Source organism: Candidatus Aquiluna sp. IMCC13023 (assembly GCF_000257665.1).
Classification (GTDB): domain Bacteria; phylum Actinomycetota; class Actinomycetes; order Actinomycetales; family Microbacteriaceae; genus Aquiluna.
Genome location: NZ_AJKR01000002.1, coordinates 170,143 through 282,438 on the forward strand (window position 1 = coordinate 170,143; position 112,296 = coordinate 282,438).

Sequence of the window (112,296 nt, forward strand, 5' to 3'; positions counted from 1 at the left end):
CGAGGCACCAGGATCAAAGATTGCTGGAGGAGAGGGGAGGAGAATCACAGATTTCAACAAGAGACTCGAATTCCCGTTGCAGAATCTCTCTAGGTTGGACTGAGTTTCGAAGATGACCTTATCCGCCGCGTTCAATGAAAAGCGATCGATCCTGTGCAGGAGCTTTGCTAGCCATGAGCTTGGATTAATCAATTTGCGATCTCCCACTAGCGTGTCGTGCAAAGAGACGTAGAAATCAATAACCAGTTCTCTTCGAAGCAATTTGGTCAAAGGTAACGCGATTAGCAAGTTGAGCTGGCTTGGATGGGCAAGAATGACTTTGCATTGTCTAGGAGTTGAAAAAATAGCCTTCGCAAAGTTGGTTGAACCTATAAAAAGGGCCTTAGTGAGAGTGCGAAGGTATCGCTTGTTTTCAAACAGTCGGTAGTCTAAACCGCTATCTGTTTCCCACGGCACTTCAATCACTGCGTCATACAAGGAATCGAGCAGTCGACTAATTTGTAGGGACCTGGAGTGGCTTTTATCCGTAACACCAAAAAACAGAGCACCAGCAGCAGATGTGCTTAGGGGCCCACGAGCTTTCAGCAATTCATCCTCCGTTCCTGCATACAAGGTTATAGCCGAGCAGTGAGGCAGATACGGGTCGGCTACCGTGCGCCGCGTGGTGTACCAATCGCCTGCGCTCCCCGCCCAATACTTTACCCCTATGTGCCTGGTTGATTGACAAGGCCCCTCTTACTTGTGGCCAGGCCTTAGTTCATCTCATGGTTAACCTGCCAAATTAAAGACGGCCTTTATTTCTAGGGGACTGGGCCAACTACGAACGCTTTCGCCAACCGAAAAACTTTCCAATAATTCGTCGCAAAATTATCAACCAGATGGGGCTGGCTTTGGCCGAGAGCCCGCGCCAGAAGGAAAATTGGAGACCTGAGGATTTTCAACCATACTGGAGTGATTGACCGGACCCTAATTGTAGGTAAGCCTGGCTTACTTAGGGTTTTGGGTTTAGGTCCTTCGCGGGGATCCCACTTTCTTGCCCACAAGTACAGGTCGAATGCCCATGGCTCATACTCTACCTGGAGCGGCCAGAGACTCAATGTCGTCACCGTAGTAAGCAGCTCGTCCTTGGTGATGTTTCGGTACCATGACAGCTCCCCGCTAGAAGTCCCAGGTGACTGAGACGGGGTGGTTCTTTCTGTGCCATGTTCGGGCCTTCCAGTGGAGGCGCAGGTGACTATGCATGTGCCGCCAGGCCTCAATAGAGTGATCATTTTTTCTAACGTGAGGCTCCAGTTCGCGTCATGTTCGAACACCTCGGTTGCTATTACTAAGTCAAATGGTCCGAGTTCTTCTGATACTTGGTGTCCGGGAGAAACTAGGTCGACTCCGGGTCCGCTTACAAGGTCCACCCCGACATACTCCTTTACTCCTTCAAAAAGTGCCCTAACCCCACCATTGACGTTGTAGGAGCCAATTTCTAAAATCCTCATTGAGCTTCTGTCCTGGGGGACGATGTCATTTTGCTCCAGGACCTGACAAACAAACCGCATCTGTTCAGCATGGCTCATTTCCGCACCTCACTCACTACTCCAATTTTATTCGGATAACTCATCCCACACCAAAACTGAGAGTGACGCTGTGCTCAGAAGTACTTTTTCAGGTCGCTGGGTCTCAACTTGAGGCTCAAGAGCCAAATCTTGCGCGCTTGTTTGAAGAAAGCCTTGGCCCCGGGAACTCGGTCCAGAAAAGCCAGTCTGTAGGCAATTCTGTCGATCCGGCCCGCAAGGGCAAGATCCGAGTACCTGTAGTCCAAAATGTACTGGGTTGAAAGGTTGTTTTCAATGGTTTTTGAATTCGATGCGAGTCTGAATTTAGACTTTCGAAAGGCCACTATCCCGTCAAAAAACTCCATTGACCATATTCTCTTTTCTGCGTCTCGATTAATTAGGTCGCTTCTTCCATTGATGGAGTCAATTCGAGATCTGCAATAGTTTATGAAAGAGTACTTCCTGGGGCCAAATCCCTCCTGATAGGAGGTAACAGTGTCTTCAATTACCAGCAGACCCTCATCCGCCAACACATCTAGACCATACTCGACCGTATGAATCTGTTGGTCATATCTATGGCCTCCATCATCGAGAATTACATCAATTGGCCCTACTCGTCTCCCCAGGTTTTCCCAGAAAGACTTCTGGTTTTGGTCTCCTATGAAGACTTCAAACCCGTCTTTTTCCCACTTCTTTGCCTCGGGATTTAAGTCGACTCCAATAATTCGGGCTTGCTTTCCAAAAAAGTCTCGCCACATGAAGAGCGATCCCCCCTCGAGTATGCCAATTTCGACAAATGTGATCTTTTTTCCAACGTATGGTTCGAGTAAATGGTCGTAAACATGGAAGTAAGAAGTTATTTTTATGCTTCTGTGGGGTGATTTGAAAAACGATGCTTCACTGGAAGCCATGGTTGTCTACCTTTCCTCCCGTCTAGGGGATCACCACAAGGGCGACTGTATCGAGACGTCCCCCGCCATTTTACTGCAATCGTCTGGAGGGGTCGAATTGGAGCCACTCGCAGAGGCCCGTCAGTGGCGTGTTGTTGATGAGGTCTAGTAGTCTCGGGATGAAATGAAAAAAATTATGGTCACCGGCGGCGCCGGATTTATAGGATCTAATTTGATACGAAAGCTTCTTGGTCAAGGACATGCTGTTTTGGCAGTCGACAATTACTTTTCGGGTATTGAAAAAAACATCAGTGAATTTCTCGGTCATCCCAACTTTGCCTTTGTGCAGCATGACGTTATAGAGCCGCTTTACAGGGAAGTCGATGAAATTTACCACTTGGCGGCCCCGGCTTCACCCAAGTACTATCAACGAGACCCCATTTTTACATCCAAAACCATCCTTTTTGGAAGCCTGAATCAACTTGAACTGGCCACTAGTACTGGAGCAAAGGCTCTGTTCGCATCCACTAGTGAGGTTTACGGAGACCCTGCCGAACACCCACAGCGAGAGTCTTACTGGGGCAATGTAAACCCAATTGGCCCGAGAGCCTGTTATGACGAGTCCAAACGGGCCATGGAGACATTAGCCTTCGACTACTTCAGGCAATATGGCACTCGTGTCAAGGTGGTGAGAATATTCAATACCTTTGGACCGGGCATGGCCATCGAAGATGGCCGGGTCGTCAGCAACTTGATAGTTCAGGCCCTGCGCGGTGAACCCCTCACCATCTTTGGTGACGGCAGCCAGACCCGAAGCTTGTGTTTCGTAGATGATTTAGTTAGAGGGCTAATGGCCATGATGGGTACGGATGATGATTTTGTGGGGCCAGTGAACCTGGGCAGTGGCCACGAGTTGTCTATTTCTCAATTGGCGGAGATCGTTCTAGAGCTGTGCGGTTCCTCCTCCGAATTGGAGTACCGACCGCTTCCCCAAGACGATCCAAAGCAGAGACGCGCAGACACGTCGCTTGCCACTTCCAAGCTTAACTGGACCCCTTCCACTGATTTGACCCTGGGTCTGGCGAAGACAATTCGGTATTTTGAGGCTGAGCTGGCGGTCCGCAGTCTCAAATAGGGATCCGAATGTGCCAACAATCCCTTTCTTGCCTCTGCACGTCCAGTTTTGAGCGCCTACGTACTTCAGGCACGGAGAATGGACATCACCGCAAGCCGCAAGCGTCCGAAAGAGCTGGCGACTTACTAGACTGGTTGAATAAGGGGTCAGCCTGGGAAAACGATTAATCCCGAAAGGACTAACGTGAGCCAAGGTCAATTGTCGTCAGATCAAATTGCAAACTTGAGCGGAAAGCTTCCCAGGGCAAGCAAGGCCGTCGTTTGGGCGGGAGATAAGAAGTTCTTGCCCTTGATTGAGGTCTCGATGAGCACCTTCGTGAAGACTCTTGAGCTGGATGCATTTGCGGAGAATGTGACTCTTTGTCTGATTCATGACGGAGTGAGCCGGGAGTCACTTGAAACACTTGAGCAAGGCTTGCAACTTCCCGGCAACCTGAAATTCTCCGGCTTGGAAATACCAAGGAACTTTCCAGAGGTGCATCCGGCAAGCACCTATCCATCAATCTCCTATGCTCGGCTACTTATCCCCTCTGTTTTTGCGAATTATGAGACAGTCCTATATCTGGACGCGGACACATGGATATTGCAGGATCTGAGCCCTTTACTTCTGAATGAGCTGCCAGATGGACACACAATAGGAGCGGCGCTAGATCTCAATATGGCTAATCACGTCTTGTGGAGGTCCCCCACCCCAAGCAAGACGGAAACTCGCACCGCAGACGAGTATCTATGGGAAAAACTTGGGATCGACAGTGCTGATGCATATTTTAATGCTGGGGTTCTTGTCTTCCACCCAAATCAAATGAACGTTGCCTCATTTGATGATTTTTGGGTGGAGCGGGTTCAAAATTATCCCTACTGGTTCTCTGATCAGGACGCTCTTAATTCCTATGTCAGGGGCCAATTCGCCCGACTCGACGGGTCCTGGAATTTTCAATCGCACAGCAGTTGGCCTAAATCCCCGGAGAAAGGAGCCGCTAAAGTCTCGCACGTTAGCGGTCATTTCCGCCCTTGGAACATCTATCTAGGAGAATTTTACGAGCAATATCATCAGCTGGTAATTAGTGCCTCGGAAAGGCATGGGTCAAGGGACTTCTACGCTGCTAATCCAGTGACAATGGCCATTAGAACAATATTAGTTTTTGGGCTTAGGTCAATGCCCGTGTCTCTTAGACGCCTAGTAAGGTGGGCCGCAAGGCGGACAAAGTAGCTGAACTGTGGTTCTGGCTAACTTAGTCGCATCTACCCGAACTTGAATGGACCAGGTTGTCAATCAGTTTGCGTGCCATTGCGGACCATTCGTCGTCCGGCTTAACATCGGCCCAGCAGTTCTCGAAGTAATCGCGATTGGTGCGAAACTCCTCCAGAGATGAGGCCAAATGAGCTGAATCGCCCGAGGTGAAAATTTGACCATCTCGACCTGGGGAAAATGCGCTGCCGGGGTCCACGGAGTCACTGATAATCACCGGGACTCTCATTCCTTTGGCCATCGCCAAAACACCGGAGCCTGTTGCCTTGGAGTAGGGCAAAACTAGCAGGTCACTCGCATCAAAAATTTTTGCCAGGGAAGATTGGCTTACGTAAGAAAGATCGTATGTGATGTTTTGTTGCCTTTGTGACGCAGTCCGAATTGACTCCGCAACATCGCGATCCCGGGCTTCTCCTACAAAATGAAAATGGAATTTCTCTGAGCTGACCTGCGCTGCCGCGGTAAGCAGTGTCTCTATGCCCTTGTACTCGCGAATGTAACCAAAGAAGAGGACCTTTAAAGGGTCACTACTTTCTGGTGGCTTGGAATTGCCAAGTACAGAGGGTCTAGGACTTGGATAGGCCGGGTGACTCAAGATTGTGCAAACAGACTTCGGGTGAAAACTTCTGATTAGGCCAAATTCGGCCTCAGTCTGCACGAATATATTTGTGAATTGCCGAATGGTAAACCTGGACAATGCCCTTTCCCATGAGCGACCATTTTTTGGGTAAACGTCATGGCAGAATAGTGCCACAGGGACCCCTTTGGCTTTCATTATTATGGCGATGCCGGCTGTGGGAATCGACCAGCGAACTCGCCACCACGGTATTAGGACCGCTCCATAGCCCCTAGGCTCGAGCGATATGATCCGGAAAAGGATTCTCATTTTGGAGAGACCTCCGTCAGCGAGGCCAGAAAAGCCAGTTTCACTTTTGGAGTCATTGTCAAATCGACTCTTACCTCGGTAAGGGAAGTCTGGAAACGACTTTAGAGGCGCCCAAACCTCGGTTGCATGAAGCCCTTTCAGGCTCCGTGCCAGGTATTGGGAATGCAGAGGGATCCCCCCTTCCAGCGGAGGTAGCGGGGCTATGAAAAGAATTTTCTTCAACATTGGAGTCACCTTGGTCCCTTAAATTGGCCTGCTTAGCCCTTCCGAATGAGCATCAAAATCTCATAAATAATCCCCACTACAGCCCCCGAGAATATCCCCATAATAAAAATCGAGCTCGAAAGGGCTGCCACATCAGCTGGAATCCCCATTAAAACAAGAAGGGCTATCGAGCCCAACTCCCCCGCTGCCACGGCGGGGATCGGAAGTGGAACAGTCGAAATCAGAAAAGCAATTGCACGCGCTAAGAGAAATATCGCCGGTTCCATTGGCCAGAGCGCGTAGCCAACTGCTAAAACACCGGCTGCTCCGAGCACAGAGATAATCAGGGTGTATGACGCAACGATTCGCGCACCGTTTTCTATTTTTACGTCTTTGAAATTTGGCATTTTGGCAAGGTAGCTGAAAGCTCGGCGGGGCAGGCGTCTGTAGATGGGTTTGAACGCGCGAGGGAAAAGGACACCAAATAAAAGGCTCAGGACCATGCCGCCCCCTAAGGACCAGACCAGCACCTGACTCAAAGTTTGGCCCAGAACCTCTTCGCCCAGCACAAGAGTCGCAGTCAGCCCAAATGTAGCCGACCATAGAAAAGTAAACACTCTTTCCTGAATTAGATACCAAAGTGCGTGGCCAGGGCTATGCCTACTGGCAAGCCGTTTTAGCTTCAATGCAGAACCAAGTACGGCTGGAGTGACAAAGGCAGCCATGTGTGATCTGTAGTTGAGGGACAACTGAGTAGAAAACAGGGCCGCGAAGCCTTGCCTGCGAAAGAACTGAGTCGACGCGACAGCTGATACCTGAACACACATATGGAAAATAAGTATCGACACAATCGACAATCCCAATAAATAGGTGTTGAGTAAAACATCCCTTTGACTGACTAGTATCCAGATTGCTGCGACTATCAGCCCAAAGGTAAAGACCCGAGAGCTCAAAACATACAACCTGTGCAATCCTGCGGACTTCATTCACTGAGCCTATCTATTGAGCCCCGCCTAGATGCGGCCTCTAATGTGTCTTAGGTTCTGAGCTTCAGGGGGGGTACCGCTTTTCACGATCACCGCTCCGTGAAACTCGAGAACCTCTTTTATGTCTCGACTTCCGGATAGTCGCAACATGGATGACTGCTCTTCGTAGAGCTGTCGGTGCACCCTAGATAATTCGGCAACCAGCCCCAGCACCATAAAAAGCACTGCTGTTGAGATCATTAGTGAACCAAGAAGCAGCGATTGTAGGTGGCTACCTGCGGCTCCTGTCCCAACCAGAACTAGATACCTGATCATTGGAATGCTACCGCCGACGAAAAGAACAAATGCCAGCCAAGAAAAGATTTTCAGGGGCTGATACATCAAGAAGCCTTTGAGGATGGCAGAGCCAGAGTTCTTGATGTGCTGAAAAGAAGACTTGAAGAGCCTCGAGGGCCGTTGCACGACCTTTGCGCCAGTAAAGATACTTACTATCGGTAGGCGTTTGTTGCCACCTTGAATTATTGACTCCATTGCATAGCTAAAGCGGGTGGTGATGAAAATGTTTGCGATTGCGACGCGCGTGTACGCCCTGAATCCCGATGCTGCATCAGGAATTCGAGTACCTACAACAGAGCTAACTACTCTGGAGCCGAGTTTCTGTAGCACCCTCTTAGCAAAATTGAAGTGGTTGAGTTTCCACGTGCCCCTGTCGCCAATGACTATCTCGGCCTCGCCGGAGAGAATCGGACCAATTAGTTCCCCGATTTTTTCTTGGTTGTATTGGTTGTCGCCGTCTGTGTTGACGAGAATGTCGAAGCCTGTAGACAGGGAGAACTCTTGTCCCAGTCGAAACGAATCTGCAAGCCCTCTGGTTCTCGATTTCTTGAGGATGAAGTCAGCACCATTTGCCTCCGCAATCTCAATAGTTCGATCGGTTGAAGCATCATCAATAACAACTATCTTGATCTCCGAGACGCCATCAATTTGCCTTGGGATGCTTTTCAGGACCGCCGCGATGTCTTTTTCTTCGTTCAAGCAGGGTATTTGAATGAGCAGTCTTACTTTCTTAGCTCCCATGCAAATTTCCTCCCAATTGGCTTCCCGGCCTGGTTCCAAGCTTAGCCCCAGCGCCCAGGTAGGCGCGCATGTCGCATTCGGGTATTGGTTGCTTTATGCAAAGAGCTATGAAGGCAAGAGAATGAGCGCAATCGTTGCTGGTAAGTGGATCCACGTTGACTCACTTGCATCTGACTTCGAGCGTGTAGTTCGCTACACCGTAGCTGGATACGACATTGTTACCACCATCGGCATTGATGGTGTGAAGGTGGAGACATTCGAGTTAAGCACCAAGTAGTCATTACTACTTAGTAGCTCAATAACCACTAACCCCGGGCCTTCGGGGCTGGGGTTAGTCATTTAAGGTCAGTCCTCTGGCTAGCTAACGCACGGTTCTATAAAGATTCCCGCTTCGCGGAGTAAAGAGAGAAACCGTCCGGGGTCTACTTACTTGAGGATGCCCCGTCCCTGACATTTTTAGCTAGAAAGAATTTTTTAAAGAATCCGGATTCCTAGTTGACTACGTTTGCGTATTTCGGTCTAAAGCAGGTCTGAAGAATAATAACTTCGTGGTTTGAAGAAATTACACTTAGGCCCTGGGTTTGACCCAGCGTGAATGAGGACACGTGCCCAACGTTCTGACTCAAACTTTGGCGCAGTCCTCTCTGACTAAGTTGGGATCTGGTGCAATTCTCCACGCCAGGCACTGAATGACCTCACCAAACCGGAGCATAGGTGTTTTAACCACGGGTAAGTAAGGACTTTACAGAACTGTTCAAGCTTCTCTCTGGCTGTAACCTCCGGCCTGGTCATTCTCGATCGCAGTCGGCCTGCTGTCATTTCTGCTTTTCTTGACAAGAGTGCTCCTTCATCGATTATTTTCGAAATATTCATCCAAACTCGCGACTTCCCTGGCGCCACCGCCCTCCATTAGCAGGAATCTGTTGCAGGAATCCTCAAGGAGCCTCTTGGAATGGGAGGCGAGTACCAGTATTTTTGCACCGTTTACGAAGGATGAAAGCCTTTGTTTTGCAAGAGTCTCGAAATCTTGGTCTCCGACACCAAGCCACTCGTCCATTACCAGAATTTCTGGAGGAACTGCAGTGGCGAGACAAAACAGGAGCTTCATTCTCATGCCGGAGTTGTAGGAGTCGATTGGCTCATCGATAAATGCGGATAGCCCGCCAAATTCAATTGCATCCTGAAGCGTGGCCATTGCCAGCGCTTTCGGGCGACCCATTAGCCTGCTTCGAAACAGGATATATTCGCGACCAGTCGACCTGCCGTTTAGGTGCGACCCAAGATCCAACAGCGAACTGATCTCTCCGGTCACGTCTCGACCGCCTCGAGTAGGCGGATAAACGCCTGAGATCAGCCTCAGCAAGGTGGTCTTACCTGATCCATTTAGGCCTAAAATTCCTAGACGATCCCCCTGGCTGAGAGTCAAATTTATATTTTGCAGCGCTATTACAGGCTCCACATTGCGCCTCAGTTTTCGAGGAAACTCCACCCATGCATTTGTTAGCTCTAAAGATGTCATACCCAATAAACCAATTTGTCGCGAACTTTAGCCATGACTAATGCCCCCACGCCGACGGCAACAATCGCCCCAAGAACTGCGAGCGAATAGTTAAGGACCGTGGGGACCTCAGACATAAGGGGCAGCCTAATTATCTGTAAGTAGTGATAGAGAGGGTTTAGCCCGATTATGAGGTTTGCTCCCTCAGTCTTTATGCTGTCAGGCTGCCAAACAATTGGTAGAACAAAGAACATTGCTGACATAAGAGAGGATATAAGTTGCCCGAAGTCTTTACGCTTGCTAACAAGGGGTCCCAAAATCATACCTAGCCCAGTTAGGAAAACTCCAGAAATCAGGAGGCCCGGAACAACCAAGAGCAATGCAAAAGTCACGGGCACTTTATAGACGAGCATAACTACCAACACAACCACGAGGTTCTGAAGGAAAATTAGTAATTGCTTGGTCACTACCCTGACTACGAAGCTCTCGAGAATGATGGGAATCGAGAGCATGAGGCGCTTTGAATTGTCAAACGCCATGGCGCCGTTGTTTATGCTGGAAGAGATCATGAGCCAGCTTGCCCATCCCGTTGCTAGCCAAGGGAGGTAATCATCTTGACGCGTATTTAGGACTATTGCGAACACATAGCCGATCAAGATGACCCTTATTGCTAGCGTAATTGTTGGCCATAATGGGCCGAGAATACTCCCAATACCTATGAGCTTGTAATCCCGCGAGCCCAATATCCAGCCCTGCCTAAGGACAGGAACGAATTTCATCCTACTAAAAGGCACGAGGGCTCCATTTCCCGCAGGCACTCGCCCAGCTTGAGAATCAAATCGAGTGAGATTCGACTGCAAAAAACTCATACCCTCCGGAGTTTCGCAATACCACCGGTGTTTAAATCCCTCTTAATCTTACCAAGGAGTGAAGTCAGCTCTCCAAATATTTTCGGCGCAGTGGTCCAGATTTGCCTTCGGACGCCCATGTCCTATTTAATTCCGCCGGCCTTGGTCGATAGTTGAATCGAATAACCTAACTTCGGTGCGGGCCATTCGATATCCCAGGAGTTAGTAAGTCTAGGTCGGCGAAATTTCATGATTTTGCCCATGAACTTTGAGTGCCGAGAAATGAGTTCTGTGTCAATAGTCATACGCTCCATCGGTTGCAAATCATAGCGCTGGGGCCGGGTTCACGCGACCAAAGAGCCCAAGTGTCCAGTGATGGTGTGGACCGTAGGCGCGGACCGCCGTTTGTCAGTAGGTCAATATCTCAAGTTGATTTGTGTGATTACTGCATACCCGTCGTAGTCTTAATCTAGTATTTCCAATACAGCAAATTCATTGATTGCAAACTTGTGCTTCCTGTAGCCAGAGTCGAAGTTTTTGGAATTCCGGTCCAAAGCAATGTTCTACCCCCTTCAGCCTTGCCCGAGACTAGATGCGGTGAGAAGTTTTTGCGGCTTCGCGTGACAGACAGAGACAAGCAAATACTCGAATACTCATTCGACGCAATAGCCCAGTTTCGTAAGTGCGAGTCTGGGCTATTTTGCATGAGAGAGAAGAGAAGAGCTTGTAGTGGTTCCGGTACCAGACCCATGCACCTGGGCAGACGCTGAAAAGTTTGTTACCTTTAGCTCAATCTTTCAATTGCCCTTATCACCAATCTGACAACTGGCTCTGGTACACGTGCGACCAATCTCCTCGCTAATCTCAACAGATTTTCTTCTGGTGTAGAAAAATCGCCAACTTCTTGCTTTTTTAAACCCCTATTCACCTGGAGAGCTTGGCCGAGAGCGACCCGTGAACCGTACCCTAATTGGCTAGTTGTGGAAGGGAGTTTATAGTAGTGGCCCGCACGAGCGGAGCCTCCGGTAGGCCTGTCATCTACGGCCCTAATTCTTCGATCAGCGAAGAAAAATACTTTCTCCAAGTCATCATTGCGAAGCGCATGGCCCTGATGTAGCACTCTGACTTCGGACTTGGAGCAGTTTTTCCATAGCGTGTAGGCGTCTGCAGGCAGCACTTCCACATCTCCGTCCTCTCCGTACGAAAGGTCGAATCCAGACACTGTCGTCATTACAAGTCCTGAGAAGACCAGAGCTTTGTAGTTTTCGGGGTCCGGACAGGCAAGTGCCCTTGCCGGCAGAGAGCCGTTGAAATAATGGCGTCCTGCTAGATGCGCTCGCCTGACAAGACTGAGCCCGCCCAAGAAATCAGCACTGGTAGCAGCGAAGGGTCCGGACTTCAGCCAAAGTGGGCGGGTGGTCTCAATCGGAGCCACCGCAACATTCTTGTCAGGGTCTCGATATAGCTCCTTAAACGCTCCGCTTTCCACTAAACCATCAAGGTCCACGCATAACCCACCAACCTCGGATAGCCCCTTATCTTCTTCTAGCATCGCCGCTGCCGCATAAAGTCCACTTATTGAAACTGTGTTTGCAGGCGGAATCACCAGCACGTAGTCAGTATCGAGTTCAACGAGATTGTCTAGTTTTTTATCTCTTGAACGAATACTGACTCCTTCCCATTCAGGTCCCAGAAGGTGAGATTCACGCACCATGAAATCGGGCGCGAGAACTACGATTTCTATGTTTGGAAGACCACACAATCGGATCGAGGAAACTAAATTTCGTGATGCCTCGACGGTGTTGGAAATTGCCAAGACAGAAATTGATGGCTTGGACATCATGATTGGTATCCAAAAAATTCAAAGTCAGCAGAAAATCTCGCTTCGATTCTGGCTTTCAAGTCGCCTGAAAGAGCCAAGGATTCTTCAGAAGCTTTCGCGGAGTTAACTCGATAACCATCAGGCACTTCAAGCTGCGGTTTGCCAACCAATTCGCTCAAATCCGACAGGAAAGAGTCCAGCTGTTCTAATTTTCCGACCAGGCTGTACTCTACGTCTTCCGTTGCTGCAAAATAAACTTGAGGAGAGTAGTGCTGGTCTAGCTCCCAGGAAGGGGTTGAGACCACGTACTCCGCGAGTTCCTGAAATGAAATCCCTTTTGAAACCGCTTCGACAGGGTCCGCAGCGCAGCTCCCAAGTTTCCATCCGAGAATTTGCTGCCGAATTGCGACCCAGCCTCCGGAGTAGTCAGAGTTATAACTTTCGAGGTTGTGCACTTTTACTCTCGATCTATAGGCGGATTCAAGTCGCAAAATCGGGTTTCTTCCGATGACAACCTTAGGGATTGATGGGTCAGAAAAAATCGCTGAAATTTCTCTCAAATTCGATGTGCGTGCGTTCAGAGAGTCTCTCTTCCTGGGCACATGCGGATTTGTGGTTGGGGGCTGGAATTCCTTTCCTTGATCTAGGCAGGACATGTAATGTTTCAAAAAGCTGCTGCCATTTTTTCGTATGAAGCAGACTGCAACTCCCAGATTCTTGAAGTAGGCGTAGTCTGAGGTCGGGGTCGGGTCCATAGCAATGCGATTTAAGATATTTTCAAACCTCATGATTCGCCGCCTGAAGGCTTTGAGTCAAAAATTATCTTTCTATCTCTGTAGCGCAGAACAGCGTGCCTGCCATCGACTGCCCTCGAACGGATTCGTTCACCATGGATCTCGAAAGAACTAAGCTCAAGATCGTCAAAGAAGTAGAACCAAAACTCGGAACGCATTCTAAGCTTCCGGAATCGACTGTCCTGCACTCGCACGTTCCTGACCTTCAACGCGTTGGTTCGGGCCACCCGTCCAATCTTCATTGAGCTCAGTCTGAGGTAAAAGTCCAGATGCTCGGACTCTATCTTGAGGCGTTCGGACCATGAAGCACCGCGGCCAAAAACCAACTCTCGCCTAAACAGGGCAAAATTATCCACTACGTCGCAATCCTCGAAATAGGTGCTTGGATTAGAATAAATTTTCCTCCTTGGCCCATCCTCAAGCCTGAGCAAGCGTACATTTGGACGACCGGAGAGCATTTTCAAAGCGTACCCTTGAGACCTCTCCCTGTTTCTGGGAGTATTCCAGCTAGGTACATCCAGTAAATTACCCCCGAGTACGGCAATGTCTTGGTTTTGGTCCAAAATTTGCAAAGCCGCGGATAGTCGGCAGCGTTCGTCAATTTGAAAGTCGTCATCCATTAGGAAAACCAATTCTCTTTGGCAGTTCGCTACGCCTAAGTTTCTTGAGGCAGAGAGGCCGGCATCCCAATCCGTGTGAATTACAGTCGCATTGAATCGATGACCCAGCAATGACCACCGCAGGGTTCTTGGCCCCTGGACGACAACGGTAACTCCAATTTCATTCCCCAACACTGACCTGATGGATTTGAGCAACTCTCGAACAGACCGATACCGGTGAGTTGTAACTGCTACAACCTCTACATCTGAAAGTGATAATGGTTTGGTCGCAGTTGGTCCATAGCCATTCTGCGGTGTCGTGATTGCTGAGAGCTCACGAAGCATTGCACCCGCAGGGGTCGTTGATTTCGATAGGTAATCGAACGGAGAAACCAAAGACCCTATTTCGACCAAATCCCAGTCAACGCTCAAAATGTCACCGGGAACTGGTTGATAAGTTGTCAAGTCGAAAGTGTCGCTGGCTCGGAAAACCCAGGAATGGTCACTTTTACTTGGCCCATTAGAGCCTGAGGTGCTAAGAACTATTCGGCGGAGCGGGCCTTGATGACTCGCTTCACGATTGGAATTGGTTGCTTTAGTCCTGACTGCCGAAGCGTTTATCACAAACCCAACCGACTCATCAAGGGTGTCAGACCATAGTTCAGCAAGGGACAAATCGCCCAATGCTCCCAAGTGTTTTATCAAGTGAGCCAGTGGGAGATGTTTAGTGTGCAGGCCGACAACTAGACGCTTATCGCTCGCATGGCTTGCATCTTCCATAGCTTTGTAAATGTCGTTCGGAATTGGCTCCTCTGGGTCGCGTTCACCGTCCGGAGAAACCCTAGTTGGCAGGAGGCTAAAGAATGAAACCGACTTCGACTGGGATCCTGTGGAGAGCCACCGAACCTGTAGGGTTTTAGCAGCAGCGCGTCTCAATGACTGATTGTAAATGCGCCCCCCCTGGGAAAAGAAAGTACTTTGTTATGTGGGCACTTAGGACCGTTGCCACGAGTATACCAATACACAGGTTGGCTTTAGAAATTTTCGTCAGCCCAAAAGTACTCTCGACCTCACTCAAACAACTAGCTTTTGAGATTGATTTCGATCAAGAGTTCGAACCCTCATTGTTTCCAAATTCGAAGATTGTCCACATTCACGACCTATATCCCACAAAATCTTTTCCTGGTGTGCCCCGCACTGCTACATATTCAACAAGTGGATTCGTGCCCGATCTGGTTGACCGAATGGCGCAGTTATACCGAAACCAGGTCATCAGAAAAAATGAAAAGAAGTTAGCACAATGGTCGGGGGCAAACCAGTGGAGAAAGGTTCCGAGAGCTCAATATTTGAAAATTGGCTTCGTGAGGGATCCGCTCGAGCGCCTGGCATCGGTATACCGAAACCGGGTCATCAGAAAACACGACAAAGAGTTAGCTCAATGGTCGATGGTGTCTCAGCTTGGAATCGATCCAAACCCTAGCTTCGAGCACTTTGTTGAGAACCTGACTGCTTACCAAAAGGCCCTGCCCACGATTATGCACCACAGTGCTCCTCAAATTACTTACTTGGGATTGGGGGCACAATTCTATGATCACCTGTACTTGGACAAGGAGAGTCAAGACTTCGAACTTTACCTGACTAAATTGCTCGGACGACCGACCACTCTTACCCGCTCACAGACAAGTGACCGGAACATTCCATTAGGTATTAACTCGAAAGTTATCGAGAGGGTTCGCGAGATTTACAGACTGGACTATGAAGTGTTCGGCGAGGTCCTGAGCCGCAAAACCCATCAAACTCCTCCCAATAGGTGAATAAGTCGGCCATGAGACTAATACTGCACATAGGCAAAGCTAAGACTGGCACCACGAGTCTCCAAAGCTTCCTCTACTCGAACAGGAGTCACTTAGAGGCTCAGGGGTTCAGGCTGCTGGATTCGGCAGGTTCGCCTAATAACGTGGGACTGGCAGTTGTCTTTTCAACGGCAGGGCCTTCGGCCGCTAGTTACTGGCACCGGGAAAGGGGCATTAGGAGCGAAGCAGAGAAACGCAAATTCCTCCAAGAGACACGCTTTATGGAAGAAATTATCAGGGAAATAAGAGCCAGCCCGGCGCATTGTCACACACTTATCTTGACATCGGAACAGCTTTGGGAGCGCCTGCGTGGTGAGGAAATAGAACAATTTGCCCAGTGGTGCCGCATCAATTTCACCGAGTGCCAAGTGGTGTTATACCTGAGGGATCAGGTTGAACTTGCAACATCACGATGGAGCATGCAGGTAAAAGCTGGCAACCATCTATCACTGCGCCGGTCGGTAAGTAAACTTTTGAGCATATCTCCGAGTGCTGACTCTGACCGGCTGAAACAATGGAGTCAATTTTTCGGGAAAATTCCCTCAGTAAATATTTATCGTGGATCCGGCGCCTGGGACGTTAGAAGCCACTTCGCCGAGAAATTTATGCCCAAGGTGGAGGGTCTAGCATTTCCACCGACTTCGGACAACAGGAGCTATGGGAAAGTCTCAATACATATCGTCCGACTCGTGAATGCCCTTTTTCTAGCCTGGACCTGGAAAGCCGAAGGCAAACAACCGTACATAAAAGCAAGAGCAAGGCTTAGATCACGCCTCCTAGCATTTCTGCGCCCCGTCATCGAACTAGACAAGTCGAGGCTAAGACTTTCCAGAAAGAGAGCCTCGATGGTTCGCGAACACTTCCGGGAGGCAAATTCTGAAATGTCTAGGATTTACCTGAATGGGGATCATCTCACGGCGCCACCAGAGCCCCGGAATCTTGAGCAGCGTTGAGACGCCAGTCATTCATTCTGGGCTTGGGCGCCCAAAAAGCAGGATCAACTTGGCTCTTCGAATATCTTTCCACCCACCCTCAGGCGAACATGGGCGGCTGGAAGGAGTTTGGCTTCTGGGACACTCTTTTTCTGGAAGACCAAACCCGGAGGCTTGGTTACCAGGAGCGACTACGTAAGCTCGAAAAAAGCGGCATTCGAAAATTCGAACCAAGCAATAAGGCGATGCGAAAAAACCTGACCACGGCGTTGCGGCTCATGGGGACTCCGGATGAATATTTTCCGCACTTTGCCTCTCTGGCAGAGCAATCGTCTGGCACGGTGCTTGTTGGAGACATCACACCGAGCTATGCACGGCTTAAAGCAAGTCATCTTCAGGTCATAAAGACACGGGTCGAGGACGCAGGCTTCGATTTGAAGCCGGTGTTCATCGTGCGTGAACCGCTATCTCGTCTTAGATCGGCATACGCGATGGAGCTCCGGCGTACTCCCGGATTTGAATCCCCGATGACCTTCGAGGATTTTGCAGTTTCTGAGTCGGCTGCCATAAGGACAAAGTACGAAGACACTGTGACCGCATTGGATTCAATTTTTGCGCCGGGAGGGGTTTACTACGCGGCCTACGAATCATTTTTTACGAAAGATAAACTCAGCGAGCTTTGTTCATTCTTGAAAATTGACTACAAAGAACCCAACTTCGAAAAAAAGATCAATCCCGCCATGCATTTATTTGACGTCAATTCAGCTTTCGAATCGACCATACGCAAGTCCTACGAATCGACTTATGAGTTTTTATACAATCGCTTCCCGGACTGGAACCTTAGGCAGCTCTGGGGTATCGAAAAGGGACCGTGATCACCATTGAGTTACTTGTTACATGGGTCAGGCGAGGAACTTGAAGACACTTCCTTGATTACAGATGAGTCCATATTGAGCCAGGAAAAAAAACTTAGTCATTTGGATTCCGACCCTCTCCCCATAATCGCATTATTTGTGAGTTTTCTCACCGCCAGGCCTGCAGCGATGTCGTTAAATGCCAGAAGGTGTGCCGCTTTGGTTTTGCTTGCCATCATTGTCGTTTCATCGAAGGCCCTGTCTCGCGTACTTAGGATTTCATCCACAGGCTTTACGGACGGGATCGAGGTCCTGCTGGTAGCTGAGTCTTTTCAGGTGGGAAACGAATCTGCAGCTTCTGGAGCCAGGGCCCTAAAAAGAGTAGTTACCCTTCCTGCCATGGAATCTCTTGCGTCTGGCGGAGGGGTGTTTGTGAGAGGCTCTCTCGAAAGTTTGAGTTACACAAAAGCGGACTGGGAAAACCCAGGCTTCATTGCCGCATCTAGCAAGGACTTAATTATCCAATGACCCCAAAGAGCTTGAGTGTCAACCCAGCGGCAGTTAGCACCAAAACCCCACCCAATGTCTTTCTGAGCAGAACAGCGTTTATCTTTTCAGATAGCAAAGAGCCGAAGATCGCACCTGGGACAGAGCCAAGCAGCAACAAAACAAGGAGTCGCCAGTCCAAAAAGCCGGCGATTGAATAGCTTGCCCCTGCCAATAGCGCAATCGGAATCGCATGAACGATATCTGTTGCCACAAGACGTTTTGGATTCTGGTCACCCAAGAGCCTTCTCAGAACGCTCATTCCCAGGGCACCAGCCCCCACCGATGTGGTCGCAACCGCGAATCCTATAAACCCTCCAGATAAAGAGGCCCACCTGGAGCTGATTCCTCCAACAGAGACAACCCCTCTGGATCGAAGCATCGAAATACCCGTGATGAATATCAGACATGCCAACAGGGCCAAAATCAACCAGATCTGCTCTCCAAGAAATGCGACCATGGCGAGGATGCCTAGTAACACCCCGGGAATGCTCCCGGCCCAGAGCTTACGAACGCTGACCCAATCGACGGATCCAGCTTTTCCGTGAACAAAAGCCGCTGAGGTTTTCGTTACGGCCGCAAAAACTAAGTCAGTCGCTACGGCCGTAACTGGGTTTATTCCAAACCCAATCACCAGGACTGGCGTCATGATTGCACCGGCTCCAACGCCTGTTAGTCCGACGAGAACGCCGACAGCAAAGGCCATCGATACGTAACTTATTTCGGCTAACATGTCATGAGTTTGACATAAAATGCGAACTCAAGACACAGATATCAGAAAAAGTTTTCAAAATCTGTTATTCTCGAAAGTTATGCAAACTCAGACATTCCAAGAGGCAGCCAAGGGGCTAATTAATGAGACCCGTTGGTTCTCTGCTTCCGATGTAGCGAGTGAAATGGGTGGGAGTAGCTCCAGGCGCCAGATATTGCGTTCCATGGCGAAGCTACACGGGCCGCTAGTATCTGACATGGCTCAAGTAACCGATGGCCAAGGCCGGGGCCTAAACCCTCTCACGAGAACCCACATGAAGGACTGGCTGGCATCCAAGAGGGTCAAAGCTAGGGTGCTGCAGTTCACTAGCGACAGATCACTTCTGGCACTGACCGACTTTAGCGGCCATGTTCAAATTCGCTCGATTAGTGGCCTCACCGCCGAAGAGGTGAGCCGGGCTCTGACTGAAATATCCGAGCCATTGATGCTCATACCTCATGGTGCTGTGCGCGAATTGTTGCAGGACGTGTCTAAAGTTGGCCATCATGAGATTCTGGATGCCACACACCCTCCGACTGAATTTTCACCTAAAAAACAGGCGCCGCAAAGCGTAGTTTCTGAAAAGCACATAATCGAGCTTGAGCGGGAGAGCATATACATTATCCGGGAGGCAGTCGCGGCCGCCGAAAAGCCAGCAATGCTCTTTTCCATGGGCAAAGACTCCATGGCCATGCTGCGCCTCGCCGAAAAGGCCTTTGCGCCTGAGCCAATTCCTTTCCCGCTGGTAGTGATTGACACCAGATGGAAATTCCAAGAAATGTATGCATTTAGGAGATGGATGGAATCCCGGGAAGATTTGAATTTGATTATTCACATCAACCCTGATGCGATTGCAGCCGATGTCAATCCTTTCGACTCAGGGTCAGCAGTCCACACCGACATAACAAAGACGCAGGCACTGAAGCAGGTTCTGGATGAGCATGGCTTCGACTTTGTTTTTGGCGGCGCTAGGCGAGATGAAGAGAAATCAAGAGCGAAGGAAAGAGTCTTTTCAGTTAGAGACTCAAACCACGGCTGGGATCCAAAAAATCAGAGGCCAGAGCTCTGGGACTTTTACAACACAACTTTGACAAACGGCCAAACGATGCGAGTCTTCCCTTTATCAAATTGGACCGAGATAGACATTTGGAAGTACCTAGAGAACGAGGCAGTTCCTCTCGTGCCGTTGTATTTTTCAAGGCGTCGCCCCTACGTAGTGCGAAACGGTTCGCTGATCATGGTCAATGACGAGCGTTTTCGACTTGAGCCTGGAGAGAAGGTTCGTTTTGACCCCATACGATTCCGCACGCTTGGGTGTTATCCGCTAACAGGAGGCGTTCTTTCTTCGGCACAAAACCTGCCAGAAATTCTTGAGGAGCTCAGCAGCACAAGGGTTAGCGAGCGAAGTTCTAGGGTTATTGATTCCGACCGAGGAGCAAGCATGGAGCAGAAGAAACGAGAAGGTTACTTCTGATGCCAAATGAGATTTTCAAAATCACCTCAGCCGGATCAGTCGATGACGGCAAATCCACGGTTCTTGCGAGGCTACTCCTAGACACTGGCAGTATTTACGATGATCAATACAACAAGAACTTTGATCCAAATAGGATCGCAGACCTCCTTGATGGCCTCGAAAGCGAACTTGAGCAAGGAATCACAATAGATGTTGCCCACAGGTTTTTTGATTCGAAAACAAGAAGATATCAAATAGCTGACTCACCTGGACACGAGCAGTACACCAGAAATATGGCAACGGCTTGCGCCGGAAGCGATGCGCTGCTGTTGGTTGTTGATGCGACGGCAGGCTTAAAGCCTCAAACCAAGCTTCACCTAGACATCGCGCTTCGGCTAGGAATTCGAGATGTCATATTCGCGATCAATAAGATCGATCTTGTTGGGTTTAGCAAGAAAACATTCGATCAAATTGCTAAAAGCATTTCGACCCTTCTTGAAGAGCGTGAGACCACTTTTGGTCCAATAAATCACCAATCAGTTCCCCTGAGCGGGCTCAAGGGGCAGAATGTGGTTCGACCATCAAGCAAGTTGTCTTGGTTCATCGGCCCTACGCTCATGGAGGCCCTAGACGGGATTGAGCGAAGACCAAGGGCCAGCGACAGTGCGAAACTAATCGTTCAATACGTTCAGCGAATTCCAGGCGGTGGACGCCGATACCTTGGCTCACTTCGAGACGGCGTCCTAGAGGTCGGACAAAACCTATTTGTCAATGGTCAGCAAATGCAAGTAGAGCAGCTTCTAAACAATGGCGTCCCATGTGAACGTGCGGAACCTGGTAGCTCAATTTCAGTAGTAATAAATAGAGAACTTGACGTAGCCGTCGGCGATCTACTATCCGCAGAGAATTTTAAAAGCCATGATCAATTTGAGGTTGATCTCATCTGGCTCCACACGGAAAAGGGGGTAAAAGGGCGCAAGTACATACTCAAGTCAGCATCTAGCATTTCAAGCGCTTCGATAACAAAGATCAGCCGAATAGATATAGAGACCAATAAAAAAGATGCACAGTCACCGAGTATTCTGACGAACGAGATTCAGCGCTGCAATCTCTCGCTGACGGGCTCATTGCCGCTGCAGGCTTTCGATACTTACTCAGAATTGGGGCGATTCGTGCTTGTTGAGCCTCAGTCCGGTCAGACCGTGGCCGTAGGGACTGTCAACTATCATCTCAATCGCAGCGAGAACCTTACGGAGCATCAGTTCGCAGTGACCCCTGCCCTGCACGAGCAATTAACCGGAGTCAGTGGGAAAGTGTTCTGGTTCACAGGGCTCTCGGGGTCTGGCAAATCCACCCTTGCTAACAAATTTAGCCAAGAGCTCCATGCCAAGGGTGTCCCACATTTCGTGCTTGACGGCGACAATCTGCGCCTTGGGATCAATAGAGATCTTGGCTTCACCGAGGAGGATAGGTCAGAGAACATTAGAAGAACGGCTGAAATCGCTTCGCTTATGGCGGATGCTGGGCTTGTCGTATCCGTAGCGCTAATCTCCCCCTACCAAAGAGATAGGCAAATGGCCCGTGAGATAATTGGAGCAGGTAGATTCCAGGAGATTTACGTTGCTACTCCTCTTGAGGAGTGCGAGAAAAGAGACCCCAAGGGTCTTTACAAAAAGGCGAGATCCGGGGAAATACCAAACTTCACTGGAGTTTCGAGCCCCTACGAGAGACCTGACGGCAGGGCCATCGAAGTTCTTGATTTCGAGGAATTAGTCAGAAAAATCGGGTAAATTCAGGTACTTAAGATTTCGAAACCACCGATGCATGCTAACTAGGAATCTTCGTCCCACAGCTCTGGTTCAAACCTCGTGGTAGTTCTTATTAGGGAGATGCCAATGCAGAAGTTGATCGTAGCTGTAGCTTTGTTGGGCCTGGTGTTTTTGGGGCTTTCCCCAGCGCAGGCTGATGCTAAATATGTTCCAACCCAAAAGACTCTTACCGACGCTGTCGGTAGAGCAATTCTGTTGAGTGGCATTCAAAAAGCTGAGATCGAGGCAGTTGTCAAAGACAACCCAAACGCCGAGAAGTTCATCTGCACGGGAATACGTCTTGTGGGGACCTCTGACAGGATGAACCTGGTTGTTAGAAAACGAGCCAAAGAAGCCTGCGATTACGCCAAGGAACTAAACCCGAAACTCTCAACCTGGTACCAATCAAAGACAACCAAAGCCAGAAGCTATAACGGCAGGGTGCTGCTGGTCCTGAAGACTCCGGCCAACTAACTAGTTAGCTCTATCTTCGGCTAACCTTTAGGGGTGAAGAAAAGTCTTATACCCCTTGCTCTAGTTGCAGGTTTCTCTTTGGCTGTTGGCCTTGCTGGCTGCGCTCCAGCGGAGGTTGCTTCAAGCACTGCACCTGAAGTAACAGCCTCCGCTACTACGCCAGAGACAGCTGTCGAGGCGAATGTCTTAGATGCTGTTGAAGCAAGCTATCAACTTTGGCTTTCTCAAGGCATGACCGAGGAGGTTACCTCCTCGGGTGACCGCTACATCCTGACCTATCAGCCAGGTGGCGATTTTGTGGCAGCACTTTATAACTTAGAGCTTGAAGACGTGATCCCTATCGAGCAGCCAGAGCTCTTTACTGTCTATAGCGCTTGGATGATGCTCAAGGATGATGCGACTGTGATTGTTGAGGGCGACAACCAGTTGACGCTCACAAACGAAGGCTACGGCGACTTCACGGTATTTATTGAAAACGGGATTATCATCTCCGGCGAGGCCGTAAATGGGTCCTGGACTGGAGTGTTTAGGTATGAGCCGGATCTTCCAACCTTAGGAATACTTGAACAGTCTCTGAACGCCGAATAAATGCGGTAAACCCCACTAAAACACTGCCGCCAAAAAAAGATTGGGCTATTGTTTTGATGACTCCGCATCTACCTTACGCACCTCTAGATTGCAGAAAGAGAACCCCTACTAGTGCCAGTCTCAAGCAAATCTTTCGAAACGCAGAAGCAACTAACCTTCAGCTACCCACAGATTTATAAATATTATTTTGACCTCGCGCAGATTTTCTCCAGACGAGGGCTGCGTATTCTGAAGACCGATTCACACAATGAATCGAGGATATTTCCCCATAGCATCCCACTAATGCCTGTTCTCAGCCAAGGAAACTTTGCCCGGTCCATTGAAATTGATGACAACATCTTGGATTTGGCGAAACGGAATTTTCCAATCCTCGATTTTGTTTCTGGAGATATTCGAACACTGAGCGATGACCAGGCATTCGATGCAGTTTTGGATTTTTCCACAATTGATCATGTTCAGAGAACTGAGCTCATGTCAGTTTTGGGGAACTATAAGCGCTCTGCTAACTTCGTCTCGATAATAGTTTGGATCTCGGACACACGTTCAGACCGCAAGGCGCAAAGCTACTTTCCTAAAAGTTATTTTGAGAATTCTCTCAGTCAGTTTTTTGGATCCGACTACATCAGCACTCTACTTTTTAGCGATAGGGACGCGCAACTGTTCCACTATCTTGCAGGCACTGGCCCAGCTGCTGAATTGATTGACGAGATTCTGGAACTCGGCGCAGTTTCGCTACTAGTCAATAAAGAGGCCAAGTTTCTCTGGTCGATACAGACAAGTCAACCAGTGAGGTGGGCTCTAAGGTTAGGGAGTTTGAGGCGATTGGCAGGACGTCTGTACTACAGGTGGCTAGCCCGTTAGGATTTTGTAATCTTGCAGCCCGATTTTTCTGCTTGGCGTTTGGGTGGTGCGTGTGAGGCCCTCCAGTGCATGAAAGTCCAAAAGGGGCCTGACAATCGACAAAACAGGGCTGGAGCTACAACTGGAGATCCTCTACGGGTATGGCTCTTGGGGATTGTCTCGGGTGAAAAGCATGTTAAATTCGCCTGTCAATGCGGTAAACCCCACTAAAACACTGCCGCCAAAAAAAGGGGTGAGCTACACTAACCAAACAGGAAGCTAATCAAACTTGCGGCATCCGAGCAGAGATGTTCGGACATCCGAACTAATCCAAAGGTAGATGCGAATGCTTAAGTGGCGAAGAGGCAAGACTGTCTCTAAGGGCTCTGCGGCATCACCCGAGCTTGATTTTAGGGATCCAGACGCTGAGAAATTTGCGGTCAGCCTAAATGTTTGGCGCAAGAGCCTAGAAGCAAGAAGATCTCAAGACACCAAGCTTGATCAGAATGACCTCACATTTATGGCTCCCGAGGCTTTGGCTGAACTAAAAGATGTAGAAACAGCGCGCCGCAAGGCCACTGCAGCCAAGAAGCGAGCTGCAACCCTGAAGGCCAAAGCCAAGCAAGTCACTATTGGCGAAAAGCCAGCGGCAAAAAAGCCCGCCGCCTCGAAGAAGCCTGCTGCCAAGCCGGCTGCAAAGAAAGCTGCCCCCAAGGTAGTGGCAAAGAAGCCAGCTGCCAAGCCGACAGTGACTACTGCCTCAAAGAAGCCTGCGGCTAAGAAAGCTGCCCCCAAGCCCGTTGCGAAGAAGCCTGTTGCAAAGAAACCAACTGCTGTGAAAGCCCCAGCCAAGAAGCCGGCAGCGACCAAGGCGGCAGTGAAGAAGACGGCAACTAAGACCGCCTCGAAGAAGGCTCCTGCAAAACCAGTTGCTAAAAAAGTAACCACTGCAGTCAAGAAACCGGCAGCAAAGCCGAAGGCTGGCACCAAGACAAACAAGGTCTAACTACAAACCAACCGTTGTTTGATGACTATTTCTGGGGTAACCTGAATAAATGAGTGAAGTTAGCAAATAAATGACCGAGCAAACAAAAAAAGTTTTCGGTACGGCCATCAGCGGGTATAACCGTGCTGAGGTCGATCGCCACGTTGCCTGGCTGCAGAAGAATCTAGCTGAGATTGAGCAATACAACTCAATGGCCATGCGGGAGCAGAACGCCCTTCGCGAGCGGATCGTTGAACTAGAAGAGTCCGCGAAGCTCAATCGCTCACCTGGTTATGCCCAGGTTGGAGCTCAGTTTGAGCAGACTCTAAGACTTGCCGAGTCAGAAGCTGCGAAGCTTGTGAATGATGCGGCTAAAGAATCAGTAAAGCTTCGCGAGACTGCCAAGGCCGAAGTTGAGCGCATGAAGTTCGAGGTCGAGGACGAAGTTGAAAAAGCGATCTCTGCTGCGAAACGTCAGGCGAAGTCGGTCGTTTCTAGTGCTAATAAGGAATCAAGAGAGACTCTTGATGCAGCCGAAGATGAGATGCAGCGTGTTGAATCAGAGCGCGCAAGGCTATCTAAAGAGGCAAATGTAATTCGCTCTGACGCCGACAACTATGTTTCGAAGGTCAAGGCTGAACTTCAAAGCGAAGTTGAGCGTATTCAGAACGAGAACTCGAGAGTCCTAAAGCGCAATGCTGAAATCGAATCTGAGATTTCAGAGAAGATCGATGTCGGCGAGAAGCAGTCACTGGAGATTTTCCGTAAGGTTCAGTCCGAGGCTGAGCAGATGCGCGATGAGGCTGAGCGCGAGCTTGCCGCAGCAACCCAAGAGGCGAGCTCTTTGGTTGAGAACGCTGAAGAGACTTTGGATAATGCAAGGCGTGAGGCTGACCGCATGGCTTCAGAGTCTCAAGGCATGGCACTTGCTCTGATTTCCGATGCCCGTGCTCGAGCAGAAGCTATTGCGATGAAGTCGTTGGACATTGCCCGTGAGGCAATCGCCGAGGCTGAATACAGGTTGTCTAAGTTGCCTCAGCAGGCAAATGCCATCGAAGCCTTCCTTGAGGAAACAGCCAGGCTGATTACCCCTGAGCAAGAGGTGATTATTGCAAGGCGCAAGTCTTTGAATGAATCACTTAGTAAGCCATTGGAGGCAGACCTAGTTCAGGACGCAGAGTCGGTTGACGCTGAAGAGGAAAAAAACTAGTCCTTTTTTAGTAGCGGAGCTATTGAATTCATAGCACCGCCCAAGACGGCCGGTATTCCTCCGCCTGGGTGCACAGAAGCTCCAACTCGGTATAGCCAAGGCCTAAGAGGGTTCATATATTGCGGGTTATGAAATGGACCTGATTGCCAAACCGGTTTCGTCGCTCCGTAGAGAGCTCCGCCTGGTGCCCCCCAGCTACCGAAGTATGCAGGGTCTAGAACAATGTGATCCTCAAATAAATCGGTGATGGGTTTTTTCAGGCCGAGCTTGTTGGAGATTCGAGTAATCTCCTGTTTCACCCAAGGGTGCTGAATGTCGTAATTTCCGCCATCAGCTGGCGCCGTTAGGAGAACTGCAACAGTCGGTTTGTTATTCGGGTAGATCTCTTGGGCTTTGTAATAGTTCACAAAGGCCATGGTTTGGTTTGGCAGTCGGTTACCTTCAAGCTTTTTATAAAGATCATTCGGGTCATCCGGCATCACAACCGAGTGGGTGACCGTGTTTTTGGGTAGCGGCTTTGCTAAAACTCCGTAGATCGCTATTCCAGAGCAGGACCGCATTCTTGCGGGGAGCGCAGGCTTCCCAGTCATCAGAGACTTGAATACCTGCGGGTCCAAGGACGAAACTATGTAGTCGGCCGTAAAAAAGCCGTTTTTGGTTTCGACGGATCGTTTCTTGATGCTGGTTATTTCCTCGTTGAAATTGATTGTTACTCCGGCCGCTGTTGCCAACTTGCCGAGCGATTGGGCAATCTCGTTGACGCCACCCACTGGAACCCGAATGCCATCGGTTGCCATTACCGCGGTCATAGAGGCGTAAAGCGCGAGGGTTTTAGAAGGAGCGATTCCGGCATTCAGGGTGTGGATGGCGATGATGTCTTTGAGGTCCTGAGGTAACCACTTGAGGGCATTTAGATACCAGCTGGTGGTGAGCCTGATTCCGTAGCGCTTTTGGATCTTCGCAAGCGATGGAAGCGCCTTGGGGTCCAGCGGCAACTTTGTTAGCAGCTGGGTGATTGGTTCGGTTAGCGGAGCGTGTTCTTTTTCAAAGCGCTGCCAAGGCTCAAACCACTTGTGATCGGGCTTCACAGGAAGGTCAGTTATTTCATCTTTGTAGTAATACCTGCCAAGTTCGTTGAGTTTTACAAACTCTAGGTCTGCAATCTCGCGGGCAGTTTTTGATTGCTTCTGCCCGAGCTGGTCATAGCTTTCTAAAAGCTTGTCCCAGACTCCGGTGAAGGTTACAAGAGCAGGGCCGGTGTCCATGATTTGGCCGGCGACGGTGACTCTTCTTGATTTGCCACCTAGCCAGTCGTGGCGCTCGAGAACGGTAACTTCGTGGCCAGCGCGCGCCAAAAGCGCGGCACTTGCAAGGCCGGAGAGCCCTGCTCCTAGAACGATTACTTTGCTCATGGGTTCCTTCTTTACGGGTAGATACCTAGTACCAGACCGGTTACCAACTGAACTCCGGCAACGGCTCCCGCAATGTAAGGAAAGGCGATCGAGTACTTATAAAGATCGTGTGCTTTTTCAGGCGATGGTGTTTTGAAGATTCCGTAGACCAAAAGGCCTGCGATTGCAGCATTCACAATTGCAACTGGAATGTTAACAAGCGCAAACAGCACCGTTGAAATTCCCCACCAGAAGGTTGCCCAGATGGCTGTGTTTTTAGGTCCAAGATGGACGGCGGTGGTGATGATGCCGGTATCAGAGTCCTGGGGGATGTCTTGAATCGCGTCATAGGCGTGCTTGGCAATTGACCAAGCCATTAGTCCAGTAACAGCCAACCAAAGCGGCGCTACGCCCAGAGCCAGTGGCACAAAGGCCAGCGGGAAGGCGTAGTCGGTGTTCGATAGCGCATCTAGATACTTCCTGGCCTTGAACCTGAGAGGAGGAGCAGAGTAGAAAGTGAAGAACAGTGCGTAGGTAAGCATCCAGAGGGTTGCCGCTAGCGGCAAGGTCAGGGCGAAGTAGGCAAGAAAGGGAACATTGGTGACAATCACCGCTATCCAGATTGGCTTGACTTCATTCGGGAAGATGTGAGCACCTTCATAACCGCCCTTACGTGCGTTTATGTTGTCGGTTTCCTGGTCAAAGATATCGTTGATCCCGTAGATCAGGATGTTCATCGGGAAGGTGACCCAAATCAAGATTGGGACGATTTCCCAGGTCCACAAAAAGCCCGCCAACCACATTCCAGTGATGGTGGTTCCTATGGTGTTTACCCATAGAACCGGACGAGAAATCTCAATTAGCCGCTTCAGCATTATAAAAGCCTAGACGGGAGGAGGGCATTTAGTTTCAGGTCTCCAAAGAAAAACAAAGATTCCGACAACTAAGCACCGTGGCCGCATGGCATCTAGACTTGACAGCGTCTAAGGAGTCCAATGTCTAACCGTCAGGTGAAGCCAAAAACCGAGGGCTGGACTCAGAAAAAAGATGAATCCGGCAAGCCGTTATTGCAGTTTGCAGAACCCAAGCGCGGCAAGCCCCCGCTTCATCTAGCGGACATCGAACCAGGTGAACGAGCAGCCAGAGTCAAAGAGCTAGGCATTGAATCTTTTAGGGCGAAGCAACTTGCCACCCACTACTTTGATCACTACACCTCTGACCCTGAGAAGATGACCGATCTTCCAAAAACTGGCCGGGAAGAGCTGGTTGGCAAAGTGCTGCCCACCATGCTCACCGAAGTCAAGAGACTGCAAACCGATGACGGTAAGACGGTCAAATTCTTGTGGCGCTTATTTGACGGCGCACTGGTTGAATCGGTTCTCATGCGCTACACAAACCGCATCACACTTTGCGTTTCTTCACAGGCTGGTTGTGGCATGAACTGTCCGTTCTGCGCAACCGGGCAAGCGGGACTGGTTCGCAACATGTCGGCCGGTGAGATTGTTGATCAGATTGTCCGTGCCAACGAGCTAATTGCGGCAGGCGGCTTAGGGAAGCGCAAGCACGACGACGAGCGGGTAAATAACATCGTTTTTATGGGCATGGGTGAGCCTCTTGCAAATTACTCAAAGGTCATGAGCGCTATTAGGACCATGGTTGAACCGCAACCAAATGGCCTTGGAATGAGTGCTAGAAACATAACTGTGTCAACCGTTGGCCTAGTTCCTGGAATCAAGAAACTAGCCGAAGAAGATCTGCCTTTGACTTTCGCACTGTCCCTGCACGCTCCAGATGATCAACTGCGAGATGATCTGATTCCGGTGAATTCAAAGTGGAAGGTGGATGAGGCCCTAGATGCTGCCAGAAGCTACTTTGAGAAAACCGGTAGAAGAGTTTCGATCGAATACGCGCTCATAAAAGACATGAACGATCACGGTTGGCGAGCAGAGCTGCTTGCTCAAAAGCTGAATGACCGTGGCAAAGGCTGGGTTCACGTGAACCCAATTCCACTGAACCCAACACCGGGTTCGGTATGGACAGCTTCAACTCCGGAACAGACCGACATCTTTGTTTCTGCCCTTGAGAAAAATGGAATCCCAACCACCCTGCGCGATACCCGCGGCAAGGAAATCGATGGGGCTTGCGGTCAGCTCGCTGCCGTCGATTGATCGGCCCTATTCTCCCAGCTAGACCGCTTAGGCTATCCAGATGAAAAACATCACATTTGGTCTAGATACCTTCGGCAATGTCTCTCTTGATGAGAGCGGAAATCCAGTTTCTGCAGCCCAGGTGATTCGCGATGTTTTAGCTCAGGGCCAGCTGGCGGATGAGTTGGGGCTTAATAACTTCAACATCGGCGAGCACCACCGTGATGATTTTGCAGTTACCGCTCCTGACACAATTTTGGCTGGGCTTGCAACCACCACCAAGAACATAACCCTTGGCACCGGAGTGACTGTGTTATCAAGCGAAGATCCGGTTCGGGTTTACCAGCGCTTTGCCACAATCGATGCATTATCCAACGGCCGGGTTCAGATCACCGCGGGTCGTGGATCATTTATTGAGAGCTTTCCGCTGTTCGGTTACGAGCTAGCCGATTACAACGATCTTTTTGAGCAAAAGCTAGAACTGCTTGTGGAGCTTCTGAAAGAAGAGCCAGTCACCTGGTCCGGATCCATGAGAGCCGGGCTATCAAATCAACAGGTTTATCCAAAGACCGAGGTTGGCCAGATGCCACTCAGGGTTGGTGTTGGTGGTTCGCCGGAGTCGGTGCTTCGAGCAGCCAGACTAAACATTCCAATGGCACTTGCCATAATCGGTGGCGACCCAGCAAGGTTCGAACCTTTTGCAAGGCTTTATAAGGAAACCCTTGCAAAGCTTGGCATGCCAGAGTTGCCAGTCTCGGTTCACTCTCCAGGTCACGTTGCAGAAACTGATGACCAGGCCATCGAAGAGGCTTGGCCGGGCTATGAGGCTTCGTTCGGGAAGATCGGCCTTGAGCGCGGCTGGGGCCCGACTTCAAAAGAGCACTTCTTGTCCGAGGTTTATCACGGGTCAATGTATGTCGGCTCACCTGAGACCGTTGCGAAGAAGATCGTTCACGCCCTTAGCTCCGTCGGCGCTACCCGCTTTGACTTGAAGTACGACATGGGTCCGCTCTCACACACAAAGCTTTCAAAGAGCATCGAGCTATACGCAACCAAGGTAGTTCCTATGGTTCGCGAAATGCTCGAAACCGCCTAGCCGAAGGAACCTTCAGCGTTCGTGGGCGGAGCCAACTTTTTGGCACCGTTACAGACTGCGGCTCTGTCGACCCGAGTCGTGTTGACTGGTCTGCCTGAGCGTTTGTACCGGGTCTGACCCTGGGGAGCCACCAAGGGTTCGCAGGAGCTCCGCACAGCTTTATTTCTAGGCGTTGTTGGTAACCAGGACTTCTTCATAGCCCCTGAGTACGAAACTTTGTCTTCTGACTGGAGTTTCTGCAAGCTTGAGCGAGCCAAATTGCTCGATCAGCCTGGGCAGTGAAATCGCCATTTCTAGTCTTGCCAGTGGCGCACCGATGCAGAAGTGAATGCCAGCACCAAAGCCGATGTGGGGATTTGGGTTTCTGGTTAGATCCAATTTATCCGGGTTGCTGAATACGCGCTCATCCCGGTTTGCGCTTCCAAGCAGCGCTGCAATTTTCTGGCCCTCCAGAATCTCCACCCCACCGATTTCGGTGTCCTTGGTTGCTGTGCGCTCAAATAAGTGAAGCGGTGCATCGAATCTCAGAAACTCGTCAACTGCCGTGTCGGCAAGGCCGAAAGGGTCGGCGTTTAGAAGTGCTAGCTGCTCAGCATCTTGAAGCGTCGCGACCATCCCATTGCCGAAGCCATTAACTGAAGCCTCGTGTCCAGCGTTTAGAAGAAGGACGCAGGTGGCTATTAGCTCGTGGGCGTTTAGCTTCTCGCCCTCTTCTTCGACTTGAGCCAACTCACTGATTAGATCCGTGCCTGGGTTTTTCTTGCGCTCAAGCATCAGTTCGTGAACGTAGGAGGCGAACTGTGTTGAGGCGAGCTTCGCTTCGTCTCTGTCAGTTTCGCTCGGGCTCACCTCATACATCTTCACAATCGACTGGGACCAGGGCCTGAGCAAGTGCTCATCGGCAACCGGGAAGCCCAGCAAGAAAGCAATCACCTTCACTGGCAATGGCTCCGCGTAATCGGCAATCAGGTCAAACTGTCCAGTTTCGTCGTGTTTTTTGACTGCTACATCTAGCAACTCTTTGGTGATTCGTTCGACATCCGGTCTAAGGCTTTCAATCTTCTTTGGGTTGAACGCTTTCATCACTAGTGAGCGCAACCTGGAATGCTTCGGTGGTTCGGAGTCAAGTATTGAGTCGGAGTGGAGCCAGTTGAAGGTTTCCCACTCGCTAGAGGGGGTGTTTTCTTCGAAGATTCTGCCGAGGTCGCGATTCCTAAGAACCTGGCTCGCATCCTTGAAGCCGGCCGCAAGAAAAGTGCCGGTTTGTTCGTGCCACTGCGGCATACCCTTCTCGCGAAGAAGCTTCAGGGCCGGGTATGGATTATCTATAAAGTCTGGAGCTGTTAGATCAATCATTCGGCTCGAGCTTTATCTGGTCGATGCCAAGGCGTTCAGCCTGAAACTTATTGATCTTGTCATCGCTTGGGTAACCAAGGGCGATGCCGCAAAGCAATTTGTAGTGCTTTGGAACCTTGAATTCTTTTCTCACCGGCTCCGCCCAGAGCGCGCTTGCTCCTTGAGCACAAGTGCCAAGACCGTGGGCATGAGCCGACAGCATCAGGTTCTGCATGAACAGCCCAGCATCGGACACTGAGTACTCGCCAAGGCCCGAGTGGGTGAAAATAAATAGCGACACCGGGGCACCAAAGAACTCATAGTTTCGGCCCCATTGTTCCTGACGCTTCTTGCTGTCCTCACGCTTGATGTCCATAAAGCCATAAAGGTCGGCCCCAACCTTTTGCTGCCTAGGCTTTAGGTCTTTGGGGTATGGACGAAAAACCTTGTAGTCAGATTTAGGGAGACCATAGCGAGTAATAAAAAGCTTGAGCTTTCCGGCGATGCCTGGCTTTAGTGCGGCCGAGGCCGCCTGCCAGCGGTTTAGAAATTCTTTTGAAATCCGGTCTCGTCGGTCATCGGATGCAATACCGACCATAAAGGGCCTGGTGTTTGACCAGGAGGGCGCTGTCATAGCGTCGGTGAGTAACCGGTCTATCAGTTCTTGGGGGACAGTTTTTTCAAGAAAATCTCGAGTTGTTCTTCTGCCCGCAACAAATTGTTGCCAGTCTGCTGGATCGATGTTTTTTCGCACTCACTTACATTAGCTGTAGTCGGTGAAGAAGCTAGGCACTAAGGCGCCAATCAGTATCATGACTGGCATCAATGACACCAGAACAATTATCTGAATCAGATCCCAGTCTATTTTTTTCTGGAACATTCATTTCTCCTTTGAAATGTGTTTTTAAAATTCTTGTAGAAAAAGAAACGGCGCCAGGAATGTTCCCAGCGCCGTTTCTTTACTTGGTGCTAACTACTTTGAAACTTCTTCTTTGTACTCGGTCTTCGCAAACTCAGCATCGTCAGCAGCGCTCTTGATACGAGCGATGGTGAAGATCATTAGGCCGAATAGGCACTTAGCAAGGATGTCCGCGATGGTGTAACCGGCTTCGCGAAGAACGAATGATGTCTCGTCGAATCCGGTTGCGTTCATGCTAGCGATGAACGCGATTGGGTAAACACCCCAGGTTGCAAGAAGAAGGAGACGTAGTTCCTTGATCTTCTTTACAACCCCGGCTGGCTGACGGTCAAGGCTCTTGCCAAGCTCGACGAACAGTACGTAAAGGATGTATAGGAATGGGATGGTTGAAAGCAAGCCCCAAAGTGACGCGTCGCCTTCATAGAAAAGGTTTAGCTGTGCATCTCCTGGGTAGCCAAGACCAATCATTAGCGCGGCTGCAGGAACAAGCCTTACCAACATCTTGGTCTGAACTGCGCGAGCCAAAGCCAAAACGGCAATGGTCTCAACCAGCAGTAGAGGAACTGTTAGGAACCAGTCGATGTAGCGGTAGCCGACGTTGTAGACGACTCCCTCAACTGCTTCGGGTCCGAATGTCTCATTGAAGCTGTCAAACATTCTGAAGTAGTGGTAAGCGGCAATTGCTGTAACTGTTCCCGAGACCATTACGGCCATGCGGTAACGAGGCAATACGCGCTCACGTGCTACGAACAAAAAGATGGTGGTGAACAACATGCTCGCGATGCCCAGCGAGAACAGGTTGTAAAGGAGGTTATATCCTTCATAGCTCATTAGTTTTTCCCTTTCGATTTTCTTTTATTTAAAAGCCCGCGACATAGAAAATTTCGGCGGACTTGGAGAACCAACTCTGCCGAAATAGCCCATCAATGCGCACTTCACATCATTATTACAACAGATAGTTGTCTGTGAAACTCCTGAAAACTATAACGTTTTGGTAACGGAGATTTTGCTGGAATTTCGACTAATATCCAAGCTCCAACGTGCCGCTCTGAAGCTCCTCGGGAAAGCCTGTGAAGAAGAATTCAGCAAGCATTGGACCCTTGGGTAAAAACATGACTTCTTGACGCATGCCCTCGATAATTGCTCCTTCGCTAGACCTCAACAACAGCCTTAGTTCACGTGTCCCCTCGAGTCGGCCGCGGTTCACAAACCTCAACTGGATACTGGTTCCCCACTCGCCAACCATTACAAGGTAGGACTCTGGAGTGGTTACTAGCTCTAAGCCGGCGAGCTTGTCTATGGGCGCGCAATCGTCTAGGTAGCAATAATCAATTTGATTTGGATCAAGCTGAGTGATTTGGATTCTGGGGGCGGCCTGAAGAATCCAGTAGCCGATAAGCGCGATAACCATAGCTGCGGAAACCACAACACTGAGGACTATTGACCACCGCTGGCCGGTGGATGTGGTCAGCCATGGTCTTTTCATTACTTTTCGCGCTTTCTAAAAAAAACAATCTACTGCCTTCGAGCCCTCAGATAGCCTTGAGCACTGGAGATGAAATGAAAATTAGCAAACAGGTTCAAGAAGCACTGGAAACCAACAGGCCCGTGGTCGCACTAGAGTCCACGATTATTTCCCACGGTCTTCCATATCCTAGAAACATCGCAGCGGCTAAAGAATTCGAGCAGCAACTGATTGATGCAGAAGTTGTTCCGGCGACAATCGGCATTATTGGTGGCGTCCCGACAATTGGTCTTAGTCAAGACGAGCTGGAGCAAATAGCCAGTGAGGGAACTGCTAAGTCTTCGGTCCGAGATCTTCCTATCATTGCTGCCAAAGGCATCAATGGGGCGACCACGGTTGCCGCTACCGCTTATCTGGCAGCCAAGGCCGGCATCAGGGTCTTTGCAACCGGAGGCCTCGGCGGTGTCCACCAGGGGGCTAATGAGACCTTTGATGAGTCAGCTGACCTGACTAGCCTTGCCACCTGTCCGGTGGTGGTCGTAAGCGCGGGAGTAAAGTCCGTGCTGGATATTTCAGCGACCCTTGAAAGGCTAGAAACCTTGAGCATCCCGGTTGTTGGCTACAAAACAACTAATTTCCCAAGCTTCTGGCTTCCGACAAGCGATTACACCCTGGACTGGAGCGTGGACTCAGCCGATGAAGTAGCAGCGATTGTTTTTGCACAGCAGAAGCTTGGGTCTTTGGCAGCACTGCTGATTGCAAACCCGGTCCCAGAAGATCAAGCCTGGAATAAGGCTGACCACGATATGGTCTTGGAAAAAGCATTTGCAGCTGCAAATAAAGCAGGCGTGCGAGGAAAACACGTCACTCCTTTCTTGCTCGATTTCATAGTCGGGGCTTCCAATCAAGCCTCACTTGAAGTTAACTTGTCACTGGTTAGGAATAACATTTCGGTAGCCGCGGAGATTTCCAAGGCCATAGCTCGCGGAGGCGTTAATTAAAGCTTTAGTTGTTGGCGACATAATCGAAGATATCGTTGTGATGCCGATTGGCCAAGTTCAATCGAACACCGACAACGAATCAAAACTGGTTGCGACCTCTGGAGGGTCGGCCGCGAACTTTGCGGTCTGGCTAGCTACCTTGCAGATCGAGACGCATTTGTTTGCCCGGGTCGGTAAGGGTGACGGCAAAAAGTTCGCCGCTGAGTTCAAGGCTAAAAATGTCATCGCGCACTTGCAAGAAGATCAAGTTCTTTCCACCGGCCGAATAGTGGTTCTGATAAACGGCGATAATCGCACTTTTTTCACCGACAGGGGAGCAAACCAGAACCTTGAAGTTGGCGTGATGCCAGTTGAAGCATTCGGGGACTTTTTATACATTTCCGGCTACACAGTGCTATCTATCGGAACTGAGGGAACTCAGAAACTAATGGCGATGGCAAAAGCTCACGGCATGGTTACTGTATGTGATCCCGGAAGCGCAAGCTTCATCAGAGACTACGGAGCCAAATACTTCCTGGAGGCCATCGAGGGAGCGGATGCAATTTTCCCAAATCTTGAAGAAGCGCAAGCCCTGACTGGCGAGGAGTCGCCAACCCGCGTGGCGGACGCTCTTCACGAGAAATTTCCGCTTGTAGTTGTGACGCTGGGTAAAGACGGGGCTTATGTCAGAAACCCAACAACCGCTGAGCTAGTGCCTGGAGTAGCAGCGAAGGTTGTTGATCCAACCGGAGCCGGAGACGCATTTGCCGCAATGTTCATGCGGACTATCTTGGATGGCGACGTGAAGGCGGCAGAGGCAGCGAGAGTAGCCTGCGAGTTCGCAGCCGAAGCAATGGAAGTAATCGGCGGTCAGCCAGACTCAGCTGAATCTAACTAAAGACTTAGTTGCTAGTGCCCTTTGGGGTGCCAGACGGTTTTAGTTTCCATCAGATCAAGAATGTGCTGAAGCGAGCCCTTGGCACCAGTTCTTGAATAGCCACCTTTTCGAATTACTCGCTTTAGGTTTTCAGCAGCAAGCATCTCAAGCTCCGCAGCATTCGAGGTGCCCTCTAGGTCAATGGCGTTGACATCCATGTGAGAAGCAAGCCAGCTTCCAAGTTCACTGGCGTTGCCGGTGAGAATGTTGACCACTCCGCCTGGAAGGTCGGAGGTTTCTAATACTTCGGCAAGTGTCACGGCGCAAATCGGTAAGGTCTCCGATGTGATCGCAATAATCGAGTTACCAGAAACTATCGCCGGGGCGATTGTGTTCACCAGTCCAACCAAAGAGCTGTCTTGAGGCGCAAATGCTGCCACGACTCCAGTTGGTTGATTGGTTGAAATATTAAAGAACGGTCCGGCAACCGGGTTCATGTTGCCTGCAACCGCATCGATTTTGTCGGTCCAGCCGGCGTGCCAAACCCAAGAGTCAATGGCACTATCTACTTCTTGGTTGGCCTGCTTTTCGCTTTTGCCAGTCAGCTCACGAATTTCGGCAACGAACTGCTCGCGCCTGCCTTCAAGCATTTCTGCAATTCGGTAGAGAACCTGTCCGCGGTTATAAGGAGTTGCGCTAGCCCAACCGGATTGAGCGGAGCGAGCAACAACAACGGAGTCACGAACGTCTTTTCGAGACGCCTTAGCAACGTTGGCTAGAAACTCACCCTTGTGGTTGTTAACTTTATAGATTCGGCCCGATTCAGATCGAGGAAACTTGCCACCGATAAAGAGTTTGTAGGTTTTCTTTACTTCCAAGCGCATTAGTTTGATCCCTTCAAGTAGCTGAGCAATCCGTGACGGCCGCCCTCGCGGCCGTAGCCGGATTCTTTGAAGCCACCAAATGGGCTGGCTGGGTCGAACTGATTGAAAGTATTTGCCCACACCACACCGGCGTTTAGTTGATCGGCCATCTTCAGAATCCTTGAGCCCTTTTCAGTCCACACACCAGCGCTTAGGCCGTACTGAGAGTTGTTGGCTTTTGCTACCGCTTCAGCCGGTGTCCTAAAGGTCATGACAGACAGTACCGGCCCGAAGATTTCTTCCCTGACAACGGTATTGGCAGGTGAGACACCCGTGATGATCGTTGGCGCATACCAGAAACCATTTTTTGGAATTGCGCAGGATGGAGCCCAGGCTTGGCCACCTTCTTTAATACCTTGCTTTACCAAGCGGTCAATCTTCGTTAGCTGCTCCTTGGAGTTGATTGCACCGATGTCGGTGTTCTTGTCCATTGGGTCACCCAGACGAATGTTCTCCATGCGCGCTTTAAGCTTTTTGATAACAACGTCTTGAACTGACTCTTGAACCAGCAACCTGGAACCGGCGCAGCAGACATGACCCTGGTTAAAAAATATTCCATTTACTATGCCTTCGACTGCCTGGTCTAGAGCGGCATCCTCAAAGACGATGTTGGCGGCCTTGCCGCCAAGTTCCAGAGTTGCCTTTTTATCGGTTCCGGCAATCTGCTTGGCAATTATTCTTCCGACGTCAGTTGAGCCGGTGAAGGCAATCTTGTTTACGTCTGGGTGGCCGACCATCATGGCTCCGGTGTCGCCAAAGCCCGTGACGATGTTTACAACACCATCTGGCAGTTCTGCCTGTTGGCAGATTTCTGCAAACAACAGTGCTGTCAAAGGGGTTGTTTCGGCAGGCTTTAGGACAACGGTGTTTCCGGCGGCAAGCGCAGGGGCAATTTTCCAAGCCAACATCATCAGCGGGAAGTTCCAAGGAACTATCTGGGAGACAACTCCGTGAGCCTTTGGGTTTGCTCCTAGGCCTGCGTAATCAAGCTTGTCGGCCCAGCCTGCGTAGTAGAAGAACCATGATGCAACCAGCGGGATGTCAACGTCGCGGGTCTCCTTGATTGGCTTGCCGTTATTGAGAGTCTCGGCAACCGCGAGTTCGCGGGAGCGCTCTTGGATAATTCTTGCGATTCGGTAAAGGTATTTGCCTCTGGTCGCCCCATCCAGTTTGCTCCAGGTTTTCTCATACGCAGTACGTGCTGCTTTCACTGCCGAATCGACATCTTTTGCTGTGCCGTGAGATATCTCGGCCAGAACCTGCTCGGTCGCAGGGTTGATGGTGCTGAAGGTGTTGGCAGGCTTGGTGAACTTGCCACCAATGAAGTGTCCGTACGAGGCTTGAAACTTCACTAGGTCTTTGGATTCTGGTGCTGGCGAGTAATCAAACATATTGGCTCCTAGTCCACGCTCACGTAGTCACGACCGGAGTAGTGACCGGTTGTTAGTTTTTGTCGCTGCATCAAGACATCGTTTAGCAAGCTAGATGCACCAAATCGGAAGTATTTCGGGGTGAGCCACTCTTCGCCAGCAGTTTCCTTAACGACTACCAAGTACTTGATGGCATCTTTGGCAGTTCTGATTCCGCCGGCAGGCTTCACACCGATTTGAATTTTGGTCTGGTCAAACCAGTCCTTTACCGCCTGCAGCATCAGAAGCGTGATTGGAAGCGTCGCGTTGATGCTTACTTTGCCGGTGGAGGTTTTAATAAAGTCAGGGCCGGCAAGCATTGCAAGATAGCTGGCACGTCTTATGTTGTCGTAGGTTTCTAGTTCGCCGGTTTCCAGAATCACCTTTAGGTGAGCGCGGGTTCCATCTTTTCTGAGGCAGGCTGCCTTGACAGCAAGTATCTGCTTATAAACCTCTAGATAGTTACCTGACAAAAAAGCTCCGCGGTCGATCACCATGTCTATTTCATCGGCCCCGGCATTAACCGCATCCTTTGTGTCAGCGATTTTGACCGGCAGGCTCGCGCGTCCAGAAGGGAATGCGGTTGCTACTGCGGCCACGTGAATCTTGTTTTTGCCAAGTGCTTCTTTGGCATGTTTGACCATATCTCCGTAGACACAAATCGCTGCTGGCTGCGGGGTGGTTAGATCGGTTGGGTCTGGAGTAATCGCCTTTAGGCAGAGGCTGCGGACTCGCTCTTTAGTGTCGGCGCCCTCGAGGGTTGTCAGATCCATCATCTTTATTGCCATGTCCAGAGCCCAGGCTTTGGAGTCGGTTTTGATAGACCTGGTTCCAAGGGATGCGGTGCGGGCTTCTAGTCCAACTTTGTCCACGCCCGGCAGCGAGTGCAGCCAGCGGCTAAGGCTCTGGTTGGTAATCCTTGAGCCGACAACGGCTTCGGGGTCAATAGTTGGCAAAGTCACTCCTTGATAACTAAATGAGCCTATCGGTTATACCTCGAAAGTGGCCCCGGTTAGTTCTTCGCTGAGCTCCCAGAGCTGCTTCATCAATCCAAGATCCCGAGACTGCTTAGTGCCCTTTATTAGTTTTGGCTCACCCCAGAGCTCCTGGGCGGGGCCAACAAACTCGCCGCCGACTAGATCATCCCGGACGGCTGCCATTATTTGCGATCGCGCACCCTGCTTGGCATTTTGGGCGAAACGGTCGAAGCGATTTGGGAAATTATCCTGCAGCCCGGTCATGGCCCACCCTGGGTGCGCGGCGACTGAAACGACCTTGCTTCCTGATTGTTTGGTTCTTAGATCAAGCTCCCTTGCGAACAACAAGCATGCCAATTTGGTGTCCGAATATCGCTGCCAACGGTCGTAGCTTTTCTGATGCGAACCTTTTAGTTGCTCGAGGCTCATCGATTGAAGCTTGCCTCTTCTGTGCACGGTGCTGGAAAGCGAGATGACTCTTGGCGCATCCGCTTTTTCTAATTGCTTCCAAAGGGCTTTGGTCAAGACAAAGTGCCCCAAGTGATTGATTGCCATTTGAGACTCGATGCCATCCACGGACAAACTGAAGTCCGGTCCCATTACTCCGGCGTTATTCATAAGAACATCAATTTGGCTGGAGAATTTATTGGCGAAGGAGCGAACCTCGTCAAAATTTGAAACGTCTAAAACTTGGCTGGTTATCTTCGATTTGGGGAATTGCTTGGATAAATCTTCGCCGGCTTTTTCGAGCCGGTCTTTGCCCCGGGCGGTCATCACGACATCGAACCCTTGGGCCGCAATCTCCTTGGCGGCCTCGAGGCCTAGTCCGCTGCTTGCGCCGGTTATCAGTGCTGTTCTATTTTTGGCTGGCATTTAGACGCAAGCTGCCTCTCGATTGATTGCGCTCGTCATTTTCGAGCTTCGATTATTATGCCTTGAAACTTCACCGCAGCAATAGGCTTTAGGTCCTGTCCAATTTGAGGTGTTAGTTGACCAAGGGTTCATCGATTACCGTTCGTCTCGGCGTGGGGCAGATTATTACTTGGGGATCTTCTTTCTACTTACCTGCGATTTTGGCCGTTCCAATTTCGGCTTCACTTGGTATTTCGACTCAGGATTTCTTTTGGGCTTTCACCCTTTCGCTGTTGGTATCTGGCTTCCTAGGACCCCAGGTCGGCAGAGCGATTGATCGGCTTGGAGGCAGGGCCGTTCTGCCTTTCGGAAGCGTTGCCTTTTTTGCAGGACTGAGCCTGCTATCGGTGAGCACGAATCAAGTCATGCTTATTTCGGCTTGGTTGCTAATTGGTATTGGCGGGTCAATGGGCAATTACGATTCGGCCTTCGCAACTGCAGTTTCTTTCTTTGGCAATAAATCAAATCGCGTAATAGCCGGCATCACGGTGTTTGCCGGCTTTTCTTCCACAATTTCTTGGCCACTCACTAGCTATCTTGAGCAAACAATTGGCTGGCAGCAGGCAGTATTTTTCTGGGCCCTCATGCACCTAGTCGTCGCTCTGCCGCTCAACCTCAGCATCCCAAGGACTGAACCTAAAGAGGTTCCAACAACCACCGGTCCGATTCGGAAGATAATAAAAAACCGATTCCGGTTTGATGTGCTGCTGGTGCTTTTTGCCTTGATGTTCGCACTCGAGGGCTTCATCGTTTCATCGGTCAACACCACCCTGCCATTTTTGCTCGGGGAACTGGGCGCTAGCTCTGAAGTGGCGTTGCTTGCTGCAACAATCCTGGGGCCATCCCAAGTGTTGGCAAGGGTATTGATTTTGGTCCCTGGAAAAATCATGACCCCAATGCGGGTGGCGGGGCTCTCAATTGCTGCCCACCCAATTGGGGTTGTCTTGATCTGGATCTTCGGAGTGAATGCCCTAATTCCGTTTGTGATTCTGCATGGCATCGGAGTCGGCTTGAACCCATTTATTAGAGGCTCGCTGCCACTTTTGTTTTTTGGGACCGAGGGCTTTGGTCAACGCCAGGGCTACATCATGATGCTGAGCAAAATGGTGTCGGCACTTTCGCCATCGCTGCTGACGCTTCTGGTGTTGGCAAACGTTCAATCGGCAATCGGTCTAACCTTCGCAATGGGGGTCTTGGCTATGGGATTGCTTGTCTGGCTAGGTGCGATTCACAGGGTCAGAAACAAGGCAGCGCTAGACGCTAGCGCTGCCTCAAGTCTTGAGGGTTAGCAGTCTGAACCCATTTAGCAAGACCGGCCCAGTGGCCCCAGCCCTGATCAAATGAAAAGTGTCCTGCCCCTGGAAAAATTAGCGGCTCTAGATTGAGTGCAGGTCCATAGATACCGATTCCTCTAGGAAGCCACTGGTCATCATCGCTTGCTATAACGGTCAAACTTTTTGCCCACTTATGAGCGCTTATCGATAGCTCCGGATTATCCAAGTCAAGCGGCGAGCCTTCTATGCCATCGGTATCAGTAAGTTGGTTTGGGTCCGGTGGTGCTATTAGTAGCGCTCGATCAAATGGTTCTGTGAATAGGTCATTCATGGCAGCTACTAGCCAATTGGTAGTCCCGAGCGAATGGCAAATAGCGATCTTTTCGCCGCCTTCAACCTCGTCCATCATGTTGGCTTCTTGGCGCAATAGCTCTTGCCACTTTGCCGTATCGGGGGTGTCAGGGTCTGGGAACTGCGGGTACCAAACTTGGTTCCCATTGTTTCTTAGCTCTGCTGCAGCAAGCCTCGCCCAGTGACCAGCGGGCCGAATGTTGGTCCAGCCGTGGTGGATCAGAACTTTCTTCACAAAATTATCTTTCCATAAATTCGAAAGGGCACTTGATCTAATCGTCTAGTTTCCAGCCTTCAACCGCAACGAGTTGGCAACCACCGAAACCGATGAGAATGCCATTGCTACGCCAGCAAGCATTGGGTTCAAGAGCCCTAGAGCCGCAACGGGAATCAGAACTATGTTGTAGCCAAAAGCCCAACCTAAATTCTGCAAGATGTTCCGGTAGGTTCGCGTTCCAAGCTTGAGAGCAAAAGCAATAGCACGGGGGTCATCATCTAAAATAGTGATGGCGCTTGCGGCCTGGGCCGCGTGAGCTCCAGAGCCCATTGCGATGCCAACGTCAGCCTTGGCAAGTGCTGACACGTCGTTTATACCGTCACCAACCATTGCAACTGGTTCGTTGTAGGCCGATAGTAATTCCAGTTTGCCCTCGGGGGATACGTGCCCCTTGTAGTCAGTAATACCTAGTTGCTCTGCTACTTCGCCGACTCGTGCCGGGTTATCTCCGGACAATAGATACGGGCTAAAGCCGGCTGCTTTTAGCTCATCCATTGCTTGCTTGGAGGTTGGCCTTGGCTTATCTGAGAGCTCGATGAGCCCTCGGGCAACATTGTCCCAAGCCACCACAACAAGAGTGTTTGGACCGGCATTTTCAAGCGCTTCATCTAGCTCGGCTTGGTTTTGATAACTCCCAGGCTTTTCAACCGAGACCATCACCGAATCAACTTTTCCTGTGAGTCCGTTTCCAGCGACTTCGATTACGTCAGTTGCTACAAGATCGTGGGGAGTTTCCGCGATTGCTTTAGAGACCGGGTGCTTGCTGGTAACTGCGACCGCAGAAGCTTTTTCCAACATAGCCTCGGTGCTGATGCCCGACAAACCGGTTGCTTTGATGATGGCAAGTTTGCCGTCGGTTAGCGTGCCGGTCTTGTCCAAGAGGACATGCCTGGTCTTTGCTAGCAAGCGAAGTGAGTCCGGGGTTCTTACAACCACGGACTTTTTGGTTCCGATTCCGGTGGCAACCACCAGGCTCATCGGGACGGCAATCCCCAGGGCACATGGGCAGGCAATCACTATTACGGAGATTGCCGCCTTGATGGCGATGTCTTGTTCTCCAAGGAAGAACCAAATCAAGTAGGTGGCAATGGCGATGAGGATCACCAGTGGCACAAAGATCTTTGAAATTGAATCGGTTAACGATGCCAGCTTGGACTTCTGGGCAGTTGCTTCTCGAACTAGATCTGCGATCTTGGCAAGTCTTGAAGAAGAGGAAACTGCCATTACTTCAATTCTTATTTCACCCTGCAAGTTCGTGGTTCCGGCCGTAACTGGCTCGCCGGTTTGCAGGTCCTGGGGGAGTGATTCTCCGGTGAGGGTGGAAGTGTCGATTGATGCGAATGCTGATAGGAGCCTTCCATCGGCTGGAATAGCTTCACCTGCTGAAACCAAGACAATCATTTGTTTGCGGAGCGAGCTGGTCGCGACGTCCTCACGCTTACCGTCAATTTCAACGGTCGCTGTTTCAGGAATCGCGCTCAGCAGTGCGCGAACGGAGTCAGTAGCGCTCTTTCTTGCTCTTACTTCTATGTAGCGCCCGAGTAATACAACCGATGGCACAACCGCAGCGGTTTCAAAGTAGGTGTGCATCTGACCGGCAAGAATCATATAAACGCTGTAGCCATAGGCGACGCTCGATCCAAGCGAAACAAGCGTGTCCATGGTGGCATCAAAGTGACGCAGGTTCTTTATGGCCGCCGCGTGGAAAGGCCAAGCCACATAAAAAATCACAACGGTGGCAGCAGCCCAAACTATGTAGTTGCTGTATTGAAATTGGAAACCAGGGACCATAGCTAAAAGCACCGCTACTAGCGACGCTACGCCACCGGCAATAAGACGAGGCTTCAGGGTTTTGAGTTCTGACTTGCCGGTGCCAACCCGGTAGCCGGCGCTTTCAACGGCTCCTGCAATCACCGAAGAGTCCAGCGGGTTGATTAGTTGGAGGTGAGCCTTCTCGGTTGCGAAATCTACGTAAGCACTTACTCCATCCAGCTTGTTTAGATTCTTCTCAACTCTCCTGGCGCAGGCGGTGCAAGTCATTCCCTCGATTTCAATATCGAGTAATTCAACGCCTACCAGGTTGGTATTAGGCATCTATTTTTGCGAAGCTAACTGCCTGGTAACCGGCTTCTTCAACGGCTTCCGTGAACTGCTCGTCAGTCACACCTGTCGAGGTAACCACTGCGGTTCCGCTTGCGTGATCAACCTTTACGCTCTCAACGCCTTCAAGGGTTGCGATTTCATTGGTGACACTCATCTCGCAGTGCCCGCAGGTCATGCCGGTAATTGCTATTTCAGTTTTTGACATTCTCTCTCCTTATTTTGAGTTGTTGTTTTAGATGCTCATGCGAACAGCTGCGCTATCTGACTCCAGCGTGCCTTGTTCAACGAATACCAAATCCAGGTGCCGCGGCGTTGTTTTTCAACTAAGTCAACTTCCGCGAGTTTCTTGAGGTGATGGCTAATCGTTGGCTGGCTAAGCCCCAGCGGACCCGTTAGGTCGCAAGCGCAGCTTTCCTGGAGATCCGCCTTGGCGATCAGGGCTAAAATCTGAAGTCTGGTTGGGTCGGCAACCGCCTTAAGCAGCGCAGAGATATCCTCGGCCTTGGCTCTTGCCATCGGCTCCGCGGTGCTGGCTGGCGCGCAATCTGCGAGCGTAAGTAAATTTTTATTCATCTTCTATTCACCCTATACATCGATACACGTCTATAAATTCCCGAATGTCTGCTATAAATAGATAACCATCTATAAACTACTTCCAACTCTAGTTCAGAAAGCACAACAAAACCATTACTAACAGCCGACGCACAACCGTAAGTAAGTACCTGGCCGAGTTGCTAGGAACATTTCTTATTGTTTTGACCGTGGTGGGTTCCGGACACATGGTCTCTTCATTGGGTGCCGACGAGACGGTTGGGCTAGCGGCGATTGCCGGAGCCGTTGGACTAGTTTTATTTGTGGCCATCAGCATGTTCCGATCCATCAGCGGAGCTCACTTCAATCCAGTGGTCACGATTGCCTTCGGCATCAGAAAGCAGATTGATCTCAAGACCGGATTTATCTATGTAGTGATGCAGCTGCTGGGCGCGTTCTTGGGCGCAGTTGTCGCAAACCTGATGTTTGGTGTCTATGCGGTAGCCGCAGGAACTGTTCAACGACTAACTATGCAGACTTTTGTTGGCGAGATTGTTGCCACCGCAGGTCTCTTGCTTATAGTGCTGTTATTGGTGGATCAAGGGAAGCTTTCCTTGATCGCCCCCAGTATCGGAGCCTGGGTTGCTGCCGGCCACTTATTCACTTCATCGACTTCTTTTGCAAACCCGGCTGTGACATTTGGTCGAGCCTTTACTGATGCTGTGACTGGCATCAACTTCGCATCGGTGCCCGGTTTTGTAATCGGGCAACTAATTGGTGCGGGAGTCGCACTGACTTTGTTTTATTTTCTATCAACCAAGAAGGAGCAAAATGTCTGAGCCAATTTCATCGGTGATGTTTGTCTGTGTTCACAACGCCGGTCGTAGCCAGATGGCAGCCGGCTACCTGTCACATTTGGCAGGAGACCGCGTTGAAGTCAGGTCGTCCGGAACAATGCCGGCTGACAAGGTCAATCCAGCGGTTGTCGAGGCGATGCTTGAAGAGGGCATTGACATCTCCAGCAACACCCCCAAGGTTTTGACCGACGAAGACGTCAAGGCGAGTGACTACGTAATAACAATGGGTTGCGGTGACGCTTGCCCGTTTTATCCAGGAAAAATCTACCTCGATTGGGTGCTAACGGATCCAGCCGGCCAAGGAGTCGACACCGTGCGCCCCATACGCGACGAGATCCGCGGGCTCGTTGAAAAACTAATTGCTGAAATAGACCAAAAGGCTGGCTCTACCAAGTAAACCTGGGGGAGTTCTCAAGCGCCATAACGAGTCGAGTCAGAGCGTGATTTAGCGCCCGGCTCCCTGAGCTATGGGGCAATCAAAAGGATCGCGGGCTTGGAGTCCAACACGATTTAGGTAACTCACGACGATGCCATAGGAGCGCACTAAGGATGTCTCCGTATAGGTAATAGAGCGCTCCTGGCAGTAGGCCTTGACCATTTTTGCGGCCTTGGCTAAGGCGGGGCGAGGCATGTTTGGGAACAAGTGGTGCTCGATCTGATAGTTGAGACCGCCCATGGCAAGATCCATGGCAGTACCCCCGGTGATGTTCCGACTGGTCAGGACTTGACGGCGCAGGAAGTCCACTTTGACATCTCGCCCAATAATGGGCATGCCCTTGTGATTGGGAGCAAAAGAGGCCCCCATATAAACACCAAAGACGGCTAATTGTGTCACCAAGAAAACGCTTGCTATGCCCCAGGGCATGAACCAAAAGACCAAGGCAAACAGGATGATGTGACGGGCGAGCAACATCGTGATCTCAGAACCGCGAGCCTCAATCTTTTTTCTGGAGAAGGCGCGCTTGAAGCCCTGGATGTGAAGGTTAAGCCCCTCTAAGGTCAAAAGCGGAAAAAAGAGCCACCCTTGACGTTTCACAATCGCGCGCTGCAAACCTGTGGTGGTAGAAGCAATGTCTTGCCTGAACACGACGACATCGGATTCAATGTCAGGGTCTTTGCCCACCGTGTTCGGGTTGGCATGGTGTCTAGAGTGTTTGCTCATCCACCAGGAGTAACTAATACCCACGACTAGGTTTGCAATGATTCGCCCCCAGAGATCATTCGAGTTGCCGCTGGCAAATACTGCCTTGTGGGCCAATTCGTGAGCAAGAAAAGCAAATTGAGTCAGCACGATGGCTAGCAGTGGAGCAAGAGCAACGCTCCACCACGAGGAGCCCAAGAAAATCATGCCGGTGACGGTGATACCGAGAACAACAACGAGTATCGACGCGAGCACGCCATAGTAGCCGTGGCGCCTACGCAATAAACCTGCGGACTTGATGTTTTTCATCAATCCTGCAAAGTCTGAGGTGTACTGGTGCGCAGCGGGGTCAATCCGAGAGGGGCTGTCGTTTTTTCGGTCAAGTATTGGTGAGATACGAACTCGTCTCAGTCATCGGGGCTTCTCAGCGTAAAAGACGCTCACACCGCCTCGATAACCCAAAGCTAACGCCTTTTCCTGTGTTTTAGCTGTAGGAAGTCAGGGTTTCACACAAAATCCGTGAACGTAGCTCAGGCCTCGACAGCCAGAAACCGTTACTCCCCGGCCGGATTTGACCCACGATTGGGCCAGGAGAGCCAAAAAACTTCTAATTGACAAACAACTTAGGTTTACCTAACCTATTCAGAGCGGCGGTAAATAAGCGCCAAAAAAGACAGGGATCCTAATTGTTCAAGAAGCCTCTCGCTTTAGTTTTAGCCGCGGTTGCGGCAGTTTCAGTTTCTGGCTGCACGGCAGAAGCAGCGCTACCGGATAAATCCTCAATCACCGTTTACGCGGGCAGGAGCGAAGCATTAATTCAACCGATGGTTGATCAGTTCACTTTAGACACCGGCATCGAGGTTGAGGTTAGATACGCCGGAAGCGCAGAGCTCGCGGCTCAGCTTTTGGAAGAGGGGCAAAACTCTCCCGCGGATGTCTTTTTCGCTCAAGATGCCGGAGCTCTTGGAGCCGTTGCAAAGGCTGCCCTACTTACCAAATTGCCGGATGAAATTTTGGGCCTAGTTTCCCCTCAGTACTCAGCAGCCGATGGCAGCTGGGTTGGAGTCTCCGGTCGAGTAAGGGTTTTTGTTTACAACCCGGACACGGTGGCCAGTGTCCCTAGCTCGGTTTTTGATCTAGCGGAACCAGAATGGCAGGGCAGAATCGCCATCGCCCCAACAAATGCTTCTTTCCAGGCGTTTGTAACCGCCATGCGCGTTCTTCACGGCGAAGACAAGACTCTTGAATGGCTTCGGGCCATGAAAACCAACGCCGTGATCTACGAGAAAAACTCTGCGATCCTGGAAGCAGTCGAGAGCAAGATTGTTGATGCTGGCCTTATAAATCACTACTACTGGTTTGCTATGGGCAGAGAAATCGGCTTCGAGAACCTCACTTCACGCTTGGGTCAATTTGAAGCCCGAGACGTCGGCAACCTCATCAACGCTGCTGGAGTTGGAATCGTTAGTGACTCGAATGCTGCCAGAAGTTTTGTGGAGTATCTCCTCAGTCAGACCGGCCAGCAGTATTTTGTTGATCAGACCAGCGAGTATCCATTGATTTCCGGGATCGAAGCTGGAGTCGACCTGACCCCGCTTAGCCAAATACCGGCTCCAGACATTGACCTCAGCGACCTAGATAGTCTCGAAGAAACACTTAATTTGATTCGGGAGGCTGGGCTTATTTAGCCAGGTAGACAGATGCGTAAACCACCGGCACTGCTAGTAGTTTTTGGGGTTAGTGCTGCCCTGTTGGCGGTTCTCCCAATCGGTTACTTGGTGCTTAGGCTCTTTGAGGGCTTCGATAAAGCCCTGGCTGAGTTGCTTCGACTAAGGACCCTTGAGTTATTGGGCAACACGATTTTGTTAGTGACTGCGGTTTCAATAAGTGCTTTGGTGCTCGGGTTTGCGCAGGCCTGGTTGACTACCCGTTCCAATGTGAAATTTGCAGCGGTGTTTGCAGTACTGGCTGCACTCCCGCTTGCGATTCCTTCCTACGTAATGGCGCTTGGATACATATCGATCTTTCCTAATTTCTCTGGGTTTTTTGCCTCTTGGCTGGTTCTTACTCTGGCCACCAGCCCCTATGTTTTCTTGGGGGTTACCGCTGCCTTGGTGAGAATCGATACTGCTAGCGAAGAGGTGGCAAGAACGCTGGGGCTTGGAAGGTTTCAGGTGTTGCGGCGGATCACTTGGCCGCAGGTCAGACCTGCGGCAACGGCTGCAGTTTTATTGGTGGCACTTTATGTGTTGAGTGAATTTGGAGCTATTGCGCTCTTGCGCTACGACACCTTCACCAGGGCAATCTATAACGCCTATCGAGGTTCTTTCGACAGAACCTCTGCCGCCGCTCTCGCACTTGTTCTTTTGGCGATCACACTCATTGTGATCTGGTTTGAGCGTCGCTATCGAGGTGGCTATCTTGCAAACACCAAGGCGCTCAGTAAAAGAGTCAGGGTTGATCTAGGTTCCTGGTCCTGGGCGGCAATGGCTGGACTCACGTTGGTCGCCTTGGTCAGTGTTGGCGTTCCAATCTTTAGCCTTTTAGTTTGGAGCCTCCAGGGAAGTGCGAGCTTGGATCTAGCGATGCTGCTCGATGCTCTTTGGGGCTCGGTGCGCTTGGCTCTCATATCAGGACTAGTGATTGGGGTTTTCGCCACCGCGGTAGCGCTCTGGGCTGTTCGGTATCGGACCAAGCTGGGCGTATTGGTCGAGACAGTTTCCTGGGCAACCCATGCGCTTCCGGCTGTCGTTGTTGGTTTAGCGCTGGTGTTTTTTGGAGCCAATATCACGCCTTGGATTTACCAGACAACCTGGATGCTGGTTATCGCCTACATGATTTTGTTCTTACCTAATGCACTGGCAGCAATCAGCACACCAATTGCTCAAGTTCCCAAAGACCTAGAAGATGTTTCTCAGTCGCTTGGAGTTCCTGCAAACCGAACCTTATTCAAGGTGGTGTTGCCGATTGCATTTCCGGGGATCATCGCGGGTGTTGGTTTGGTTGCACTTACCGTGCTGAAAGAATTACCCGCAACTTTGTTATTGCGACCGACTGAAACCAACACTCTGGCAACCAGGCTCTGGGGCGCAACCGAAGATCTTGCGTACTCCCAAGCAGCACCATACGCGCTGCTACTGGTTATTATTGCTGGGCTACCTGCGCTCGCTTTGAACTCTCAGGCCAGGAAGGCGCTATCGGAGGTTCGAGGCTAATGGCGACCCTGAACTTACGCGGCCTTAATAAGTCATTTGGTGCTTTTGAAGTATTGAGTGGCGTTAATTTATTTGTAGAGGATCAAGAGCTGGTCGCAGTTCTCGGCGCCTCTGGTTCTGGCAAGTCAACTCTGCTTCGACTAATCGCCGGTTTTGAAAAACCGACTGCCGGAACAATCGAGTTAGCCGGAAACGAAATTTCTAGCGTCAATAAAGTTTTGGTTCCGGAAAAGAGAAACATCGGAATTGTTCCTCAGGATGCTGCTCTCTTCCCTCATTTGAGCGTTAGTCAAAACATTGGCTTTGGGTTAGCTGGCTGGTCCTCAAAAGCTAAAGCGGCGCGAGTGGCCGAGCTTCTAGAAATCGTTGAACTCCAAGAGTTTGCAGATTCAAGCCCGGACAAGCTTTCCGGTGGGCAGGCGCAGCGGGTGGCGCTGGCTAGAGCTTTGGCTCCAAGGCCAGCAATAGTGTTGATGGATGAGCCCTTTAGTGCTCTGGATGCCGAGCTAAGAACCAGACTCCGCCTGGATGTAAAGGCAATTTTGCAAAAAGAAGGAGCAACCGCAATTCTGGTTACTCATGACCAAGAAGAGGCCCTGTCACTTGCTGATCGAGTTGCAGTACTTCGCAGCGGGCAAATAGTTCAGGTTGGCTCTCCCACCGAAATCTACAACTCTCCGGTGGACATAGGTATTGCTACCTTTCTGGGTGATTCGGTGCTGATTGACGGCGAAGTAAAAAACGGCAAAGTAGTAACTCTTCTCGGTGCCCTAAGCCCGCTAAACAAAGTCACCGAGGGTCAAGTGGGTCGCGTAGCAATCAGGGGAGAAAATTTCTACTTGCTCCCAAACCCAAAGGGTGAGGGCGAAGTTGTCGGCCAAGTTTTCTTCGGCCACGATGCCGTGGTTGAGGTTGTCACCAAGGGCATAAAAATTAGAGCGAGATCTAACGGGCCTTTTGCTCCGGAGGTTGGAATGAGGGTTTCGGTTTGGGTTCGCGGTTCAGTGAATTTCTATCCCGGCTAAAGTCAAGAGTTTTCCAGAAGTTTCGACAAACTCACAGCTGCCGGACAATCTCTGCCGCTAGGCTCTGGAATATTGTTAAGGCAGCTTCTTTTGCTGTAATTCATAGGAGCGATGGAACTTGAACTGGTTTGATGCGCAGGCGATAATCGAGGCTTTTGGCGACTGGGCCGCAGTTGCCGTTGCTTTCGTAATTTTCATCGAAACCGCCTTCATTTTCACCTCCATTTTGCCGGGGGACTCGCTGTTATTTTTGACCGGCTTGACACTTGCAAACTCGGAATCTTGGCTTCCAGATTGGGCAGGCTTTTTGCTTATTTGGACCACGGCTTTTTCTGGGACCCAGGTCGGCTATTGGATTGGCGCGAAAATCGGTCCGCCCTTGATAGCCAAGGAACGCAAGTTCATTTTGAACAAGGCGACGCTCAATAGAACCCATGAGTTTTTCGAAAACTACGGAGCCAGGGCAGTGGTTTTGGCTAGATTTGTGCCAATTCTGAGGGCTCTGATCCCAATGCTTGCTGGCATTTCCAAGATGGACTACCGCAGATTTACCAAACTAAACCTCATTGGCGCAACGGCTTGGGTCGTGGTGTTTATGGTTCCAGGCTATTGGCTGGGCGGCATCGAGATGGTGAAGGAAAACTTAGAAATTACTGTCCTGCTGATTGTCGTGGGCACCACGATGTTGCTCCCACTGGAAATCCTTAGAGACCGACTTGTTAAGCGGCACAAGGTCAGAAAGGCCCAGTCCGGCAAATAGCCGCCACGTCATCAGCCAGTTTTTGCCTAAAACTTCTAGGATTATCCAAATGCGCTCACTCAAAATCTTAGTTCTGACTCTCGTCGGCCTTCTGGCTCTGACCTCATGTCAGGCAGCTGTCGAACCGGTACCCGCAATAACCTCAGCCGCTCCTCAGGTAACAGTGGAGCCTGAGCCAGAGCCGGTATACGTGGCTGCTCCATTAACCGGAGTTGAGTACCTCGAGGGGGAGAATCTCTATCTAGCCATGCCGGCAGTCTCTGCCAAGATCGACAACACCTACTCCGGCAGGCCACAACTCGCGCTAAATGATGCTGACATTGTCTATGTAACCCGCGTTGAAGTGGGTCTCACCAGGCTCTTGCCGGTCTGGCATTCGAGAATGCCAGAGGCAATCGGGCCGGTTCGCTCGGTGCGACCGGTCGACGCATCAATAGTCGATCCATTCCACGGGGTCTTTGCTTTTTCGGGCGGCCAGGCTCCTTTCAAGACGGCGGCAAAAGCCACGGGCCTAGTTATCAGCGACGAAGATACTGAAATGAAGAACGAGACTTACTACCGCGAGTCCACAAGGAAAGCTCCTTGGAATCTTTATTTCAGTGCGCAAAAACTGCAGGAGCTTTACGCAGCTGAACAACCAGTCCCACAGGCAGGTTTCGAATTTGATGCAATCCCATCTGCTGTTTCTCAAGGTGTTTCAGCAAAAGGTCTGAGCGTTAAGTACCCGCAGTTGAAATCAGTTTGGGATCTTGGGACCGCAAAGTTTGCCTGGGCTGAACCTCTGCAAACAGCTTGGCTTCGAACCCAAGATGGAACCCCACACACTCAGTTCGGCGGTGATCAGGTGGCGGCTAAAAACGTTGTGGTGATGGAAGTCGTTCACGACCTTAGCTTTGTGGATCCAAAATATGGGGCGATTCCAAAAGCAAAGCTTGTAAACAATGAGGGCATAGCCCACGTGTTCTCAGACGGCTACTACTTGAAGGGCTCTTGGTCCAAGGGCGAGAGTGAAGACCCAATCGTTCTCGCCACCGAATCAGGTGAAGTTTTGAAGCTGGCGATTGGAAACACCTGGGTCGAGATGATGGATGTTCCTAAATCAGTATTGAAGATTTCTCTAACTGAGGCCGTCACCGAGTAACGCTGTGCGCGGAGTAAAGAAGAAGGACCTACCCGAGAAGATTTGCCTCCGCTGCGGCCGACCAATGGTTTGGCGGAAATCCTGGGAGAAAAATTGGGACGAAGTTCGCTATTGCTCCGAGAAATGCAAGCGGACAAAATAGTCAGCTATAAGGACTTGGTGTACTCCTTGAGCCAGTCCTTGAGATCCGGGCCAATGTCCTCGCGGTCACTTGCGATCTTGATGGTTGCCTTTATGAAATCCAACTTGTCTCCGGTGTCATAGCGACGACCCGTGAAAATAACACCTCTAACGCCACCGGCAATGCCTGTGTGCTTGGCGGCATACTGGAGGGCATCGGTTAGTTGAATCTCTCCACCTCTCCCAGGAGCAGTCTCCTCAAGAATTTGGAACATCTCTTGTCGAAGCACATATCTGCCAATTACTGCGTAGTTAGAAGGTGCGGTTCCAGGTGCCGGCTTTTCCACAAGATCGGTCACTATGACGCTGTCTGAATCTGTGGCAGTAACTGAGGCGCAGCCGTAGAGGGAGATTTGCTCAGCTGGAACCTCCATCAAGGCAATCACGTTATCACCGGTTTGCTGATGAATTTCCAGCATGCGATTCAGCAACGGGTCCCTGGCGTCGATAATGTCATCGCCAAGCAGCACGGCGAAGCTATGCTCACCAACATGGCTCTTGGCTCTCAAAATTGCGTGACCAAGGCCTAGCGGGTCGCCCTGACGGGTGTAGTGGATGTCTGCTAGCTGCGAGGACTCTTGGACTTTGAACAATCTTTGCTCGTCACCCTTGCTGGCAAGTACCTGTTCCAGCTCGGCTACTCGGTCAAAGTGGTTTTCCAATGTATTTTTGTTTCTTCCGGTAATCATCAGTAAATCACTCAGGCCAGCAGCTACTGCCTCTTCTACAACGTATTGAATAACGGGCTTGTCTACGATTGGAAGCATCTCTTTGGGCATCGCTTTAGTGGCGGGGAGGAATCTGGTTCCTAAACCGGCTACCGGGATCACTGCCTTGGTAACTTGAAAGGCCGTGTTTTCGGTTGGTTTTTTCATAGCTGAAGCCTAGACTTTGTTTCAGGCTCCGCAAACATTCTCAACCAGTATTTTTGTGTTCAAGGCCTTGAAGGGGATCTTTTTGAAGTCGAAACTGCTGGCTCTTATTGCCACGCTCGTTGTCTTGTTGCCTGCGGGCGTTGCCGCAAACGCGGCACCTAGCGAACCGGCCTATCAAGCCATGAACGCACAGAGCCTTTGGGATCAAGGCTTTACGGGCGAGGGCACGACGGTTGCGATAATTGATCAGGGTGTGAATCTGACCCATCCCTATTTCGTTGGCCAAATCATTGATGGCTACTGTTTTGTTGAGGCCACCTCCAGCTATCGATGCCCAAATGGCACGCGGGAGCAATTAGGTGCTGAAGCTGCTTCGCAGCGAAAAATCGGAAGTCTTTATGTCGCAACTGAGGACCACGGCAACATGGTGGCCGGAATTGTGGCTGGAAACCCAACCAACGAAGCACCCGGCGGCATTGCTCCGGGATCAGACATATTGATGGCAAACGTTGACCTCACGCTCAGCGGTATTTTGGCCGGATTGAGATACGTGGACAAGCGAAAAGAAGAGCTCAACATTGTGGCGTTGTCCATGAGCTGGGGCGGCTACTTCACAGAGATTCCACGTGAATGGCTCCGCTGTGACACAAACCCTGAACTGCAGCAGATGGCAGCGGTTCTGAGCTCTCTTCGCAAAGGCGGAGTTATTCCTTTTGCCTCGGCAGGCAATACTCCAACACTGGATATCGCCACCTCTCTTTTCCCAAGCTGCTTGCAGGATGCAGTCGCAGTTGGGTCAGTCAATCAAGCTACCGAGGTGTCCTGGTATGTAACCATGTCGGACAAGGTTGAGCTGTTGGCACCTGACTACGCCATCAGCGCGAATACATTTAGCTACGTTCGTTCATCCGGCACCAGCGCGGCTGCCCCTCTGGTCGCTGGTAGCTACGCCTTGTTGCGGCAAGCGTTTCCCGACCACGACGCTGAACAGGTGCTGTCAGCACTCAAGGCATCTGGAAAGCCAATCAATGATGTGATCCGGAAGAGCATACCGATGGTTGATCTTCGAGCCGCTTACTTGTTGCTCTCAAACACTGCGGTGGGGGGAGTCATAGCTCCACAACCCTCAGCAGGGCAGGTCCTGAACGTAGGAACCTTCAACGGCAAGATTGTGGTCTATGCCAAGGGCTACAAGGGTCAAACATTGTCATGGAGAATTGCCGGCAAGTGGCAGAAGGTGACCGTTACCAAGGACTTCCAAGCCTTCGATCGACTAACTTCTGCGATCGGGCTGACAGTGACGATAGATCTTTATCTCAATGGGGTAACCCCGGCCGCTTTTTCTAAAACGGTAGTTACCAAATAGGCGCGGTGCTAACTAGCGAGAAATTACGAACTTAGCGGCATTCATAAAGCCACCCAGTTCGGGTATTCGTCTTAGAGCGAAGGCAAGTCTCACGGGCATTGCCATTAGGCCAAAGACCCTTTTGAAAACTCTTGCTCTTGCGATCCGGTCTTGCTTGGTCCCCCATCTAGCACCCGAGCTGTTGGCCGGATGCATCGCAATGGGGATAGGTGCAAACACGCACTCTGCACCCTTGGAGATCAAGTCAGCGATAAAAATATATTCATCACCCAGGTGGTTTTTAGCTCCGGCACCGAAGTCTTCATCGAAGAGCACACCGTAATTCTTTGCATCCTCTACGCGCACAATCATTTCGTAGGTGGCGGCTCTGGCACAGTTGAATTTATTCAGCTTGGTAAGTCTGGTCGGATAGTTCTTGCGCAAGTTTCCTGTCTCATCGACGGCGCTCGCGAGTAACAGTGAAACCTTCGGGTGGTGATCCAAATAGCGAAGTGCCTCCGTGAGCGCTTGTTCGTGAAACACCACGTCGTCATCACCGAAGAGCAGGTAGGTTCCGCTTGCGTGCCGGATAGCCGAGTTTCGACTTTTTGCAACTCCCGAGGAATCTAGATAAACCACACCGGGTTCGACTGGTTTGGTCAGAGCCTGCTGAACGTGAACTTGATATTCCCAGTCAGCATTTTTTGGAAACCTAATGTTCTGTACTCGATCGGCAAGAGTTGAGTAGCCAATGGTCAAAAGCGGCATTAGAAGCTATTTGCCTTTGCCCGGGCGAAACGCATCAAGCTCGAGGACACCGAAGAGAATGTGGTGTTTAGCAGCCTTAGTCCAAGAAAAAACACAATGGTGTTTGAAAGTGAAATGACACCTGAGATGCTCAGCCAAATCAAAACACCCATGAGTGCCACCACAAGAAAGCTGGCTAAAAGTGTTCCAAATTCCGCCGTTTGAATTCGGGAACCTAGGCGCTCTGCCGGGGCTACAGCCTCCTTGTTTCGCTTGGCTTCGACATAGCCGCGCTGAATAATTTGCTGCTTTCTAAAAAGCCTGCCAAATACTTCAAGGACAATGATCACAAGCAGCAGGTTGATACCGGCAAAGACTGGTGAGAGAGCGAAGAAAAAGCCCGAAATCACTATCAGTTGAGTGATGAAGCTGAATACATTTACTAGCTCCAGGGCCATCGCCCATTCCCAGCTTTCTTTTTGGCTGGAGCGCTCTCTGGTGTCGGCACCGAATGCCCTGTCGAAAAACTTCACGCGATAGGTCTTTTGAATATAGTTGGCGATCCTGGTGGTAATAAATAGGGCTGCGAAAATTGAAACCGATAGCCCGAGTTCAAGCAATGATCGATTTGCCCCATCGATTACCAAGTCTGTAAATAACTTTGCTACCAATAGTTCAGTGACCGGTATTGCTGCAGCGATAAAAACAAGTAGCAAGAGCTGCCAACGGAAACGCCTAGTGGGCAACAAAAGTCTGGCTGAGGAGAACAGCTCAATTGCCATGCGTTTCATTAGTTATCAAACCTAGCAATCGCACTCTTTATTGCGTCTAACACCTCGAGTTTTTTCTCTTTCGAGACACTGATGTCGCGAACCAAGTGGTCGGAGTCAAGCTTTGTTAGATCAAGGGCAATGATCTCGGGGTTCATCACTTCAACGCCTGCGCCAAGGGCGTAGTCCTGGTATTTGATTCCCGTGCCGTGAACGTTTTCCTGGAAGCCTTCGAAGGTGACAAGGCCGCATGGAATGCCATAGGACTGGCAGGCAATCATTACGTGCATCGCCGAGGTGACGACACTGTCGTAGCCAATTAGGTTTTGAAGAAAATTCTTGATCTGGTCCGGATGGGAAAGCAGCACCGAAACCTCGTCATAGTTTTCCGGTAGTCGAACCGGGATAGCTAGGTGCGAAAAGTGACGGATAAAAGCGACTCTGCCGTTTGTTTTGCCGCGCTTTAGTTGAATTACCTCGCTGATCGCAAGGCCCGGGTCACCGAAGCTTTCCACTTGCGGGCCGCCGGATCGACTAAGCACTGCGGCTGTCAGCGGTCCACGCACCGAGTGGTAGTCAGCTTTTTTTGAAAGCTCAATCTCTTCGCTTGAAATTCCAGTGCCGACAACAACTGAGTTTGGCTTTATAAATCGGCCAATTGAACCAATCGCCACCAGGTTTTTCTTGGTGGTCGGCTTAGTCGGGGCTTGAAGAATTATTTTGCTGCTGGTGTAGTGGGAGATCATGAGTGGAGATAGCCAGTCTCCGAAGTTTCCCGGGAATGGCTTTGACCACCAGGTAACGGGGATTATGTTTTCCGAGGGCCTGTCCGAGTAGTAAAGGAACGAGCTGGCCACATCAATGGTTGCTTGATCCTGATTGCTGGCTAGAAACTTCTTTTCAAAATCCCATTTTGCAGTTTCGAGGTCCTGTTGTTGACCGTTCATGCCAGCGTTTAGCATTTGGCCAAGGGCGGTGCGTCTAGCCGGGTCAATGTGAGTCGGTCTTCCTTGGGTCAAGAGTCCGGTGATACCCACTCCATCGGCCATTCTTCGGAGTGGGTTTTTGATGGCTCTGGGCAAGATACGCTCAAGTCTTTTTACTCGGCGCAATATTTGTCGACGAGTGCCAATTTTCTTGGCTGCACCGTGCTGAACAACTTTGTCTTTGAAGTCAGCAACATTGCCGCTTGAGCCAAATGAGAAAAACGGTGGGTGCTGACCGGGCTCAGTCATTGCCCGATCTCTCATGATTGCGGTGGTAGGAATCATTTGAAAGCTTATTAATCTTGAGTTTGCCCGCCATGCTTCCTCAAGGAAGTAATCATCGGTTGCTTTTATTTCTGCCCGCTGCTCAAGCGCGTAGGCATCGTCAATTAGTTTGCGCCCCTGCTTGGTGGCATTTACGCCCCAGAAGCTCGGCTCCCAAAATCTAGTGCGGTTGTTGTATCCAATTTGCATTGGCGAACCAAAGCTCCTTTGGAAGCCAATTAGGTCGGCACTGGAATTAGCTATGTAATCCGGTAGGTATGAGATTCGACAATCTACATCGATCCAGAAGACCATCTTGTCAGGGTTGCGATCGCAAACTTTTTTTATGAAGCCAATCTTTTTTCTAGTGACATCGGCCCAGTCATCGCCCTCATTCTTTTGAACCTCTAGAAGCTCATGCTCAAGCCCGAGTTCATCAAGTTGTTCAAGCAACTGCTTAGCGTGGTTGCCGTAGTACTCGTCGGGAGTGTAGAACGAGCAAATTACTATTCGGGGTTTAGTCACGGGCAAAATCTATCACCGAGCCTTGGTTTGATTGGAGAGCAACCCGACCCAAAACCCAATGCCCCAGCAAAAGTGCATGGTTGGTAAAACTGCCAGTAGCCAGAATTTGGAGCTGAGGTCTAATTTGCTAACACCAAAGCTGACAAGTGCTACTGCGAAAAGGTAGATCCAAAGAGGGACCTGCAGCACGCTCGCGAGAACCAATAGGGGAGGTATCCAGTAGCGGAAGGAGGACTCCATTGGGTTTTGTTTAGTCAAGGAGCCGCGCCAAACTCCGGTTGAGTAAAACTGCTTTCCCAAAGCCCTGATGCTTTCTCGCGGGTAGTAACCGACCTTGAGGTCTGGGTCAAACCAAACGGTATGCCCTGCCTGTCGAATTCTTAGGTTTAGTTCCCAGTCCTGACCGCGCACCCACTTGGGTTCGTATAAGCCAAGCTCGGTAATTATCGATTTGCGAAAACAACCTAAATACACGGTATCCGCAGGACCCGGCTTTCCACCAACGTGGAATGACCCACCACCAAGGCCAAACCGTGAGTTATAACCAAAGGCAACTGCCCTCTGAAAAGCCGTTCTACCCTTGGCAATCATCATGCCGCCAACATTTGCAGCGCCGGTAGTGTTCAGTATTTTGACGGCGCTCGCGGCATAGTTATCGGATAGCTCCGAGTGGGCATCGACTCGAATTACGGTTTCGTAATTGGATTTCTCAATTGCAAGGTTCAAGCCGGTCGAGGTAAGCCCTGTTGGGTTTTCGATCAAGATCAGATTCTTATATTTTTTCGCCAACGATTCGGCGAGCTGGTTGGTCTTATCGGTAGAGGGCCCAAGAGCCAGCACGAGCTGGTTTTTGCCGGGAGTCTTTTGACTAAGTACCGACTCAACGGCGATTGCTAGGTAATCCTGCTCGTTCAGAACCGGCATTACAAACGAGACGTCTTTGAGGTCAGTCATTGACTATATTTCTACCCGGCGCAATTATTCGCCACCCAGCTTTTTGCCAGGCCTCAACACTTAGAACATTTCGTCCGTCAATGATTGTTTTGACTCGAGGCAAGCTGCTTACTGCTTCAGGGTCTAGTTTTTTGTAGTCCGCCCACTCGGTTCCAAGGATGACCAAGTCGGCATCTTTTAGTGCGGCCAATAGGTCTGATTCCGAAATCAGCCCAGAGGATTTTTTCTCCAAGGCTTCCAATGAAACCGGATCATGGACGGTAACGATGCCGCCGAGGGCCTGCAGTCTCAGGGCGATCTCGAGAGCGGGCGAGTCCCGAAGGTCATCGCTGTCCGGCTTGAAGCTGATTCCAAGCATTGTGATTTTCTTGTTGCTTACTTGGCCAAGTTCTTCTGTAGCAAGAGACACGATGCGCTGGCGTCTACGCAGGTTTATTTGATCAACTTCTTTTAGAAACGCAAGCGATTCCCCAACGCCAAGCTCATCTGCCCTAGCGATGAATCCGCGAATGTCTTTTGGTAGGCATCCGCCGCCGAAGCCAATTCCAGTTCGAAGAAAGCTTTTGCCAATTCGGTTATCTAGGCCGATGGCTTCGGCAAGCCTCACGGCATCAGCTCCAGAGGCCTCGGCTATCTCTGCCATCGCGTTAATAAAGCTAATTTTGGTGGCTAGAAAGGCGTTTGCCGAAACCTTCACAAGCTCAGTTGTTTCCAGGTCTAGCTCTAGCACGGGAATGCCCTGGTCAATCATTTTTTGGTAGCAGCTTTTTAGGGCTTGGTTGTATTCAAGGTCATCGCTACCTATAACTATTCGGTCCGGCGACATTGAATCTGCGAGAGCTGTTCCCTCTCGAAGGAACTCCGGGTTCCAACAAAGCTTTGGAGTAAAGCCTGTGGCTTTTCGCATATTTGTAATCAGGTTTCTGGCTGTGCCAACCGGCACAGTGGACTTACCAACCACCAGACTCGAGGGCCTCAACACAGCTGCAAGCTGGCTGGCCGCTGCAAAAACGTAGGATGTGTCGGCTGACTGCTGACCAGAAATTTGAGGAGTTCCAACGCAAATGAAGTGGATATCACTTACTGCACTTAGATCATCGTGGTCTGTTTGAAAGCTTAAGTTTCCTGAAGAAATAGCCTGCCTAAGAGCATCTTCTAATCCGGGTTCAAAAAAAGGAAGTGTTCCAGCTGCCAGTGCTTGCACTCTGGAGTCATCAGGGTCGATTCCGATGACGTTGTGGCCAAGCTGCGCCATGGCAACCGCGTGGGTTGATCCAAGATAGCCAAGCCCGATTACTGAAATCTTCATTGTGACAAGGAGTTTACTGTTTGGTTGGCTCAATGAAGTTGACTATTGAGAGCTTGCCTGTTGCTCTACTGCGCTATTCCATAAAGCCGGTCTCCGGCATCGCCTAGGCCCGGCACTATGTAGCCGCGCTCGTCTAGCTTCTCATCGAGTGCTCCGAGAACCACCTCAACCTCGCGATCAGGCCACTTGGCCTTCAGGTGTGCTCTCACGTTTTCGACCCCCTCGGGTGCACCGAGGAGACAGACGCAGGTTGCAGAGACTGCGCCGCGCTCAAAGATGTAATCGATGGAGTCATTTAAGGTCCCCCCGGTGGCAAGCATCGGATCGATTATAAAAACTTGGCGGTTTTCTAAGTCATCCGGCAGGCGATTGGCATATGTATATGGCTCAAGAGTTTCCTCATTGCGCTTGATCCCGAGAAAGCCAACCTCAGCACTAGGGAGCAACTTGACCATTCCCTCGAGCATGCCGAGGCCCGCGCGAAGCACGGGCACTATAAGTGGCTTGGGGTTGGAAATTTTCACGCCGGTGGTTTTTTGCACCGGCGTCTCAATTTCAACCTCTTGAACTCGGATGTCTCTAGTGGCCTCGTAGGCAAGCAGAGTCACGAGCTCTTCGACCAGTTGCCTGAACTGGGGGCTCGGCGTGCGCTTGTCTCGCAGCACGGTGAGCTTGTGAGTAATCAATGGGTGATTCGCTACATGAAGTCGCATAGGCTTAAGACTATGGAGTTTGAAGCTTTGATGCACCTTGCACTTGAACAAGCCAAGCTTTCCGGCGACGAAGTGCCGGTTGGTGCTGTTCTAGTAGATGGAAATCACAAGGTTGTTGCGATTGCTCACAATCTTAGAGAGCAGCTCAAGGACCCAACCTCGCATGCCGAGATTGAGGTTATTCGAACTGCCGCAAAGAAATTGAACTCTTGGCGGCTAGATGATTGCACGCTCATCGTCACCCTCGAGCCGTGCGTGATGTGTGCCGGTGCAATCGTGGCGGCCAGAATTCCAAGAGTTGTTTTCGGGGCCTGGGATGAGCGCGTTGGGGCGGCGGGCTCTATCTACGATGTTCTTCGCGACAGCAGGCTTGGCAACCCGGTTGAGGTGATTCCTGAAGTGTTGGCATATGAGTGCTCCAAAGTCCTCAGGGAGTTTTTCGAAGCTAGGCGCTAGGCGAAAATTTATTTTTTTGTTTTGCTTTCCTGTTATTTTTCAGGCTTCGATCCAGGGCTCGAGTGTTGCTAAGCTTTCCCACGGTGACGTGTCCGAGCGGCCGAAGGTGCAACTCTCGAAAAGTTGTGTGGGTGAAAGTCCACCGTGGGTTCAAATCCCACCGTCACCGCCACAAGAGTTCTTTAGTTTCTGAAGCACGAGCGGAGCTTTGACTCACTCACATCGTGGAGGGCGGGCGACGAGCGCATCGCCGTCAATATGGAACGATCCTGCTGCGTGAGGAATCAAGACTGTTGAGCCCGCTGGGAGCTCCATTGACGATCCCGCCGCCGAGATCAGCTTTGCGGATCCTCCGATGACAATGACGATTGCGAAACCCGAGGGGAAATCTCGGCTCGAGGTAACACGATCTAAACGGAAAAACGGGTCGGCAGATTCCGGAAGTACCGAGCCTTCCGGGGAATTACGAAGAACGAATTCTTCGACCTCTGAGATCGAGCGCCCGTGGGATTCGACCGCCGTGAGCGCGAGGTCAAAGCCCAGCCCGAGGTGCCCGTCTCTTTCCCCGTCGAGGTCGAACCCGGTCCACTCAAGCAATATGGACAGGTCCTCCGGTTCCTGCACCTCGGCGAGAAGAATGCCCGCGCCGATCGCGTGGAGCATGCCGTGCGGTACGAAGATACTGTCGCCGGCACTCACCTGAATTTCGTGCATGAGCGACAGAAGTGTTGCCGAGTCTTGTGCGCCGACCAGGGCGCGAAGCTCACTGAGGGGCACATCGCGTATCAGGCCGAGGTGCACTGCGCCAGCTGAGAGGATGAACCAAGCCTCTGCCTTGCCGTGAGCGGTCGAGACGTGCTTCTCGGCAAAGTCACCGTCAGGGTGAGCATGCACTGGCAGGCGTTGACCAGCATCGAGCAGCTTGACGAGCAGCATAGTGTCGACACCGAAGTGCTGAACGTGAGCCGCACCCAACCACGAGAGCGGATCGCGTTCGATAGCGTCGGTCAGCAACTCACCGTCAGCCAGACGGGTCATTCCTGTGGGAGCGTTACCGCGCACGCTTGTTGTCGACCCTATCCAGTCTTCTGGAGTGTGGGGCGGGGATGGATGTTCGTTTCGAAAGCTCGAAATGCGAGCTCCGCCCTCATAGAACCGGGCGGCGGGTTGGTTGGAAGGAAGCAGTAGCGGCTCCATTATGTGTCCTCTCGTGATGCGAACAGGGTATTCAGGGAGTGATCAAGGGCGGTGACAACTGCTGGTGTTGGCCGAGAGCCGCTCATGATGGCGGCGGAACAGGCTGCTGCGAGTGCTGCGGCCTGTTCAACGGTGGACCCGCGACTTATCGCGAATAGTAGTCCTGCTGTGCTAGCGTCCCCGGCCCCGTTGGTTGTGACGGGGCTGTCCACCCGGAGAGGCGGCACGGTGAGCGAGCGGTCGCCCCATGACTCGGCGAGTGGTGCGAGCATCGCTCCTCCTACCCTTAGACGGTCTGCGGAGGCGGTGCGCACATGGAGTCCGTGGCGTCCCGCTGAGATCGCGGCGACCGCGACACCGCATGTGAGCATCCAGTCAGCGAGGCGACTGACGAGTGCGGCTGAATATGGCTCATTAATTTGCAGAGCCGAGGTCAAATCGTCGAGGCTGGGGCTTGCGATGTCGCATTCGGCGAAAACAGACCCGAGGATGCTCGCCCAGTCGAGGGCTCCGACGTCCGAGTTGGGATCGACCACTGCCAGGTCAAGTGAGGAAGTCGCGCCTGCGGCTCTAGCTCGAGCGAGGAGCTTGAGCAATGGTCGTCCGCCGTCAGTAAGGACACCGGGCAGTAGTGGCGGATAGCCAACGTGCACAAGCCCCTGGCCGTCGACGTCGACCTGCGTCCCGTCGAACTCATTGTTGGCGCCAGTATGGTGCCAAAGCGTTCGGTCGGTTCCCGGTGCCTCGATTACGAGACTGTATGAGGTTGTCAAGACGGAGGACGTCGAAAGATGCGGATGCGAGAACCCTTCGGTGCTCAGTTGGGCACGAAGTAGGGTTCCCAGTTCGTCATTGCCAATCGATGCAAACGGCGTGACTTCTGCCCCGAGGCCAGCAAGTGCGCCCCCTGTGTTAGCAACTGATCCGCCGGGGGAGATGGCGATGGGCCCGACCTCCAGTAAACGGCCAGGATCGAAAGCCGCGGTGCTCCAGAGGCGCGGGACTATATCTAGGCAGAGATGCCCTGCGACGGCGATTTGGTGCACTGGAGGCTCCCTTCTGTTTAGCTAAATAAAGTTATTTCCACGAAGCTAGTCTGCGACGTGAACTTCTGACCGAGTGACGTGTGACTCCAGTGCAGCGTCGTAGATCCGGTGCGTTTGCATCGCTTCTTCGGGTGTCACGCAACCGAACTTGTCGCCCAAGAGACCAGCTCGTTCCGCCAGGAATGCGGCCCACATTTGTAGAATCGAATCGGAGAATCCACTTTCGAAGATGCCACCAGTGACCGTTGGCCACACCGACTGGCTTCCTGAATCGGAATGCTGCCAAACCTGCTCGCGGCCAATCCCTGGTAGGTCGACGACAGCAAAAGTCGAAACTTGCTTTGGGTTCTTGGTGGAGTAGAAGACCCCTCCTTCCAGACCGATAGCGCGAATCTCCCACGTATTCTTATCGCCCGGAGAAATCCGCTTGGTCTCGACCGTTAGCGGGAACTGCTGGCCGTCTGGAAGATGGACGTCTGTCGTCAGCACGGCATTGTCAAATGTGTCGCACTCCACATGAACGCCATCCGGCCCGGGTCGAGTCGGCACTAGATTCTGCAGTGTGCTGAAGACCGATTTTGGATTCCAGCCCATCCTGAGAGGCACGTGAAGCGCGTGCAATCCAAGGTCGTTCATTACGCCAGCTTTGCCACAAAATGCGGTTTGCCGCTTCCAATTGATGCCCTTGTCAAGGTCAAGGTCGCTGGAGTGGAGGAATGAGCTGCGCACCTCAATCAAGCGCCCCAACGCCCCGGATCGAATTGTGTTGATTACCTGCTGGGCCCCGGGGAAGAAGGGCATTTCACTAGAGCAGCGTACGAAAGATTCAGGATTTTCACGTATTGCTTCCAGAATATTCTCCGCGGCAGAACGATCGATTCCGAAAGGCTTTTCCGCAAGAAGGCCCTTGCCTGCCCTAATGGCAGCTATGTACATTTCTTCGTGTAGGTCATGACGCACTGCTATGTACACGACGTCAATAGAAGGATCTGAGAGCAGGTCGGCGTAGTCTGTTGTCTTCGTCGTTACGGTTGGTATTTGATCAAACCAGTCCAGGGCGTCTGGATTTATGTCGCACACGGCTGTTACTTGCGCGCGCACGGGGTGGTCGATGAGAGCTGGCCAGCGCTGGATCGCGACGGCGATTTCTCGTCCCATCAGCCCCGCACCGACAATCCCAATGTTTACAGTAGGTGCGGTCATGTCATTCCCCCGCAATCAGCAGGAGGGCATCGTCAACGGAGGAGCCATCGTGCAAAATTGCCATCATGGCCTTTGTGATACCAACGGGATCCCTGTGTTGCACAATGTTTCGCCCATAGACGAGTCCCTTGGCGCCTTGGTCGAGGACTCCAACGGTTCTTTCGAGAAGAGCCCGATCCGAAATACTGCCTCCTCCGCCGCGAACAAGCACTGGGAGATCGCCAGCGGCCTCGATGACAAGGTGATAGTCCTCAACGTTTGAAGTGGGATCAGCCTTTATGAGGTCCGCGCCCAGTTCCCTCGCTTGACGCACCAAGGACACAATCTTTCTTGTGTCGCCGTCGACCATGTAGGCCCCGTTGACCGAGTTTTCTTGCATGACGAGCGGTTCAACCATGAGGGGCATGTTGTAGCGAACACATTCCTTGCGAAGCGCCATGATGCTCTGAATGTTTGCCTCCCGAATCTCGGGGCGCCCTGGCAGCTGAATCAGATTCGCCACGACACAAACGGCGTCCAGACGGACCGCCTCTTCGACTGCGTCGGGGAAGTGATGACTGTAAAGGTGGTCGTCGAGGGGAACACCGTAGACATTCGCGATGTCGGTTCTGAGGACAAGAGCGGGCTTTTGTTTACCCGGTACGGACTGCAAGACACGGGCTTGACCAACGGTCAGCTGAATCGCATCGGGGCCGGCGGCTATTAGCGCGCTTACAGCGTTATCGATGCTCTCGATCCCTTTGAGAAACGTCGGCTCGCCAAAGAAGCCATGGTCTATGGCGACATCAAGGGCGCGTCCTGATTTGGGGTTGAAGAGGCGATTGAGGCGGTATGAGGTCACGGGGTTCTCCCTTTTTCAACGCGAAACGGCGAAGTTAGTGCGGGTCGAAACCGTGCGTGCACTTCAACATCGTTCAGCTATTTACTGACATTTTGATTGCAACATTTAACATACTATGTCCAACGAAACAACGTTGTCTAGTTTTGGTATCGGAGGAGTTCGTGCCATGCAGGACGCAGTAGACGAGACGAAAAACTGTCTCAAAGGACTTGCGCCGCAGACGAGACACTCCATTCTTCTTCGATGATCAGACAACCGAGCCGTCAACCGGTGCGTGGATGAGTTCAGGATTGCCGGGCCTTCTTCAAACCCGAAGGTCAGGGCGTGTCGCCACACAACAAAACCAAGCCCCGGGCGGTAGAGCTAAGGGTGGTCCGATTCCCCGGAAACTGGAGCTCCCCGCGGAGCTTAATGCCCGTGTCAAAAAAGACGGTGAGGGGCAACTTGTTTCAGATCTATGGGCTTAGCGCCTCCACGAGTCGCTCGCTCGCTCGGTTCAGGTGCCCCTCGAGGCATGCGACCGCCGAGTCAGCATCTCCAGCTTCGAGGTGCTCAAGTATCTCTTGGTGTTCGGCCGCGATTTGTTCGACGCTCAACAGTTTTCTGCCCTGCACTTGCGCCATACATACTCGCACTTCGTCAACGAGCGAGCGATACATCCGCTCCAATCGTGGACTGCCGATTGCTTCGACGAGTGATGCGTGAAATTGCATATCGGGTTCAACCGAGGCGATGGGTCCACTGACCGCAATCGAAGCTCCGGCCTGGCGAACGCGCTCGTTTGCTGCGGCAGCGGAGGTGGGCACGCAACGTTCGGCCGCGAGTTCACGAAGTGCTGAGCCTTCGAGTCGCAGTCGCGTCCGATAGATATCGCGCACATCTTCGATACTCAACACGGGTACGCGAGCACTCTTGTAAGCGCCGCGCTCTAAGAGACCTTCGGCAGTGAGCTTTTCGATCGCAGCTTTAGAGGTCGACCGAGAAACTTTGTAATCCTCGACGAGAAGTGCCTCGGTCACCAGAGAGCCGCTCGGTAGATCTCCGGCAAATAGGCGTCTTCGCAGATCATCTGCAAGGGCATCCACGACGGATACGGTCGCAAGTGTTCGAATCATTCGCTTTCCTCCACCACGAAGTTTACCTTTTGGCACGAGTGCCAGTATTGTAAACTTGTAGGACAATCTTTGATTCAACGCGAAAGAGGAGTCAATGCTGCTGTCAGTTCACGACCAGTTCGCCGGCGCCCTAGCCGACCCCGGACGCCTTAGCGCTCGAGTGATTGATCTTCACGCGAACGCCCATGACGCCTCGCACTTTCTACTCATCCCCGAGACTCTCGTGATCGCTCAGGACGCTGCCGAAGTGGGGAGGCTGCTACAGGTCGGGGCTCGCACCGGAATGCCCGTCACCCTGCGTTCGGGCGGTACCAGCCTTAGTGGTCAAGGCCTCACCGATGGCGTTCTTGTCGACGTGCGCCGTAATTTCCGAGGCATAACTATCGAAGCTGACGGGATGCGCGTTCGCGTGCAACCTGGGGCGACAGTTCGCCAAGTCAACGGAGCCCTCGCCCGCTACGGTCGCAAACTTGGCCCCGATCCTGCTAGCGAATCCGCCTGCACCATCGGTGGAGTTGTTGCCAACAACTCCTCGGGGATGGCCTGTGGCATCACTGGCAATACCTACAAGACCCTCGAGTCTCTGACTCTCGTGCTCACCAGCGGCACCGTCGTCGACACGGCGGCCCCAGATGCCGACCAGAGGCTTCACCACGACGAACCCGAGCTCTTTGAAGGGTTATTGCGATTGCGCGACCGCGTGCGCAACAACCCCATCTCGGTGGGCATCATTGAGCACCAGTTCTCAATGAAGAACACCATGGGCTACGGACTCAATTCGTTCCTCGACCACGACGAACCCGCACAGCTCCTCGCGCACCTAGTGATTGGATCAGAGGGGACCCTGGGGTTTGTGGCTGAGGCCGTATTCCGCACCCTCCCGCTGCTGGGCCATGCCGCAACCGGGCTGGTGATCTTCGACAGCCTGCTCGCCGCGAACGAAGCACTCCCCGAAATTGTTGCCACAGGTGCTACCACGATTGAACTCATGGATGCCCAATCACTGCGCGTCGGCAAAATGGAGGCTGACGCTCATCCGCTCATCCGCGATCTCGCCATCCACCAGCATGCCGCCCTACTCGTGGAATACCAAGCGGCAACGGCCGAGGAGTTGAGTGAGCAGCAGACGCGCGGAAGCCGTGCGCTGGAAGCCCTCAAGGTGAGCGAACCGGTGGTGCTCTCCCGCGAAGCCGCAACCCGCGCCTCGCTCTGGCACATGCGCAAAGGCCTCTATGCAAGCGTTGCCGGAGCACGTCCTTCCGGTACTACTGCGCTGCTCGAGGACATTTCCGTTCCCGTCGAGTCACTGGCCCGCACAAGCTCCCGACTTATTGAGCTCTTCGACCAGTACGGGTACGAGAACAGTGTGATTTTTGGGCACGCAAAGGATGGCAACATCCACTTCATGCTCACCGATCTGTTCGAGGGAGCCGGTCTGAAACGGTATGCAGCGTTCACGGAAGACTTGGTGGATCTCGTGTTGGGCGAGGGCGGTTCTCTCAAGGCCGAGCACGGTACCGGGCGCGTCATGGCCCCCTACGTGCAACGCCAGTATGGCGACGAACTGTACGGCGTGATGCGTGAGGTGAAAGTGCTGTTTGACCCGAGCGGGATGCTCAACCCCGGCGTCATAATCACCGACGACCCCGCCTTGCACCTCAAGAACATCAAGTCCACTCCGACGATTGAAGCCGAGGTCGACCGTTGTGTCGAGTGCGGTTACTGCGAACCGGTGTGCCCGAGCCGTGACCTGACGCTGACCCCGCGACAACGCATTGTGGTGAAGCGTGCCATCGCGACCGCGCACGCCGACGGTGACAACACTCTCGCGGCTGAACTCGAGAGAGACTACGAGTACGAGGGCGTGCAAACCTGTGCGGTGGATGGCATGTGCCAGACCGCGTGCCCCGTGCTTATCAACACGGGCGACCTCGTGCGTAGACTCCGCACGACTGAGAACTCGGCAGTCGAGAAGAAGGTATGGAACAAAGCCGCAACCCACTGGGGAGCGACGACTGCGATCGCTGGGGCGGCGCTTTCGATCACTAAGAAGCTTCCATCGGCCGTCGTGACCGGACCCAACAAGTTGGCGCGCGCCGTTCTCGGCGATGATGTGCTGCCGCTGTGGTCTTCCGAGCTGCCCGCCGGGGGTGCCCGACGCGCACGACCCGCACCTGAATCATCCGCAGATGTCGAAGCTGTTTACGTGCCCGCGTGCGTGAATGCGATGTTCGGTCCCGCCACCCGCCCGGACGGCACCCGCGGGCCTGGCGTGCAGGCCAGCTTCGAGGAACTATGTGCGCGCGCCGGCGTCACCGTGTTGGTTCCCGAAAACATTGATTCGCTGTGCTGCGGCACTCCATGGTCGTCGAAGGGTTTGCCGGATGGCGCCGCCATCATGCAGGAGCGCGTGCTCACTAGCTTGAGGGCGGCTAGTCGAGACGGGGAACTCCCAATCATCTGTGACGCATCGTCGTGCACCGAAGGCCTGCTTCACACGATCGAGAATGATCCAGAACCTTCAGCACGCGGAGCACGGCCGCTGCGCGTGATTGATGTGGTTGAATTCGTGGCTAACCGTATAGTTCCATTACTTCCGACAGTTCCAGCTGAGTCGCTTGGATCGGCCGCAGGCACAGCGGCACCTGCCTACGAACGAATCGATTCACTTGCGCTGCATCCGACGTGTTCTTCAACCAGTCTGGGGCTCAACGACCAGCTCACCATTGTTGCGAACGCTGTGGCCAAAGAGGTGATGGTTCCTGAAAGCTGGGGATGCTGTGCATTCGCTGGTGACCGAGGGATGCTGCATCCGGAACTGACTGAATCGGCGACAGCAGTGCAGGCCGCAGAGGTTCGCGCCGCCGGAGCATCGACCCACGCGAGCTGCAACCGCACGTGCGAACTCGGGATGACGCGGGCCACCGGAAGCGACTACCGTCACGTCGTGGAGTTGCTTGCCGAGGTTACTCGCCCTTAGCGGTCCCCGTGACGCACGCTTGCTGACTTTGCTGCTTGATGCGCCTACATCGAGACAACTCTTTGCCGGCAGAACCCGATGAGGTCGAGGTTTTCAAGTCAAACGTTGGTTTAGGGGAGCTCTGAGCCGCGTAATTCGAGGGTGGTAGGAACGATGTGGGTGGTCGCTTCGGTTGACGAACCCGAGAGTCGGTTCAACACGATCTCCGCGGCGAGTCTTCCCATCTGGGAAATATCCTGGCTTACCACCGACACGGCTGGCGTGGTGAAGTAGGCAGCCTCGAAATCGTCGAAACCAATCAAGGGCAATCGGCCGTGTTCCCGAAAAGCGAGCAAGGCGCCGACGGATGCGCGGTTGTTGGCGGCAAACACTGCGTCGATCCTCGAGGAGAGCATTAGCCCATCAACGGCTGAGGCTGCCTGCTCTCTCGAGTGGGCATTCGTGGCCACGATGTCATCGTCGACCTCGAGACCGGCATCGTGAAGCGCTAAAAGGTACCCTGCATAACGCTCGCGCATCGTGTAAATCGATAATGCATCACCGATGAAAGCTACCCGGCGGGCCCCATTGCGGATCAGCTCGGCAACGGCGCTGCGTGCTCCGCCCGAGTTGTCAGAGAGTATGACGTCGGCGCCCACGAAGTCGAGGGGGCGGTCGAGGAAGACCAGAGGAGGGGTGGGTGACGGCATGCTTGACCAGTCGCGGCCAGGATCACGAGGTGGAACGACGATGAGTGCATCTGTGCGTTGCTCCATAAGCCGGTCTACAAGACGGTCATGTTGCGCGCCGCTTTCGTCCGAACTCGCGCTGATCACCAGGTAGCCGCGATCTCGGGCGTAGCCTTCGATAGCCTGCGTGAGCCCAGAATAATAGGGGTTGGCGAGATCACCGATGATGAGTCCGAGAGTCTTGCTCGTCCCTCCCGGACGGATGCTCGCTGCTGCAAGGTTGCGGCGGTATCCGAGTGCTTTAATCGCCTCTGCAATTCGGGCCGCCATAGCGGCATTGATGTTCGTCTCGCCGTTGACGAATCGTGAAACCGTCTTGAGAGAGACACCAGCGTCACGGGCCACATCGTTCATTGTTGGGGCGTCAGTCATTATTGTCTCCTTCTGACTAAGTATTCCGCAAAGTTCTCGTCGCAACCAGAATGACGTGAACGGGAAGTCGCTCAGGTCGCGTAATCGCCCAGAGCGCCACGGACTGAAGATGTCGGAAGAAGTTAGCCATAAGGAACCGGCCGCGGATGATTACGGGGGATCGAGCGTGAGCCGGCTGAAGTGGCCTGTGCGAACTGAAAAATAGACAGTTTCTAGGTGGCCCGCCGAAGCCAAAAATGACCAATTCCTGCGACTCGGTCATTATCTTATTAGCAGTTTTTTTTGCTGTCCTTGCCTCTCTTATCCCCGTTGGCTTACGGCTGCACGAGAAAAAAATATGTTTATCCCGTGCATCGTGATTTTGGAAATGCTGGACCTGTTGGTCTTTGATGAGGCTGCACCTGGCGCTGATGCAAAAGACGAAAGACGAAGGAAGTCGACACCGTTATGTTTTTTTGAGTAATAATTAGCGACAACCCCAAGCGCCTGCGGCAATTGCTGCTAATGCCTATCTAGGCTCTTGTTGAAATGATAAGACTTGAAGAAATCACCAAGACATACCGCGGTGCCGGTGAGCCAGCTCTTCGCGAGGTATCGCTAGACATACAGCGTGGCGAGTTCGTGTTTCTGGTCGGGGCTTCCGGGTCCGGCAAGTCATCGCTATTGCGCATGATGCTTCGCGAGGAAAAGCCTGACAGCGGAAACGTCTTGGTTCTGGGGGAGAACTTGTTTCGGATTCCTGCGAGACGAGTGCCACAATTTAGGCGACAGCTCGGGGTTGTCTTCCAGGATTTCCGGTTGCTTACAAACAAAACCGTTTATCAAAATATCGCCTTTGCACTGCAAGTAATCGGAAAGCCAAAGGCGTTTATCGAAACTGCGGTTCCGGATGTTCTGCGGCTAGTCGGCCTTGATCATAAATCCAACTCATTGCCCTCGGCGCTGTCTGGAGGCGAGCAGCAGCGAGTGGCAATTGCCAGAGCGGTTGTGAATCGTCCCGAGGTGTTGCTGGCCGATGAGCCAACTGGAAACCTAGATCCGGTATCAAGCACTGAGATCATGAACTTGCTCGAACGAATTAATCTTTCCGGCACCACGATCGTGATGGCGACTCACGACAGGAACATTGTGGACCGGATGCAAAAGAGGGTTGTGGAGATAAGTGCCGGTGAAATAATCCGAGACGCTCAGACCGCAAGCTATAAGGAAATTCCTTCCGAGCCCATGCCGATAATCCCAGAGCCCAAGGACTTTGAGGAAAGACCATGAAGGTGGGGCTAATTCTCTCGGAGATGTGGTCGGGGATTCGCGGCAATTTCTCGATGATTGTGTCGATCATTTTGGTCACTTTTGTTTCTCTGAGCTTTGTCTCGGTTGCGGCCCTGTTGCAGCTGCAGGTTGGCAACATGAAAGATTATTGGTATGACCGAGCTCAGATTGCGATTTATCTATGCTCGGACTTTTCGCCAGAAGAGCAGTGCCCGGCTGGCGTAGCAACTGCGGGCCAGGTGGCTGCAGTCGAGGCATCTCTAAACAGCCAGGCGCTGACACCACATATCGAAGCGTTCTACTTCGAATCTCAGCAGGATGCATTTGACAGGTTCTTGGCCGAGTCAGAAGACTTATCCGCAGCTCAGTATCTTCTGCCGGAACAGCTGAATGAAGCTTTTTGGGTGAACCTAATAAACCCCGATAAGACTGAGTTGATTGTAGAAGCATTTAGCAATCAGCCAGGGGTTGCCGAGGTTCGAGATCAGCGCGGCTACTTAGACCAAATTATTACTTTTCTAAACATCTCCTCATTGGCCGTGGGTGGCGTAGCGGCCATAATGCTTTTCAGCGCTGCCCTTTTGACCACAACCACAATTCGGCTAAGTGCTTTTTCCAGAAGGCGAGAAATTGCAATTATGCGTCTGGTTGGTGCTTCCAGCTGGTCAATTCAGCTGCCATTTATTCTTGAGGGCTTGCTGGCGGCGTTAGTGGGTGGCGGGTTGGCTATTGCGACGGTGGCCTTCGGGACTCAATATTTCGTAACGGATCTTCTTTCGACTCAGCTGGCGTTCACGAGCTTTGTTGGCATCGACGATGTCTTTGCCATTGCGCCTTTCGTGCTGGGAGTCGGCGCGCTGATTGCAACCTTGGCTGCTGCGTTGTCGACTTATAGACACGTCAGAGTCTAAAAAGGCGGTCTTTTTTGGTTTTTAGCTAAATCTCAAAAACATCACACATTTATAACTATGCTGCGTACATTTAAGTTGCGTGCCACACTATGCACCCCTTAGGATTGAGGTTTGCTTCCCTAACCCATGCCTTGAAGATAAATAGCGGTTTTTTTGGCGTGATGCATATTTTGGCGTCATTGGTTTAGGAATGCAGATTTCCGCCTAAATTACGAGAACCCTAGGGGTATTAACTTTGGCTGCTGCGAAAAACGCTAGTTCAATCAAGTCCGCAAAAAACTCTCGCCAAGCAATGCGTCCGACATTTGCAAAGCACCCAGACCCGATCGAGATACCAGATCTACTCTCCCTTCAGACGGAGAGCTTTGATCAGTTGGTCGGCAACCCTGCATGGCGTGACATCGCTGGCAAGGATGCAAGGACCGGTCTAGACGAGGTCTTTGAAGAAATCAGCCCAATTGAGGACAGCTCAAACGCTGCTCAAGATGCGAAAATGGGGCTCTCCTTCTCAGAGCCAATCCTGTTTGATCCGACCTACACTCCTGATCAGTGCAAGGAAAAGGGAAAGAGCTACACAAAGCCGCTTTATATCAAGGCCGAGTTCACCAACTACTTGACCGGTGAAATCAAGAGCCAGACCGTGTTCATGGGTGACTTCCCAGTTATGACCGGCAAGGGCACGTTCATTATTAACGGAACCGAGCGAGTTGTTGTTTCTCAGCTAGTCCGTTCCCCAGGTGTTTACTTCTCGGTGTCGACCAACACCACTGGAAACCTTGACGTTCGCAACAACAAGGCCCAGATCATCCCAAGCCGTGGTTCTTACCTGGAGTTTTTGACCGAGTGGGTCAAGGACGAGCGTAAGCCGGCCGCTAGGTTCGGTAAGCCGATCTTGCAGGTGCAGGTTGACCGCAAGACCAAGGTTTCGGCAACAATCTTCTTGAAGGCTCTTGGTTTTTCCAAGGAAGAAATTCGCGCTGAGTTCTCAGACATCAAGGCTGCAGCACTTGCAAGCCCGCTGGGTATTAGCTACGACGATGACATCATCGAGCGCACCCTTGAATATGACGAGTCAAAGGTTTTCCCAAACGGAATCCTTACAAAGGAAGACGCACTTCGCGAGGTTTACCGCAAGGTACGCGGCGAAGCTGCCGGTGCTGAAGTTGCCGAGGCTTGGTTGCGTTCAACCTACTTCGAGGGCAAGCGTTACAACTTGGCTCGCGTGGGTCGCCACAAGCTAAACCGCAAACTGAACATCAACCAGGCTGCAGACACCACAACTTTGACCAACGAGGACATCGTTGCAACATTGAAGTACCTGTTGCTGTTCGATTTGACCTTGGCCAATAACGTTTCTTCAAACACTCAGCGTGCTGAGTTCAATGTGAAGATGGCTGGCAAGAAGGTCAACCTAGTTGTTAGCTCGGATGACATCGACGATTTCTCGAACCGTCGTATTCGTTCGGTTGGTGAGTTGATTCAGAACCAGGTTCGAATCGGCCTAAGCCGCATGGAGCGAGTTGTTCGCGAGCGTATGTCCACGCAGGACATCGAAGCGATCACCCCGCAGACACTTATTAACCTGCGACCAGTTGTTTCGGCAATCAAAGAGTTCTTTGGTGCCAGCCAGCTTTCGCAGTTTATGGACCAGAACAACCCATTGGCCGGTCTTGCTCACAAGCGTCGCTTGTCAGCACTTGGACCGGGAGGTATCGCTCGTGAGCGTGCCCAAATGGAGGTTCGTGACGTTCACCCTTCTCACTACGGACGTATGTGTCCTGTTGAGACTCCGGAAGGCCCGAACATTGGTCTTATCGGTTCACTAACCGCTTTTAGCAAGATCAACGCTTTTGGCTTCATTGAAACTCCCTACCGTTTGGTGAAGGACAACAAGGTCGGCAAGAAGGTCGATTACCTTGACGCCTCTGCCGAAGAGGGCAAGGTTATCGCCGGAGCTGATACTCCTTTGAATGCTGATGGCACATTGGTTGGACCACGTGCCTTTGCTCGCTTCCGTGGAGACATGGTTGAGGTTGCAGCCGAGGACGTCGATTACATCGACATTTCCCCTCGACAGCTAGCTTCAGTATCAACCTCGTTGATTCCATTCCTTGAGCACGATGACTCGTCACGTGCGTTGATGGGTGCGAACATGCAACGTCAGGCTGTTCCTCTTCTAGAGGCAGAAAGCCCATTTGTTGGAACCGGTATGGAGCGCCTAGCGGCGATTGACTCCGGTGCTGTTCTGATCAATGAGCTGGCCGGTGTCGTAGAAGAAATCGATGCTGACCAGATAGTCGTTATGAACGACGATGGTTCGCGCTCAAACTACACACTTCGCAAGTTTGACCGCTCGAACCAGGGCACCGCAATCAACCAGAAGGCGATTATCCAAATCGGCCAGCGGGTTGAAAAGGGCGATGTTCTGGCTGACGGTCCATCCACCGAGAATGGTGAGCTAGCGCTTGGAAAGAACCTGCTCGTGGCATTCATGCCGTGGGAAGGTTACAACTTTGAGGACGCCATCATCCTGAGCCAGGAGCTAGTCAAGAACGACACTCTTTCCTCAATCCACATCGAAGAGTACGAAGTTGATGCCAGAGACACCAAGCTTGGTGCTGAAGAGATCACTTCTGACCTTCCAAACATCTCGGTTGAAGCACTTGCTCAGCTAGATGAGAGTGGAATTATCCGCATCGGAGCCGAAGTTCGCCCGGGAGACATCCTGGTTGGAAAGGTCACGCCTAAGGGTGAGACTGAGCTTTCAGCTGAGGAGCGACTATTGCGTGCGATATTCAACGAGAAATCTCGTGAAGTTCGCGACACCTCTTTGAAGGTGCCACACGGTGAGCAGGGAACCATCATTGGCGTCAAGGTATTTGACGCTGAAGAGGGCGACGAGCTTGGTGCCGGCGTGAACAAGCGCGTAGTTGTTTACATCGCCCAGAAGCGAAAGATCACCGAGGGTGACAAGCTTGCTGGCCGCCACGGCAACAAGGGTGTTATCGCCAAAATCTTGCCTGTCGAGGACATGCCGTTCATGGAAGACGGAACTCCGGTTGACATCGTATTGAACCCATTGGGTATTCCTGGTCGAATGAACTTCGGTCAGGTTCTGGAATCACACCTTGGTTGGGTTTGCCGCCAGGGCTGGGATGTTTCCGGAGTTGCTAAGTGGGCAGATGAGATGTCTAAGGACCTCTTCAAGTCCCCAGCTGGAACTAAGGTAGCGACCCCGGTATTCGACGGTGCAACCAAGAACCAGGTTGCCGGTCTTCTGGATCACACCTTGCCAAACCGTGACGGCAACCGCCTAATCGATGGCAGTGGTAAAGCCAACCTCTTCGATGGTCGCTCCGGCGAGCCATACCCAATGCCAATTGCTGTTGGCGTGAAGTACATGTTGAAGCTGCACCACTTGGTTGATGACAAGATTCACGCTCGTTCCACCGGTCCTTACTCCATGATTACTCAGCAACCACTTGGTGGTAAGGCTCAGTTCGGTGGACAGCGATTTGGTGAGATGGAAGTTTGGGCACTGCAGGCTTATGGCGCAGCACACACACTCCAGGAGCTACTGACTATCAAGTCGGACGACATCGCCGGCCGTGTTCGAACCTACGAGGCAATCGTTAAGGGCGAGAACATTCAGGCACCTGGTATTCCGGAATCCTTCCGAGTACTCGCAAAGGAAATGCAGTCACTGGGCCTAAACGTCGAGGTAATCGACAACAAGGGCCAAGTTGTTGTTCTGAAGGACGAGGCGTTTGAAAACGACCGCGCCGCTGAGGAACTGGGCATCAACCTGAGCCGCAACGAGCAGTTGTCATCTGACTCCGACTTCAACACCTACCAGTAATTCCGAATCTCGAATTTTCAGAAGGAAATAAACATATGTCTGTGAAAGTAGAAAACTTCAGTGCTCTTCGGGTAGGTCTTGCCACCTCGGAGGAAATCCGCTCTTGGTCATCAGGTGAAGTCAAGAAGCCTGAGACCATCAACTACCGAACCCTAAAGCCGGAAAAAGACGGCCTCTTCTGCGAGAAAATCTTTGGTCCAACCAAGGACTGGGAGTGCTCTTGCGGTAAGTACAAGCGAGTTCGCTTCAAGGGAATTGTCTGTGAGCGTTGTGGCGTAGAGGTAACAAAGTCCTCGGTTCGTCGTGAGCGCATGGGTCACATCGAGCTAGCCGCTCCTGTAACTCACATCTGGTACTTCAAGGGTGTTCCATCGCGCTTGGGTTACCTATTGAACATGGCACCAAAAGACCTAGAGAAGATCATTTACTTTGCCGCTTACCGTGTCATGGATATTGACCACGAGATGCGAACCGCAGAGTATGACCTAGTCCGTGACGAGTACGTAACTCGTATTCGCGCTCTAATTGATGCTCGTGACGAAGAGTTTGAGGCTGCAGCTGGCGAAGAAATCGCAGCAATGCGCGAACTTGGCTTGGTAATGCAGATTTCCAACAAGTTCTGGGAGGCACCTCGTTGGATCGAGAAGCAGTTCTCCAAGAGCCTTGAGCAGCTAATTGACGCAGAGGAAAAGGATGCAGATGCATTCTGGTCCGCCCGTGCTTTAGCGCAGGACACTGATGAAGAGCAGGACGACACTGTTGTTCGCACCACCGATGAGGCCAAGAAGATCAAGAAATTGATTGCCGACATCAAAAAGAAGGTGGACAAGATTGTCCGCGAGTACGCACGTCTAGAGCGTCCAGCAAACCTCCACAAGGAGCAGTTGGCATGGCGTATGTTCCTGACGGCTGAAGTAGGCCAGCTAATGCCAAACGACGTGGTCTTTGACTACTTCGATTACTACTTCTCCGACTACGTAATAACTTCAATCGGTGCCGAGGCAGTATTGCAGGTATTGGCTGCATTCGATCTCGAGGGCGCAGCTGCAGAATTGCGTGCTGAGATTGCAACCACCAAGGGCTCAAAGCAGACCCAGGCCATCAAGCGCCTGAAGGTTGTAAACAGCTTTGCTCAGTCCGGTACTCCTCCAACTTCCATGGTGCTATCGGTTCTTCCGGTACTACCTCCGGAGATTCGCCCAATGGTTCAGCTAGACGGTGGCCGCTTCGCGACCAGCGATCTAAACGACCTTTACCGCAGGGTGATCAACCGTAACAACCGTCTAAAGCGATTCGTTGATCTAGGTGCGGTTCCAAAGACCATCTTGAACAATGAGAAGCGCATGCTTCAGGAAGCCGTTGACGCGCTGTTTGACAACGGTCGCCGTGGTCGAGCTGTTACCGGAACCGGTAACCGTGCACTGAAGTCACTGTCTGATCTTCTTAAGGGTAAGCAGGGTCGTTTCCGCCAGAACCTTCTGGGTAAGCGAGTTGACTACTCCGGTCGTTCCGTAATTGTGGTTGGACCGCAGTTGAAGCTTCACCAGTGTGGACTTCCAAAGCTGATGGCCCTTGAGCTATTCAAGCCATATGTAATGAAGCGTCTTGTTGACATGGGCCTCGCCCAGAACATCAAGAGCGCTAAGCGCATGGTTGAGAGAAGCCGCCCACAGGTTTGGGGAGTTCTCGAGGAAGTAATTCGCGAGCGTCCAGTGCTACTCAACCGTGCGCCTACCTTGCACCGTTTGGGAATCCAGGCATTCGAGCCACAACTAGTTGAGGGTAAGGCTATTCAGCTTCACCCGCTTGTTTGTGCTGCTTTCAACGCCGACTTCGACGGTGACCAGATGGCTGTTCACCTTCCTTTGTCAGTTGAGGCTCAGGCCGAGGCTCGCATCTTGATGCTTGCTTCGAACAACATTTTGAAGCCATCGGACGGACGTCCGGTTGCTACTCCTACCCAGGACATGATCATTGGGCTCTTCCACCTAACCGCTGAAGTTCCTGGCGGTACAGGTGAGGGGCTAGCTTTCACCTCAATGGGAGAGGCCCAGATGGCCTTTGACATTGGTGGACTTGATCTAGGTGCCAAGGTTCGTATTCGTATCGAGGGTGAATTGCGAGAGACCACATTCGGTCGTGCGCTGTTCAACGAGACGCTTCCTCTTTCATACCCATTCGTGGAGATGCAGGTCGGCAAGAAGGAACTGGGCCAGATCGTATCTGACTTGGTTGAGCTGTTCAGCCGCACCGAAGTTGCGCTTTCTCTTGACGCATTGAAGGATGCTGGATTCCACTGGGCAACCCGTGCCGGTGTCTCGATGGCTATCTCCGATGCCAACTTTGATCCGAAGGGCACCTTCGATAAGGAGCGCGCTTCCAGGATTCTGAAGGCCGAGAAGGCTCACACCAAGATTCAGGAAGCGTTCGACAACGGTCTGAAGTCTGACCTTGAGCGCCGTGACGAGCTTGGAGCACTTTGGTTCAAGGAGACCGGCGAAATCGAGCAGCTACTGCGCGAATCTATCCCGACTGACAACGCGATCTACAAGATGGTGACATCTGGTGCCAGGGGTAACTGGCTGCAGATTCGTTCCATCATGGGTATGCGTGGACCGGTTGCAACTTCATCAGGTGACTTTGCTCCGATGCCAGTGAAGGGTAACTACCTCTTGGGTCTAACCCCTCACGAGTACTTCATTAACGCAACTGGTGCTCGTAAGGGTAACGCTGACACCGCCATGAAGACTGCTGCCGCGGGTTACCTAACCCGTCGTTTGGTCGACGTTGCACAGGATGTCATCATTCAGATTGAGGACTGTGGAACCACCAAGGGTCTGGACAAGGATCTTCTAGATCAAGAGCAGGTTGAGCTTTCGATCGTTGGTCGTACGAATCTTGTTGACATCAAGCAGGGAAAGACTGTTCTTCTTCCTGCCGGTGTAAACATTGACCACTCTGCGGCAAGACGAATCAAGGAAGCCGGAGTCGAGACAATAACTGTTCGCTCCGTTCTAACCTGTGAGGCTGAAAGCGGTATATGCGCGGCTTGCTACGGTGTTTCATTGGCCACAAACCAAAAGGTAACTATTGGTGAGGCAATTGGAATCATCGCTGCTCAGTCAATCGGTGAGCCTGGTACTCAGCTAACAATGCGTACCTTCCACACCGGTGGAGCTGCATCGAGCGCCAAGAAGCAGACCATTCTGAAGTCGATTGGTGGCCAGAAGGTTCGTGTTGAGCGTCTGATTTCCTATGACATCACACAGGGCCTAAACGGTGTTACTGACCTTCTAGAAGCTCGAGTTGGTTGGCGTCAAGCCGGCAAGGTTGCTGTTATGGCATTCTGGGCCGGTCAGGTGGACATCGTCGAGAAGGTTTCCCTAACCGGAACCAAGAGCTTCGAGGTATACGTTCGCCCACAGGGTGAAAAGGCCGAGAAGGAAGCCGAGGCGCTTGCGACTCAGTACAGCTTCAGCCGTACTGCATCCAAAACCTTCAAGAAGCTAAGTCCTTACCTTCCAATCACTGTAGTTGCCTCAGTTGGCGACCTAGTGGTTCAAAAGGGTGACATGGTTGACGCCGGAGACTACCTGGTTGATGGAACTCCAATTCCACACGAGGTTTTGATGATTCGTGGTTCGCGTGAAGCGGCTGCGGAAATCATTCGCGGTGTTCAGGCCATCTATGGTTCACAGGGTGTTCCTTTGCACGACAAGCACCTCGAGGTAATTGTTCGTCAGATGTTGAACAAGGTGACCGTAATCGATTCTGGAGACACCAACATGCTTCCGGGTGAGATTATTGATCGCCAGAGCTTTGCAGGCAAGAACCGCGAAGCAGTTGCGCAGGGCAATCGTCCAGCCAGTGCTCGTCAAGAGGTAATGGGTATGACCCGTGCTTCACTTGCTGCTCAGTCTTGGCTATCGGCCGCATCCTTCCAGGAAACCACTCGAGTCCTAACCCAAGCGGCGCTAGATCGCCGTGAGGACAGGCTTGTTGGCCTCAAGGAAAACGTGATCATCGGAAAGCTAATTCCAGCCGGAACTGGACTATTGACTTACCGCAACTTCGAAGTAGATGGAACAGAAGAGGCGAAAGCCGAGCGCTATCCAAACCGAATCTGGTCGGACCAGGGTTACGACCCAACCGATCTGGACTCGCAGGAGCTCAGCCTGAGTGTTTCTGATCCATTTGCAATCGATGAGAAGTAACCAAGACAACTAAAAAACCATTTGACCGTTCTCACGGGCTACGGGTATGCTTAGGGCTGGTCATGCAACTGCATGTATCAGGCCAGCTCTCGTGAATGTTCGAGATCACGGCCAAAACCTTTGGTTATAAAGCGCCGTTCTGGCGCGCCAAAGATTAATGAACGAGGAGAACAAGTGCCAACAATTCAGCAGTTGGTTCGCAAGGGACGCAGCCCAAAGGTCACCAAGACCAAGGCTCCAGCCCTAAAGGCTAACCCGCAGCAGCGCGGTGTATGCACCCGTGTGTACACCACCACCCCAAAGAAGCCGAACTCTGCGCTTCGTAAGGTGGCACGTGTCAAGCTGTCAAACGGTACCGAGGTAACCGCGTACATTCCGGGCGAAGGTCACAACCTTCAGGAGCACTCGATGGTGCTTATCCGTGGTGGTCGTGTTAAGGACCTTCCAGGTGTTCGTTACAAGATCATTCGTGGTGCTCTGGATACTCAGGCAGTAAAAGACCGTAAGCAGGCTCGTAGCCTCTACGGCGCAAAGAAGGGTAAGTAATGCCTCGTAAAGGCCCAGTAGCTAAGCGCCCAGTCGCTATGGATCCGGTTTACGGTTCTCCAGTTGTTTCGCAACTAGTCAACAAAATTCTGCTTGACGGCAAGAAGTCAATCGCAGAGAAAATCGTTTACGGTGCTCTAGAGGGCACCAACGTCAAGACCGGCGACGACCCAGTTGTTCTTCTAAAGAAGGCTTTGGATAACGTTCGCCCAACAGTCGAGGTTCGTTCTCGCCGTGTTGGTGGCTCGACTTACCAGGTGCCAATCGAGGTTAAGAGCCACCGTGCTAACACCTTGGCTATGCGTTGGTTGGTTCAGTTCGCTAAGCAGCGTCGTGAAAAGACCATGACCGAGCGCTTGATGAATGAAATTCTTGATGCTTCTAACGGCCTTGGTGCTGCTGTGAAGCGTCGCGAAGACACTCACAAGATGGCTGAGGCCAACAAGGCCTTCGCTCACTACCGCTGGTAAACACCAAAAACTGGCATTGAGGATCTTGATCCTCGGTGGCACAAGCACCAAACCCCTAGTCAATAAATTTCTTCGGAGGCAACCGTGGCACAAGACGTGCTCACTGACCTGAACAAGGTTCGTAACATCGGCATCATGGCGCACATTGACGCCGGTAAGACAACCGCGACTGAGCGAATCCTGTTCTACACAGGCATCACTCACAAGATCGGTGAAACTCACGACGGTGCATCGCAGATGGACTGGATGGAGCAAGAGCAAGAGCGTGGAATCACCATCACCTCTGCCGCGACAACCTGTTTCTGGAAAGACAACCAGATCAACATCATCGACACCCCGGGTCACGTTGACTTCACAGTTGAGGTCGAGCGTTCATTGCGCGTCCTAGACGGTGCCGTTGCTGTGTTCGATGGTAAAGAGGGTGTTGAGCCTCAGTCCGAGACCGTTTGGCGTCAGGCTGACAAGTACAGCGTTCCTCGCATTTGTTTTGTAAACAAGATGGACAAGCTGGGTGCTGATTTTTACTACACCGTGAAGACCATTATTGATCGATTAGGTGCTAAGCCGTTGGTTATCCAGCTTCCAATCGGAGCAGAGAATGACTTCGAAGGTGTAATCGACCTTGTTGAAATGCGCGCTCTAACCTGGCGCGGAGATGTCGAGATGGGCGCGAAGTACGAAATCGAGCCGATCCCAGCTGACATGCAGGCCAAGGCCGACGAGTACCGCGCTCAGCTAATTGAGGCTGTTGCCGATACTTCTGACGAACTAATGGAGAAGTACTTCAACGGCACAGAGATGACTGTTGCCGAAATCAAAGAGGCAATTCGTAAGCTGACCGTTACAAGCGCTGCTTACCCGATTCTCTGCGGTTCTGCTTTCAAGAACAAGGGTGTTCAGCCGATGCTGGATGCTGTCTTGGACTATCTTCCATCCCCACTTGACGTTGCAAGCGTTGAGGGTGGAGATCCTCGCGACGAGGAGAAGCGAATAACTCGCAAGCCTGACGTCAATGAGCCTTTTGCGGCTCTTGCGTTCAAGGTTGTTACTCACCCATTCTTTGGTCGCTTGACCTACATCCGGGTTTACTCCGGAAAGGCTAACGCCGGCGACGCTGTTGCGAACTCGACAAAGGGACGCAAGGAGCGCATCGGAAAAGTTTTCCAGATGCACGCCAACAAGGAAATTCCTATCAGCGGTGTTACCGCTGGTCACATCTACGCAGCCATTGGCCTGAAGGACACCACTACCGGTGATACTTTGTGTGATACGGACAACCAGATTGTGCTTGAGTCGATGACTTTCCCGGAGCCAGTTATCTCCGTGGCCATCGAGCCAAAGACAAAGTCTGACCAGGAAAAGCTTGGAATTGCTATTCAGAAGCTTGCCGAAGAAGACCCAACATTCCGTGTTGTGAACGACATCGACACTGGCCAGACGATTATTTCTGGAATGGGCGAGCTGCACTTGGATATCTTGGTTGACCGCATGCGTCGTGAGTTCGGTGTTGAGGCCAACGTGGGTAAGCCACAGGTTGCTTACCGCGAGACAATCCGTCGTGTCGTTCTAAAGCATGACTACACCCACAAGAAGCAGACCGGTGGTTCTGGTCAGTTTGCCAAGGTGCAAATCAAGCTTGAGCCTCTAGTTGTTGAGGGTGACACGATTTATGAATTCGTAGACGCCGTAACCGGTGGTCGCGTGCCACGCGAGTACATCCCGTCGGTTGACGCCGGCATGAAGGACGCAATGCAGTCCGGTGTACTAGCTGGATACCCCGTCGTTGGAGTAAAGGCCACCTTGCTAGATGGTGCTTACCACGATGTTGACTCGTCAGAAATGGCGTTTAAGCTTGCCGGATCGATGGTCTTTAAAGAGGCTGCTCGATTGGCAGACCCAGTTCTACTCGAGCCGTTGATGGCAGTCGAAGTTCGTACCCCAGAAGAATATATGGGAGACGTAATCGGAGACATAAACTCACGACGCGGGCAGATACAGTCGATGGAAGAGGCTACCGGTGTGAAAGTTATTCGCGCCCTAGTGCCACTTTCGGAGATGTTTGGTTACGTTGGTGACCTCCGTTCGAAGACTTCTGGTCGAGCCGTCTACTCAATGACGTTCGACACTTACGCAGAAGTTCCGAAGGCAGTTGCTGACGAAATCGTACAGAAGGCCAAGGGCGAGTAGTAAAAACTACTTAAACTTGACTAAGATAGAAATTCTGTAAAACCCAATCAGAGTCGGCCCACCGGTCGATGATTTACTACGGATCCATCAGGAGGACCCAAAATGGCTAAGGCGAAATTCGAGCGCACAAAGCCGCACGTCAACATCGGAACCATTGGTCACGTCGACCACGGTAAGACCACTCTGACTGCGGCAATTACTAAAGTTCTACACGACAAGTTCCCTGATCTGAACGACAGCTATGCGTTCGATCAGATTGACAACTCCCCAGAGGAGAAGCAGCGCGGTATTACTATCAACATCTCACACGTTGAGTACCAGACCGATGCGCGTCACTACGCTCACGTAGACGCACCGGGTCACGCTGACTACATCAAGAACATGATTACCGGAGCTGCCCAGATGGACGGCGCAATCTTGGTTGTTGCTGCAACTGATGGACCGATGCCTCAGACCAAGGAGCACGTGCTTCTTGCTCGTCAGGTTGGAGTTCCTTACATCGTTGTCGCACTAAACAAATCCGACATGGTTGACGACTCCGAGATTCTGGAGCTTGTAGAGGTCGAGGTTCGCGAACTTCTTTCCAAGTACGAGTTCCCAGGCGACGACGCACCAGTTGTCCAGGTTTCAGCACTGAAGGCCCTCGAGGGTGACCCAGTTTGGGCCGAGAAGGTTTACGAGCTAATCAAGGCTTGTGACGAGAACATTCCAGAGCCAAAGCGCGACATCGACAAGGCATTCCTAATGCCTGTTGAGGACGTGTTCACTATCACTGGTCGTGGAACCGTTATCACCGGTAAGGTCGAGCGCGGAACTGTCAACGTGAACGACGAAGTCGAAATCGTTGGAATCCGCGACAAGCAGAAGACCACAGTTACCGGAATTGAAATGTTCCGCAAGCTACTTGACTACGCAGAGGCCGGCGAGAACGTTGGACTTCTATTGCGTGGAACCAAGCGCGAGGACGTAGAGCGCGGCCAGGTTGTATGTAAGCCAGGTTCGATCACTCCTCACACCAACTTTGACGCCAACGTCTACATCCTTGCTAAGGATGAGGGTGGCCGTCACAACCCGTTCTACGCGAACTACCGTCCGCAGTTCTACTTCCGTACCACTGACGTAACTGGTGTTATCACCTTGCCAGCTGGTACCGAAATGGTTATGCCTGGCGACACCACCGAGATGGGCGTGGAACTAATCCAGCCAATCGCGATGGAAGAGGGACTACGTTTCGCGATCCGTGAGGGTGGCCGCACAGTAGGTGCCGGTACCGTCACAAAGGTCACCAAGTAGTAATAGAAACCTTTACAAAACCCCTCGGGAAACCGGGGGGTTTTGTGTTTAACGTGATCACAAAGTGCTTAGGCTTAATAGATGCGCATAGAACCTCGCCGAGTGAAGCTCACCACCCGCACGAGTATTGAAATCAGCAGAACCATCCCGCACGCAAGGCTTAAGACCATCGGTGCCTGGTGTTTTGTAGATCACTTTGGTCCTACCGAGCAAAGTGAACCGATGGTCGTTGCTGCTCACCCGCATTCCGGATTGCAAACAGTAACCTGGCTATTTGAGGGGCGGATTGAGCACCGCGACAGCGTCGGGTCAGTCCAGGTGATCACCCCGGGTCAAGTGAACCTGATGACAGCCGGCAAGGGTATTTCGCATAGCGAGCTATCGATCGAGGGCGCCAAGTGGTTTCACGGTGTTCAGCTCTGGGTTGCTCTTCCGGAGGAATCTTTAGACATAGATCCATTCTTTGAGCACATCGATCAACTGCCCCGTATCTTGATGGAGGGCCTTAGGGCCACGGTATTGGTCGGAGAGTTCATGGGCCGTGCTGCCAATGCGACAACATTCACTCCATTGATGGGCGTCGAGCTAGTGCTTGAGCCCGGCGCACACAAGCTGCCCGTGGGTGTAGCGATGGAGCATGGGTTGATGTTGGTAGCAGGAGATGTGACGGTCGCCGGCCATAGGATGGAGACCTCATCGCTTCACTACTTTGAAGCTGGCAAGGCCGAGCTCGAGGTTACTGTTTCAAAAACTGCGACGATCATGCTTTTGGGTGGAGAGCCGTTCCAAGAGAAAATTCTGATGTGGTGGAACTTTATCGGGCGCACTCACGAGGAAATCGCACTGGCCAGATCGCAGTGGAACAAACGAGAAGCCAGGTTTGGTTCATTTGAGGATCAAATAGGCGGCTGGATACCGGCACCGGATCTGCCAAACATCCACCTGAAACCCAGATAAAGCAGCCAAAAGTCATTTTTACCTCGTTAAACATGCCCGCTGTGGGTTTCGTTGATTCTTTAGGTGATTTAACTTGCACCGACCCCCCGAACTGTGGCAAGATTGACGAGTTCGTGAGTATTTGCGCCTTGTGCGTGAACCACTGCAGGATTTGTGCACAGGTAACTGGGCCTTCCGCAGCTAAGAGCCAACAAAACTTATCTGAGATCTTCTCCTTGATTTTTCGCGAGTTTTATCGCGGGAGTCGAGATTGACTTTCTCGGACAGAGCCCTAGAAATAGGGCGTTGACATAAAAACAGTGCATCAGCATCACGGCAGCAATGAAGTTTGCGTTCTCGCAGATGAATTGGCTGTAAAACTCTGTGACCGATAGGTCACCTAGATACGGAAGGCAGTCATCATGGCGGCTAACAAGATCCGCATTCGACTGAAGTCGTATGACCACGAGGTCATCGACGCGTCGGCGAGCAAAATTGTCGACACAGTCATACGCGCCGGTGCCAAGGTAGTTGGTCCAGTACCACTTCCTACCGAGAAAAACATTGTGACGGTTATCCAATCGCCTCACAAGTACAAGGACAGCCGTGAGCACTTTGAGATGCGTACCCACAAGCGTCTCATCGACATTATCGACCCGACTCCTAAAGCGGTCGATTCGCTGATGCGCCTGGACCTCCCAGCAGATGTCAACATCGAGATCAAGCTCTAAGGATTGCGAAATGACTGTAAATACTAGAACCGTAAAGGGACTGCTGGGCAAGAAGCTCGGCATGACGCAGGGCTGGGACGCGGACAACAAGCTTGTTCCGATCACAGTCGTTGAGGCTGGCGAGAACGTCATCACTCAAATCAAGAATTTAGAAAAAGACGGCTATGCAGCAATTCAGCTTGCATACGGTGCAATCGAACCCCGCAAAGTAGACAAGCCTACGACTGGTCACTTTGCGAAGGCCGGTTCCACACCTCGTCGCTTCCTTGCAGAAATCCGTACGGCTGACACTGACATCTATACCGTTGGCCAGTCCATCGGCGTTGACATCTTCGAGGTTGGCTCGAAGTTGGACGTTGTTGGAACCAGCAAGGGTAAAGGTTTCGCCGGTGTTATGAAGCGTCACGGCTTCTCCGGTATCCACGCAAGCCACGGTGCTCACAAGAACCACCGTAAGCCGGGTTCCGTTGGAGCCGGTACTACTCCTTCCCGCGTTCTCAAGGGCAAGAAGATGCCTGGTCGCATGGGAACAGATCGAGTAACCACATTGAACCTCACCCTTCACGGCGTTGACCTTGAAAAGGGTCTGCTTTTGATAAAGGGTGCAGTGCCAGGTCCTAAGGGCCAGTTGGTGTTCGTTCGTAACGCAGTAAAGGAGACTGACTAATGCCTACAGTTGACCTAATTGACGTAAAGGGTAAGAAGTCCGGTTCTGTGGACCTTCCTGGATCAATCTTTGATGTTCAGACCAACGTTCCACTGATTCACCAGGTAGTTGTTGCTCAGCTTGCAGCCGCTCGCCAGGGAACACAGTCGACACTTCGCCGTGGCGAGGTTTCGGGTTCTGGTCGCAAGCCGTTCAAGCAAAAGGGAACCGGTCGCGCCCGTCAGGGTTCGATCCGTATGCCTCAGCACCGCGGTGGTGGAATTATTCACGGTCCAAAGCCTCGTGACTACTCACAGCGCACTCCTAAAAAGATGATTGCCGCAGCTCTTCGCGGAGCGCTTTCAGACCGCGCAAGAAATGGCCGCATTCACGTTATTGACCAGTTTGCGATTGGCGATGCACCTTCGACCAAGGCAGCAGCTAGCTTCCTGGCTCAGGTTGCAACCTCAAGAAACATCTTGGTTGTCTTGAGTCGTGAAGACGAGCTTTCTTACAAGTCACTTCGCAACTTGCCGTCCGTTCACGTTATTCCAGCTGACCAGCTGAATGCATATGACGTTCTGCACGCCGAAGACCTCGTTTTCACTGCGGCCGCAATGGCATCGTTCGTTGAGTCCGCCGTTGTTTCAGACGTTATCGAGGAGGCATAAACATGACCGACATCAAGAAAAACCCCCGCGACATAATCATCAAGCCGATCATTTCGGAGAAGTCTTATGCGCTAATTGATGAGGGTAAGTACACCTTCGAGGTCGACACTCGCTCTAACAAGACTGAGATCAAGCAGGCCATAGAAGAAATTTTTAGCGTGAAGGTTGATTCAATCAACACACTAAACCGCGTGGGCAAGACCCGCAAAACTCGCTTCGGCATGGGTAAGCGCAAGGACACCAAGCGCGCCATTGTCTCCTTGAAGTCGGGTTCCATCGACATCTTTACCTACATCGGTTAAGGGGAACACTCATGGGCATTCGTAAGTACAAGCCAACGACTCCTGGTCGTCGTGGCTCTTCAGTTGCAGATTTTGCTGAGCTGACTCGCTCCACTCCAGAGAAGTCGCTTTTGCGACCTCTTCCTAAGACTGGTGGACGTAACTCAAACGGTCGCATCACCACTCGTCACATCGGTGGCGGTCACAAGCGTCAGTACCGCGTTATCGACTTCCGTCGTCATGACAAAGACGGTGTTCCGGCCAAGGTTGCTCACATTGAGTATGACCCGAACCGCACCGCTCGCATTGCGTTGTTGCACTACATCGATGGCACCAAGCGCTACATCATTGCCCCTAACAAGCTAAACCAGGGAGATGCCATCGAGCAGGGCGCACAGGCCGACATCAAGCCGGGCAACAACTTGCCCCTAAAGAACATCCCAGTGGGAACTGTTATTCACGCTATCGAGCTAAAGCCAGGCGGAGGAGCCAAGATGGCTCGTTCAGCGGGTGCTTCGGTTCGTTTGGTGGCCAAGGAAGGCGACAACGCTCAGCTGAGGTTGCCATCCGGCGAAATCCGCAACGTTGACTCGCGCTGCCGCGCAACCATTGGTGAGGTCGGCAACGCCGAGCAGTCAAACATCAACTGGGGTAAAGCAGGACGTAAGCGCTGGAAGGGTGTTCGCCCAACAGTTCGTGGTGTCGCCATGAACCCAGTGGATCACCCACACGGTGGTGGTGAGGGTAAGACTTCCGGTGGACGTCACCCAGTTACGCCTTGGGGCCAAAAAGAGGGCCGCACACGTAAGCCAAACCTTCCATCAGACAAGCAAATCGTTCGTCGTCGTTACGCCGGCAAGAAGTAGGAGATCTTTAGATGCCAAGAAGTTTGAAGAAGGGTCCCTTCGTAGACGAGCACCTAATGAAAAAGGTGCGTGTTCAGAACGAGGCCTCCAGCAAGAACGTAATCAAGACCTGGTCGCGTCGCTCAATGATTGTTCCAGCGATGCTGGGACACACCATTGCCGTTCACGACGGCCGCAAGCACATTCCAGTTTTCGTAACCGAGAACATGGTTGGCCACAAGCTTGGCGAATTTGCACCTACCCGAACCTTCCGTGGTCACGTGAAGGACGACAAGAAGGGTCGCCGCGGCTAAGCCGGGGCGCCTAGGAAAAGAAGGAATAACGATGGAAGCGATCGCCAAGCTGCGTAACATCCGCGTGACCCCAATGAAGGCCAGACGTGTGGTCAACCTGATTCGTGGCAAGCAAGCCACCGAGGCATTGGGTATTTTGAAGTTTGCACAACAGTCAGCATCTGAGCCGATCTACAAGCTAGTCGCCTCAGCAGTTGCCAACGCCCAGGTAAAGGGCGAGGCCGCCGGTGCAATTGTGGATGTTGATGACCTAATCATCTCTAAGGCTTTTGTCGACGAGGGAGTGACCCTGAAAAGGTTCCGTCCTCGTGCTCAGGGCCGAGCATTCCGAATCAACAAGCGCACCAGCCACATCACTGTGGTTGTATCTACTCCAGACGAGTTTGCAAAGGCAGGTAAGTAGTCATGGGTCAAAAAGTCAATCCCTACGGCTTCCGCCTGGGAATTACCACTGAGCACCGCTCACGCTGGTTCGCAGACTCCACCAAGAAGGGTCAGCGCTACGCCGACTACGTGGTCGAGGATGTCAAGATCCGTGCTTACCTTCAGGAGAAGCTAGATCGAGCCGGCATCAGCCGCATCGAACTAGAGCGCACCCGTGACCGAGTCCGCGTCGACATCTTCGCTGCTCGTCCAGGTCTGGTTATTGGTCGTCGTGGTGCAGAGGCAGAAACTCTTCGCACCGAGCTTGAGAAGCTAACTAGCAAGCAGGTTTTGCTTAACATCCTCGAGGTAAAGAACCCAGAATCCGACGCACAGCTTGTTGCGCAGGGCGTTGCCGAGCAGCTAGCTGCTCGTGTTGCCTTCCGTCGTGCAATGCGTAAGGGAATTCAGGGAGCACTTCGTTCCGGTGCCAAGGGCATAAGAATTCAGTGTTCCGGCCGCTTGGGCGGGGCTGAAATGTCTCGTAGTGAGTTCTACCGCGAAGGTCGAGTTCCACTACATACTCTTCGTTCAAACATCGATTACGGCTTCTACGAGGCCAAGACCACATTCGGTCGAATCGGCGTAAAGGTTTGGATCTACAACGGCGACATGACTGCACGTGAGCTTGCTGCACAGCGGGCTACTCAGCGTGGTCCTCGCCAGGGTGCACCTGGTGCTGGCCGTCGTGGTCCTCGTCAGGGCGACGCTGCTCCGCTAGCAGCAGGAAGTGAAGCCAAATAATGCTGATTCCTAGGAAAGTAAAGCACCGTAAGCAGCACAGCCCGAAGCGTCGTGGGCATGCAACCGGTGGAACTAAGGTCTCGTTCGGTGAATGGGGTATTCAGGCCACGACGTCTGCCTACCTAACCAACCGTCAGATTGAGGCAGCACGTATTGCCATGACTCGCCACATCAAGCGTGGTGGAAAAGTCTGGATTAACGTGTTCCCTGACCGCTCCCTAACCAAGAAGCCAGCTGAAACCCGAATGGGTTCCGGTAAGGGTTCTCCTGAGTGGTGGGTAGTAAACGTAAAGCCTGGCCGCGTGCTCTTCGAGCTAAGCGGTGTATCAGAGGACATTGCCAAAGAGGCTTTGACTCGTGCGATCCACAAGCTCCCGCTGAAGGCTCGCATCATCAAGCGTGAAGAAGGTGACGCATAATGATCGGTTCAAAAAACCTATCCCCACAGGATCTAGACAAAATCGAATCTTCGGTTTTGGTAGAAGAGCTTCGTAAGGCCAAGGAAGAGCTATTCAACCTGCGCTTCCAGTCGGCTACAGGCCAGCTAGATGCTCATGGTCGAGTAAGAGCGGTTAAGCGCGATGTTTCTCGCATCTACACAATCATGCGTGAGCGTGAATTGGGTATTCGTGCGGTTCCGGTCCCAGCGCCTGCAAAGGCTGCTACCAAGAAGAAGCCAGCCGTTGAAGAGGCTGCAGCTAAGACAGAGGAGGCATAAAAATGGCAGAAGAAACCAAGCCAGCAGCGAAAGCTGCAGCTAAGCCAGCCACCAAAGCGGCTGCAAAGCCTGCTGCGAAAGCGGCAGCAAAGCCAGCAGCTAAAGCTGCAGCTCCTAAGGTAGCCAAGCCAAAGAAAGCTAAGACCCCGAAGGAAATAAAGGAAGTGACCCGCGGCTACCGCAAGTCACGTCAGGGCTACGTAGTTTCGGACAAGATGGATAAGACCATCGTTGTCTTGCTTGAAGACCGCAAGAAGCACCCGCTTTACGGCAAGGTGCTTCGCGTGTCCAAGAAGGTTAAGGCACATGACGAAACAAACAGCGCTGGAATTGGTGACCTCGTGGTAATTGACGAGACTCGTCCGATTTCTGCAACAAAGAACTGGCGCCTAGTCGAGATCCTCGAAAAGGCTAAGTAACACACCCCGCGAATAACGGTCGGAATCGTTATTCACTAAGCAAGGAGAAAAAAAGTGCTACAGCAAGAATCCAGGGTCAAGGTGGCCGATAACTCGGGCGCCAAGGAGCTCCTGACAATTCGCGTACTGGGTGGTTCCACCCGTCGTTACGCGGGTATTGGTGACACTATCGTCGCCTCAGTCAAGGACGCCATCCCAGGCGGAAACGTCAAAAAAGGTGAAGTCGTAAGAGCTGTTATCGTTCGCACCGTCAAGGAAACTAGGCGTGCAGATGGTTCTTACGTAAAGTTCGACGAGAACGCGGCAGTCATCATCAAGGCTGACGGAGAACCTCGTGGAACCCGTATTTTTGGACCAATTGGTCGCGAGCTTCGTGAAAAGCGTTTCATGAAGATCATCTCGCTAGCACCGGAGGTTGTGTAAATCATGGCAAAAATTAAAAAAGGCGACCTCGTTGAGGTCATCACAGGTGGCAAGCAAGATCGCGGTGGTTACCGCGGCAAGCAGGGCCTGGTTCTAAAAGTCATCAAGGAGACCAACAAGGTCATCGTTGAAGGTGTGAACATGGTCAAGAAGCACAACCGCGTCGGTCAGTCCGATCGTGGTGGCAAGACCGGTGGCATTGAAACTATGGAAGCTCCGATCCACATTTCTAACGTGGCTCTGGTAGACCCAAGCACGAAGAAGCCTTCCAAGGTTGGCTTCAAGATAACCACTTCAAAAGAGGGTGTCACCACCAAGGTTCGCATCGCTAAGAAGAGTGGGAAGGAGTTCTAATGGCAACCGGATATAAAAAAGCAGGCGCCGAGACCACTCCTCGTCTAAAACTTCAGTACCGCAGCGAGATCGTGAAGACTCTTACCGAAGAGTTCTCATTCACCAACCCAATGCAGGTTCCTGGTCTAACCAAGATCGTTGTAAACATGGGTGTTGGTCAGGCTGCCAGGGATGGCAAGTTGATTGAGGGCGCTATTCGCGACCTAATTGCGATTACTGGCCAGAAGCCTCAGGTAAACATTGCAAAGAAGTCAATCGCGCAGTTCAAGCTTCGTGAGGGTCAGCCAATTGGAGCCCACGTTACTCTGCGTGGAGACCGCATGTGGGAGTTCCTAGACCGGTTGCTTTCGCTTTCACTTCCTCGTATTCGTGACTTCCGTGGTCTTTCGCCAAAGCAGTTCGATGGCAACGGAAACTACACCTTTGGTCTAGCCGAGCAGTCAATGTTCCACGAAATTGATATCGACAAGATTGACCACGTCCGCGGTATGGACATCACAGTTGTAACAACAGCAAAATCTGACGACGAGGGTCGTGCGCTTCTAAAGGCGCTCGGTTTCCCGTTCCAGGCCTAATAACACGATTGAGGTAGGTCCCTGTGCTTGTAAAGCACCTGGAAACCGCTTCGAGAAAGCAGACACATCATGACAATGACAGATCCGGTAGCAGACTTCCTGACCCGGCTGCGCAATGCGAACATGGCACATCACGAATCACTGAACGTTCCTTTTTCTAAACTAAAAGGAACAATCGCTGAGATCTTGAAGTCAGAGGGTTACATTGCTTCTTACACGGTTGAGGATGCAAAGGTCGGTAAGACCATGCACATCACCATGAAGTACGGCCCAAATCGCGAGACCAGCATCGTTGGTATCAAGCGTGTATCCAAGCCAGGTCTTCGCGTTTACGCAAAGTCCACCGAGCTACCCAAGGTGCTTGGCGGCCTGGGCGTTGCAATCCTGTCCACCTCTAGCGGTCTACTAACTGACCGCCAGGCTTCAAAGAAGGGAGTAGGTGGGGAAGTCCTCGCCTACGTCTGGTAAGCAATAATGTCGAGAATTGGAAAACTACCCATTCCACTGCCAGCAGGCGTGACCGTTGAAATCAACGGTCAGGATGTTGCAGTCAAGGGCCCAAAGGGTGAGCTAAAGCTCACCGTTTCTAAACCAATCACTGTTTCACAAGAAGATGGCAGCGTCATTGTTTCGCGTCCAGACGACGAGGCAGTTTCAAAGTCACTTCACGGACTAACCCGTTCACTAATCGCTAACAATGTTCACGGCGTTTCCGAGGGCTTCACCAAAGCACTCGAGATCGTTGGAACCGGTTATCGTGCAGCGCTCAAGGGTGCGACCGTGGAAATGTCTCTTGGCTTCAGCCACCCAGTGCTTGTAACTCCTCCGGAGGGCATCACGTTGGTAGTCGAAGGAAACACCAAGATCATCGTGTCGGGAATCGACAAGCAGGCCGTCGGAGAGATGGCAGCTAACATTCGCAAGCTTCGTAAGCCTGAGCCTTATAAGGGCAAGGGAGTTCGTTACGAAGGCGAGCGAGTCCGTCGCAAGGCTGGAAAGGCTGGTAAGTAATCATGGCTCTAGGAACTAGAGGCAAGTCAAAGTCAGCCGCTCGTGGCCGTCGTCACGTTCGCCTGCGCAAGAAGATCGAGGGCACAGCAATGCGACCTCGTCTAGTTGTCACGCGCTCAGCACGTCACCTATTCGTCCAACTAGTTGATGACGGCGTGGGTCAGACCTTGGCCTCGGCATCGACCATGGAAGCGGATATGCGCGTAGTAGCCGGCACCAAGACCGACAAGGCCACAATGGTAGGCAAGCTAATTGCTGAGCGTGCCAAGAAGGCCGGCGTTTCCGAAGTGGTCTTTGACCGCGGTGGTAACCGCTATGCAGGTCGTGTTGCAGCTGTTGCTGCTGCGGCTCGCGAGGAAGGACTAGTGCTTTGAGCGAAGAAAAGAAGGAAGTGCCAGTGGCTGAAGCTACCGCAACTACCGAGACTCCAGCAGCCACCGATGCCGCAGTAACCACTGAGGCACCAGTAACTACTGTCGACCCGAACGAGCGCGAGCAGCGTCGTGGTTCACGTGATCGTGGACCAAAGAACGACCGTCGTGAGCGTGAAGAGCCTAAGAGCCAGTTCTTGGAGCGTGTTGTAACCATCAACCGTGTATCCAAGGTGGTCAAGGGTGGTCGTCGTTTCTCCTTCACCGCACTTGTTGTGGTTGGAGATGGCGACGGAACCGTTGGCGTTGGCTACGGCAAGGCCAAAGAAGTCCCAGCTGCAATCGCCAAGGGCGTTGAGGATGCGAAGAAGAACTTCTTCCGCGTTCCACGTGCTGGCTCAACAATTCCTCACCCTGTCCAGGGCGAGGCTGCAGCTGGCGTTGTTCTATTGCGTCCGGCGTCGGAGGGTACCGGTGTTATCGCCGGTGGTCCAGTTCGTGCAGTTTTGGAGTGCGCCGGAGTTCACGACGTACTTTCGAAGTCGCTCGGATCTTCCAACACACTAAATATTGTTCATGCAACTGTCGAGGCATTGCGTCAGCTAGAGGAACCAGCCGCCGTGGCAGCACGTCGTGGTAAGACTCTTGCCGAGGTAGCACCAGCACGTCTGTTGCCAGCAAAGACTGAAAAGACTGAAAAGACTGAAAAGGCTGGTGTCTAATGGCTGCTCGTCTCAAAGTTACCCAATTGAAAAGTTCAAACGGTGGAAAGCAAAACCAGCGCGATTCACTTCGCACCCTGGGACTGAAGCGCATCGGTGACATCGTTGTACGCGAGGACACTAAGTCCAACCGCGGCCTCGTAAACACTGTTGCCCACCTCGTTAAAGTTGAGGAGATCGACTAAATGGCTGAAGAGAAGAAGCCAGCCGAGAAGAAGCCAGCTGCTGCAAAGCCAGCTGCCAAGGCTCCGGCTGTAAAGAAGCCAGCTGCTGCAAAGCCAGCAACTAAGGCTGCCGCACCGAAAGCTGCTGCAAAGCCAGCAACTAAGGCTGCTGCGCCAAAGGCTGCCGCACCGGAAGCTGCTGCAAAGCCAGCCACTAAGGCTGCTGCGCCAAAGGCTGCCGCACCGGAAGCTGCTGCTGCAAAGCCAGCGGTTGCCAAGTCGAAGAAGAAGCCAGCTGAAAAGATTGAGAAGTCTCAGATCTTGCGTCTTCACCACCTTCGCCCTGCAAAGGGTGCCAAGAAGGATAAGACTCGTAAGGGTCTTGGTGAGGGTTCAAAGGGTAAGACTGCAGGTAGAGGTACTAAGGGTACCGGTGCTCGCACAACTACTCGCCTGGGCTTCGAGGGTGGTGGCGTGAACCTAGTTATGCGCACACCTAAGCTACGTGGATTCAAGAACCCATTCCGGGTGGAATACCAGGTAGTAAACCTTGAGAAGCTAACTGAGCTTTATCCAAAGGGTGGAGCTGTAACAATTTCAGATCTAGTGGCCAAGGGTGCTGTTCGCAAGAACAAGCCAGTCAAGGTTCTGGGTGGCGGTGACCTGTCGGTTAAGCTAGAGATTAGTGTTGACAAGGTTTCCGAGTCAGCAAAGACCAAGATTGAAGCTGCCGGCGGCAGCGTCAACGCCTAATCATCTAGGGGAGTAGGTTCACTTTTGTTTAGTGCAATAGCTCGCGCATTCCGTACTCCGGACCTGCGCAACAAGCTGGCGTTTACGCTCAGCATGATTGCAATCTTCCGATTGGGCTCGTTCATTCCAGCCCCAAACGTTGATTACTCGAACGTTCAGCAGTGTCTCGATCAGAGCCAGTCAACTTCGGGCCTGTATGAACTAGTGAACCTGTTTTCCGGTGGGGCGCTCTTGCAGCTTTCCATCTTCGCGCTGGGAATCATGCCGTACATTACGGCTTCGATTATCACCCAGTTGCTTAGAGTCGTAATTCCTCGCTTCGAGACTCTTCACAAAGAAGGACCTTCTGGGCAGGCAAAGCTTACTCAGTACACCCGTTACCTAACAATCGCTCTTGGACTGCTACAGGCAACCACTTTGGTTACCGTTGCAAGACAGGGCGCACTGTTCGGAGCTGACTGTACGCTTCCGATTTTGGTTGATACTGGACCGCTTTCCATCTCCTTGATGGTGATCACAATGACTGCCGGAACCGGTTTGATCATGTGGATCGGTGAGCTCATCACCGAGCGCGGTGTTGGAAATGGAATGTCGCTTTTGATTTTCACTTCAATCGCGTCAACCTTCCCATCCAGCTTGCTTCAGATCCTTCAGACCAGAAGCATCGAAATCTTCGTCATGGTTATGGCGGTCGGTTTTGTTGTGGTGGGACTGGTTGTTCTTGTCGAGCAGTCGCAACGACGGATTCCAGTTCAGTACGCGAAGCGCATGGTTGGCCGCAAGGCCTACGGCGGTCAGGCAACCTACATTCCAGTAAAGGTAAACACCGCTGGAGTTATCCCAGTCATCTTCGCCTCGTCAATGCTTTATTTGCCAGCACTATTGGCTCAGTTCAACCAGCCGGATGCAACAACCGGTGAGGTTTCTCCATGGGTTCGCTTTATCTCCACCTACCTAACATCTGGTGACAACCCGCTTTACATGGCAATGTACTTCTTGCTAATCGTTGGGTTTACGTACTTCTATGTTGCTATCACCTTGAACCCAGAGGAAATCAGCGACAACATGAAGCGCTACGGCGGATTCATACCTGGTATTAGGGCTGGTCGTCCGACCACCGAATACTTGCAGTATGTCATCAGCCGCATCACTTTCCCGGGTGCTATCTACCTTGGTTTGATCGCGCTGATTCCGTTGGTTGCATTCACTGCAATTGGAACCAATCAAAACTTCCCATTCGGAGGAACTTCGATCTTGATCATCGTTGGTGTTGGTTTGGACACTGTGAAGCAAATCAGTGCTCAGATGCAGCAGCGAAACTACGAGGGCCTCCTCAAGTGATCGGCATCCTTTTGATCGGCCCCCCGGGTGCCGGCAAGGGGACTCAGGCGGCACTCCTTGCAACTCGTTACTCGATACCTGCAATCTCCACGGGTGACATCTTCCGCAAGAACGTTGCGGAAGAGACTCCTCTTGGTGTTGAGGCTAAGGGCTACATGGACCGCGGCGAATACGTGCCGGACACTCTCACCAACGCTTTGGTGAAAGATCGACTTTCGCAGCCAGATGTTTTGAATGGCTTCTTGCTAGACGGGTATCCGAGAACCCTAGATCAGGTTGAAAAGCTTGACGATTTTTTGGCCCAGAATGGCACCAGGCTAGATGTAGTTGTGCAGTTGACAGCCGACAGGGAAGAGCTTGTTTCCAGGCTCGCAAACAGAGCTGAGGAGCAGGGTCGCACCGATGACACCCCCGAGGTAATTCGTAAGCGTCAGGGTATATACGAGGAGCAAACTGCCCCTCTTATTGACGTATACGCATCACGTTCGCTAGTGGCAAAGGTGGATGGGCTTGGCGAGGTCAATGTTGTTACCGCGAGGATTTCCGAGGTTTTGTCTGCGCGCGGCCTAAGTGAAGATGCGTAAGAGTTACGAGCTAAAAACACCAGACCAGATTCGCAAAATGCGATTAGCAGGCCTGCTCACCGCAGAGGCTCTTGCAAATGTCAAGGCGGCCATTAGGCCCGGGGTCACAACCCTTGAACTTGATCAAATAGCGGAAAAGACGATTCGCGCCGGTGGCGGAATTCCAAACTTTCAGCTTGTGCCTGGATATTTTCACACCGTATGCGCATCCGTGAATTCAACCGTGGTCCACGGAATTCCGTCCAGTCTTGTTTTGGCAGCAGGGGATTTAGTTTCAATTGACTGTGGGGCGGAAATTGACGGCTGGAATGGTGACAGCGCCTTTTCCATGGTGGTGCCGGGTGCAACCGGTGACGTGGCGCTTGAGCGCCAACGGCTCTCGGATGTGTGTGAGGGTTCCCTCTGGGCTGGAATAGCTGCTCTGGCGACCGCAAAGAAACTAAATGAAGTAGGAGTCGCGGTTCAAGATTACGTCCTTGCCGAAGGGCCCTACGGGATTTTAGAGCAGTACGTGGGTCACGGCATCGGGCGATCTATGCATGAAGATCCGGCTGTATTCAATTATCGAGTTCGTGATGCTGGGCCAAAAGTGCAGCCTGGGCTCTGTATCGCGATCGAACCGATGATCACTTTCGGCGATCAAGACACTTTTGTTATTGATGATGATTGGGGTGTTGCCACGCGCGATAATTCGGATGGTGCTCACTGGGAGCACTCGGTTGCAGTGCACGACGGTGGTATTTGGGTTCTGACCGCGGTGGATGGTGGTGCTGAAGGTTTAAAGCCCTTTGGGATTACCCCAGTCTTCTTGGATTAGCCACTAGCTTTCGCGGCAATTACCCCTTAGAATTGCGACTTGGCGTTTCTGCGTGAAAACCCCTGCGATTTTTGTAAGTTTTTGCGCGTTCGTAACGCTAAACCAGTAGTGATTAAGTGAGTGCATGGCCAACAAAGATGGCGTTATCGAGATCGAGGGATCGGTCGTTGAAGCCCTACCCAATGCAATGTTCCGGGTGGAGCTAACCAACGCCCACCTAGTTTTAGCCCACATCTCGGGAAAAATGCGTCAGCACTATATCCGCATTCTCCCCGGAGACCGCGTGATAGTTGAGCTGTCGACATACGATCTGACTCGCGGCCGCATTATTTACCGCTACAAGTAGAAAGAAAGAGCATGAAGGTTAATCCAAGCGTCAAGAAGATCTGCGACAAGTGCAAGGTCATTCGTCGTCACGGAAACGTGATGGTTATTTGCGAGAACCCTCGTCACAAGCAGCGCCAGGGCTAACAAGCCCCAGCTAAAAACTAAATAGTAAAAGCCAGCACCAAGCGAAAGCTAACCCTCGGTTTGAAGGCCGGGGCTCAACTTGCCAAGTTGAGATGGAGCTGTCCCAGACCTTCAAAAAAACGAAAGACAAATAATGGCACGTATCTCCGGAGTGGATATCCCTCGCGACAAGCGAGTGTTGATTTCCCTTACCTACATCTATGGAATTGGCCCAACTCGCTCACGCGAGATTCTGAAGGCCACCAACATCTCAGAGGACATCAGAGTTAAAGACTTGACTGATGATCAGTTGATCGCACTTCGCGACAACATTGATCAGAACTTCAAGGTTGAGGGTGACCTTCGCCGTGAAGTTGCAGCAGATATCCGCCGCAAGGTTGAGATCGGCTCATACGAAGGAATTCGTCACCGTAAGGGCCTTCCGGTCCGCGGACAGCGCACCAAGACCAATGCAAGAACACGCAAGGGTCCAAAGCGCACCGTAGCAGGCAAGAAGAAGGCAGCCCGCTAGTCGCGGCTCATAGGATCTAGGAGAAAATCAAATGGCAGCCCCTAAAGCATCCGCGGCAGCACGCAAGCCTCGTCGCAAGGACAAGAAGAATATTCCAGTAGGTCAGGCGCACATCCGCTCGACCTTCAACAACACCATCATCACTATTACCGACCTAACCGGAGCAGTTATCTCCTGGTCGTCTTCTGGAGATGTTGGCTTCAAGGGTTCGCGTAAGTCAACCCCGTTCGCAGCTCAGATGGCAGCGGAGTCGGCTGCCCGCAAGGCTCAAGAACACGGTATCCGCAAGGTTGATGTCTTCGTCAAGGGCCCTGGCTCTGGACGAGAGACTGCAATTCGTTCGCTGCAGGCCGCCGGCCTGGAGGTTGGCTCAATCAGCGATGTGACCCCACAGGCTCACAACGGTTGCCGCCCTCCAAAGCGTCGCCGCGTATAACTTCAATAAAAATCTAACGCCTCACGCACACAGGTGCCCGCCTGCGTGTTTCCATGACGAACATCAAATAGTGGATGTTCAGATGAAAGGAACCAATAGTGCTAATTGCACAGCGCCCCACATTGCACGAAGAAGTTCTAGGACCAAACCGCTCACGATTCATCTTGGATCCGCTTGAGCCAGGATTCGGCTACACCCTCGGTAACTCGATGCGACGCACTTTGCTCAGCTCGATTCCAGGTGCAGCTGTAACAAACATTCGCATCCAAGGTGTCAGCCACGAGTTTTCAACAATCGCGGGTGTCAAGGAGGACGTTGTTGAGGTAATTCTTAACATCAAGAACCTCGTAGTTTCCTCTGAGCACGATGCTCCTGTGGTTGCTCACTTGACTAAGAGTGCTGCTGGCCCAGTAACGGCCGCGGACATCCAGGTCCCAGCCGGTGTTGAAGTTCACAACCCAGAGTTAGTTCTTGCAACCTTGAACGCTAAGGGCAAGCTAGAGATCGAGTTCATCATTGAGCGCGGTCGCGGCTATGTTCAGGCATCTCAAAACCGCAACCCAGATGCCGAAGCCGGAGTAATTCCAGTTGACTCCATCTACAGCCCAGTGCTGAAGGTTTCCTACCGCGTCGAGGCGACTCGTGCCGGTGAGTTCACTAACTTTGACAAGCTGATTGTTGACGTGGAGACCAAGCAGTCGGTTGAGCCACGCGATGCAGTTGCTTCCGCAGGTTCGACATTGGTTGAATTGTTTGGCCTAGCCAAGGAATTAAACGATGAGGCTGAAGGAATTGAAATTGGACCGGCACCAGTCGAAATAGCTGCTTCCAATGAACTAAGCACCCCAATTGAGGATTTGGACCTAACGGTTCGTTCTTATAACTGCCTGAAGCGCGAGGGAATCAACACCGTTCTAGAGCTAATTGCTCTAAGCGAGGACCAGTTGATGAACATTCGCAACTTCGGCTCCAAGTCCGTTGATGAAGTCCGCGACAAGCTCACCGAGCTTGGGCTGAAGTTCAAGGACGCCGTCCCGGGTTTTGATTCCGCTTACTTCGGTGGCGGCTTCGATGAAGACCAGATCTAACCTTTAGAAATACAAGGAGAAACCAATGCCTACACCAACTAAGGGACCACGCCTAGGAGGCGGACCTGCTCACGAGCGCTTGATGCTTCGTAACATGGCCACCTCACTATTCATGCACAAGCGAATCGTCACAACCGAGACCAAGGCGAAGCGCCTGCGTCCGGTTGCCGAGCGTTTGGTGTCGTTCGCAAAGCGCGGCGACCTAGCGGCTAGACGTCGAGTCATGAGACAGATCACGGACAAGAACATCGTCCACGAGCTCTTCACCGAGATCGCACCTCTAGTTGCTGGCCGTGAGGGCGGTTACACCCGCATTACCAAGCTTGGCTTCCGTAAGGGCGACAACGCTCCTATGGCAGTTATCGAGCTTGTGTTGGAGCAGGTACAGCCCAAGCCAAAGACTTCCAAGTCAAAGCCAGTCAACAACGTCGCAACCACCGCAGTAGCTGAGCCAGTTATTGAAGAGGCTGTTGAGGAAGCTGTTGAAGCCCCAGTGGCCGAAGCTGAGACTGCTGAGGCGACTGAAGCTCCAGCGGCAGAGGTTACCGAAGCTCCGGCTGAGGAAGCAACTGAGGCTCCGGCAGCAGAAGTTACCGAAGCTCCAGCCGAAGAGGCTGAAGAGCCAAAGGCTTAGAGCCACGAAGAAGATTGACATGAACAAGCCCGCTGGTGATTCTGGCGGGCTTGTTCGCTTTCGGGTGGATCTTGCTTACGATGGAACGGACTTTGCCGGGTGGGCAAAGCAGCCCGGTCTTCGGACCGTTGAGGGCGACTTGGTCAAGATGTTTGAAAAGATTTTTGGAAAAAGTAAGACCGATTTTGATATGCGCGTTGCTGGTAGAACCGATTCCGGCGTGCACGCGAAGCACCAAGTTTGTCACCTGGATATTCCGGAGAAGCGGCTATCTCGCATAGGTCGGGACCCACTAAATGCCTTCAGGCTGAACACCCTGATTTCCGAAGATTTGATTATTCTGGACATTCTCCCGATAACTTCTGATTTCGACGCCAGGTTCAGCGCCGTAGGCAGACGCTATCGATACACGATCGCCGATCCAAAGTTTAAAAAAGACCCAATGATGGTGCGGTACGCCCTCACTCACAAGCGCGTTCTTGATGTAAACCTCATGAACTCCGCCGCTAAAACACTGGTCGGCCTGAACGATTTTGCAGCATTCTGCAAACCCAGAGCCGGTGCAAGCACAATTCGAAACCTTACGGTTTTTGAGGTTCTGCGGCGAGAAGATGGTCTCATCACAATAGATATTCACGCGGACGCTTTTTGCCACAATATGATTAGGTCGTTGGTGGGATCAATTATTGCGGTTTCAGATGGACGTCTCAGTGTTCAGGACCTTGTCGCGGTCCAAAAAACAGGCAAACGTGCCAATAAATTCAAGACAATTGACGCTAAGGGCTTGAGTTTGGAGTCAATTGACTACCCGGAACCGACTGAGTATGCCAAGCAGGCGATCTTAAACCGCGTGATGCGAGAAACCAGTGATAATTCTGTTTGACCAGGCGGCCATCAATCCCCTAGACTTAGCGTTTGGTCCGGCATTGTCGGCTGGTTTGAAACCGCTTTTTACAAGGCGGAATCACACAAACGAAACTATGAGGTAATTTAGCGTGCGTACTTATTCGCCAAAGGCCAGCGAGCTGAGCCACGAGTGGTTTGTCATTGACGCCACGGACATCGTGCTGGGGCGCCTTGCGTCTCACGCAGCAGTATTGCTGCGTGGAAAGCACAAGCCAACTTTCGCAGCCCACATGGACAACGGTGACTTCGTCATCATTGTCAACGCTGAGAAGGTTGTCCTAACCGGCGACAAGCTTGCCCAGAAGAAGGCCTACCGTCACTCCGGCTACCCAGGCGGCTTGACCACCACGTCTTACTCCGACCTAATGGAGAAGAACCCTCAGCGTGCTGTCGAGAAGGCAATTCGCGGAATGCTTCCAAAGAACAAGCTGGGCGACCAGCTAATCGGCAAGCTAAAGGTTTACGCAGGCAGCAACCACCCACACGAGGCCCAGAAGGCCAAGCCTTTCACCATCGATCAGATCGCCCAGTAAGGACAATGACCTTGGCAGAAAACACAGTCGAAGAGACACCAGAAGTCGAAGCGGACACTTCCTACTCAACCGAGTCAGAGCCAGTTAAGGCTGTGCGCTCACGCGGCAACCTTACTCAGCCAGGCTCCGGCCTAGGTCGACGTAAAGAAGCAGTTGCTCGAGTTCGCCTAGTTCCTGGTACCGGCAAAATAACGGTAAACAAGCGTTCAATCGAGGATTATTTCCCAAACAAGTTGCACCAGCAGCTGATCAACGATCCGTTTACTGTTCTGGAGCTGCAGGGTGCGTATGACGTAACAGCCAGCATCGACGGCGGCGGAATCGCTGGACAGGCCGGCGCACTGAGACTTGGTATCTCCCGTGCTCTAAACGAGATGGATACCGACAACAACCGAGCCATCTTGAAAAAGGCTGGCTTCCTACGTCGCGACTCACGCGTTATCGAGTCAAAGAAGGCCGGCCTAAAGAAGGCCCGCAAGGCCTCTCAGTTCTCGAAGCGCTAAGCAAAGCACTTCGCCATGGCCAGGCTTTTTGGCACCGATGGAGTTCGCGGAACAGCGGGCCGTGAAATTACGGCTGAGTTTGCTCTTAAGTTAGCTCAGGCCGCCGCAATCGTTCTCGCCAAAACTGCTAGGGAAAACGGCGACAGACCTCGAGCCGTAGTAGCACACGATCCAAGAATTTCTTCCGACTTCATTTCCGCTGCCGTTTCGGCGGGGCTGGCCGCGTCCGGAATAGATGTCTTTGATGCCGGCGTGGTTCCTACTCCCGCAGCCGCTTATTTGACCGCAGACATAGGTGCTGACTTTGGCGTCATCATCTCGGCAAGCCATAACTCGGCTCCAGATAATGGCATTAAATTTTTCTCTCGTGGCGGCCACAAACTTCCAGACTCGCTTGAGGATCAGATCGAAGCGGAGTTCGGCAATAGCCATGATGTGATCGGCGCCGAGGTTGGCAAAATAACTAGATTCTCGGATGCTGAAGATCGCTATCTTGTCCATCTTCTTGGAGCTGTTCGAGTGAGCCTAAAGGGTCTCAAGGTGGTTATCGATGCTGCCAACGGAGCGGCCAGCGCTATTTCCCCGCAGGCGTTTATTGACGCCGGCGCAGACGTTGTTTTGATTGGTGCGGATCCAGACGGACTGAACATTAACGCCGGCTATGGCTCTACCTATCTGAGCGCGCTGCAGGCAGCCGTGTTAGAAAATAATGCCGATTTTGGTATTGCACACGACGGAGATGCTGACCGAACGCTAGCAGTTGATCATCTTGGCAACATCGTTGATGGAGATCACATCATGGCGATTTTGGCAATCAGCATGAAGGAATCAGGGGACCTTGCCCGGAACACCTTGGTCACCACCGTGATGTCAAACCTGGGCCTTCGTTTGACGATGAAAAAGCATGAAATTGAGGTTATCGAGACGCAAGTTGGCGATCGCTACGTCCTTGAGGCGATGCGCGATGGCGGGTATTCACTAGGCGGCGAGCAGTCCGGTCACATAATCTTTTCCCAGTATGCAACTACTGGGGATGGAGTCCTAACCGGCCTTCAGATCGCGTCCAGGATGATACAAACCGGTAAGTCCTTGGCTGAATTGGCCTCGGAGATGCCGGTTTTTCCTCAGGTGTTGATAAACGTGCCGGACGTTGATAAGTCTCGCGTCAATGATGTTGCGTTGCAGGAATTGGTTGCCCAAGCTAGTGCCGAACTCGGGGACGAGGGTCGGGTTTTGCTTAGGGCTTCCGGAACAGAGTCTCTGGTTAGGGTGATGGTGGAGGCCGCAGATCATGGAACAGCACAGGGCTGGGCCGATCGCATAGCTCGAATGGTAGAGACGCGGCTTGCTCTTGGCTAAAACTGTTCAGCTGCGTCGTTATCAAATAGCCCCAGGGATGCTCGAGGATTTTCGGGCATGGTTGAATCAAGAGGTTCTTCCGATCAGGGCCAAATTTGGTTTTCATGTCGAATTTATGTACGTCGACAATAAAAACAGTGAGTTTATTTGGGCAGTTTCAGTTCCGGGTTCACTAAATGATTTTTTGGAGATAGAAAATCGATACGATGGCTCGGAAGAGAGGCTCGCCGCCGGTTTGAAGAGGCCCGACTGTTTCCTGAGTGTCGATACTCGATTTGTCGACGAGAGCTAAATCTTTCTGACCTGAACCCTTTGTACTCTGTGTCCCTCGCCTTTTTGCATTACAAGGGTTGCCCTTGATCTGGTCGGTTCGATGTTTTGCTCCAAGTTCGGAAGATTTATGTCTTTCCAAAAGCCGGCTGCTCTAGCTATAGCTTGTTCTTTGGTGAGCTCAGTGGTTAATTGGTGAAAGTAAGATCTTGGGTTTAGAAATGCCGTTTCCCAAAGTTTGTCAAACCTCGACAGATACCACTCTTTGATTGTTCCCGGATCCGCGTCTATATAGATGCTGAAATCGAAATAGTCGCTCAGCGCAACTTCCTGCCCGGCAGAGGGGGGCTGCAAAACGTTGAGCCCTTCGACGATTAGAACATCTGGAGCGTTTACCGTCGCGAATTCGTCCGGAACGATGTCATATGTCAGGTGGTCATACACCGGGGCGGTGACCCCGGTCTTTCCCGATTTTATGTCTGAGATGAACTGCAACAATCTTTTGCGGTCGTAGCTTTCAGGGAAGCCCTTTTTGGCAAGAAGGCCGCGTCGCTCTAATTCTGCATTTGGGTAGAGGAAGCCGTCTGTGGTGACTAGCTCGACTTTTGGAGTCCCTTCCCACCTTGTCATCAATTCTCTAAGTAACCTTGCGGCGGTTGATTTCCCAACTGCGACCGACCCGGCAATCCCGATTATGAACGGCGTTCTTTGGGCCCTCGCTCCATAAAAGCCCTCGGTGTTTCGATGCAGGGCCTGAGTTGAGGTGGCGTAAAGAGATAGCAGGTGGCTAACCGGAAGATAGACCTCCGTGACTTCTTTGATATCAAGAAAATCACCCAGACCGCGCAGTTTCGTGACCTCTTGTTCGGTAAGAGGAAGTTGTGTTGCATTGCCCAGCTCAGCCCAATCTGCTCGCTCTATGGCGAGATATGGGGAAAGGCTGTCGGTGCCGTGCGCTGTGCTCACAAGGGCCTATTCTGCCCTAGAATTAGGGCTCATGTGCGGAATAGTTGGCTATGTTGGACCGGGTTCAGCTCGCGAGGTTCTAATCGGGGGCCTGCAGCGGTTGGAATATCGCGGCTACGACTCGGCTGGCATCTCTGTTATATCCGGGGCTAAGGGACTGGAAACGCGCAAGCGGGCCGGAAAAGTCGCAGTGCTTGTTCAAGAGTTAGCCGATAATCCAATAGCCGATTCAAACATTGGAATCGGACACACAAGATGGGCGACACACGGTGCCCCAACCGATGGAAATGCTCACCCTCACATCGGCGGTACTCATCAGAAGTTATCGCTCATCCACAACGGAATTATTGAAAACTTTTCTTCTCTAAAAAGGGACCTAGTCAGTCGCGGTGTCACGTTTGCATCCGAGACAGACAGCGAGGTTGTTGCTCACCTGGTGGCAATTGAATTTGACAAGTCAAATGACCTAACAGCTGCGTTTAGGCAAGTGGTGAACCTTCTGGAAGGCGCGTTTACGTTACTTTGCGTCCACGAGGATAGCCCAGATTTGGTGCTAGCTGCTAGGAGAAACTCACCCCTGGTAATTGGCTTGGGGGACGGCGAGAACTTCTTAGGTTCCGATGTCGCAGCTTTTGTTGAACACACCAAGCACGCTGTTGCGGTTGGTCAAGATCAAATCGTTGAACTTCGGAGGGATTCAGTTTTGATTACAGATTTCCACGGCAAGCCAGTTGAAATGGAAAGCTTCGAGATTAGCTGGGATGCCACCGCGGCCTCCAAGGGCGGCTGGCCATCTTTTATGGCCAAGGAGATCGCTGATCAGCCTCAGGCGGTCGGCGACACTTTGATGGGTCGAATTGCCTCGGATGGCTCCGTGAACCTTGCCGAAATGCGGGGGCTTGACCAACTTTTTGAAGTCGATCGAATAATTTTCGTGGCCTGCGGAACAGCAGCTTATGCTGCGGAAGCGGCCAAGTACGCAATTGAAAAATGGGCACGCATTCCAGTCAGCGTTGAACTCGCCCACGAGTTTAGATATCGTGATCCGGTTATCGATTCAAAAACGCTAGTCATTGCGATGAGCCAGTCGGGTGAGACCATGGACACTCTCATGGCCGTTCGCCACGCTGTTGAGAGTGGAGCCAAGGTGCTGGCCGTTTGCAATACGCAGGGCGCAACTTTGGCAAGAGAAGCCCACGCCACGATCTACACCCATGCCGGACCAGAGGTGGCAGTGGCATCAACAAAGGCCTTTACTGCTCAGGTGACAGCGGGTCAACTGGTTGGACTGGTCCTTGCTTGGCAGCGTAAAAGCATGCCCGAGGCAGAATTGAAAAAAATCGGGCTCGAGCTACTTACTTTGCCAAGAAAAATAAAGGAAGTCCTAGAGTCGATTTCCGAGATCGGGGAGCTCGCCAAAAGCTACTCAAAGGCTAGTTCGGTTTTGTTTCTAGGAAGAAATATCGCCTACCCCATAGCCCTTGAGGGCGCGTTGAAGTTGAAAGAGTTGGCATATATCCACGCCGAAGGTTTTGCAGCCGGTGAACTCAAGCACGGACCAATTGCTCTAATTGAAGAAGGTCAGCCAGTGATCGTAATAGTTCCATCTCAAAAAGGTGAGGGCTCACTGCACGGCAAAGTGGTTTCCAACATTCAAGAAATAAAGGCTCGCGGAGCTCGCGTAATAGCGATTGCCGAGGTAGGCGATTCTGAGGTCGCTAGCTTTGCCGATGAGGTTTTCTTCATTCCAGAAACCATGCCACTGCTTGCCGGCCAGCTAGCAGTTATACCTCTTCAGGCATTTGCGATGGAGCTGGCAAACGCCAAGGGACTCGACGTTGACCAGCCGAGAAACCTTGCCAAGTCCGTAACAGTGGAATAGTGATTATCGGAATAGGTGTCGATCTGTGCTCAGTCGAGAGGCTGAGCAGTAGTATCCAGCGAACTCCAGCCTTGGCAGACAGGCTTTTCACAGACAAAGAGCGAAGCCTCAAGGATGAGTCATTAGCTGCTCGATTTGCCGCGAAAGAAGCCTTGGCAAAAGCCGTGGGAAACCCTAAGTTACTTTCTTGGCTAGAGGTTGAAGTGGTAACTGATCAACTTGGTAAGCCGATGCTGGTTCTTTCGGGTGATAGCTCGAGGGCGTTGAGCTCCATGGGGGTTTTGTCAACCCACCTTTCGCTTTCTCACGACAACGGGTTTGCAATTGCAATGGTTGTCCTGGAGGGTAATTAGATGCGAGAACTAAGAATTGATTTGGGGAGAATCTGCTCCAACTATTTGGCCCTGAAATCCGCTTTTGGCCCGGCCAAAGTAATGGCGGTAGTCAAGGCCAATGCCTATGGGCACGGCATGATCGAGGTGGCAACTGCTCTGGATAAAGCAGGAGTTGATGTTCTCGGGGTTGCCGATTTAGACGAGGCAATAGCACTTCGATTGGCCGGCATCGATGCTCCCGTTATGTGTTGGCTGCTGGATCAAAAGGATGATCTGCAATCCGCTGTCCAGCAGAACATCATTCTTGGCATTTCGACAATTCAGCAGCTTGAGTCTGTGCCCAGGGAGGCCGCGATTCACTTGAAGGTGGACACTGGTCTTGGCCGCAACGGCTTCATGCCGGGCCAGATACCGGATGTTGTGAAGATAATTCAGGCCAGGCAGCTAAACGTTCAAGGCCTTCTGAGCCATTTGGCAAATACCTCGGAGGCAGAAGATTTTGCTCAGCAAGTCGTATTTGATTCGGTTTACTCGATGCTGGAGGCCGCTGGAGTAAAAATAGAGATCAGGCACCTTGCCGCTTCGGCCGGGGCAATCAGCTATCCGGGTATGAGGTACGACATGGTGCGCTGCGGGATTGTTTTGTATGGGCTGAACCCATTCGAAGACCGTGCACTCGAGGGCTTAGCAGTCAAGCCTGTCATGAGCGCGATGGCAAAGATTGCGAACCTCAAGTTGGTTCCGGTTGGGCAAGGCGTTTCCTATGGCTACAGGTACAAAACTGATAAGCCAACCCAGCTCGCATTGGTGCCCTTCGGCTATGCCGAGGGCATGCCCAGGATTTCTCAAGGAGCAAGGGTAAAGATTGGCCAGGAGCTCTTTCCGGTAGTTGGAAGAATCGCCATGGATCAGTTCGTGGTTGATGCTGGCGACGCCGAAATTTCAATTGGTGATGAGGTCATTATTTTTGGCGATTCCGCGCGCAATGAACCCACTGCAGAACAACTTGCGGAAAGTGCTGGAACGGTGAACTACGAAGTGGTGACGAGAATCGGTGGACGTGCAAACCGGGTTTTTCTACAAGCATGAAGCTCACCATAGAAACGCCAGAGGCCATGGAGGCATTTGGTTCAAGGCTTGCTGAAACCTTGCAACCGGGGGATTTGGTTTTACTCTCTGGAAAGTTGGGAGCAGGAAAAACCACCATGACTCGTGGCATCGGCGCGGGCCTCGAGGCCATCGGCACTATTCAGTCACCTACTTTTGTGCTGGCAAGAACACATCGAACAAAGAACGGACCAAAGTTGGTGCACGTTGATGCCTACAGACTTTCATCGGCCATTGAGCTAGATGACTTGGACATAGATTTCGCAAATTCAATTGTCGTTATTGAGTGGCCCAAAGGCTTTATTGATGACAGTTTTGAAAATTGGCTGCTCATCGAAATTGATAGATCCAGCCAAGAAGATAGTCGAGAGTTGTCAATCGCCGGTCACGGACCAAGATGGCAGGGGGTGTCATTTGATTTTGGCAATTGACACATCGGCTGGCACCAGCGCGGCTGTCTTTGACGGGGTAAATAGGCTCTCGTTTATCAACTTCGATGATCGATTCGGTCACGCCGAGAACATCGGCCTTGCAATTCATGGAGCGCTCACAGAGGCCGGCATTGTTCCTGCAGACCTTACCCTCGTCGCGATTGGTCGTGGCCCAGCCCCATACACCGGGCTGCGAGTCGGGGTTGCAGCGGGCATAGCAATGTCGACGGCGCTGGAGATACCCGCCTGCGGCGTAATAACGCTAAATGCAGTTGCCATGAAGCATCCGGTTGGAAAAGTTCTGGTCGTTGCGGACGCAAAACGCAAAGAGCTCTTTATTGCTGGGTTTCAGGACGGCGTAGAGGTAATGCCACCGAGCGTTGCAACGCACAAAGAACTTGAGAGCCACTCTGATTTTGCAACGGTTAGCGGGGAGTGCGACGCGGGTCTAATAGGTGAATATGCGGTTTGGGCGTTGAGTCAGAAGATTGACCTAACCGACACCAGTGCACTGTATTTGCGCTCACCCGATGTCACGCCATCAGTCCGAAAGCGGGTCACCGGCTAATGGAATTTAGAGAGCTGACTGTGGCGGATCTTCCGGAGCTTATGAGGTTGGAGAACGAGTTATTTCCTGGCGAGGCTTGGAAAGAAGACTCTTTTCGCTCCGAGCTTGAAGGCTCATTCACGGATTATTTTGGAGCTTTTGAAAACGGCCTAGTTGGCTATGCC

The 112,296-nt window shown here is 51.9% G+C and carries 120 protein-coding genes and 1 tRNA gene (2 of these 121 cut by a window edge); 80 read left to right on the forward strand and 41 right to left on the reverse strand.

The window, feature by feature from the left end; translation table 11 throughout:
• The 3 genes from IMCC13023_RS01780 to IMCC13023_RS01790 form a co-directional block, all read right to left on the reverse strand.
• Positions 1–270 carry the 5' portion of a glycosyltransferase gene (locus IMCC13023_RS01780; protein WP_162097422.1) on the reverse strand. Its footprint begins 549 nt before the window's first position, so 270 of the gene's 819 nt are visible here — the first part of the coding sequence; it begins with the start codon at positions 268–270; its stop codon lies beyond the left edge, outside the window.
• Between the two features lie 530 nt (positions 271–800).
• The gene (locus IMCC13023_RS06960; RefSeq protein ID WP_007540629.1) at positions 801–1,568 is read right to left on the reverse strand and encodes a class I SAM-dependent methyltransferase; all 768 of its coding nucleotides are present in this window, start codon (positions 1,566–1,568) and stop codon (positions 801–803) included.
• Between the two features lie 74 nt (positions 1,569–1,642).
• Positions 1,643–2,458, reverse strand: coding sequence for a class I SAM-dependent methyltransferase (locus tag IMCC13023_RS01790; protein WP_007540631.1), 816 nt, complete (start codon positions 2,456–2,458; stop codon positions 1,643–1,645).
• A 163-nt stretch (positions 2,459–2,621) separates the two neighbouring features.
• Here IMCC13023_RS01790 and IMCC13023_RS01800 point away from each other — a divergent pair, with 163 nt between their 5' ends.
• Together IMCC13023_RS01800 and IMCC13023_RS01805 are read left to right on the forward strand one after the other, a co-directional pair.
• Positions 2,622–3,572 (forward strand): UDP-glucuronic acid decarboxylase family protein, encoded by a 951-nt coding sequence (locus IMCC13023_RS01800; RefSeq protein ID WP_007540633.1) that lies wholly within the window; start codon positions 2,622–2,624, stop codon positions 3,570–3,572.
• A 183-nt stretch (positions 3,573–3,755) separates the two neighbouring features.
• Entirely contained in the window at positions 3,756–4,781 is a 1,026-nt protein-coding gene (locus IMCC13023_RS01805) for a glycosyltransferase family 8 protein (RefSeq protein WP_007540635.1), read from the forward strand.
• Between the two features lie 22 nt (positions 4,782–4,803).
• Here the strand turns inward: IMCC13023_RS01805 and IMCC13023_RS01810 are convergent, their stop codons facing one another.
• From IMCC13023_RS01810 to IMCC13023_RS01820, 3 genes are all read right to left on the reverse strand, one after another.
• Positions 4,804–5,574, reverse strand: coding sequence for a glycosyltransferase (locus tag IMCC13023_RS01810; RefSeq protein WP_157775957.1), 771 nt, complete (start codon positions 5,572–5,574; stop codon positions 4,804–4,806).
• 389 nt (positions 5,575–5,963) lie between these two features.
• Positions 5,964–6,896, reverse strand: a complete 933-nt coding sequence (locus IMCC13023_RS01815; RefSeq protein ID WP_007540640.1) for a lysylphosphatidylglycerol synthase domain-containing protein — start codon at positions 6,894–6,896, stop codon at positions 5,964–5,966.
• A 27-nt stretch (positions 6,897–6,923) separates the two neighbouring features.
• On the reverse strand, positions 6,924–7,973 hold the full coding sequence (locus IMCC13023_RS01820; protein ID WP_007540642.1) for a glycosyltransferase family 2 protein: 1,050 nt from the start codon (positions 7,971–7,973) through the stop codon (positions 6,924–6,926).
• A 121-nt stretch (positions 7,974–8,094) separates the two neighbouring features.
• Between IMCC13023_RS01820 and IMCC13023_RS07295 the strand changes: the two genes are divergently transcribed.
• The gene (locus IMCC13023_RS07295) at positions 8,095–8,250 is read left to right on the forward strand and encodes a hypothetical protein (RefSeq protein WP_157775958.1); all 156 of its coding nucleotides are present in this window, start codon (positions 8,095–8,097) and stop codon (positions 8,248–8,250) included.
• A 570-nt stretch (positions 8,251–8,820) separates the two neighbouring features.
• Here IMCC13023_RS07295 and IMCC13023_RS01830 read toward each other — a convergent pair.
• From IMCC13023_RS01830 to IMCC13023_RS01850, 5 genes are all read right to left on the reverse strand, one after another.
• The gene (locus tag IMCC13023_RS01830; RefSeq protein ID WP_157775959.1) at positions 8,821–9,432 is read right to left on the reverse strand and encodes an ABC transporter ATP-binding protein; all 612 of its coding nucleotides are present in this window, start codon (positions 9,430–9,432) and stop codon (positions 8,821–8,823) included.
• A gap of 56 nt (positions 9,433–9,488) precedes the next feature.
• Positions 9,489–10,265, reverse strand: a complete 777-nt coding sequence (locus IMCC13023_RS01835; RefSeq protein WP_162097423.1) for an ABC transporter permease — start codon at positions 10,263–10,265, stop codon at positions 9,489–9,491.
• 838 nt (positions 10,266–11,103) lie between these two features.
• The gene (locus tag IMCC13023_RS01840) at positions 11,104–12,162 is read right to left on the reverse strand and encodes a hypothetical protein (RefSeq protein WP_007540649.1); all 1,059 of its coding nucleotides are present in this window, start codon (positions 12,160–12,162) and stop codon (positions 11,104–11,106) included.
• The gene (locus IMCC13023_RS01845) at positions 12,159–12,929 is read right to left on the reverse strand and encodes a sulfotransferase family 2 domain-containing protein (RefSeq protein ID WP_007540651.1); all 771 of its coding nucleotides are present in this window, start codon (positions 12,927–12,929) and stop codon (positions 12,159–12,161) included. The genes IMCC13023_RS01840 and IMCC13023_RS01845 overlap by 4 nt, the downstream gene beginning before the upstream one ends.
• The gene (locus IMCC13023_RS01850; RefSeq protein WP_162097424.1) at positions 12,926–14,218 is read right to left on the reverse strand and encodes a glycosyltransferase; all 1,293 of its coding nucleotides are present in this window, start codon (positions 14,216–14,218) and stop codon (positions 12,926–12,928) included. The genes IMCC13023_RS01845 and IMCC13023_RS01850 overlap by 4 nt, the downstream gene beginning before the upstream one ends.
• A gap of 299 nt (positions 14,219–14,517) precedes the next feature.
• On the opposite strand from IMCC13023_RS01850, the gene IMCC13023_RS07300 reads away from it, so the two are divergent.
• The 4 genes from IMCC13023_RS07300 to IMCC13023_RS07305 are packed head-to-tail and all read left to right on the forward strand — an operon-like array spanning position 14,518 to position 17,701.
• Positions 14,518–15,348 (forward strand): sulfotransferase family 2 domain-containing protein, encoded by an 831-nt coding sequence (locus tag IMCC13023_RS07300; protein ID WP_050816706.1) that lies wholly within the window; start codon positions 14,518–14,520, stop codon positions 15,346–15,348.
• 11 nt (positions 15,349–15,359) lie between these two features.
• On the forward strand, positions 15,360–16,340 hold the full coding sequence (locus IMCC13023_RS01860) for a hypothetical protein (protein WP_007540655.1): 981 nt from the start codon (positions 15,360–15,362) through the stop codon (positions 16,338–16,340).
• Positions 16,337–17,194 (forward strand): sulfotransferase, encoded by an 858-nt coding sequence (locus IMCC13023_RS01865; RefSeq protein ID WP_007540656.1) that lies wholly within the window; start codon positions 16,337–16,339, stop codon positions 17,192–17,194. Before IMCC13023_RS01860 ends, IMCC13023_RS01865 begins: the two co-directional genes overlap by 4 nt.
• 6 nt (positions 17,195–17,200) lie before the next feature.
• Positions 17,201–17,701 carry a hypothetical protein gene (locus tag IMCC13023_RS07305; protein ID WP_157775962.1) on the forward strand — a complete coding sequence of 167 codons (501 nt, stop codon included), beginning with the start codon at positions 17,201–17,203 and terminating at the stop codon, positions 17,699–17,701.
• Here the strand turns inward: IMCC13023_RS07305 and IMCC13023_RS01875 are convergent.
• Positions 17,691–18,452, reverse strand: a complete 762-nt coding sequence (locus IMCC13023_RS01875; RefSeq protein ID WP_040324809.1) for a sulfite exporter TauE/SafE family protein — start codon at positions 18,450–18,452, stop codon at positions 17,691–17,693. The two genes, IMCC13023_RS07305 and IMCC13023_RS01875, sit on opposite strands and share 11 nt — an antisense overlap.
• Positions 18,453–18,531: 79 nt before the next feature.
• Between IMCC13023_RS01875 and cysD the strand changes: the two genes are divergently transcribed.
• From cysD to IMCC13023_RS01910, 7 genes are all read left to right on the forward strand, one after another.
• A complete protein-coding gene (gene cysD, locus IMCC13023_RS01880) occupies positions 18,532–19,944 on the forward strand; it encodes a sulfate adenylyltransferase subunit CysD (protein ID WP_249859685.1) in 1,413 nt (470 codons plus the stop codon).
• Positions 19,944–21,713: an adenylyl-sulfate kinase gene (cysC, locus tag IMCC13023_RS01885; RefSeq protein WP_007540661.1), complete on the forward strand. Its 1,770-nt coding sequence runs from the start codon at positions 19,944–19,946 to the stop codon at positions 21,711–21,713. Before cysD ends, cysC begins: the two co-directional genes overlap by 1 nt.
• 105 nt (positions 21,714–21,818) lie before the next feature.
• On the forward strand, positions 21,819–22,205 hold the full coding sequence (locus tag IMCC13023_RS01890; protein ID WP_040324811.1) for a hypothetical protein: 387 nt from the start codon (positions 21,819–21,821) through the stop codon (positions 22,203–22,205).
• Positions 22,206–22,238: 33 nt separating this feature from the next.
• Positions 22,239–22,793: a hypothetical protein gene (locus tag IMCC13023_RS01895; RefSeq protein ID WP_007540663.1), complete on the forward strand. Its 555-nt coding sequence runs from the start codon at positions 22,239–22,241 to the stop codon at positions 22,791–22,793.
• A 282-nt stretch (positions 22,794–23,075) separates the two neighbouring features.
• Positions 23,076–23,654, forward strand: coding sequence for a class I SAM-dependent methyltransferase (locus IMCC13023_RS01900; RefSeq protein ID WP_040324814.1), 579 nt, complete (start codon positions 23,076–23,078; stop codon positions 23,652–23,654).
• A 325-nt stretch (positions 23,655–23,979) separates the two neighbouring features.
• Positions 23,980–24,639 (forward strand): hypothetical protein, encoded by a 660-nt coding sequence (locus IMCC13023_RS07355; RefSeq protein ID WP_193353053.1) that lies wholly within the window; start codon positions 23,980–23,982, stop codon positions 24,637–24,639.
• 70 nt (positions 24,640–24,709) lie between these two features.
• Positions 24,710–25,828: a coiled-coil domain-containing protein gene (locus tag IMCC13023_RS01910; protein WP_007540666.1), complete on the forward strand. Its 1,119-nt coding sequence runs from the start codon at positions 24,710–24,712 to the stop codon at positions 25,826–25,828.
• Here the strand turns inward: IMCC13023_RS01910 and IMCC13023_RS01915 are convergent.
• Positions 25,825–27,240: a phytoene desaturase family protein gene (locus IMCC13023_RS01915; RefSeq protein WP_007540667.1), complete on the reverse strand. Its 1,416-nt coding sequence runs from the start codon at positions 27,238–27,240 to the stop codon at positions 25,825–25,827. The genes IMCC13023_RS01910 and IMCC13023_RS01915 overlap by 4 nt on opposite strands.
• 11 nt (positions 27,241–27,251) lie before the next feature.
• Positions 27,252–28,094 (reverse strand): UbiA family prenyltransferase, encoded by an 843-nt coding sequence (locus IMCC13023_RS01920; RefSeq protein ID WP_007540668.1) that lies wholly within the window; start codon positions 28,092–28,094, stop codon positions 27,252–27,254.
• Between the two features lie 120 nt (positions 28,095–28,214).
• Here IMCC13023_RS01920 and rlmN point away from each other — a divergent pair, with 120 nt between their 5' ends.
• Both rlmN and IMCC13023_RS01930 read left to right on the forward strand, forming a co-directional pair.
• The gene (gene rlmN / locus IMCC13023_RS01925; protein WP_007540669.1) at positions 28,215–29,387 is read left to right on the forward strand and encodes a dual-specificity RNA methyltransferase RlmN; all 1,173 of its coding nucleotides are present in this window, start codon (positions 28,215–28,217) and stop codon (positions 29,385–29,387) included.
• 40 nt (positions 29,388–29,427) lie between these two features.
• Positions 29,428–30,462 (forward strand): Atu2307/SP_0267 family LLM class monooxygenase, encoded by a 1,035-nt coding sequence (locus tag IMCC13023_RS01930; RefSeq protein ID WP_007540670.1) that lies wholly within the window; start codon positions 29,428–29,430, stop codon positions 30,460–30,462.
• Between the two features lie 165 nt (positions 30,463–30,627).
• Here the strand turns inward: IMCC13023_RS01930 and IMCC13023_RS01935 are convergent, their stop codons facing one another.
• The 4 genes from IMCC13023_RS01935 to IMCC13023_RS01950 all read right to left on the reverse strand — a co-directional run bounded on the left by IMCC13023_RS01935 (position 30,628) and on the right by IMCC13023_RS01950 (position 34,202).
• Positions 30,628–31,818: a cytochrome P450 gene (locus IMCC13023_RS01935; protein WP_007540672.1), complete on the reverse strand. Its 1,191-nt coding sequence runs from the start codon at positions 31,816–31,818 to the stop codon at positions 30,628–30,630.
• Positions 31,811–32,551: a nitroreductase gene (locus tag IMCC13023_RS01940; protein ID WP_007540673.1), complete on the reverse strand. Its 741-nt coding sequence runs from the start codon at positions 32,549–32,551 to the stop codon at positions 31,811–31,813. Before IMCC13023_RS01940 ends, IMCC13023_RS01935 begins: the two co-directional genes overlap by 8 nt.
• Positions 32,552–32,770: 219 nt before the next feature.
• Positions 32,771–33,547: a bacteriorhodopsin-like gene (locus tag IMCC13023_RS01945; RefSeq protein ID WP_040324815.1), complete on the reverse strand. Its 777-nt coding sequence runs from the start codon at positions 33,545–33,547 to the stop codon at positions 32,771–32,773.
• A gap of 190 nt (positions 33,548–33,737) precedes the next feature.
• Positions 33,738–34,202 carry a hypothetical protein gene (locus tag IMCC13023_RS01950; protein WP_040324816.1) on the reverse strand — a complete coding sequence of 155 codons (465 nt, stop codon included), beginning with the start codon at positions 34,200–34,202 and terminating at the stop codon, positions 33,738–33,740.
• A gap of 74 nt (positions 34,203–34,276) precedes the next feature.
• Here IMCC13023_RS01950 and IMCC13023_RS01955 point away from each other — a divergent pair, with 74 nt between their 5' ends.
• Positions 34,277–35,182, forward strand: a complete 906-nt coding sequence (locus tag IMCC13023_RS01955; RefSeq protein WP_040324995.1) for a pseudouridine-5'-phosphate glycosidase — start codon at positions 34,277–34,279, stop codon at positions 35,180–35,182.
• Positions 35,178–36,059 (forward strand): carbohydrate kinase family protein, encoded by an 882-nt coding sequence (locus IMCC13023_RS01960; protein ID WP_283924143.1) that lies wholly within the window; start codon positions 35,178–35,180, stop codon positions 36,057–36,059. Before IMCC13023_RS01955 ends, IMCC13023_RS01960 begins: the two co-directional genes overlap by 5 nt.
• Positions 36,060–36,070: 11 nt before the next feature.
• On the opposite strand, the gene IMCC13023_RS01965 is transcribed toward IMCC13023_RS01960, so the two are convergent.
• The 4 genes from IMCC13023_RS01965 to IMCC13023_RS01980 are packed head-to-tail and all read right to left on the reverse strand — an operon-like array spanning position 36,071 to position 40,220.
• Positions 36,071–36,922 carry an aldehyde dehydrogenase family protein gene (locus tag IMCC13023_RS01965; protein WP_007540685.1) on the reverse strand — a complete coding sequence of 284 codons (852 nt, stop codon included), beginning with the start codon at positions 36,920–36,922 and terminating at the stop codon, positions 36,071–36,073.
• Positions 36,922–38,352 (reverse strand): aldehyde dehydrogenase family protein, encoded by a 1,431-nt coding sequence (locus tag IMCC13023_RS01970; RefSeq protein ID WP_007540686.1) that lies wholly within the window; start codon positions 38,350–38,352, stop codon positions 36,922–36,924. Before IMCC13023_RS01970 ends, IMCC13023_RS01965 begins: the two co-directional genes overlap by 1 nt.
• Before the next feature lie 8 nt (positions 38,353–38,360).
• A complete protein-coding gene (gene deoC / locus IMCC13023_RS01975) occupies positions 38,361–39,332 on the reverse strand; it encodes a deoxyribose-phosphate aldolase (RefSeq protein WP_007540688.1) in 972 nt (323 codons plus the stop codon).
• 27 nt (positions 39,333–39,359) lie between these two features.
• Positions 39,360–40,220, reverse strand: a complete 861-nt coding sequence (locus tag IMCC13023_RS01980; RefSeq protein ID WP_007540690.1) for an SDR family NAD(P)-dependent oxidoreductase — start codon at positions 40,218–40,220, stop codon at positions 39,360–39,362.
• A gap of 116 nt (positions 40,221–40,336) precedes the next feature.
• Here IMCC13023_RS01980 and IMCC13023_RS01985 point away from each other — a divergent pair, with 116 nt between their 5' ends.
• Entirely contained in the window at positions 40,337–41,548 is a 1,212-nt protein-coding gene (locus IMCC13023_RS01985) for an MFS transporter (RefSeq protein WP_007540692.1), read from the forward strand.
• On the opposite strand, the gene IMCC13023_RS06970 is transcribed toward IMCC13023_RS01985, so the two are convergent.
• The 4 genes from IMCC13023_RS06970 to IMCC13023_RS02005 are packed head-to-tail and all read right to left on the reverse strand — an operon-like array spanning position 41,520 to position 44,837.
• Entirely contained in the window at positions 41,520–42,119 is a 600-nt protein-coding gene (locus tag IMCC13023_RS06970; RefSeq protein ID WP_007540694.1) for an RBBP9/YdeN family alpha/beta hydrolase, read from the reverse strand. The two genes, IMCC13023_RS01985 and IMCC13023_RS06970, sit on opposite strands and share 29 nt — an antisense overlap.
• Before the next feature lie 45 nt (positions 42,120–42,164).
• Positions 42,165–44,255: a heavy metal translocating P-type ATPase gene (locus IMCC13023_RS01995; RefSeq protein ID WP_007540696.1), complete on the reverse strand. Its 2,091-nt coding sequence runs from the start codon at positions 44,253–44,255 to the stop codon at positions 42,165–42,167.
• Positions 44,248–44,469 carry a heavy-metal-associated domain-containing protein gene (locus IMCC13023_RS02000; RefSeq protein WP_007540698.1) on the reverse strand — a complete coding sequence of 74 codons (222 nt, stop codon included), beginning with the start codon at positions 44,467–44,469 and terminating at the stop codon, positions 44,248–44,250. Before IMCC13023_RS02000 ends, IMCC13023_RS01995 begins: the two co-directional genes overlap by 8 nt.
• 35 nt (positions 44,470–44,504) lie before the next feature.
• A complete protein-coding gene (locus IMCC13023_RS02005) occupies positions 44,505–44,837 on the reverse strand; it encodes an ArsR/SmtB family transcription factor (protein ID WP_040324817.1) in 333 nt (110 codons plus the stop codon).
• Positions 44,838–44,950: 113 nt separating this feature from the next.
• Here IMCC13023_RS02005 and IMCC13023_RS02010 point away from each other — a divergent pair, with 113 nt between their 5' ends.
• On the forward strand, positions 44,951–45,634 hold the full coding sequence (locus IMCC13023_RS02010) for an aquaporin (RefSeq protein ID WP_081478827.1): 684 nt from the start codon (positions 44,951–44,953) through the stop codon (positions 45,632–45,634).
• Complete coding sequence (locus tag IMCC13023_RS02015; protein WP_007540704.1) at positions 45,627–46,049, forward strand: arsenate reductase ArsC; 423 nt, start codon at positions 45,627–45,629, stop codon at positions 46,047–46,049. Before IMCC13023_RS02010 ends, IMCC13023_RS02015 begins: the two co-directional genes overlap by 8 nt.
• Before the next feature lie 48 nt (positions 46,050–46,097).
• Here the strand turns inward: IMCC13023_RS02015 and IMCC13023_RS02020 are convergent, their stop codons facing one another.
• Positions 46,098–47,102 (reverse strand): fatty acid desaturase family protein, encoded by a 1,005-nt coding sequence (locus tag IMCC13023_RS02020; RefSeq protein ID WP_007540705.1) that lies wholly within the window; start codon positions 47,100–47,102, stop codon positions 46,098–46,100.
• Positions 47,103–47,479: 377 nt separating this feature from the next.
• On the opposite strand from IMCC13023_RS02020, the gene IMCC13023_RS02025 reads away from it, so the two are divergent.
• From IMCC13023_RS02025 to IMCC13023_RS07435, 6 genes are all read left to right on the forward strand, one after another.
• A complete protein-coding gene (locus IMCC13023_RS02025; protein WP_007540707.1) occupies positions 47,480–48,481 on the forward strand; it encodes an iron ABC transporter substrate-binding protein in 1,002 nt (333 codons plus the stop codon).
• Between the two features lie 12 nt (positions 48,482–48,493).
• On the forward strand, positions 48,494–50,008 hold the full coding sequence (locus IMCC13023_RS02030; protein WP_007540709.1) for an ABC transporter permease: 1,515 nt from the start codon (positions 48,494–48,496) through the stop codon (positions 50,006–50,008).
• Positions 50,008–51,033: an ABC transporter ATP-binding protein gene (locus IMCC13023_RS02035; protein ID WP_007540711.1), complete on the forward strand. Its 1,026-nt coding sequence runs from the start codon at positions 50,008–50,010 to the stop codon at positions 51,031–51,033. The genes IMCC13023_RS02030 and IMCC13023_RS02035 overlap by 1 nt, the downstream gene beginning before the upstream one ends.
• Before the next feature lie 118 nt (positions 51,034–51,151).
• Complete coding sequence (locus tag IMCC13023_RS02040) at positions 51,152–51,793, forward strand: DedA family protein (RefSeq protein WP_007540713.1); 642 nt, start codon at positions 51,152–51,154, stop codon at positions 51,791–51,793.
• A 49-nt stretch (positions 51,794–51,842) separates the two neighbouring features.
• Positions 51,843–52,934: a DUF3048 domain-containing protein gene (locus IMCC13023_RS02045; RefSeq protein ID WP_040324819.1), complete on the forward strand. Its 1,092-nt coding sequence runs from the start codon at positions 51,843–51,845 to the stop codon at positions 52,932–52,934.
• 4 nt (positions 52,935–52,938) lie between these two features.
• Positions 52,939–53,076 (forward strand): DUF2256 domain-containing protein, encoded by a 138-nt coding sequence (locus IMCC13023_RS07435; protein ID WP_081478828.1) that lies wholly within the window; start codon positions 52,939–52,941, stop codon positions 53,074–53,076.
• Between the two features lie 4 nt (positions 53,077–53,080).
• Here IMCC13023_RS07435 and galU read toward each other — a convergent pair whose 3' ends face one another.
• Positions 53,081–53,989: a UTP--glucose-1-phosphate uridylyltransferase GalU gene (gene galU, locus IMCC13023_RS02050; protein WP_007540717.1), complete on the reverse strand. Its 909-nt coding sequence runs from the start codon at positions 53,987–53,989 to the stop codon at positions 53,081–53,083.
• 82 nt (positions 53,990–54,071) lie between these two features.
• Here galU and IMCC13023_RS02055 point away from each other — a divergent pair, with 82 nt between their 5' ends.
• Positions 54,072–55,355 (forward strand): S8 family peptidase, encoded by a 1,284-nt coding sequence (locus IMCC13023_RS02055; protein ID WP_157775963.1) that lies wholly within the window; start codon positions 54,072–54,074, stop codon positions 55,353–55,355.
• Positions 55,356–55,367: 12 nt separating this feature from the next.
• Here the strand turns inward: IMCC13023_RS02055 and IMCC13023_RS02060 are convergent, their stop codons facing one another.
• The 6 genes from IMCC13023_RS02060 to upp form a co-directional block, all read right to left on the reverse strand.
• On the reverse strand, positions 55,368–56,102 hold the full coding sequence (locus IMCC13023_RS02060) for a glycosyltransferase family 2 protein (RefSeq protein ID WP_007540721.1): 735 nt from the start codon (positions 56,100–56,102) through the stop codon (positions 55,368–55,370).
• On the reverse strand, positions 56,102–56,872 hold the full coding sequence (locus IMCC13023_RS02065; RefSeq protein ID WP_007540724.1) for an ABC transporter ATP-binding protein: 771 nt from the start codon (positions 56,870–56,872) through the stop codon (positions 56,102–56,104). The genes IMCC13023_RS02060 and IMCC13023_RS02065 overlap by 1 nt, the downstream gene beginning before the upstream one ends.
• A complete protein-coding gene (locus tag IMCC13023_RS02070) occupies positions 56,872–58,626 on the reverse strand; it encodes a polysaccharide pyruvyl transferase family protein (protein ID WP_007540726.1) in 1,755 nt (584 codons plus the stop codon). The genes IMCC13023_RS02065 and IMCC13023_RS02070 overlap by 1 nt, the downstream gene beginning before the upstream one ends.
• Before the next feature lie 12 nt (positions 58,627–58,638).
• Positions 58,639–59,580, reverse strand: coding sequence for a glycosyltransferase family 2 protein (locus IMCC13023_RS02075; protein ID WP_007540728.1), 942 nt, complete (start codon positions 59,578–59,580; stop codon positions 58,639–58,641).
• Positions 59,573–60,889: a UDP-glucose dehydrogenase family protein gene (locus IMCC13023_RS02080; protein WP_007540730.1), complete on the reverse strand. Its 1,317-nt coding sequence runs from the start codon at positions 60,887–60,889 to the stop codon at positions 59,573–59,575. The genes IMCC13023_RS02075 and IMCC13023_RS02080 overlap by 8 nt, the downstream gene beginning before the upstream one ends.
• Before the next feature lie 65 nt (positions 60,890–60,954).
• Positions 60,955–61,602 carry a uracil phosphoribosyltransferase gene (gene upp, locus IMCC13023_RS02085; protein ID WP_007540732.1) on the reverse strand — a complete coding sequence of 216 codons (648 nt, stop codon included), beginning with the start codon at positions 61,600–61,602 and terminating at the stop codon, positions 60,955–60,957.
• Between the two features lie 12 nt (positions 61,603–61,614).
• Between upp and IMCC13023_RS02090 the strand changes: the two genes are divergently transcribed.
• Positions 61,615–62,058 carry a nucleoside deaminase gene (locus tag IMCC13023_RS02090; protein WP_007540734.1) on the forward strand — a complete coding sequence of 148 codons (444 nt, stop codon included), beginning with the start codon at positions 61,615–61,617 and terminating at the stop codon, positions 62,056–62,058.
• Positions 62,059–62,140: 82 nt separating this feature from the next.
• Positions 62,141–62,230: transfer RNA gene (locus IMCC13023_RS02095), tRNA-Ser, on the forward strand.
• Positions 62,231–62,271: 41 nt separating this feature from the next.
• Here IMCC13023_RS02095 and IMCC13023_RS02100 read toward each other — a convergent pair.
• From IMCC13023_RS02100 to IMCC13023_RS02120, 5 genes are all read right to left on the reverse strand, one after another.
• A complete protein-coding gene (locus IMCC13023_RS02100; protein WP_249859689.1) occupies positions 62,272–63,096 on the reverse strand; it encodes a class I mannose-6-phosphate isomerase in 825 nt (274 codons plus the stop codon).
• 158 nt (positions 63,097–63,254) lie between these two features.
• On the reverse strand, positions 63,255–64,301 hold the full coding sequence (locus IMCC13023_RS02105) for a carbohydrate kinase family protein (protein ID WP_007540739.1): 1,047 nt from the start codon (positions 64,299–64,301) through the stop codon (positions 63,255–63,257).
• Positions 64,302–64,346: 45 nt separating this feature from the next.
• Positions 64,347–65,504 (reverse strand): Gfo/Idh/MocA family protein, encoded by a 1,158-nt coding sequence (locus IMCC13023_RS02110; protein WP_007540741.1) that lies wholly within the window; start codon positions 65,502–65,504, stop codon positions 64,347–64,349.
• Position 65,505: 1 nt separating this feature from the next.
• Positions 65,506–66,345 carry a class I fructose-bisphosphate aldolase gene (locus IMCC13023_RS02115; protein WP_007540742.1) on the reverse strand — a complete coding sequence of 280 codons (840 nt, stop codon included), beginning with the start codon at positions 66,343–66,345 and terminating at the stop codon, positions 65,506–65,508.
• A gap of 455 nt (positions 66,346–66,800) precedes the next feature.
• Entirely contained in the window at positions 66,801–67,460 is a 660-nt protein-coding gene (locus IMCC13023_RS02120; RefSeq protein ID WP_040324822.1) for a GntR family transcriptional regulator, read from the reverse strand.
• 94 nt (positions 67,461–67,554) lie between these two features.
• Here IMCC13023_RS02120 and IMCC13023_RS02125 point away from each other — a divergent pair, with 94 nt between their 5' ends.
• Positions 67,555–70,440: an FAD-binding and (Fe-S)-binding domain-containing protein gene (locus IMCC13023_RS02125; RefSeq protein WP_007540746.1), complete on the forward strand. Its 2,886-nt coding sequence runs from the start codon at positions 67,555–67,557 to the stop codon at positions 70,438–70,440.
• Between the two features lie 110 nt (positions 70,441–70,550).
• On the opposite strand, the gene IMCC13023_RS02130 is transcribed toward IMCC13023_RS02125, so the two are convergent.
• Positions 70,551–71,540 carry a LacI family DNA-binding transcriptional regulator gene (locus tag IMCC13023_RS02130; protein ID WP_007540748.1) on the reverse strand — a complete coding sequence of 330 codons (990 nt, stop codon included), beginning with the start codon at positions 71,538–71,540 and terminating at the stop codon, positions 70,551–70,553.
• Between the two features lie 528 nt (positions 71,541–72,068).
• On the opposite strand from IMCC13023_RS02130, the gene ftsE reads away from it, so the two are divergent.
• The 43 genes from ftsE (at position 72,069) to IMCC13023_RS02340 (ending at position 106,865) form a co-directional block, all read left to right on the forward strand.
• On the forward strand, positions 72,069–72,809 hold the full coding sequence (ftsE, locus tag IMCC13023_RS02135; RefSeq protein ID WP_007540751.1) for a cell division ATP-binding protein FtsE: 741 nt from the start codon (positions 72,069–72,071) through the stop codon (positions 72,807–72,809).
• Positions 72,806–73,720: a permease-like cell division protein FtsX gene (ftsX, locus tag IMCC13023_RS02140; protein WP_007540753.1), complete on the forward strand. Its 915-nt coding sequence runs from the start codon at positions 72,806–72,808 to the stop codon at positions 73,718–73,720. The genes ftsE and ftsX overlap by 4 nt, the downstream gene beginning before the upstream one ends.
• A 235-nt stretch (positions 73,721–73,955) precedes the next feature.
• Positions 73,956–77,579 (forward strand): DNA-directed RNA polymerase subunit beta, encoded by a 3,624-nt coding sequence (gene rpoB / locus IMCC13023_RS02145; RefSeq protein ID WP_007540755.1) that lies wholly within the window; start codon positions 73,956–73,958, stop codon positions 77,577–77,579.
• Between the two features lie 35 nt (positions 77,580–77,614).
• Positions 77,615–81,793, forward strand: coding sequence for a DNA-directed RNA polymerase subunit beta' (gene rpoC, locus IMCC13023_RS02150; protein WP_040324823.1), 4,179 nt, complete (start codon positions 77,615–77,617; stop codon positions 81,791–81,793).
• Positions 81,794–81,967: 174 nt separating this feature from the next.
• On the forward strand, positions 81,968–82,339 hold the full coding sequence (rpsL, locus tag IMCC13023_RS02155; protein ID WP_007540759.1) for a 30S ribosomal protein S12: 372 nt from the start codon (positions 81,968–81,970) through the stop codon (positions 82,337–82,339).
• Positions 82,339–82,809 carry a 30S ribosomal protein S7 gene (gene rpsG / locus IMCC13023_RS02160; protein ID WP_040324824.1) on the forward strand — a complete coding sequence of 157 codons (471 nt, stop codon included), beginning with the start codon at positions 82,339–82,341 and terminating at the stop codon, positions 82,807–82,809. The genes rpsL and rpsG overlap by 1 nt, the downstream gene beginning before the upstream one ends.
• A gap of 84 nt (positions 82,810–82,893) precedes the next feature.
• Positions 82,894–84,996, forward strand: a complete 2,103-nt coding sequence (gene fusA / locus IMCC13023_RS02165) for an elongation factor G (protein ID WP_007540763.1) — start codon at positions 82,894–82,896, stop codon at positions 84,994–84,996.
• Positions 84,997–85,098: 102 nt separating this feature from the next.
• The gene (gene tuf, locus IMCC13023_RS02170) at positions 85,099–86,289 is read left to right on the forward strand and encodes an elongation factor Tu (protein ID WP_007540765.1); all 1,191 of its coding nucleotides are present in this window, start codon (positions 85,099–85,101) and stop codon (positions 86,287–86,289) included.
• 81 nt (positions 86,290–86,370) lie between these two features.
• A complete protein-coding gene (locus IMCC13023_RS02175; protein ID WP_050816708.1) occupies positions 86,371–87,246 on the forward strand; it encodes a pirin family protein in 876 nt (291 codons plus the stop codon).
• 401 nt (positions 87,247–87,647) lie between these two features.
• The gene (gene rpsJ / locus IMCC13023_RS02180) at positions 87,648–87,956 is read left to right on the forward strand and encodes a 30S ribosomal protein S10 (RefSeq protein WP_007540769.1); all 309 of its coding nucleotides are present in this window, start codon (positions 87,648–87,650) and stop codon (positions 87,954–87,956) included.
• Positions 87,957–87,966: 10 nt separating this feature from the next.
• Positions 87,967–88,623, forward strand: a complete 657-nt coding sequence (gene rplC, locus IMCC13023_RS02185; protein WP_007540771.1) for a 50S ribosomal protein L3 — start codon at positions 87,967–87,969, stop codon at positions 88,621–88,623.
• A complete protein-coding gene (gene rplD, locus IMCC13023_RS02190) occupies positions 88,623–89,273 on the forward strand; it encodes a 50S ribosomal protein L4 (RefSeq protein WP_007540774.1) in 651 nt (216 codons plus the stop codon). Before rplC ends, rplD begins: the two co-directional genes overlap by 1 nt.
• Positions 89,274–89,275: 2 nt before the next feature.
• Positions 89,276–89,575 (forward strand): 50S ribosomal protein L23, encoded by a 300-nt coding sequence (rplW, locus tag IMCC13023_RS02195; RefSeq protein WP_007540777.1) that lies wholly within the window; start codon positions 89,276–89,278, stop codon positions 89,573–89,575.
• An 11-nt stretch (positions 89,576–89,586) separates the two neighbouring features.
• A complete protein-coding gene (rplB, locus tag IMCC13023_RS02200; protein ID WP_007540778.1) occupies positions 89,587–90,420 on the forward strand; it encodes a 50S ribosomal protein L2 in 834 nt (277 codons plus the stop codon).
• Positions 90,421–90,431: 11 nt separating this feature from the next.
• A complete protein-coding gene (gene rpsS / locus IMCC13023_RS02205) occupies positions 90,432–90,713 on the forward strand; it encodes a 30S ribosomal protein S19 (protein WP_007540779.1) in 282 nt (93 codons plus the stop codon).
• 31 nt (positions 90,714–90,744) lie between these two features.
• Positions 90,745–91,116 carry a 50S ribosomal protein L22 gene (gene rplV / locus IMCC13023_RS02210; RefSeq protein WP_007540780.1) on the forward strand — a complete coding sequence of 124 codons (372 nt, stop codon included), beginning with the start codon at positions 90,745–90,747 and terminating at the stop codon, positions 91,114–91,116.
• Positions 91,117–91,118: 2 nt separating this feature from the next.
• Positions 91,119–91,880, forward strand: a complete 762-nt coding sequence (rpsC, locus tag IMCC13023_RS02215) for a 30S ribosomal protein S3 (RefSeq protein ID WP_007540781.1) — start codon at positions 91,119–91,121, stop codon at positions 91,878–91,880.
• Positions 91,880–92,299 (forward strand): 50S ribosomal protein L16, encoded by a 420-nt coding sequence (gene rplP / locus IMCC13023_RS02220; RefSeq protein WP_007540782.1) that lies wholly within the window; start codon positions 91,880–91,882, stop codon positions 92,297–92,299. The genes rpsC and rplP overlap by 1 nt, the downstream gene beginning before the upstream one ends.
• Positions 92,296–92,598: a 50S ribosomal protein L29 gene (gene rpmC, locus IMCC13023_RS02225; RefSeq protein ID WP_040324826.1), complete on the forward strand. Its 303-nt coding sequence runs from the start codon at positions 92,296–92,298 to the stop codon at positions 92,596–92,598. Before rplP ends, rpmC begins: the two co-directional genes overlap by 4 nt.
• A gap of 155 nt (positions 92,599–92,753) precedes the next feature.
• Positions 92,754–93,017: a 30S ribosomal protein S17 gene (gene rpsQ, locus IMCC13023_RS07395; RefSeq protein WP_040325010.1), complete on the forward strand. Its 264-nt coding sequence runs from the start codon at positions 92,754–92,756 to the stop codon at positions 93,015–93,017.
• Between the two features lie 54 nt (positions 93,018–93,071).
• Positions 93,072–93,440 (forward strand): 50S ribosomal protein L14, encoded by a 369-nt coding sequence (rplN, locus tag IMCC13023_RS02235; RefSeq protein ID WP_007540785.1) that lies wholly within the window; start codon positions 93,072–93,074, stop codon positions 93,438–93,440.
• Between the two features lie 3 nt (positions 93,441–93,443).
• Positions 93,444–93,794 (forward strand): 50S ribosomal protein L24, encoded by a 351-nt coding sequence (gene rplX / locus IMCC13023_RS02240; RefSeq protein WP_007540786.1) that lies wholly within the window; start codon positions 93,444–93,446, stop codon positions 93,792–93,794.
• Positions 93,794–94,369 carry a 50S ribosomal protein L5 gene (gene rplE, locus IMCC13023_RS02245; RefSeq protein ID WP_007540787.1) on the forward strand — a complete coding sequence of 192 codons (576 nt, stop codon included), beginning with the start codon at positions 93,794–93,796 and terminating at the stop codon, positions 94,367–94,369. Before rplX ends, rplE begins: the two co-directional genes overlap by 1 nt.
• 69 nt (positions 94,370–94,438) lie before the next feature.
• A complete protein-coding gene (rpsH, locus tag IMCC13023_RS02250; RefSeq protein WP_040324827.1) occupies positions 94,439–94,837 on the forward strand; it encodes a 30S ribosomal protein S8 in 399 nt (132 codons plus the stop codon).
• Positions 94,838–94,843: 6 nt separating this feature from the next.
• On the forward strand, positions 94,844–95,380 hold the full coding sequence (gene rplF, locus IMCC13023_RS02255; protein ID WP_007540789.1) for a 50S ribosomal protein L6: 537 nt from the start codon (positions 94,844–94,846) through the stop codon (positions 95,378–95,380).
• Positions 95,381–95,382: 2 nt separating this feature from the next.
• On the forward strand, positions 95,383–95,754 hold the full coding sequence (gene rplR / locus IMCC13023_RS02260; protein ID WP_040324828.1) for a 50S ribosomal protein L18: 372 nt from the start codon (positions 95,383–95,385) through the stop codon (positions 95,752–95,754).
• A complete protein-coding gene (gene rpsE, locus IMCC13023_RS02265; protein ID WP_007540791.1) occupies positions 95,751–96,473 on the forward strand; it encodes a 30S ribosomal protein S5 in 723 nt (240 codons plus the stop codon). The genes rplR and rpsE overlap by 4 nt, the downstream gene beginning before the upstream one ends.
• Positions 96,473–96,658 (forward strand): 50S ribosomal protein L30, encoded by a 186-nt coding sequence (rpmD, locus tag IMCC13023_RS02270; RefSeq protein WP_007540792.1) that lies wholly within the window; start codon positions 96,473–96,475, stop codon positions 96,656–96,658. The genes rpsE and rpmD overlap by 1 nt, the downstream gene beginning before the upstream one ends.
• Positions 96,659–97,390, forward strand: a complete 732-nt coding sequence (rplO, locus tag IMCC13023_RS02275; protein WP_040324829.1) for a 50S ribosomal protein L15 — start codon at positions 96,659–96,661, stop codon at positions 97,388–97,390.
• Positions 97,391–97,414: 24 nt separating this feature from the next.
• Complete coding sequence (gene secY / locus IMCC13023_RS02280; protein WP_040324831.1) at positions 97,415–98,731, forward strand: preprotein translocase subunit SecY; 1,317 nt, start codon at positions 97,415–97,417, stop codon at positions 98,729–98,731.
• Positions 98,728–99,315, forward strand: coding sequence for an adenylate kinase (locus IMCC13023_RS02285; protein ID WP_007540802.1), 588 nt, complete (start codon positions 98,728–98,730; stop codon positions 99,313–99,315). Before secY ends, IMCC13023_RS02285 begins: the two co-directional genes overlap by 4 nt.
• Complete coding sequence (map, locus tag IMCC13023_RS02290) at positions 99,308–100,132, forward strand: type I methionyl aminopeptidase (protein WP_007540803.1); 825 nt, start codon at positions 99,308–99,310, stop codon at positions 100,130–100,132. The genes IMCC13023_RS02285 and map overlap by 8 nt, the downstream gene beginning before the upstream one ends.
• A 124-nt stretch (positions 100,133–100,256) precedes the next feature.
• Positions 100,257–100,478 (forward strand): translation initiation factor IF-1, encoded by a 222-nt coding sequence (gene infA, locus IMCC13023_RS02295; RefSeq protein WP_007540806.1) that lies wholly within the window; start codon positions 100,257–100,259, stop codon positions 100,476–100,478.
• An 11-nt stretch (positions 100,479–100,489) separates the two neighbouring features.
• The gene (gene rpmJ, locus IMCC13023_RS07180; RefSeq protein ID WP_007540807.1) at positions 100,490–100,603 is read left to right on the forward strand and encodes a 50S ribosomal protein L36; all 114 of its coding nucleotides are present in this window, start codon (positions 100,490–100,492) and stop codon (positions 100,601–100,603) included.
• 133 nt (positions 100,604–100,736) lie between these two features.
• Positions 100,737–101,114, forward strand: coding sequence for a 30S ribosomal protein S13 (gene rpsM / locus IMCC13023_RS02300; RefSeq protein WP_007540809.1), 378 nt, complete (start codon positions 100,737–100,739; stop codon positions 101,112–101,114).
• Positions 101,115–101,145: 31 nt separating this feature from the next.
• Entirely contained in the window at positions 101,146–101,550 is a 405-nt protein-coding gene (gene rpsK / locus IMCC13023_RS02305; RefSeq protein WP_007540811.1) for a 30S ribosomal protein S11, read from the forward strand.
• Positions 101,551–101,648: 98 nt separating this feature from the next.
• Entirely contained in the window at positions 101,649–102,638 is a 990-nt protein-coding gene (locus tag IMCC13023_RS02310; RefSeq protein WP_007540813.1) for a DNA-directed RNA polymerase subunit alpha, read from the forward strand.
• Positions 102,639–102,663: 25 nt separating this feature from the next.
• A complete protein-coding gene (rplQ, locus tag IMCC13023_RS02315; protein WP_040324832.1) occupies positions 102,664–103,272 on the forward strand; it encodes a 50S ribosomal protein L17 in 609 nt (202 codons plus the stop codon).
• A 19-nt stretch (positions 103,273–103,291) separates the two neighbouring features.
• Positions 103,292–104,155, forward strand: a complete 864-nt coding sequence (gene truA, locus IMCC13023_RS02320; protein WP_007540817.1) for a tRNA pseudouridine(38-40) synthase TruA — start codon at positions 103,292–103,294, stop codon at positions 104,153–104,155.
• Positions 104,156–104,267: 112 nt separating this feature from the next.
• Positions 104,268–104,711, forward strand: a complete 444-nt coding sequence (rplM, locus tag IMCC13023_RS02325; protein WP_007540820.1) for a 50S ribosomal protein L13 — start codon at positions 104,268–104,270, stop codon at positions 104,709–104,711.
• 5 nt (positions 104,712–104,716) lie between these two features.
• Complete coding sequence (gene rpsI, locus IMCC13023_RS02330; protein ID WP_007540821.1) at positions 104,717–105,214, forward strand: 30S ribosomal protein S9; 498 nt, start codon at positions 104,717–104,719, stop codon at positions 105,212–105,214.
• A 15-nt stretch (positions 105,215–105,229) separates the two neighbouring features.
• Complete coding sequence (gene glmM, locus IMCC13023_RS02335) at positions 105,230–106,573, forward strand: phosphoglucosamine mutase (RefSeq protein ID WP_007540823.1); 1,344 nt, start codon at positions 105,230–105,232, stop codon at positions 106,571–106,573.
• Complete coding sequence (locus IMCC13023_RS02340; RefSeq protein WP_157775964.1) at positions 106,566–106,865, forward strand: hypothetical protein; 300 nt, start codon at positions 106,566–106,568, stop codon at positions 106,863–106,865. Before glmM ends, IMCC13023_RS02340 begins: the two co-directional genes overlap by 8 nt.
• Here the strand turns inward: IMCC13023_RS02340 and coaA are convergent.
• Complete coding sequence (coaA, locus tag IMCC13023_RS02345) at positions 106,862–107,809, reverse strand: type I pantothenate kinase (protein ID WP_007540827.1); 948 nt, start codon at positions 107,807–107,809, stop codon at positions 106,862–106,864. The genes IMCC13023_RS02340 and coaA overlap by 4 nt on opposite strands.
• Before the next feature lie 31 nt (positions 107,810–107,840).
• Between coaA and glmS the strand changes: the two genes are divergently transcribed.
• The 6 genes in view from glmS to tsaD are tightly spaced (each overlapping or abutting the next) and all read left to right on the forward strand, a layout consistent with a single transcriptional unit that may run on beyond the window.
• Positions 107,841–109,691 carry a glutamine--fructose-6-phosphate transaminase (isomerizing) gene (gene glmS / locus IMCC13023_RS02350; protein ID WP_007540828.1) on the forward strand — a complete coding sequence of 617 codons (1,851 nt, stop codon included), beginning with the start codon at positions 107,841–107,843 and terminating at the stop codon, positions 109,689–109,691.
• Positions 109,691–110,044, forward strand: a complete 354-nt coding sequence (locus IMCC13023_RS02355) for a holo-ACP synthase (protein WP_040324834.1) — start codon at positions 109,691–109,693, stop codon at positions 110,042–110,044. The genes glmS and IMCC13023_RS02355 overlap by 1 nt, the downstream gene beginning before the upstream one ends.
• A complete protein-coding gene (alr, locus tag IMCC13023_RS02360) occupies positions 110,045–111,115 on the forward strand; it encodes an alanine racemase (protein ID WP_007540832.1) in 1,071 nt (356 codons plus the stop codon).
• A complete protein-coding gene (gene tsaE / locus IMCC13023_RS02365; protein WP_007540834.1) occupies positions 111,112–111,564 on the forward strand; it encodes a tRNA (adenosine(37)-N6)-threonylcarbamoyltransferase complex ATPase subunit type 1 TsaE in 453 nt (150 codons plus the stop codon). Before alr ends, tsaE begins: the two co-directional genes overlap by 4 nt.
• Entirely contained in the window at positions 111,548–112,132 is a 585-nt protein-coding gene (gene tsaB / locus IMCC13023_RS02370) for a tRNA (adenosine(37)-N6)-threonylcarbamoyltransferase complex dimerization subunit type 1 TsaB (RefSeq protein WP_040324836.1), read from the forward strand. Before tsaE ends, tsaB begins: the two co-directional genes overlap by 17 nt.
• On the forward strand, positions 112,132–112,296 hold the start of the coding sequence (tsaD, locus tag IMCC13023_RS02375) for a tRNA (adenosine(37)-N6)-threonylcarbamoyltransferase complex transferase subunit TsaD (protein ID WP_007540838.1). The gene runs 1,317 nt beyond the window's last position; the window shows 165 of its 1,482 coding nt (coding positions 1–165); its start codon is at positions 112,132–112,134; its stop codon lies off the right edge, out of view. The genes tsaB and tsaD overlap by 1 nt, the downstream gene beginning before the upstream one ends.

Excerpts from the sequence above, each read along its gene's own strand:
- glmS (WP_007540828.1), top strand. The coding sequence starts at position 107,841 with ATGTGCGGAATAGTTGGCTATGTTGGACCGGGTTCAGCTCGCGAGGTT.
- IMCC13023_RS02100 (WP_249859689.1), bottom strand. The coding sequence starts at position 63,096 with ATGACCCGTCTGGCTGACGGTGAGTTGCTGACCGACGCTATCGAACGC.
- rplC (WP_007540771.1), top strand. The coding sequence starts at position 87,967 with ATGACTGTAAATACTAGAACCGTAAAGGGACTGCTGGGCAAGAAGCTC.
- IMCC13023_RS07355 (WP_193353053.1), top strand. The coding sequence starts at position 23,980 with ATGCTTAAGTGGCGAAGAGGCAAGACTGTCTCTAAGGGCTCTGCGGCA.
- IMCC13023_RS02030 (WP_007540709.1), top strand. The coding sequence starts at position 48,494 with ATGCGTAAACCACCGGCACTGCTAGTAGTTTTTGGGGTTAGTGCTGCC.
- IMCC13023_RS01995 (WP_007540696.1), bottom strand. The coding sequence starts at position 44,255 with ATGCCTAATACCAACCTGGTAGGCGTTGAATTACTCGATATTGAAATC.
- IMCC13023_RS01920 (WP_007540668.1), bottom strand. The coding sequence starts at position 28,094 with ATGCTGAAGCGGCTAATTGAGATTTCTCGTCCGGTTCTATGGGTAAAC.
- rplB (WP_007540778.1), top strand. The coding sequence starts at position 89,587 with ATGGGCATTCGTAAGTACAAGCCAACGACTCCTGGTCGTCGTGGCTCT.
- rpsH (WP_040324827.1), top strand. The coding sequence starts at position 94,439 with ATGACAATGACAGATCCGGTAGCAGACTTCCTGACCCGGCTGCGCAAT.
- upp (WP_007540732.1), bottom strand. The coding sequence starts at position 61,602 with ATGCGACTTCATGTAGCGAATCACCCATTGATTACTCACAAGCTCACC.
- rlmN (WP_007540669.1), top strand. The coding sequence starts at position 28,215 with ATGTCTAACCGTCAGGTGAAGCCAAAAACCGAGGGCTGGACTCAGAAA.
- rpsS (WP_007540779.1), top strand. The coding sequence starts at position 90,432 with ATGCCAAGAAGTTTGAAGAAGGGTCCCTTCGTAGACGAGCACCTAATG.
- IMCC13023_RS02080 (WP_007540730.1), bottom strand. The coding sequence starts at position 60,889 with ATGAAGATTTCAGTAATCGGGCTTGGCTATCTTGGATCAACCCACGCG.
- rpmD (WP_007540792.1), top strand. The coding sequence starts at position 96,473 with ATGGCTGCTCGTCTCAAAGTTACCCAATTGAAAAGTTCAAACGGTGGA.
- rplF (WP_007540789.1), top strand. The coding sequence starts at position 94,844 with ATGTCGAGAATTGGAAAACTACCCATTCCACTGCCAGCAGGCGTGACC.
- IMCC13023_RS01935 (WP_007540672.1), bottom strand. The coding sequence starts at position 31,818 with ATGATTGATCTAACAGCTCCAGACTTTATAGATAATCCATACCCGGCC.
- tuf (WP_007540765.1), top strand. The coding sequence starts at position 85,099 with ATGGCTAAGGCGAAATTCGAGCGCACAAAGCCGCACGTCAACATCGGA.
- IMCC13023_RS01950 (WP_040324816.1), bottom strand. The coding sequence starts at position 34,202 with ATGAAAAGACCATGGCTGACCACATCCACCGGCCAGCGGTGGTCAATA.
- IMCC13023_RS02130 (WP_007540748.1), bottom strand. The coding sequence starts at position 71,540 with ATGACTGACGCCCCAACAATGAACGATGTGGCCCGTGACGCTGGTGTC.
- cysD (WP_249859685.1), top strand. The coding sequence starts at position 18,532 with ATGCAAACTCAGACATTCCAAGAGGCAGCCAAGGGGCTAATTAATGAG.
- rplE (WP_007540787.1), top strand. The coding sequence starts at position 93,794 with ATGGCAACCGGATATAAAAAAGCAGGCGCCGAGACCACTCCTCGTCTA.
- IMCC13023_RS02090 (WP_007540734.1), top strand. The coding sequence starts at position 61,615 with ATGGAGTTTGAAGCTTTGATGCACCTTGCACTTGAACAAGCCAAGCTT.
- rpsJ (WP_007540769.1), top strand. The coding sequence starts at position 87,648 with ATGGCGGCTAACAAGATCCGCATTCGACTGAAGTCGTATGACCACGAG.
- rpmJ (WP_007540807.1), top strand. The coding sequence starts at position 100,490 with ATGAAGGTTAATCCAAGCGTCAAGAAGATCTGCGACAAGTGCAAGGTC.
- IMCC13023_RS01815 (WP_007540640.1), bottom strand. The coding sequence starts at position 6,896 with ATGAAGTCCGCAGGATTGCACAGGTTGTATGTTTTGAGCTCTCGGGTC.
- IMCC13023_RS01875 (WP_040324809.1), bottom strand. The coding sequence starts at position 18,452 with ATGTTAGCCGAAATAAGTTACGTATCGATGGCCTTTGCTGTCGGCGTT.
- rpsG (WP_040324824.1), top strand. The coding sequence starts at position 82,339 with ATGCCTCGTAAAGGCCCAGTAGCTAAGCGCCCAGTCGCTATGGATCCG.
- rpsC (WP_007540781.1), top strand. The coding sequence starts at position 91,119 with ATGGGTCAAAAAGTCAATCCCTACGGCTTCCGCCTGGGAATTACCACT.
- galU (WP_007540717.1), bottom strand. The coding sequence starts at position 53,989 with ATGAAAAAACCAACCGAAAACACGGCCTTTCAAGTTACCAAGGCAGTG.
- rpoC (WP_040324823.1), top strand. The coding sequence starts at position 77,615 with ATGTCTGTGAAAGTAGAAAACTTCAGTGCTCTTCGGGTAGGTCTTGCC.
- IMCC13023_RS01845 (WP_007540651.1), bottom strand. The coding sequence starts at position 12,929 with ATGAGGTTTGAAAATATCTTAAATCGCATTGCTATGGACCCGACCCCG.
- alr (WP_007540832.1), top strand. The coding sequence starts at position 110,045 with ATGCGAGAACTAAGAATTGATTTGGGGAGAATCTGCTCCAACTATTTG.
- cysC (WP_007540661.1), top strand. The coding sequence starts at position 19,944 with ATGCCAAATGAGATTTTCAAAATCACCTCAGCCGGATCAGTCGATGAC.
- IMCC13023_RS02035 (WP_007540711.1), top strand. The coding sequence starts at position 50,008 with ATGGCGACCCTGAACTTACGCGGCCTTAATAAGTCATTTGGTGCTTTT.
- rplX (WP_007540786.1), top strand. The coding sequence starts at position 93,444 with ATGGCAAAAATTAAAAAAGGCGACCTCGTTGAGGTCATCACAGGTGGC.
- IMCC13023_RS02005 (WP_040324817.1), bottom strand. The coding sequence starts at position 44,837 with ATGAATAAAAATTTACTTACGCTCGCAGATTGCGCGCCAGCCAGCACC.
- IMCC13023_RS02020 (WP_007540705.1), bottom strand. The coding sequence starts at position 47,102 with ATGAAAAACATCAAGTCCGCAGGTTTATTGCGTAGGCGCCACGGCTAC.
- infA (WP_007540806.1), top strand. The coding sequence starts at position 100,257 with ATGGCCAACAAAGATGGCGTTATCGAGATCGAGGGATCGGTCGTTGAA.
- IMCC13023_RS06960 (WP_007540629.1), bottom strand. The coding sequence starts at position 1,568 with ATGAGCCATGCTGAACAGATGCGGTTTGTTTGTCAGGTCCTGGAGCAA.
- IMCC13023_RS02000 (WP_007540698.1), bottom strand. The coding sequence starts at position 44,469 with ATGTCAAAAACTGAAATAGCAATTACCGGCATGACCTGCGGGCACTGC.
- rplO (WP_040324829.1), top strand. The coding sequence starts at position 96,659 with ATGGCTGAAGAGAAGAAGCCAGCCGAGAAGAAGCCAGCTGCTGCAAAG.
- rpsM (WP_007540809.1), top strand. The coding sequence starts at position 100,737 with ATGGCACGTATCTCCGGAGTGGATATCCCTCGCGACAAGCGAGTGTTG.
- IMCC13023_RS02175 (WP_050816708.1), top strand. The coding sequence starts at position 86,371 with ATGCGCATAGAACCTCGCCGAGTGAAGCTCACCACCCGCACGAGTATT.
- IMCC13023_RS01900 (WP_040324814.1), top strand. The coding sequence starts at position 23,076 with ATGCCTGTTCTCAGCCAAGGAAACTTTGCCCGGTCCATTGAAATTGAT.
- IMCC13023_RS01980 (WP_007540690.1), bottom strand. The coding sequence starts at position 40,220 with ATGCCAGCCAAAAATAGAACAGCACTGATAACCGGCGCAAGCAGCGGA.
- IMCC13023_RS07295 (WP_157775958.1), top strand. The coding sequence starts at position 8,095 with ATGAGCGCAATCGTTGCTGGTAAGTGGATCCACGTTGACTCACTTGCA.
- IMCC13023_RS02060 (WP_007540721.1), bottom strand. The coding sequence starts at position 56,102 with ATGCCGCTTTTGACCATTGGCTACTCAACTCTTGCCGATCGAGTACAG.
- IMCC13023_RS01955 (WP_040324995.1), top strand. The coding sequence starts at position 34,277 with ATGAAAATTAGCAAACAGGTTCAAGAAGCACTGGAAACCAACAGGCCC.
- IMCC13023_RS02120 (WP_040324822.1), bottom strand. The coding sequence starts at position 67,460 with ATGATTCGAACACTTGCGACCGTATCCGTCGTGGATGCCCTTGCAGAT.
- IMCC13023_RS01930 (WP_007540670.1), top strand. The coding sequence starts at position 29,428 with ATGAAAAACATCACATTTGGTCTAGATACCTTCGGCAATGTCTCTCTT.
- rplW (WP_007540777.1), top strand. The coding sequence starts at position 89,276 with ATGACCGACATCAAGAAAAACCCCCGCGACATAATCATCAAGCCGATC.
- IMCC13023_RS01965 (WP_007540685.1), bottom strand. The coding sequence starts at position 36,922 with ATGCGCTTGGAAGTAAAGAAAACCTACAAACTCTTTATCGGTGGCAAG.
- ftsE (WP_007540751.1), top strand. The coding sequence starts at position 72,069 with ATGATAAGACTTGAAGAAATCACCAAGACATACCGCGGTGCCGGTGAG.
- map (WP_007540803.1), top strand. The coding sequence starts at position 99,308 with ATGCGTAAGAGTTACGAGCTAAAAACACCAGACCAGATTCGCAAAATG.
- truA (WP_007540817.1), top strand. The coding sequence starts at position 103,292 with ATGAACAAGCCCGCTGGTGATTCTGGCGGGCTTGTTCGCTTTCGGGTG.
- IMCC13023_RS01800 (WP_007540633.1), top strand. The coding sequence starts at position 2,622 with ATGAAAAAAATTATGGTCACCGGCGGCGCCGGATTTATAGGATCTAAT.
- IMCC13023_RS02075 (WP_007540728.1), bottom strand. The coding sequence starts at position 59,580 with ATGACTGACCTCAAAGACGTCTCGTTTGTAATGCCGGTTCTGAACGAG.
- IMCC13023_RS01890 (WP_040324811.1), top strand. The coding sequence starts at position 21,819 with ATGCAGAAGTTGATCGTAGCTGTAGCTTTGTTGGGCCTGGTGTTTTTG.
- IMCC13023_RS02110 (WP_007540741.1), bottom strand. The coding sequence starts at position 65,504 with ATGACCGCACCTACTGTAAACATTGGGATTGTCGGTGCGGGGCTGATG.
- IMCC13023_RS01840 (WP_007540649.1), bottom strand. The coding sequence starts at position 12,162 with ATGATGTCCAAGCCATCAATTTCTGTCTTGGCAATTTCCAACACCGTC.
- IMCC13023_RS01910 (WP_007540666.1), top strand. The coding sequence starts at position 24,710 with ATGACCGAGCAAACAAAAAAAGTTTTCGGTACGGCCATCAGCGGGTAT.
- rplR (WP_040324828.1), top strand. The coding sequence starts at position 95,383 with ATGGCTCTAGGAACTAGAGGCAAGTCAAAGTCAGCCGCTCGTGGCCGT.
- IMCC13023_RS02045 (WP_040324819.1), top strand. The coding sequence starts at position 51,843 with ATGCGCTCACTCAAAATCTTAGTTCTGACTCTCGTCGGCCTTCTGGCT.
- rplV (WP_007540780.1), top strand. The coding sequence starts at position 90,745 with ATGGAAGCGATCGCCAAGCTGCGTAACATCCGCGTGACCCCAATGAAG.
- IMCC13023_RS07300 (WP_050816706.1), top strand. The coding sequence starts at position 14,518 with ATGTGGGCACTTAGGACCGTTGCCACGAGTATACCAATACACAGGTTG.
- IMCC13023_RS01860 (WP_007540655.1), top strand. The coding sequence starts at position 15,360 with ATGAGACTAATACTGCACATAGGCAAAGCTAAGACTGGCACCACGAGT.
- glmM (WP_007540823.1), top strand. The coding sequence starts at position 105,230 with ATGGCCAGGCTTTTTGGCACCGATGGAGTTCGCGGAACAGCGGGCCGT.
- IMCC13023_RS01970 (WP_007540686.1), bottom strand. The coding sequence starts at position 38,352 with ATGTTTGATTACTCGCCAGCACCAGAATCCAAAGACCTAGTGAAGTTT.
- IMCC13023_RS01945 (WP_040324815.1), bottom strand. The coding sequence starts at position 33,547 with ATGAGCTATGAAGGATATAACCTCCTTTACAACCTGTTCTCGCTGGGC.
- IMCC13023_RS01790 (WP_007540631.1), bottom strand. The coding sequence starts at position 2,458 with ATGGCTTCCAGTGAAGCATCGTTTTTCAAATCACCCCACAGAAGCATA.
- rpsK (WP_007540811.1), top strand. The coding sequence starts at position 101,146 with ATGGCAGCCCCTAAAGCATCCGCGGCAGCACGCAAGCCTCGTCGCAAG.
- rpsI (WP_007540821.1), top strand. The coding sequence starts at position 104,717 with ATGACCTTGGCAGAAAACACAGTCGAAGAGACACCAGAAGTCGAAGCG.
- ftsX (WP_007540753.1), top strand. The coding sequence starts at position 72,806 with ATGAAGGTGGGGCTAATTCTCTCGGAGATGTGGTCGGGGATTCGCGGC.
- rplP (WP_007540782.1), top strand. The coding sequence starts at position 91,880 with ATGCTGATTCCTAGGAAAGTAAAGCACCGTAAGCAGCACAGCCCGAAG.
- rplD (WP_007540774.1), top strand. The coding sequence starts at position 88,623 with ATGCCTACAGTTGACCTAATTGACGTAAAGGGTAAGAAGTCCGGTTCT.
- IMCC13023_RS02125 (WP_007540746.1), top strand. The coding sequence starts at position 67,555 with ATGCTGCTGTCAGTTCACGACCAGTTCGCCGGCGCCCTAGCCGACCCC.
- IMCC13023_RS02015 (WP_007540704.1), top strand. The coding sequence starts at position 45,627 with ATGTCTGAGCCAATTTCATCGGTGATGTTTGTCTGTGTTCACAACGCC.
- rplQ (WP_040324832.1), top strand. The coding sequence starts at position 102,664 with ATGCCTACACCAACTAAGGGACCACGCCTAGGAGGCGGACCTGCTCAC.
- IMCC13023_RS02065 (WP_007540724.1), bottom strand. The coding sequence starts at position 56,872 with ATGAAACGCATGGCAATTGAGCTGTTCTCCTCAGCCAGACTTTTGTTG.
- tsaE (WP_007540834.1), top strand. The coding sequence starts at position 111,112 with ATGAAGCTCACCATAGAAACGCCAGAGGCCATGGAGGCATTTGGTTCA.
- IMCC13023_RS01820 (WP_007540642.1), bottom strand. The coding sequence starts at position 7,973 with ATGGGAGCTAAGAAAGTAAGACTGCTCATTCAAATACCCTGCTTGAAC.
- IMCC13023_RS01915 (WP_007540667.1), bottom strand. The coding sequence starts at position 27,240 with ATGAGCAAAGTAATCGTTCTAGGAGCAGGGCTCTCCGGCCTTGCAAGT.